Source organism: Ruegeria sp. YTSA108, assembly GCF_059610185.1.
This window is the reverse complement of the sequence record NZ_JBXWND010000003.1, coordinates 1-112,273: the sequence shown is the minus strand read 5'-3', so window position 1 is coordinate 112,273 and position 112,273 is coordinate 1. Positions and strand designations below refer to the sequence as shown.

The 112,273-nt window shown below is 58.2% G+C and carries 113 protein-coding genes and 1 tRNA gene (1 of these 114 cut by a window edge); 63 read left to right on the top strand and 51 right to left on the bottom strand.

Translation table 11 applies throughout. The features are described 5' to 3' along the window. On the top strand, positions 1-484 hold the 3' portion of the coding sequence (locus AC2FHW_RS05820) for a hypothetical protein (protein ID WP_496821588.1). 509 nt of this gene lie to the left of the window's left edge; only the last 484 of its 993 coding nucleotides appear in the window; its start codon lies off the left edge, out of view; its stop codon occupies positions 482-484. On the opposite strand, the gene AC2FHW_RS05815 is transcribed toward AC2FHW_RS05820, so the two are convergent. Genes AC2FHW_RS05815 through AC2FHW_RS05795 form a run of 5 tightly spaced genes read right to left on the bottom strand, consistent with a single transcriptional unit; the run spans position 481 to position 4,292 of the window. Then, positions 481-1,746, bottom strand: coding sequence for a molybdenum cofactor synthesis domain-containing protein (locus AC2FHW_RS05815; RefSeq protein WP_496821586.1), 1,266 nt, complete (start codon positions 1,744-1,746; stop codon positions 481-483). The two genes, AC2FHW_RS05820 and AC2FHW_RS05815, sit on opposite strands and share 4 nt — an antisense overlap. Next, positions 1,743-2,234 carry a molybdopterin-guanine dinucleotide biosynthesis protein B gene (mobB, locus tag AC2FHW_RS05810; RefSeq protein ID WP_142635390.1) on the bottom strand — a complete coding sequence of 164 codons (492 nt, stop codon included), beginning with the start codon at positions 2,232-2,234 and terminating at the stop codon, positions 1,743-1,745. Before mobB ends, AC2FHW_RS05815 begins: the two co-directional genes overlap by 4 nt. Then, positions 2,231-2,875, bottom strand: coding sequence for a molybdenum cofactor guanylyltransferase MobA (gene mobA / locus AC2FHW_RS05805; RefSeq protein ID WP_496676636.1), 645 nt, complete (start codon positions 2,873-2,875; stop codon positions 2,231-2,233). The genes mobB and mobA overlap by 4 nt, the downstream gene beginning before the upstream one ends. Further along, positions 2,872-3,408 (bottom strand): hypothetical protein, encoded by a 537-nt coding sequence (locus AC2FHW_RS05800; RefSeq protein WP_281972574.1) that lies wholly within the window; start codon positions 3,406-3,408, stop codon positions 2,872-2,874. The genes mobA and AC2FHW_RS05800 overlap by 4 nt, the downstream gene beginning before the upstream one ends. Next, positions 3,405-4,292: a formate dehydrogenase accessory sulfurtransferase FdhD gene (locus tag AC2FHW_RS05795; protein ID WP_496792877.1), complete on the bottom strand. Its 888-nt coding sequence runs from the start codon at positions 4,290-4,292 to the stop codon at positions 3,405-3,407. The genes AC2FHW_RS05800 and AC2FHW_RS05795 overlap by 4 nt, the downstream gene beginning before the upstream one ends. A 49-nt stretch (positions 4,293-4,341) precedes the next feature. Between AC2FHW_RS05795 and AC2FHW_RS05790 the strand changes: the two genes are divergently transcribed. After that, complete coding sequence (locus tag AC2FHW_RS05790; protein ID WP_142635384.1) at positions 4,342-5,052, top strand: AzlC family ABC transporter permease; 711 nt, start codon at positions 4,342-4,344, stop codon at positions 5,050-5,052. Beyond that, positions 5,049-5,381 (top strand): AzlD domain-containing protein, encoded by a 333-nt coding sequence (locus tag AC2FHW_RS05785; RefSeq protein WP_142635382.1) that lies wholly within the window; start codon positions 5,049-5,051, stop codon positions 5,379-5,381. Before AC2FHW_RS05790 ends, AC2FHW_RS05785 begins: the two co-directional genes overlap by 4 nt. Here the strand turns inward: AC2FHW_RS05785 and AC2FHW_RS05780 are convergent. The 7 genes from AC2FHW_RS05780 to AC2FHW_RS05750 all read right to left on the bottom strand — a co-directional run bounded on the left by AC2FHW_RS05780 (position 5,370) and on the right by AC2FHW_RS05750 (position 11,883). Next, on the bottom strand, positions 5,370-6,002 hold the full coding sequence (locus AC2FHW_RS05780) for a hypothetical protein (protein WP_271948503.1): 633 nt from the start codon (positions 6,000-6,002) through the stop codon (positions 5,370-5,372). The genes AC2FHW_RS05785 and AC2FHW_RS05780 overlap by 12 nt on opposite strands. A 21-nt stretch (positions 6,003-6,023) precedes the next feature. Continuing rightward, entirely contained in the window at positions 6,024-6,158 is a 135-nt protein-coding gene (locus tag AC2FHW_RS05775) for an aa3-type cytochrome c oxidase subunit IV (protein WP_142635378.1), read from the bottom strand. Positions 6,159-6,226: 68 nt separating this feature from the next. Continuing rightward, positions 6,227-6,787, bottom strand: a complete 561-nt coding sequence (locus tag AC2FHW_RS05770; protein WP_142635376.1) for a hypothetical protein — start codon at positions 6,785-6,787, stop codon at positions 6,227-6,229. Then, positions 6,774-8,639 carry a glycerophosphodiester phosphodiesterase family protein gene (locus tag AC2FHW_RS05765; RefSeq protein WP_496821585.1) on the bottom strand — a complete coding sequence of 622 codons (1,866 nt, stop codon included), beginning with the start codon at positions 8,637-8,639 and terminating at the stop codon, positions 6,774-6,776. Before AC2FHW_RS05765 ends, AC2FHW_RS05770 begins: the two co-directional genes overlap by 14 nt. A 36-nt stretch (positions 8,640-8,675) precedes the next feature. After that, positions 8,676-9,125 carry a DUF6173 family protein gene (locus AC2FHW_RS05760; protein ID WP_496785877.1) on the bottom strand — a complete coding sequence of 150 codons (450 nt, stop codon included), beginning with the start codon at positions 9,123-9,125 and terminating at the stop codon, positions 8,676-8,678. Between the two features lie 5 nt (positions 9,126-9,130). After that, positions 9,131-10,177, bottom strand: a complete 1,047-nt coding sequence (locus tag AC2FHW_RS05755) for an MBL fold metallo-hydrolase (protein WP_142635372.1) — start codon at positions 10,175-10,177, stop codon at positions 9,131-9,133. Beyond that, positions 10,177-11,883, bottom strand: coding sequence for an acyl-CoA dehydrogenase (locus tag AC2FHW_RS05750; RefSeq protein ID WP_496821584.1), 1,707 nt, complete (start codon positions 11,881-11,883; stop codon positions 10,177-10,179). Before AC2FHW_RS05750 ends, AC2FHW_RS05755 begins: the two co-directional genes overlap by 1 nt. A gap of 138 nt (positions 11,884-12,021) precedes the next feature. Between AC2FHW_RS05750 and AC2FHW_RS05745 the strand changes: the two genes are divergently transcribed. Then, the gene (locus tag AC2FHW_RS05745; RefSeq protein WP_142635369.1) at positions 12,022-12,972 is read left to right on the top strand and encodes an L-threonylcarbamoyladenylate synthase; all 951 of its coding nucleotides are present in this window, start codon (positions 12,022-12,024) and stop codon (positions 12,970-12,972) included. Here the strand turns inward: AC2FHW_RS05745 and AC2FHW_RS05740 are convergent, their stop codons facing one another. After that, positions 12,973-13,527 (bottom strand): YqgE/AlgH family protein, encoded by a 555-nt coding sequence (locus AC2FHW_RS05740; RefSeq protein ID WP_142635367.1) that lies wholly within the window; start codon positions 13,525-13,527, stop codon positions 12,973-12,975. Positions 13,528-13,672: 145 nt separating this feature from the next. Here AC2FHW_RS05740 and AC2FHW_RS05735 point away from each other — a divergent pair, with 145 nt between their 5' ends. Both AC2FHW_RS05735 and AC2FHW_RS05730 read left to right on the top strand, forming a co-directional pair. After that, on the top strand, positions 13,673-14,485 hold the full coding sequence (locus AC2FHW_RS05735) for a protein-disulfide reductase DsbD domain-containing protein (RefSeq protein WP_271948512.1): 813 nt from the start codon (positions 13,673-13,675) through the stop codon (positions 14,483-14,485). Between the two features lie 7 nt (positions 14,486-14,492). Further along, entirely contained in the window at positions 14,493-14,909 is a 417-nt protein-coding gene (locus AC2FHW_RS05730; protein ID WP_334223304.1) for an NUDIX hydrolase, read from the top strand. Here AC2FHW_RS05730 and AC2FHW_RS05725 read toward each other — a convergent pair. The 6 genes from AC2FHW_RS05725 to AC2FHW_RS05700 all read right to left on the bottom strand — a co-directional run bounded on the left by AC2FHW_RS05725 (position 14,906) and on the right by AC2FHW_RS05700 (position 22,398). Then, positions 14,906-18,304 carry an efflux RND transporter permease subunit gene (locus AC2FHW_RS05725; protein WP_496821582.1) on the bottom strand — a complete coding sequence of 1,133 codons (3,399 nt, stop codon included), beginning with the start codon at positions 18,302-18,304 and terminating at the stop codon, positions 14,906-14,908. The genes AC2FHW_RS05730 and AC2FHW_RS05725 overlap by 4 nt on opposite strands. Before the next feature lie 5 nt (positions 18,305-18,309). After that, entirely contained in the window at positions 18,310-19,764 is a 1,455-nt protein-coding gene (locus AC2FHW_RS05720; protein WP_281972583.1) for an efflux RND transporter periplasmic adaptor subunit, read from the bottom strand. 104 nt (positions 19,765-19,868) lie between these two features. After that, on the bottom strand, positions 19,869-20,411 hold the full coding sequence (gene moaB, locus AC2FHW_RS05715; protein ID WP_496676662.1) for a molybdenum cofactor biosynthesis protein B: 543 nt from the start codon (positions 20,409-20,411) through the stop codon (positions 19,869-19,871). 6 nt (positions 20,412-20,417) lie between these two features. Next, a complete protein-coding gene (locus AC2FHW_RS05710) occupies positions 20,418-21,038 on the bottom strand; it encodes a LysE family translocator (RefSeq protein WP_496821580.1) in 621 nt (206 codons plus the stop codon). Then, positions 21,038-21,634, bottom strand: coding sequence for a metallophosphoesterase family protein (locus AC2FHW_RS05705; protein WP_496821578.1), 597 nt, complete (start codon positions 21,632-21,634; stop codon positions 21,038-21,040). Before AC2FHW_RS05705 ends, AC2FHW_RS05710 begins: the two co-directional genes overlap by 1 nt. Next, positions 21,634-22,398 carry a uracil-DNA glycosylase gene (locus AC2FHW_RS05700; protein WP_271948670.1) on the bottom strand — a complete coding sequence of 255 codons (765 nt, stop codon included), beginning with the start codon at positions 22,396-22,398 and terminating at the stop codon, positions 21,634-21,636. Before AC2FHW_RS05700 ends, AC2FHW_RS05705 begins: the two co-directional genes overlap by 1 nt. Before the next feature lie 40 nt (positions 22,399-22,438). Between AC2FHW_RS05700 and AC2FHW_RS05695 the strand changes: the two genes are divergently transcribed. From AC2FHW_RS05695 to AC2FHW_RS05650, 10 genes are all read left to right on the top strand, one after another. Beyond that, the gene (locus tag AC2FHW_RS05695) at positions 22,439-23,098 is read left to right on the top strand and encodes a scavenger receptor class F, member 2 (RefSeq protein ID WP_271948520.1); all 660 of its coding nucleotides are present in this window, start codon (positions 22,439-22,441) and stop codon (positions 23,096-23,098) included. Between the two features lie 74 nt (positions 23,099-23,172). Then, complete coding sequence (locus AC2FHW_RS05690) at positions 23,173-24,108, top strand: aspartate carbamoyltransferase catalytic subunit (RefSeq protein ID WP_142635354.1); 936 nt, start codon at positions 23,173-23,175, stop codon at positions 24,106-24,108. Beyond that, on the top strand, positions 24,105-24,623 hold the full coding sequence (locus AC2FHW_RS05685; RefSeq protein WP_496821576.1) for a hypothetical protein: 519 nt from the start codon (positions 24,105-24,107) through the stop codon (positions 24,621-24,623). The genes AC2FHW_RS05690 and AC2FHW_RS05685 overlap by 4 nt, the downstream gene beginning before the upstream one ends. After that, positions 24,608-24,994 carry a hypothetical protein gene (locus AC2FHW_RS05680; protein WP_142635350.1) on the top strand — a complete coding sequence of 129 codons (387 nt, stop codon included), beginning with the start codon at positions 24,608-24,610 and terminating at the stop codon, positions 24,992-24,994. The genes AC2FHW_RS05685 and AC2FHW_RS05680 overlap by 16 nt, the downstream gene beginning before the upstream one ends. Beyond that, complete coding sequence (gene pyrC, locus AC2FHW_RS05675) at positions 24,991-26,271, top strand: dihydroorotase (RefSeq protein ID WP_496821574.1); 1,281 nt, start codon at positions 24,991-24,993, stop codon at positions 26,269-26,271. The genes AC2FHW_RS05680 and pyrC overlap by 4 nt, the downstream gene beginning before the upstream one ends. After that, on the top strand, positions 26,271-26,879 hold the full coding sequence (plsY, locus tag AC2FHW_RS05670; RefSeq protein WP_142635346.1) for a glycerol-3-phosphate 1-O-acyltransferase PlsY: 609 nt from the start codon (positions 26,271-26,273) through the stop codon (positions 26,877-26,879). Before pyrC ends, plsY begins: the two co-directional genes overlap by 1 nt. An 81-nt stretch (positions 26,880-26,960) precedes the next feature. After that, the gene (locus AC2FHW_RS05665; RefSeq protein WP_496676669.1) at positions 26,961-27,503 is read left to right on the top strand and encodes a GbsR/MarR family transcriptional regulator; all 543 of its coding nucleotides are present in this window, start codon (positions 26,961-26,963) and stop codon (positions 27,501-27,503) included. Between the two features lie 65 nt (positions 27,504-27,568). Further along, complete coding sequence (locus AC2FHW_RS05660; RefSeq protein WP_496821572.1) at positions 27,569-28,405, top strand: fatty acid desaturase; 837 nt, start codon at positions 27,569-27,571, stop codon at positions 28,403-28,405. 216 nt (positions 28,406-28,621) lie between these two features. Further along, positions 28,622-29,098, top strand: coding sequence for a YHS domain-containing (seleno)protein (locus AC2FHW_RS05655; protein ID WP_271948672.1), 477 nt, complete (start codon positions 28,622-28,624; stop codon positions 29,096-29,098). A gap of 261 nt (positions 29,099-29,359) precedes the next feature. Beyond that, positions 29,360-29,893 carry an outer membrane protein gene (locus tag AC2FHW_RS05650; RefSeq protein ID WP_271948532.1) on the top strand — a complete coding sequence of 178 codons (534 nt, stop codon included), beginning with the start codon at positions 29,360-29,362 and terminating at the stop codon, positions 29,891-29,893. Between the two features lie 44 nt (positions 29,894-29,937). On the opposite strand, the gene AC2FHW_RS05645 is transcribed toward AC2FHW_RS05650, so the two are convergent. Then, positions 29,938-30,921: a quinone oxidoreductase family protein gene (locus AC2FHW_RS05645; protein WP_271948533.1), complete on the bottom strand. Its 984-nt coding sequence runs from the start codon at positions 30,919-30,921 to the stop codon at positions 29,938-29,940. A gap of 195 nt (positions 30,922-31,116) precedes the next feature. Between AC2FHW_RS05645 and AC2FHW_RS05640 the strand changes: the two genes are divergently transcribed. Continuing rightward, complete coding sequence (locus AC2FHW_RS05640; protein WP_142635334.1) at positions 31,117-31,974, top strand: DUF2189 domain-containing protein; 858 nt, start codon at positions 31,117-31,119, stop codon at positions 31,972-31,974. A 9-nt stretch (positions 31,975-31,983) separates the two neighbouring features. On the opposite strand, the gene AC2FHW_RS05635 is transcribed toward AC2FHW_RS05640, so the two are convergent. After that, a complete protein-coding gene (locus AC2FHW_RS05635; RefSeq protein ID WP_271948536.1) occupies positions 31,984-32,970 on the bottom strand; it encodes an NAD(P)H-quinone oxidoreductase in 987 nt (328 codons plus the stop codon). A gap of 62 nt (positions 32,971-33,032) precedes the next feature. Beyond that, positions 33,033-33,725 carry a COQ9 family protein gene (locus AC2FHW_RS05630; protein ID WP_271948538.1) on the bottom strand — a complete coding sequence of 231 codons (693 nt, stop codon included), beginning with the start codon at positions 33,723-33,725 and terminating at the stop codon, positions 33,033-33,035. A 111-nt stretch (positions 33,726-33,836) separates the two neighbouring features. Between AC2FHW_RS05630 and rpsU the strand changes: the two genes are divergently transcribed. Further along, positions 33,837-34,043 carry a 30S ribosomal protein S21 gene (rpsU, locus tag AC2FHW_RS05625; RefSeq protein WP_005614280.1) on the top strand — a complete coding sequence of 69 codons (207 nt, stop codon included), beginning with the start codon at positions 33,837-33,839 and terminating at the stop codon, positions 34,041-34,043. Between the two features lie 267 nt (positions 34,044-34,310). After that, a complete protein-coding gene (locus AC2FHW_RS05620; protein ID WP_496813613.1) occupies positions 34,311-35,438 on the top strand; it encodes a CAP domain-containing protein in 1,128 nt (375 codons plus the stop codon). Positions 35,439-35,496: 58 nt separating this feature from the next. Here the strand turns inward: AC2FHW_RS05620 and ppk2 are convergent, their stop codons facing one another. Beyond that, a complete protein-coding gene (gene ppk2, locus AC2FHW_RS05615; RefSeq protein ID WP_496689073.1) occupies positions 35,497-36,414 on the bottom strand; it encodes a polyphosphate kinase 2 in 918 nt (305 codons plus the stop codon). Between the two features lie 276 nt (positions 36,415-36,690). On the opposite strand from ppk2, the gene AC2FHW_RS05610 reads away from it, so the two are divergent. After that, the gene (locus AC2FHW_RS05610; RefSeq protein WP_496821569.1) at positions 36,691-37,530 is read left to right on the top strand and encodes a CPBP family intramembrane glutamic endopeptidase; all 840 of its coding nucleotides are present in this window, start codon (positions 36,691-36,693) and stop codon (positions 37,528-37,530) included. 1 nt (position 37,531) lies between these two features. Here AC2FHW_RS05610 and AC2FHW_RS05605 read toward each other — a convergent pair whose 3' ends face one another. After that, positions 37,532-37,990: an Lrp/AsnC family transcriptional regulator gene (locus tag AC2FHW_RS05605; RefSeq protein ID WP_142635322.1), complete on the bottom strand. Its 459-nt coding sequence runs from the start codon at positions 37,988-37,990 to the stop codon at positions 37,532-37,534. 136 nt (positions 37,991-38,126) lie between these two features. Here AC2FHW_RS05605 and ald point away from each other — a divergent pair, with 136 nt between their 5' ends. Beyond that, complete coding sequence (gene ald, locus AC2FHW_RS05600; RefSeq protein WP_271948547.1) at positions 38,127-39,245, top strand: alanine dehydrogenase; 1,119 nt, start codon at positions 38,127-38,129, stop codon at positions 39,243-39,245. A gap of 194 nt (positions 39,246-39,439) precedes the next feature. Here the strand turns inward: ald and AC2FHW_RS05595 are convergent, their stop codons facing one another. Next, on the bottom strand, positions 39,440-40,249 hold the full coding sequence (locus AC2FHW_RS05595; protein ID WP_281995264.1) for a mechanosensitive ion channel family protein: 810 nt from the start codon (positions 40,247-40,249) through the stop codon (positions 39,440-39,442). A 98-nt stretch (positions 40,250-40,347) separates the two neighbouring features. Beyond that, positions 40,348-40,776, bottom strand: a complete 429-nt coding sequence (gene mscL, locus AC2FHW_RS05590) for a large conductance mechanosensitive channel protein MscL (RefSeq protein WP_142635318.1) — start codon at positions 40,774-40,776, stop codon at positions 40,348-40,350. Between the two features lie 134 nt (positions 40,777-40,910). On the opposite strand from mscL, the gene AC2FHW_RS05585 reads away from it, so the two are divergent. Next, the gene (locus AC2FHW_RS05585) at positions 40,911-41,609 is read left to right on the top strand and encodes a glutathione S-transferase family protein (RefSeq protein ID WP_496821567.1); all 699 of its coding nucleotides are present in this window, start codon (positions 40,911-40,913) and stop codon (positions 41,607-41,609) included. Between the two features lie 36 nt (positions 41,610-41,645). On the opposite strand, the gene AC2FHW_RS05580 is transcribed toward AC2FHW_RS05585, so the two are convergent. The 11 genes from AC2FHW_RS05580 to AC2FHW_RS05530 all read right to left on the bottom strand — a co-directional run bounded on the left by AC2FHW_RS05580 (position 41,646) and on the right by AC2FHW_RS05530 (position 52,688). Then, on the bottom strand, positions 41,646-42,095 hold the full coding sequence (locus AC2FHW_RS05580) for a YtoQ family protein (protein ID WP_271948554.1): 450 nt from the start codon (positions 42,093-42,095) through the stop codon (positions 41,646-41,648). A gap of 63 nt (positions 42,096-42,158) precedes the next feature. Continuing rightward, a complete protein-coding gene (locus AC2FHW_RS05575; protein WP_496749974.1) occupies positions 42,159-43,118 on the bottom strand; it encodes a hypothetical protein in 960 nt (319 codons plus the stop codon). A gap of 263 nt (positions 43,119-43,381) precedes the next feature. Continuing rightward, positions 43,382-45,778, bottom strand: coding sequence for a phenylalanine--tRNA ligase subunit beta (gene pheT / locus AC2FHW_RS05570; RefSeq protein ID WP_496821565.1), 2,397 nt, complete (start codon positions 45,776-45,778; stop codon positions 43,382-43,384). 85 nt (positions 45,779-45,863) lie between these two features. After that, positions 45,864-46,271 carry a cupin domain-containing protein gene (locus AC2FHW_RS05565; protein ID WP_496821563.1) on the bottom strand — a complete coding sequence of 136 codons (408 nt, stop codon included), beginning with the start codon at positions 46,269-46,271 and terminating at the stop codon, positions 45,864-45,866. A 66-nt stretch (positions 46,272-46,337) separates the two neighbouring features. Continuing rightward, positions 46,338-47,129: a CE1 family esterase gene (locus AC2FHW_RS05560; RefSeq protein ID WP_496821561.1), complete on the bottom strand. Its 792-nt coding sequence runs from the start codon at positions 47,127-47,129 to the stop codon at positions 46,338-46,340. 264 nt (positions 47,130-47,393) lie between these two features. After that, the gene (locus AC2FHW_RS05555; protein WP_496821559.1) at positions 47,394-48,017 is read right to left on the bottom strand and encodes a hypothetical protein; all 624 of its coding nucleotides are present in this window, start codon (positions 48,015-48,017) and stop codon (positions 47,394-47,396) included. After that, positions 48,014-49,087 (bottom strand): phenylalanine--tRNA ligase subunit alpha, encoded by a 1,074-nt coding sequence (pheS, locus tag AC2FHW_RS05550; protein ID WP_281972601.1) that lies wholly within the window; start codon positions 49,085-49,087, stop codon positions 48,014-48,016. Before pheS ends, AC2FHW_RS05555 begins: the two co-directional genes overlap by 4 nt. Before the next feature lie 70 nt (positions 49,088-49,157). After that, positions 49,158-50,528 carry a glutamate--cysteine ligase gene (locus tag AC2FHW_RS05545; protein ID WP_281995270.1) on the bottom strand — a complete coding sequence of 457 codons (1,371 nt, stop codon included), beginning with the start codon at positions 50,526-50,528 and terminating at the stop codon, positions 49,158-49,160. Positions 50,529-50,593: 65 nt separating this feature from the next. Continuing rightward, positions 50,594-51,121 (bottom strand): hypothetical protein, encoded by a 528-nt coding sequence (locus AC2FHW_RS05540; protein WP_281972603.1) that lies wholly within the window; start codon positions 51,119-51,121, stop codon positions 50,594-50,596. Then, on the bottom strand, positions 51,118-51,966 hold the full coding sequence (locus AC2FHW_RS05535; RefSeq protein WP_496728679.1) for a GNAT family N-acetyltransferase: 849 nt from the start codon (positions 51,964-51,966) through the stop codon (positions 51,118-51,120). Before AC2FHW_RS05535 ends, AC2FHW_RS05540 begins: the two co-directional genes overlap by 4 nt. Then, positions 51,963-52,688, bottom strand: coding sequence for a 16S rRNA (uracil(1498)-N(3))-methyltransferase (locus AC2FHW_RS05530; protein ID WP_496728681.1), 726 nt, complete (start codon positions 52,686-52,688; stop codon positions 51,963-51,965). Before AC2FHW_RS05530 ends, AC2FHW_RS05535 begins: the two co-directional genes overlap by 4 nt. Before the next feature lie 12 nt (positions 52,689-52,700). Here AC2FHW_RS05530 and ubiA point away from each other — a divergent pair, with 12 nt between their 5' ends. From ubiA to AC2FHW_RS05515, 3 genes are all read left to right on the top strand, one after another. Further along, positions 52,701-53,663 (top strand): 4-hydroxybenzoate octaprenyltransferase, encoded by a 963-nt coding sequence (ubiA, locus tag AC2FHW_RS05525; RefSeq protein ID WP_496676706.1) that lies wholly within the window; start codon positions 52,701-52,703, stop codon positions 53,661-53,663. Positions 53,664-53,728: 65 nt separating this feature from the next. Then, on the top strand, positions 53,729-55,627 hold the full coding sequence (locus tag AC2FHW_RS05520; protein ID WP_142635292.1) for an OmpA family protein: 1,899 nt from the start codon (positions 53,729-53,731) through the stop codon (positions 55,625-55,627). Then, the gene (locus AC2FHW_RS05515; RefSeq protein ID WP_142635291.1) at positions 55,628-55,948 is read left to right on the top strand and encodes a hypothetical protein; all 321 of its coding nucleotides are present in this window, start codon (positions 55,628-55,630) and stop codon (positions 55,946-55,948) included. Positions 55,949-56,078: 130 nt separating this feature from the next. On the opposite strand, the gene AC2FHW_RS05510 is transcribed toward AC2FHW_RS05515, so the two are convergent. Both AC2FHW_RS05510 and hemC read right to left on the bottom strand, forming a co-directional pair. Continuing rightward, the gene (locus AC2FHW_RS05510; RefSeq protein ID WP_271948577.1) at positions 56,079-56,480 is read right to left on the bottom strand and encodes a carboxymuconolactone decarboxylase family protein; all 402 of its coding nucleotides are present in this window, start codon (positions 56,478-56,480) and stop codon (positions 56,079-56,081) included. Between the two features lie 469 nt (positions 56,481-56,949). After that, complete coding sequence (gene hemC, locus AC2FHW_RS05505) at positions 56,950-57,909, bottom strand: hydroxymethylbilane synthase (RefSeq protein ID WP_271948580.1); 960 nt, start codon at positions 57,907-57,909, stop codon at positions 56,950-56,952. Between the two features lie 107 nt (positions 57,910-58,016). On the opposite strand from hemC, the gene hemE reads away from it, so the two are divergent. After that, the gene (gene hemE, locus AC2FHW_RS05500) at positions 58,017-59,051 is read left to right on the top strand and encodes a uroporphyrinogen decarboxylase (RefSeq protein WP_271948582.1); all 1,035 of its coding nucleotides are present in this window, start codon (positions 58,017-58,019) and stop codon (positions 59,049-59,051) included. Here hemE and AC2FHW_RS05495 read toward each other — a convergent pair. After that, entirely contained in the window at positions 59,048-60,142 is a 1,095-nt protein-coding gene (locus AC2FHW_RS05495; protein ID WP_271948584.1) for a CaiB/BaiF CoA transferase family protein, read from the bottom strand. The two genes, hemE and AC2FHW_RS05495, sit on opposite strands and share 4 nt — an antisense overlap. A 154-nt stretch (positions 60,143-60,296) precedes the next feature. Between AC2FHW_RS05495 and AC2FHW_RS05490 the strand changes: the two genes are divergently transcribed. From AC2FHW_RS05490 to uvrC, 6 genes are all read left to right on the top strand, one after another. Further along, positions 60,297-61,226: an ABC transporter ATP-binding protein gene (locus tag AC2FHW_RS05490; protein ID WP_271948586.1), complete on the top strand. Its 930-nt coding sequence runs from the start codon at positions 60,297-60,299 to the stop codon at positions 61,224-61,226. Further along, positions 61,223-61,984 (top strand): ABC transporter permease, encoded by a 762-nt coding sequence (locus AC2FHW_RS05485; RefSeq protein ID WP_271948588.1) that lies wholly within the window; start codon positions 61,223-61,225, stop codon positions 61,982-61,984. Before AC2FHW_RS05490 ends, AC2FHW_RS05485 begins: the two co-directional genes overlap by 4 nt. Positions 61,985-62,097: 113 nt before the next feature. After that, complete coding sequence (locus AC2FHW_RS05480; protein ID WP_142635281.1) at positions 62,098-62,895, top strand: S49 family peptidase; 798 nt, start codon at positions 62,098-62,100, stop codon at positions 62,893-62,895. A 168-nt stretch (positions 62,896-63,063) separates the two neighbouring features. Beyond that, on the top strand, positions 63,064-64,026 hold the full coding sequence (locus AC2FHW_RS05475) for a calcium/sodium antiporter (RefSeq protein WP_142635277.1): 963 nt from the start codon (positions 63,064-63,066) through the stop codon (positions 64,024-64,026). 16 nt (positions 64,027-64,042) lie between these two features. After that, positions 64,043-64,822: an SDR family oxidoreductase gene (locus AC2FHW_RS05470; RefSeq protein ID WP_271948592.1), complete on the top strand. Its 780-nt coding sequence runs from the start codon at positions 64,043-64,045 to the stop codon at positions 64,820-64,822. Positions 64,823-65,112: 290 nt separating this feature from the next. Beyond that, positions 65,113-66,996: an excinuclease ABC subunit UvrC gene (gene uvrC / locus AC2FHW_RS05465; protein ID WP_496676729.1), complete on the top strand. Its 1,884-nt coding sequence runs from the start codon at positions 65,113-65,115 to the stop codon at positions 66,994-66,996. Here the strand turns inward: uvrC and AC2FHW_RS05460 are convergent. Beyond that, entirely contained in the window at positions 66,993-67,877 is an 885-nt protein-coding gene (locus AC2FHW_RS05460; RefSeq protein ID WP_142635271.1) for a DMT family transporter, read from the bottom strand. The genes uvrC and AC2FHW_RS05460 overlap by 4 nt on opposite strands. Positions 67,878-68,052: 175 nt before the next feature. Here AC2FHW_RS05460 and pgsA point away from each other — a divergent pair, with 175 nt between their 5' ends. From pgsA to AC2FHW_RS05445, 3 genes are read left to right on the top strand one after another with little or no spacing between them, the layout of a single operon-like run. Continuing rightward, positions 68,053-68,721 (top strand): CDP-diacylglycerol--glycerol-3-phosphate 3-phosphatidyltransferase, encoded by a 669-nt coding sequence (gene pgsA, locus AC2FHW_RS05455; protein WP_142635269.1) that lies wholly within the window; start codon positions 68,053-68,055, stop codon positions 68,719-68,721. Positions 68,722-68,724: 3 nt separating this feature from the next. Further along, entirely contained in the window at positions 68,725-68,970 is a 246-nt protein-coding gene (gene moaD / locus AC2FHW_RS05450) for a molybdopterin converting factor subunit 1 (protein ID WP_142635267.1), read from the top strand. A gap of 4 nt (positions 68,971-68,974) precedes the next feature. Beyond that, positions 68,975-69,418, top strand: a complete 444-nt coding sequence (locus AC2FHW_RS05445; RefSeq protein ID WP_281995277.1) for a molybdenum cofactor biosynthesis protein MoaE — start codon at positions 68,975-68,977, stop codon at positions 69,416-69,418. Positions 69,419-70,004: 586 nt separating this feature from the next. Here the strand turns inward: AC2FHW_RS05445 and AC2FHW_RS05440 are convergent. Further along, positions 70,005-70,697 (bottom strand): Crp/Fnr family transcriptional regulator, encoded by a 693-nt coding sequence (locus AC2FHW_RS05440; RefSeq protein ID WP_271948599.1) that lies wholly within the window; start codon positions 70,695-70,697, stop codon positions 70,005-70,007. A 179-nt stretch (positions 70,698-70,876) separates the two neighbouring features. Here AC2FHW_RS05440 and hemA point away from each other — a divergent pair, with 179 nt between their 5' ends. Further along, entirely contained in the window at positions 70,877-72,100 is a 1,224-nt protein-coding gene (hemA, locus tag AC2FHW_RS05435; RefSeq protein ID WP_496749965.1) for a 5-aminolevulinate synthase, read from the top strand. 55 nt (positions 72,101-72,155) lie between these two features. On the opposite strand, the gene AC2FHW_RS05430 is transcribed toward hemA, so the two are convergent. From AC2FHW_RS05430 to AC2FHW_RS05400, 7 genes are all read right to left on the bottom strand, one after another. Then, a complete protein-coding gene (locus AC2FHW_RS05430) occupies positions 72,156-72,443 on the bottom strand; it encodes a cytochrome C oxidase subunit IV family protein (protein ID WP_246097174.1) in 288 nt (95 codons plus the stop codon). A gap of 5 nt (positions 72,444-72,448) precedes the next feature. Further along, positions 72,449-72,997 carry a cytochrome c oxidase subunit 3 gene (locus AC2FHW_RS05425; RefSeq protein WP_142635259.1) on the bottom strand — a complete coding sequence of 183 codons (549 nt, stop codon included), beginning with the start codon at positions 72,995-72,997 and terminating at the stop codon, positions 72,449-72,451. Further along, positions 72,994-74,916, bottom strand: a complete 1,923-nt coding sequence (locus AC2FHW_RS05420) for a nitric oxide reductase activation protein NorD (RefSeq protein WP_496821556.1) — start codon at positions 74,914-74,916, stop codon at positions 72,994-72,996. The genes AC2FHW_RS05425 and AC2FHW_RS05420 overlap by 4 nt, the downstream gene beginning before the upstream one ends. 9 nt (positions 74,917-74,925) lie before the next feature. Beyond that, the gene (locus AC2FHW_RS05415; RefSeq protein WP_416383916.1) at positions 74,926-75,735 is read right to left on the bottom strand and encodes a CbbQ/NirQ/NorQ/GpvN family protein; all 810 of its coding nucleotides are present in this window, start codon (positions 75,733-75,735) and stop codon (positions 74,926-74,928) included. 5 nt (positions 75,736-75,740) lie between these two features. Next, entirely contained in the window at positions 75,741-77,108 is a 1,368-nt protein-coding gene (locus tag AC2FHW_RS05410) for a cbb3-type cytochrome c oxidase subunit I (RefSeq protein ID WP_142635253.1), read from the bottom strand. Between the two features lie 15 nt (positions 77,109-77,123). Then, the gene (locus AC2FHW_RS05405) at positions 77,124-77,573 is read right to left on the bottom strand and encodes a c-type cytochrome (RefSeq protein ID WP_142635251.1); all 450 of its coding nucleotides are present in this window, start codon (positions 77,571-77,573) and stop codon (positions 77,124-77,126) included. Positions 77,574-77,671: 98 nt separating this feature from the next. Further along, complete coding sequence (locus AC2FHW_RS05400) at positions 77,672-78,853, bottom strand: NnrS family protein (protein WP_271948613.1); 1,182 nt, start codon at positions 78,851-78,853, stop codon at positions 77,672-77,674. Positions 78,854-79,085: 232 nt separating this feature from the next. On the opposite strand from AC2FHW_RS05400, the gene AC2FHW_RS05395 reads away from it, so the two are divergent. From AC2FHW_RS05395 to AC2FHW_RS05305, 19 genes are all read left to right on the top strand, one after another. Continuing rightward, on the top strand, positions 79,086-80,762 hold the full coding sequence (locus AC2FHW_RS05395; protein ID WP_271948614.1) for a cytochrome D1 domain-containing protein: 1,677 nt from the start codon (positions 79,086-79,088) through the stop codon (positions 80,760-80,762). A gap of 123 nt (positions 80,763-80,885) precedes the next feature. Then, entirely contained in the window at positions 80,886-82,670 is a 1,785-nt protein-coding gene (locus AC2FHW_RS05390) for a NapC/NirT family cytochrome c (protein WP_271948616.1), read from the top strand. Between the two features lie 53 nt (positions 82,671-82,723). After that, complete coding sequence (locus tag AC2FHW_RS05385) at positions 82,724-83,131, top strand: cupredoxin domain-containing protein (protein WP_496707998.1); 408 nt, start codon at positions 82,724-82,726, stop codon at positions 83,129-83,131. Between the two features lie 189 nt (positions 83,132-83,320). Continuing rightward, positions 83,321-84,082 (top strand): uroporphyrinogen-III C-methyltransferase, encoded by a 762-nt coding sequence (cobA, locus tag AC2FHW_RS05380; RefSeq protein WP_271948622.1) that lies wholly within the window; start codon positions 83,321-83,323, stop codon positions 84,080-84,082. Beyond that, complete coding sequence (locus tag AC2FHW_RS05375; RefSeq protein ID WP_271948625.1) at positions 84,075-84,425, top strand: c-type cytochrome; 351 nt, start codon at positions 84,075-84,077, stop codon at positions 84,423-84,425. The genes cobA and AC2FHW_RS05375 overlap by 8 nt, the downstream gene beginning before the upstream one ends. Next, positions 84,422-85,567 carry a cytochrome D1 domain-containing protein gene (locus AC2FHW_RS05370; protein ID WP_142635237.1) on the top strand — a complete coding sequence of 382 codons (1,146 nt, stop codon included), beginning with the start codon at positions 84,422-84,424 and terminating at the stop codon, positions 85,565-85,567. The genes AC2FHW_RS05375 and AC2FHW_RS05370 overlap by 4 nt, the downstream gene beginning before the upstream one ends. 3 nt (positions 85,568-85,570) lie before the next feature. Continuing rightward, positions 85,571-86,560, top strand: coding sequence for a siroheme decarboxylase subunit beta (gene ahbB / locus AC2FHW_RS05365; protein WP_271948627.1), 990 nt, complete (start codon positions 85,571-85,573; stop codon positions 86,558-86,560). Continuing rightward, entirely contained in the window at positions 86,557-87,006 is a 450-nt protein-coding gene (locus AC2FHW_RS05360) for an Lrp/AsnC family transcriptional regulator (protein WP_142635234.1), read from the top strand. Before ahbB (AC2FHW_RS05365) ends, AC2FHW_RS05360 begins: the two co-directional genes overlap by 4 nt. Beyond that, on the top strand, positions 87,003-87,503 hold the full coding sequence (ahbB, locus tag AC2FHW_RS05355) for a siroheme decarboxylase subunit beta (protein WP_271948631.1): 501 nt from the start codon (positions 87,003-87,005) through the stop codon (positions 87,501-87,503). Before AC2FHW_RS05360 ends, ahbB (AC2FHW_RS05355) begins: the two co-directional genes overlap by 4 nt. Continuing rightward, the gene (nirJ, locus tag AC2FHW_RS05350; RefSeq protein WP_281972622.1) at positions 87,491-88,705 is read left to right on the top strand and encodes a heme d1 biosynthesis radical SAM protein NirJ; all 1,215 of its coding nucleotides are present in this window, start codon (positions 87,491-87,493) and stop codon (positions 88,703-88,705) included. The genes ahbB (AC2FHW_RS05355) and nirJ overlap by 13 nt, the downstream gene beginning before the upstream one ends. Continuing rightward, on the top strand, positions 88,680-90,233 hold the full coding sequence (locus tag AC2FHW_RS05345; protein ID WP_271948634.1) for a nitrite reductase: 1,554 nt from the start codon (positions 88,680-88,682) through the stop codon (positions 90,231-90,233). The genes nirJ and AC2FHW_RS05345 overlap by 26 nt, the downstream gene beginning before the upstream one ends. Further along, on the top strand, positions 90,190-90,453 hold the full coding sequence (locus tag AC2FHW_RS05340) for a hypothetical protein (protein WP_142635225.1): 264 nt from the start codon (positions 90,190-90,192) through the stop codon (positions 90,451-90,453). Before AC2FHW_RS05345 ends, AC2FHW_RS05340 begins: the two co-directional genes overlap by 44 nt. A 598-nt stretch (positions 90,454-91,051) precedes the next feature. Beyond that, positions 91,052-93,175, top strand: a complete 2,124-nt coding sequence (locus AC2FHW_RS05335; protein ID WP_496821706.1) for a 4Fe-4S binding protein — start codon at positions 91,052-91,054, stop codon at positions 93,173-93,175. Positions 93,176-93,189: 14 nt separating this feature from the next. After that, positions 93,190-95,097 carry a TAT-dependent nitrous-oxide reductase gene (nosZ, locus tag AC2FHW_RS05330; protein WP_496821553.1) on the top strand — a complete coding sequence of 636 codons (1,908 nt, stop codon included), beginning with the start codon at positions 93,190-93,192 and terminating at the stop codon, positions 95,095-95,097. Between the two features lie 3 nt (positions 95,098-95,100). Continuing rightward, positions 95,101-96,357: a nitrous oxide reductase family maturation protein NosD gene (locus AC2FHW_RS05325; RefSeq protein WP_496689133.1), complete on the top strand. Its 1,257-nt coding sequence runs from the start codon at positions 95,101-95,103 to the stop codon at positions 96,355-96,357. Continuing rightward, on the top strand, positions 96,347-97,240 hold the full coding sequence (locus AC2FHW_RS05320; RefSeq protein ID WP_496728701.1) for an ABC transporter ATP-binding protein: 894 nt from the start codon (positions 96,347-96,349) through the stop codon (positions 97,238-97,240). The genes AC2FHW_RS05325 and AC2FHW_RS05320 overlap by 11 nt, the downstream gene beginning before the upstream one ends. Next, complete coding sequence (locus AC2FHW_RS05315; protein WP_271948643.1) at positions 97,237-98,058, top strand: ABC transporter permease; 822 nt, start codon at positions 97,237-97,239, stop codon at positions 98,056-98,058. The genes AC2FHW_RS05320 and AC2FHW_RS05315 overlap by 4 nt, the downstream gene beginning before the upstream one ends. Beyond that, a complete protein-coding gene (locus tag AC2FHW_RS05310) occupies positions 98,055-98,570 on the top strand; it encodes a nitrous oxide reductase accessory protein NosL (RefSeq protein ID WP_271948645.1) in 516 nt (171 codons plus the stop codon). The genes AC2FHW_RS05315 and AC2FHW_RS05310 overlap by 4 nt, the downstream gene beginning before the upstream one ends. Further along, the gene (locus AC2FHW_RS05305) at positions 98,567-99,469 is read left to right on the top strand and encodes an FAD:protein FMN transferase (RefSeq protein WP_271948647.1); all 903 of its coding nucleotides are present in this window, start codon (positions 98,567-98,569) and stop codon (positions 99,467-99,469) included. Before AC2FHW_RS05310 ends, AC2FHW_RS05305 begins: the two co-directional genes overlap by 4 nt. A gap of 387 nt (positions 99,470-99,856) precedes the next feature. Here the strand turns inward: AC2FHW_RS05305 and AC2FHW_RS05300 are convergent. Next, a tRNA-Ser gene (locus AC2FHW_RS05300) sits at positions 99,857-99,946 on the bottom strand. A 495-nt stretch (positions 99,947-100,441) separates the two neighbouring features. Here AC2FHW_RS05300 and AC2FHW_RS05295 point away from each other — a divergent pair. The 3 genes from AC2FHW_RS05295 (at position 100,442) to AC2FHW_RS05285 (ending at position 103,893) form a co-directional block, all read left to right on the top strand. After that, the gene (locus AC2FHW_RS05295; RefSeq protein ID WP_246097172.1) at positions 100,442-101,233 is read left to right on the top strand and encodes a FecR family protein; all 792 of its coding nucleotides are present in this window, start codon (positions 100,442-100,444) and stop codon (positions 101,231-101,233) included. Positions 101,234-101,414: 181 nt separating this feature from the next. Further along, positions 101,415-103,535, top strand: coding sequence for a CHASE2 domain-containing protein (locus tag AC2FHW_RS05290; protein ID WP_496689139.1), 2,121 nt, complete (start codon positions 101,415-101,417; stop codon positions 103,533-103,535). 85 nt (positions 103,536-103,620) lie between these two features. Beyond that, positions 103,621-103,893 (top strand): hypothetical protein, encoded by a 273-nt coding sequence (locus tag AC2FHW_RS05285; RefSeq protein ID WP_496821551.1) that lies wholly within the window; start codon positions 103,621-103,623, stop codon positions 103,891-103,893. Between the two features lie 464 nt (positions 103,894-104,357). Here AC2FHW_RS05285 and AC2FHW_RS05280 read toward each other — a convergent pair whose 3' ends face one another. Continuing rightward, entirely contained in the window at positions 104,358-104,987 is a 630-nt protein-coding gene (locus AC2FHW_RS05280; protein WP_496689141.1) for a response regulator transcription factor, read from the bottom strand. A 219-nt stretch (positions 104,988-105,206) separates the two neighbouring features. On the opposite strand from AC2FHW_RS05280, the gene AC2FHW_RS05275 reads away from it, so the two are divergent. The 5 genes from AC2FHW_RS05275 to AC2FHW_RS05255 are packed head-to-tail and all read left to right on the top strand — an operon-like array spanning position 105,207 to position 112,152. Then, positions 105,207-106,448, top strand: a complete 1,242-nt coding sequence (locus AC2FHW_RS05275; RefSeq protein ID WP_281972632.1) for a pyridoxal-phosphate-dependent aminotransferase family protein — start codon at positions 105,207-105,209, stop codon at positions 106,446-106,448. 16 nt (positions 106,449-106,464) lie between these two features. Then, a complete protein-coding gene (locus tag AC2FHW_RS05270; protein WP_496693072.1) occupies positions 106,465-107,661 on the top strand; it encodes a malate--CoA ligase subunit beta in 1,197 nt (398 codons plus the stop codon). Then, on the top strand, positions 107,661-108,551 hold the full coding sequence (sucD, locus tag AC2FHW_RS05265; protein WP_496712367.1) for a succinate--CoA ligase subunit alpha: 891 nt from the start codon (positions 107,661-107,663) through the stop codon (positions 108,549-108,551). Before AC2FHW_RS05270 ends, sucD begins: the two co-directional genes overlap by 1 nt. After that, a complete protein-coding gene (locus AC2FHW_RS05260; protein ID WP_142635199.1) occupies positions 108,551-109,522 on the top strand; it encodes a 2-hydroxyacid dehydrogenase in 972 nt (323 codons plus the stop codon). The genes sucD and AC2FHW_RS05260 overlap by 1 nt, the downstream gene beginning before the upstream one ends. After that, positions 109,522-112,152 carry a phosphoenolpyruvate carboxylase gene (locus tag AC2FHW_RS05255; protein WP_496821546.1) on the top strand — a complete coding sequence of 877 codons (2,631 nt, stop codon included), beginning with the start codon at positions 109,522-109,524 and terminating at the stop codon, positions 112,150-112,152. The genes AC2FHW_RS05260 and AC2FHW_RS05255 overlap by 1 nt, the downstream gene beginning before the upstream one ends. Positions 112,153-112,273 lie beyond the last annotated feature (121 nt).

Genomic DNA, 112,273 nt, shown 5'->3' with positions numbered 1-112,273 from the left:
GGATATCGTGCCCCCGCTTGGCACCGACATCTTTATCCGTGCGCTGAATTTTCCGGAAACACAGGAAGATACCGAAGGCTTTGATGCCCTACGGCTGGCGCTCAAGGACCGCAAGACAGCCAAGCTTGTACAGGCCTCTCAGGACGTGCTGACCCTGCTCAGCCAAGAGGGCATCTATATGGATGACCTGCGCCCTGACATGGCCCGCCCCGAGATCTGGCGGCAATTTGCGCAGGGTGGGCGCGGACGGGCTGTCGCGGCCTTGGGCGGCATTCGCGACCGCTCCTCGCTGGCGCTGACTTCGGCCCGGATGAAGCAGGATCCCATTTTCCGGGACGCCGCCCATCACTTTCTACGCAGGTTCGATCACATGATCATCGAGTTTGAACCCCGTGCCAGCGATGCAGAGCTGACCGCTTTGGGTGATACAAGAACCGCGCGGGCCTTCATGTTGCTGGGGCGTGTGGCCGGAACCTTCGACTAGATTCCGAAACTTCCATAGGGGATGAATCGGACAAGATCACCCGGTTGGATGTGGCGCGCTCCGTCTTCGATCTCGACCAGCCCTTCGGCCCAGCTTAGCCCGCTGATCCGCCCGGACCCTTCCGAAGTGAAAACTTCGGCTTTTCCGTCTCGGATGCGGGCCCGCAGATATTCCCGCCGCCCGGGTTTCTTGCGCTTATCAAAGGTGGCTGGCAGATCGAACCCCTGCGGGTCCCGCCAGCCCTCGCCAGCCATCAGGCCCAGCGCCGGGCGGGCAAAGATTAGGGTGCAGACCAATGCCGCTACTGGATTGCCGGGCAGTCCGAAAACCGGCACTCCGTCCCAAATCCCCAAAGCCAGAGGTCGCCCCGGTTTCAGGGCAATACGCCATTCCTGCATCGCTCCGGCCTGCCGCAACAGCGCGGAGACATGGTCTTCGTCCCCTGCCGACGCGCCGCCGCTAGTCAGAACAACATCCGCCTCTTTCGCAGCTTCGTTCAGCCGCTCGCGCAGGGTTTCACGATCATCGGCAACGCGGCCCATATCCAGTGGCTGGAATCCCATCCGCTGGATCAGAGCCAGCAACATTGGGCGATTGGCATCGTAGATTTGCCCTGGCTCAGCAACCTCGCCGGCCTCGACTAGCTCATCCCCCGTTGACAGGACGGCTACCCGCAGAGCTTTGCGAACCAGCAGATCACCAGCACCCGTCGCGGAGAGAAGGGCCAGATCGGCAGGTGTCAACCGGCGTCCAGCGGGCAAAGCCAGATCACCTCCAACCACATCTTCGCCCGCATTGCGGGTATTGGCACCCTGTTTCAGGGGGCCGCGAAAGGCGATATGCCCGTCCTGAACTGTCACGTCCTCTTCCAGAATAACGGTGTCCACCCCATCGGGCAGGGCCGCACCAGTCAGAATCCGTATGGCGTGGCCGGGCGCAAGCTGACCATCAAAGGGAACACCAGCCGCAGCACGCCCGTCTTGCAGCGGCATCACATGCGGCCCATCCGGAACCGGACCGGCAAAGCCATAGCCATCTACCGCCGTATTTGCCTGCGGCGGGTTCGAACGTTGGGCATAAACATCGGCGGCCAAAATCCGACCTGCGGCTTGTGCCAACGGAACGGTTTCAGCCCCCATCACGACCGAAAGGCGGTCGCGCAGCAGGGCCAACGCTTTGTCAACCGGCGTCCAGCTCACGCCCGCAGGCAAGGCAAAACAATCGTTGCGCAAGGGCGGTGGGGCAATGTCCGGTTTGCTCATAATCCTACCTCTTGCAGAATGAACCCTGCGATGGCTGCGGTGTCGTCCAGATCAAAAACCGGACGGTCGAAGTTCAGCTCTGTGTCACTGGCAACCGCGCGCACAGTTTCGTTCTCGGCCGCAATCAACGGATTTCCTGCGGCCACCCGATACGCCTCGACCTTGGGGTGGGCTTCGCGTTTGAACCCCTCGATCAGCACAAGATCAACCGGAGCCAAGCGTGCCAGCAGATCAGAGAGAGGCGGCTCGGGTGCGCCGCGCAGTTCCTGCATCATCGCAATGCGCTTGCCGGACGCCAACAGCACCTCGGACGCACCGGCTTCTCGATGGCGGAAACTGTCCGTGCCGGGCTGGTCGACATCGGCGGCGTGATGGGCATGTTTGACGGTCGAAACCGAAAAGCCACGCGCGGTGATCTCGGCCACCAAACGCTCCATCAGGCCGGTCTTGCCCGCGTTTTTCCAGCCGGTGACGCCATAGACCTTCATGCCTGCTCCAGCAGCTTTTGCGCACGCGCCAGATCGTCGGGCGTGTTGACATTGAAGAAGGGGTCAAACGGCTCAGCCGGAAACAACGCCTCACGCCCATCATGTTTATCGGTCCACAGCACAACCTTGCGCAGCCCGTCATTCAAGGCGCCCCGCAAATCATCTCGCAACGCGACAGGCCAGAGGCCAAATGTCGGATGCCGGTTGACCCGTTTGCCGCCGCCGGATTTCAGTGCTTCATCCCCGTTTCGAGGCGTAGTCGCCAGCACCAGCGGATGGGTTTGCCCTTGAGCAGCATCCATTAGGCGCGCCACAAGATCGCGCGGAAAAAACGGCGTGTCGGCAGCGGCGGTGACGATACTGTCGGCCCCCTGTTCTGCTGCCCAATCGAGCCCCGCCAGCACACCCGCCAGAGGCCCGGCGAAACCTTCAATCGTGTCGGGAAGAACCGGCAGGTTGAGGTCGGCGAACCGTTCGGGATCACCATTGGCATTCAGCGCCAGACCGACCACCTGCGGGCCAAACCGGTCAATGACATGAGACAGCAGGCTCTGCCCACCGACTGTCAGCAAGCCTTTGTCGCCACCACCCATCCGAGTGGCAAGGCCTCCTGCGAGGATGATGCCGAGAGGGCGGGTCATTTGATCTCCTCAAGCGCGGGCCATTTCCTGAATTTCTGGGTGGGCAGGAAAAGCAATGGACAGACGGCCAATCCGAATGCTGTAAACCAAATAATTGCAGGCCACCCCGTCAATTCGGCCGCCTTGTAACTCAGGCTATAGTGGGCTGGCAAAAACACTAAGACGGCCCCAACAGCAAAGATAAGACCAAAACAGCACCGATACGTGCGCACCGCCTTTCTGACCTCATCTGGTATCCCGGCAAACTCTGGCAGACCGTGCATCAAAACCCGCTGAAGCACGAGTGCTTGTTTTTGAGACAACTCCCCCCATGCCTGCCAACCAAGCCGAAAGGGGGCAGCGATGTTCCAAATGCTGATGTATTCCTCTGGCGCCCACCCCAGACGGTTACGCAGGTTGACGTCCAATTGCGCCATACCCTCAATGATCGCGCGTTTCGACCGCTCAAGGAGCCAGAACACATAGACCATCATTGGCAGCAAGCCCAATGTCGCGACGAATAAAATAGATAAACCAAAGACTTCCAAAATCATTCCGCACTCTTCCGTCTATGCTTTTTATCTTCGACCGCCACTGTCGACGGGTCGACGTCGCGCACCAACCGGTCCTCGCCCGCAAGACACACGAACCGCTGCCCCCGCATGCGGCCGATCAGGGTCAGGCCAACCTCACGCGCGATTTCGACACCCCAGGCGGTGAAGCCTGACCGTGACGCCAGCACCGGGATGCCCATCATCGCGGTCTTGATCACCATTTCCGAGGTCAAACGACCTGTGGTGTAGAGGATCTTATCTTCGGCCCCTACACTTTCGGACAGCATCCAGCCTGCAATCTTGTCGACCGCGTTGTGGCGGCCCACGTCCTCCATATAGACCAACGGCCGGTTTTCCCGACACAGGACCGTGCCGTGAATTGCACCAGCCTCAAGATACAATGAAGGGGTTCGGTTGATTTTGGCTGCCAGATCATACAGCCATGAGGTGCGGACCTGAACCTGCGGCAGGCGCACGTCCTCCAGCCCTTCCATCATGTCACCAAACACAGTGCCGACCGCGCAGCCGCTGGTTCGGGTCTTTTTCTTCAGCTTGTCCTCATATGAGGTTTCGCGCGCGGTGCGCACCACCACGGTTTCCAGATCGTCATCGTAATCCACGCCGGTAATGTCATCATCGGCTAACAGCATCCCCTGATTGCGCAGGAACCCCAGCGCCAGATATTCAGGGTAATCGCCGATTGTCATTGCAGTCACGATTTCCTGCGCGTTGAGGAAAATCGTCAGGGGGCGTTCCTCGACAACCGAGATCCGGCTGACCGCGCCATTCTGGTCGATGCCTTCAACCGCACGGGTCAGGCGAACCGCGCCGGGATCAGGGGCGATGATGTAGTCGGTGGCATCCGGTTTCGTGGCCAATTGCAACCCTTTCCCAAGATCGCTACTGCTGTTGGCGATACCATAGGAATTTGCCATGGCTTACACCACATCCAAGTCATACTTCTGGAAGGGTTTTCGCGATGGAGCGCCGTTTATCTTTGTGGCAATTCCGTTCGGCACCCTTTTCGGCGTATTTGCGACCGAGGCTGGGCTGGATATTATCCAGACAATCGCCTTTTCGGCGGCTGTCTTTGCCGGGGCGGCCCAGTTCACCGCCCTGCAGCTGTTGCAGGACAACACACCCAGCCTGATCGTTCTGGCATCGGCCCTGGCGGTTAACCTACGCGTGGCAATGTATTCGGCCTCACTGACACCTTATCTTGGGGCGGCCCCCCTGTGGCAACGGGCCTGCGCCGCCTATCTGACGGTCGATCAGTCCTATGCCTGCTCCATTGTACAGTTCGAAAAAGAGCCCGATATGACCGTGCCGCAGCGCATGGCCTATTTCTTTGGCTCGGTCACACCGATCACGCCGCTTTGGATTTTGGCAACTTATCTGGGCGCAGTTTTGGGCGCACAGATTCCAGAAAGCTGGGCGCTGGATTTTGCACTTCCGATCACATTCCTGGCAATGATCGGGCCGATGATGAGGACGCTTGCCCATGTCATCGCCGCCTTAGTCGCCATAACCGTCGCTCTGTTGACCGTAGGCGTGCCGTTCAACCTGGGCCTGCTGATCGCCGGGACCGCCGGGATGATCGCAGGGGCGCAGGCCGAATTGATGTTAGAGCGGAATAGGCCATGACACAGATTGATCCGGTGACCATGTGGAGCATTATCGTTGGCTTGGCGATTGGCAGCTTTGCCCTACGCTTTACCTTTATCGGCATCGTCGGAGACCGCCCGATGCCACCCTGGTTGTTACGCCACCTGCGCTATACCGCCGTTGCCATCGTCCCGGCCCTGATTGCGCCGCTGGTGGTCTGGCCAACCGCAACGGATGGTCAGCCCGACGTGCCGCGCATGGCCGCCGCAGCGGTTGCTTTGGCGGTTGGTGTCATCACAAAAAACGTGGTCATTGCCATCTTTGCCGGGGCGGGCACGCTCTATGGCTTGCTATACCTATTGGGTTGAAGCCGCTTCCAACTGGTTCAGGCGCGCATTGTTCGAGGCCAAACCGGCCTGCAGGTCAGCATCGTCATTCTCGCGGTATTCGGTGGTCACGACGCCGGGGAGTTCACCGAACTGATCGGACAGCTTGACCGGGTAGAAGGTCGTATTGATCTGCTCGAAACCCGGCACCTGCTGCAATAGCTGCGAGGTTGAGTTGGCGCAAAACGCTTCGGATACAGGGCCCATCTGCTTGGCCAGTTGCAGGGCAATTTCGGCCTGCTGTGGTGTCACCTGAATCGTCTGGATACGCGCATAATGCGTTTCGCGCGCGTGGCTGCTGCGATAAGCGCGTTCGACATTCGGCGTGATGCCATACAGAACATCGTTTCGGATCGGCACTACATCGGCGCGAAACGAGCCTGCGGGGTCAAAGATCACCCTCTCGCTGCCGCTTATCATCAGCGAGGTATGCGCCCCCGAACCGGTCCGGGTGCTGATCATGGTATAGAGCGTCAGTGTTGATGGTCCCGGATCACGATAGGAACGGGCCACAACTTCGGTCTGATCGGCCTGCGGACGCTGCGAACCGGCACAGCCAGCCACTGTTGCTGCCAGCAGGCAGGCAATCACAAATCTGATCACGGCGGTCAGCCTCGCCCGGGATTAAGCGGCGAAAACCGCCAGAAACAGGCAAAGGAAAGCAATCGCCACCACGCACCATGTGGTCGCTTTTACGAAACCGTTGAAGGTTTTGGTTTGAACGGTGATGTCCATTTCGCCGTGCTTATGTTCAGCCATGATTTTCAGAATCCTAATTCGCGTGTTTGATACGTTGGATAATCGAAAATCCCGGGCCTGTCACCACGTCATTCGGGCGCAGGTGACACGGAATCAAAGACCGAACACCCGCGATATCCGAACCCCCACCGCCAGGGCAGACCCGAACAGGGCGCCCCGCCCAATCGCACCGCGCCATACATGGCCTCGGCGGTTATGGCATGGGCGGATCGTATCTGATCCGAAGTCATGTCATAGCGTTCGGCGTAAATTTCGGCGTTCTCATCCCCGTGTTGTCGCACGCAGGCTCTCAGGCTGTCATCGGCTGACAGGCGCGCGTCATAACTGTCTTCGGGGCGCAGGCCTCCGCCCGCGTGGTGATAGGCCCGGTCATGGCTGACACAGCAACTCTCCCATGGGGGATGCGCCTCGAACAGGGCCTGAAAGCTGGGAAACGTGTCGGCCACAAAGCGCCAACTGGCTGACAACCCGCCCGAGCAGCCATCCGTTTCAAATGGCGTCAATTCCGCAGCGCCCCGCTGTGCGATCAGCGCGCGATGGGCGGGCATCTCAAGACTGCGCATAAAGTCCTGCGCCCCGACTGGCGCCGCGATCAGCGCCAGAGAAACGGCCAGATTACGGGCTTTCATCGCGCATCGCATCGGTATCAACGGCCATGCCGAGCACCGTTGCCAGCCACAGCATCAGACGTTCTGCCGGCCCCATTTCAGCGCGGATACGCAAGACTTCTTTGGCCATTGCCGGTCGGTCCGTGATCAGCCCATCCACCCCCATCGAGGCCATGGCCGACATTTGCAACGGGTCATTCACCGTCCAGACATAGATATCCTTGCCCGCGGCCTGCACCGAACGTACCAGCCCCGGCGTGGCCATGGCGGCGTTGACAGCCACAAAATCCCCTTCGAGACCCGACAGATCGCCAACAGCGGTTGCCGCCAAAACCCCCGCGCGCCAATCGGGACGCAGAGCCTTCATCTTTTGCACGGCAGGGTATTTCAGCGACATGGTAGCGATGTCATCCTGCATGCCGAATTCCTCGACCAAGGCCGCAACGCGGTTTTCCAGATCGACGTCATGACCGTAATATTTCAACTCGATGATCACCTTGGCCCTGTCTTTGGCCGCAGCCAGCACGTCGCGCAGCGTTGGCGTGCGTTCATCGGCATATTCCGGGTCATACCAACTGCCGATATCGATCTCGGCCACGTCTTCCATCGTGGCATCCCAGACCTTCAGGTTCACCCCGGCCAGCTTCATGAAATCGCTATCATGGGCGACGATTATCTCATCATCCGCCGTTTCCTGCACGTCGATTTCAACCCAGTCCGCCCCGTCCTCAATCGCCTTCAGAACCGAGGCCATGGTGTTTTCCGGCCGTAACGCAGCGGCACCACGGTGGCCGATCACCTCGGCCCTGTCAGGGGCCTGAACGCGTTCCAGCAGGGATTGACCGAACCAGAGCCCGACCAATACCGCCACTGCCGCAATGCCAACAGCACTCAGCAGACCAATGCGCAGATTGCCTGGCGCGGGATGTGGTGGTTCAGAGGTCCGGATCTCGAAAAAACCGTCCAGCAAAACCGCCAGTGCTCCCAGCGCGGTGGCTGCCAAAACCAGCCCGGCCAACGACCAGAGCCCGGCGACCAGGAGGCTGTAGACAAGCGCCAGCCGCAGATGCTCTGCCCCCTGCAGGGGCACCAACGCGAATAATGATCCCGCGCCCCAAGCGATCAGCGCGGCAAGAACTGCCCTCAGCCCCAGCCAAAACACCAGTGCGATCTTGAGCCGCCCGCGCTTGCCCTCCATCCGATCCGCGCTGACCTGGAAAGCATCAGCCGGTGGCAGGTTTTCGAACAGAACCAGATGCAGTCCCAGCGCCCATGCGGACAGCTTGCGGATCAGCACCCATGCCATGACCAGCACCACAGCTCCGATCAGCGCAACGGCGATCCAGAAAGACGGCGGATGGAAGGTCAGGTAATAGTTGATGTCATACTCGGTCAGCGTCCACCAGGCGATCAGAGCAGCGATAGCGGCGAAAGGCAGGATCAACAGGATGATCCGCAGAACCAGGCGTGCAGCAAATCCAAACAGCGCAGGCAGGCGCGACAGGATCAACTTGATCGCCGCGCTCCCCGCGCGCCACGGATCGCTTTCGCCCATCCTCAGCGACCCGGCCATGACCGAGAAGACAAAGACCTCGGCCAGCAGGAACAGGCTGAGCATTGCGATTGCGACCGCAAACCCCAGCGGAGACAGGATGAACGCGGCAATATCCTGATCCGTCAGGGCGGTCTGACTGGAGAGCGAAACCGCTAGGTTCACCGCAATCGCCACGCCCGGCGCAATCAGCGCAATCAGCAACAGGCGCACGGCGACATAGATCGGCACAAAGACCCGGCGGCGTGCCCACGCGCCCTTGTATGCTTTTGTAACGGCAGAGAAAGTGGCCACGTTGCGCCCCCCAAATGATTGATTCATTCAAGGCTGCGCAGACGTGAATTGCAAGTCAGGCTATCAGTTTTCTTCCAGATCAGCCGCCAGTCGGAATCCGATGCGATTGGCGGGCTTATCCTCGACCGACTTGGGCAGCGCTCGCAGCATTACATTCAACTGGCTGACATGCTGCACGAGTTGGGTTCGCGCCCCGGACCCATCTGCGCCGTAAAAAGTGATGATATCAGGGTCGAAATAGCCCATCCCTTCGATCCGCATTACCCCGGCATCACCGCCAGTAAATCCCATGGCGACCTCATGATCCGCATCCAGCGTATTCTCGAAATTCTGGATATACAGGATCAACCGTTCATAGGCCCATTGCGCCGAGCTTTTGGTGGCTACGGGCTTTTGCAACTGGCCGGGCAGGTCCTTGGTGCCGGATTTCGCATCCGGGTTGGCATGCACCTCGTAACATCGGGGCAATGCTGCTGATTCCGCTGCCTCGGCTGAGGTTTCGATCTTGTCCATGCCTTCTACCCTTTGCGCTGAAACTCCCACGCCCCGTCCGCGCGCCGCGTTCGGGTAACAGCACCAATGTGGTAGAGATGGTTCAGATGTGCAACTGCTTCGACCAGAGCAAGCCCATACTCTCCTTCACCGATCTGGCGTTTGAACAAGGGCACAAAGCACTCAGCAGCGGTTTTGGGCTGGTCCAGATAATTCTGCAGACGGTCCAGCGCGCTGTGGTGGTTGTCGATCAACTGCCTCATCCTGACCGGCAGGCCGGTAAAGGGCAGTTTGTGCCCGCCCAGCGCCATATGATCCGGGCGCGCCAGGTCTTGCAGGCGCTCGCAGGCTTCCATCCACTCCGCCACGGGATCCGCCATGGGCTCGGTAACATAGACGCCCAGATTGGGGCTGATCGAGCTGAGAACCTGGTCGCCCGTGATCACCAGATTATCGTCACGGCTCCAAAAAGTTGCATGTTCGGGAGCGTGGCCATTGCCCATATGAACATCCCAGTCGCGCCCACCCATACGAATGACACTGCCCTGTTTGATCCGAGTAAAGCCCAGCGGCATCGGATAGACCGTGTCGCAGAAATTGAAGGGCCGTTCTGTCATCCTTTTGGCAAGGAAATCGGCATCCATCCCGGCGCTTCGGTAGTAATCCAGCGTTTCCTGCGGCCAGTTTTCCTGCACATCCAGCGTCAGCATCCGTGCAAACAGCCATGCAGTACGCGACGTGACCAGCTCGGCCCCGTGTTCAGATTGAAACCAACCGGCATTGCCAACGTGATCGGGATGGTGATGGGTCACCACCACGCGCGTCACGGGTTTGCCCCCCAGCGGTCCCGCCATCAGGTCCGCCCAAATACGGCGCGTCTTGTTCGAGGACATGCCAGTGTCGATCACCGTCCATCCGTCGCCATCATCCAGCGCATAGATATTGACGTGATCCAGCGCCATAGGCAGCGGCAACCGCATCCAAAGCACGCCTTCGGCAATTTCAACGGCCTCGCCCAGGGCCGGAGCCTCGGGCCAAGGATAGCGGATCGTCAAATGTGTATCACCGTCCATCAGGCAGCTACCATTTCCTCGGCGCTGAGAGCAAAGACGTCATCTGCACCGTTCTGCGCCTGAACCAAAAGCCCCGAAAACTCAGGCAACAGCGCATTGATATAAAAGCGTGCCAGCTTGAAACGGGTGCCGTTTGGCTCGGCCAGGGCCGCCTTGAGGTGATAGTGACCGCCCAAAACGCGGGCGAATGCCTTCAGATAGGGCACGGCGCCGGCAAATCGCGTGTTCACGTCGGACTGCGATATCAACCACTCGGTCGTTTCACGCAGGCTTTCCGTGGCCTCCCAGACAGGACCCGCCAGTTCCGGCATCGACCCACGCGCGCGTTCGGCGTGATCCTCGATTTCGTCCAGCAAACGGGACGCCGCTTCGCCGCCATCCATCATCTTGCGTGCGACAAGGTCCATGGCCTGAATGCCGTTGGTGCCCTCGTAAATCGCGGTCACACGGACGTCGCGATAGAACTGTGCCGCGCCGGTCTCCTCGATAAAGCCCATACCGCCATGGACCTGCACGCCTTCTTCCGAAACCCGCATACCGGTTTCGGTACCGAAGGCCTTGTTTATCGGCGTCAACAAGGCCGCGCGCGAAACCCAGTCCGCGTCGCCTGTTGCATTGGCCATATCGATCGCGGCTGCGTTTGCAAGCATGATCGCACGCGCAGCAAAAGTATCCGCACGCATACTCATCAGCATCCGGCGTACATCGGCGTGATCGAGGATTGTGCCCGAAGGTGTCTTGCCTTGCTTCCGCTCAAGCGCATATTCCAGGGCCTGCTGATAGGCGCCTTCGGCGGCACCGATACCCTGTCCTCCGACGCCCAGTCGCGCGTTGTTCATCATGGTGAACATCGCAGCCATTCCGCCATGTTCCTTACCCACAAGCCAACCTTTGGCGCCATCATACTGCATCACGCAAGTTGGCGAACCATGCAGGCCCATCTTGTGCTCGAGCGAAACCACTTTCAGGTCATTTGCCACACCTGGATTGCCATTCTCGTCCGGCAGGAACTTGGGCACCAGAAACAGCGATATTCCCTTGGTTCCGGGAACTGCATCGGGCAGGCGTGCCAACACCAGATGGCATACGTTTTCAGCAAAATCGTTGTCACCCCAGGAAATGAAAATCTTCTGACCAGACACCGAATAGGTGCCATCTCCATTCGATTCTGCCTTCGACGTCAGCGCACCCACATCCGATCCGGCCTGAGGCTCGGTCAGGTTCATCGTGCCCGACCATTCACCAGCGATCATTTTGGGCAGGTATAGGTTCTTCAGCTCATCACTTGCGTGGTGCTCCAGTGCTTCGATCTGGCCCTGCGTCATCAGCGGCGCCAGTTGCAGTGACAGGCAGGCCGCAGACATCATCTCGTTGACGGCAGTGGTCAAGGTCATCGGCAGCCCCATACCGCCATATTCGGGATCAGCGCTCATGCCGATCCAGCCCCCCTCAGCTATAGCGTTCCAACCGTCGCTAAATCCTGGCGAGGTACGCAACACGCCGTTTTCCAGACGCGCGGGCTCTAGGTCTCCGTTCCGCTGAAGCGGCGCCATGACCTCTTCGCAGAGTTTTCCAGCCTCGGTCAGGATGGCGCTGACGACGTCTTCGCTTGCTTCCGCGAACTTGTCGGTCGCTGCAATACGATCAAAATCAACCGCATGGCGGAACAGAAATTCGTAATCTGCAACTGGTGCGCGATAGGGCATAATATTACCTCGGGGCTGTCTTGAACGGTCCGCGACGCCGGGGTTGGAAATCCGCTGACTCGCCGTTATTCATCTGGGTTTGAACGATTACGTACCCATCCTTATGCTACAAGCAATCAAAACGCGGCGTCACTCACAATGATCTCTAACGGTACACTCGAACTGTCAGCCGACCCGGCGGGAATTGCTCAGGCTGCGGATCTTTTGAGGCAGGGACAGCTGGTCGCTTTCCCGACTGAAACAGTCTATGGGCTGGGTGGGGATGCCCGCAACGGAGAGGCTGTCGCCAGCATCTATGCCGCCAAGGGCCGACCCAGTTTCAACCCTCTGATTGCGCATGTCGCATCGGTAGAGTCCGCGCGCAGGTTTGTTGAATGGTCAGATCAGGCCGAGGCGTTGGCACAGGCGTTCTGGCCCGGCCCGCTGACTCTGGTTCTGCCGCTGCGGGAAGGGCACGGTGTATCGTCGCTTGTCACTGCCGGGCTGGATACATTGGCAGTTCGGGTGCCTGCGCATCCTTCTGCCCGGGCTATTCTCGAGATGTTCGACGGGCCGGTCGCTGCGCCCTCGGCCAACCCTTCGGGACAGATCAGCCCGACAACAGCCGCGCATGTCCGCGCCGGTCTGGACGGGCGCATCGCTGCCATTCTGGATGACGGTCCCTGCGGTGTCGGGCTGGAATCCACCATTGTCGGCCTCGCTGGAGAATCCGCTTTGCTACGCCCCGGAGGGGTGGCTTTGGACCAGATCGAGGCAGCTCTCGGCACGGCATTGCATCTACACCAATCGGGCGACACGCTAACAGCACCCGGACAGATGCTGTCGCATTACGCCCCGGACGTGGCGGTCCGGTTGAACGCGCAGACTACACATGGTGACGAGATTCTCTTGGGATTTGGACCGGTCGAATGCGACCTGAACCTGTCCGCTGATGGTAACCTGACCGAGGCAGCGGCCAATCTTTTTGCCGCTTTGCACAAGCTCAACAGCACCGGACGCCCGATTGCCGTGTCCCCTATTCCGGACCACGGATTGGGCGCCGCTATCAACGACCGGTTGCGCCGGGCTGCAGCACCGCGTGACAGTTGATCAGGCGCGCCCTGCACTGGCCGACAGAGTCAGAGGATCGACGCCCAGCGTTGCCAGCGCCGCCTCCCATTTCTGATCATCGGGGACATCGAACACCAGCTTCGAATCCGCCTCGGTTGTGAGCCATCCGTTCATCGCGATCTCATCCTCAAGCTGCCCGGGTCCCCAGCCTGAATACCCTAGCGTCAGCATAGAATTCAGCGGCCCTTGCCCCGAGGCCAGGTCTTCAAGCACGTCCAACGTTGCAGTCATGCTGAAATCGTCCGAAATCTGCAGGGAATGGAGGTTCGCGTCATAATCGGCGCTGTGCAGGACGAATCCGCGCGACATCTCGACCGGGCCGCCGAAATGCACCAGACGCTCACCCACGATCGGGATACGGCAAGCGATGTTCAACTGACCCAGCAGCGTCTTTATACGTAAATCCGAAGGTTTGTTGATGATCAGACCCATCGCGCCATCGTCGCCATGGCTGCAAATATAGACAACCGAATGATCGAAACGCGGATCGCCCATCCCAGGCATCGCAATCAACAGTTTACCGGTCAGATCCATAAGACGACATCTCTTGCTGAGCTCCCATCAACAATGCCCCCGCAGTCCCGGTATTGGCAAGGGACGAGCGGCGATTTCGCTAGATTTCATTCGAGTGACCCGAACGTGACTTGGAATTCGCCTCGAGACCACGCATTTATAGGGTATGAACATTCACAAGACATTTCTGGCAGCCGCCCTTGCCGTGACCGTTGGCGCGATTGGACCGGCATCTGCACAAGTGGTCGGCTCGGTGGCCGAATTGGATATCCTGGACGGCGGGCGCACAGCAAATGGAGCCTATCTTGGGGCGCTGCGGGTGACCCTGCAGGACGGCTGGAAGACCTATTGGCGGGCGCCGGGCGATGCGGGTATTCCGCCACAGTTCGACTGGAAAAGATCAACCAATGTCGGCAGCGTGTCGATCACATGGCCCGCGCCGGATGTCTTTGACCAGAATGGCCTGCAGTCGATTGGATATGAAAATCAAATGGTCCTGCCGGTCGAGATTTCGCCGAAGAACCCGGCCAAACCCGTGCGGCTGAAAGGCACGGTGGATCTAGGGGTCTGCAAAGACGTCTGCATCCCGGAACGTTTGGGCTTCGATCATACCCTGAACGCCGAAGCAGAGCGCAACCCGGCGATCGCGGCGGCACTGGCCAAGCGCCCATATTCCGCCAAAGAGGCCCAAGTAGCGAACTCACGTTGTCACCTGACCCCGACATTTGACGGAATGCAGATCGAGGCGCGCGTCACCATGCCTTCCGCCGGTGGCCGCGAGGTTGCCGTGATCGAGCCCGGCAACCCCGAGCTGTGGGCCTCGCAGACCGACACCAAGCGGCAGGGCGGTACTCTGGTCGCCACATCCGAGGTGATCAACGCCTCGGGCGGTCCGTTTGCGCTGGATCGCTCAAAGATCCGGATCACTGTTCTGGGTGCCAATCACGCGGTGGACATTCTGGGGTGCAGCGCTGGCTGACCCCATGATGCAAACTCCGAAAATCGGTGCGCTTGCGGTCGTCATTCATGACGGGCACGTCCTTCTGGTTCAGCGCAGCAAGCAACCGGATAAGGGGCTATGGGGCTTTCCCGGCGGCCATGTGGAATGGGGCGAAACCGTCCTGCAGGCAGCACAGCGGGAACTGCGCGAAGAAACCTCGGTGATTGCCGAGCCGTTGCGGTATCTGGACAGTCTGGACCTGTTGCGCCGCGACGCCCAGGGCGCTGTTCTGTCTCATTACCTGTTGGTTGGCGTGGCCTGCCAGTATCAGACCGGGCAACCGGTTGCGGGGGATGACGCAATGGATGCACGCTGGTTCCCACTGGACTTGATCCGACAAGGCGCACTGCCCATGAGTGACCGGGTCACAAACCTGTTGGAAACCGCACTACGTCAGGGCTAGGCGGTGCGTCCTTTGAGACGGGCGTACAACAGGCCCGACAAAACAATGCTCACCACCAGAATCACCGTGGCGCCGGCAGTAAAAGCTCCAAACCCCATCCGCAGGATTGAGGGGCCCTCTGGCCCGGCATAAAGCCCCGAAACAAGGCCCGGTGGAGACCCGGTCACCGCAGGCCAGATCATCGTCAACGCAAACCAGAGCATCAAGGCAAACCCGGTAACAACAAGCGCCCCCTGCACCACACGATCCGGCGCCCGAATTGCGCGACGCATGGCCGTCATTGGCCGCGACAGATCGTTCAGGATCCCCAGCAGGGCAGGAACGAGCAGCAATACCAGCACCATCCCAAACGCCAACCCATAGACCAGCGTGATCACGGTCGGTTTGAGGAACTGTGCCTGCTGCGATCCTTCGTACAACAGTGGGGTCAGGCCCAGAACCGTGGTCAGCGTCGTCAGCATCACTGGCCGCAATCTGTCCGATGTCCCCTCGATGATGGACGGCACCAGCCCACGAGTCTGCTGATACTCGTCAATCGTCGTCACCAGAACAATCGAGTCGTTGATGATGATTCCGGTCATCCCCAGCAGACCAACAACCGTGAACATGCTGAGCGGAACCTCCCAGATATAATGACCCCAAATGGCTCCGACCAAACCAAACGGAATGATCGCCATCACCACCAATGGTCGGGTCCAACTGGCAAAGACCCAGGCCAGCACCAGATAGATGCCCGTCAGGCACAGGATCAGACCGGTACGGGCTTCGGACAGAAACTCTTCTTCCTGCTCGCTCAGACCTGCCATGGTCCACTCGACCTGACGTGTGGCTGCGATATTGGGCAGAATTTCCTCGCTCATCGCACGGGCGATCTCGGCCGCGCGTGTTGGATCATCCTCGGAGATATCGCCATAGACCGAAATCACCCGCAGCCCGTTTTCCCGCCGCACGGTCGAGAATCCGGATTTACGCTGAACCGAAACGATATCGGCCAACGGGACATAGACTCCATCGGGCGTGCGCATCAGTGTGCGTTCCAGGAAATCGGCGGTCAGTTCTCCTTCAGGCAATTCAACCCGGATCTCGGCACTGCGCGGGCCATCCGGGAAGGTCGCGGCCTCGATCCCGTTCAGACGGTCCCGCAGCACCCGGCCCAATGTTTCGATCCGAAAGCCCAGCGCCTGTCCCTGCGCGGTCAGATCCAAAATGTACTCTTCCTTGTCATAGGCCAGATTGTCTTCCAGCGCTGAAACCTCAGGGTATTTCGAAAGCGCGACCTGCAAGTCCTCGGAAGCCGTTTTAAGCGTGTTCACATCGGCGCCGTAGAGCTGCACGTCAATCGCATCTCCTCCCGGACCAGACCGCCAGCCCCTGAAGCTAAGCAGCTCAAGTTTGGGATGGCTTGGCGCCATTTCCTGCAACTCTCCGACAAACTCGAAGCTCGAATAGGGGCGCAGGTCGGCATCTATCAACTCGATCGAAATCCCGCCCAGCAAATCCGTGTCCTTGCCATCCGCTGCCGAAAGTGCACGGCCCGCGGATCCCCCGATCTCGGCCAGCACGTAATCAATGGGGTTGCGCCCGTGCCGCTCTTCATAGCGTTGGCCAAGCGCCTCTACCGAGGCCTGTAGTTGGTGCATCATGGCCAACGTATCCGCGCGGCCTGCGCCCTCGGCCATGATAAAATTGCCTGTAACCGATCCACGCTCGGGCGCATTGAAAAACCGCCAGTTCACGTCCCCGCGGATGAACAGGGAAATCTGGCTGGCCAGAATGACGATCATCGCCGACACCACCACATAGCGTGCCCAGATTACCCAGGCGATCAGCGGTCGGAACAGCGTATCGCGCACCCAGCGAAACCCCTTGTTCACCACACGGTTCGGCAGATCATACCAATGTTCCTTGGCAGAGTGCGCAATCGCGTGGGCCATATGGTTGGGCAGGATCAGAAAGCATTCGATCAGCGAGGCGATCAATACCGCTATCACCGTGAAGGGGATATCGCGGATTAACTCTCCGAAACGTCCACCAATCGCAGTCAGACCAAAAAAGGCAATAACCGTGGTCAGCGTCGCAGCAAAGACCGGCATCGCCATGCGACGTGCGGCGCGTTCGGCGGCCACCATTGGCGGCTCACCCAGCCGTCGCGCGCGAAAATCGGCATGTTCACCCACAACGATGGCGTCATCCACGACGATACCCAGAGTGATAATCAGGCCGAACAACGACACCATGTTGATCGACAGGCCGCCAATATACATGAACGCAATCGCCGCCGACATTGCCACCGGGATACCCGCGGCAACCCAAAAGGCAATCCGCGCATTCAGAAACAGAAACAGCAGGCAGACCACAAGACCCAGCCCAACCAACCCGTTATCGACCAGAATATCCAGCCGGTCGGTGATCGCTTGCGCCCGTGTCCGGATCAGCTCGGCCTTTACGCCCTCGGGCAGGCTGGCTTGCATCTGCGAGACGACATCTTCGACCGTGTGTTGAATTTCAATCGCGTCCCCCAGATTTGACCGATCCACACGAACGGACATTGCCGGATTCTTGCCAACAAAATAGCTACGATTTCTGGTGACACCTTCAATCTGGATCTGCGCCACGTCACCGATCAACAGCTTTGAGCCATCGGTGAAATTGCGCAGCGTAATCCCTTCGATCTCTTCCGGGCTGCGCTTTTCGGTGCCGGTGCGAATGCGCGCATTGGCCCCTGTCACATCGCCCGCCGGATTGGCGTTGACCTCGGCTGCGATGGCCAATGCGATCTCGGACAGGGTGATGTCATTGGCGATCAACTGCGCGGTGGGCACCTCGACCACGATGCGCGGCGCGGCAAGGCCCCGGATCGTGGTGCGGGTCACGCCAACAGCGAACAAACGGTTGATCAGCTCATCGGTGAACTTGGCCAGCTGTTCAGGATCGACAGGGCCGGTGACGACAACATCCGTGACGCGATCGCGCCAGGCACCGCGTCGGATGGTCGGCTCATCAGCGTCGTCTGGCAGGTTGGTGACACTGTCGACCGCTGTTCTGACCTCTTCGACCGCGCGAGACATATCCCAGTTCGGCTCGAACTCCATCCGGATCTGGGCTGTGCCCTCGCGCGAAGTCGAAGAGGTGCTGGACACGCCTTCAACGGCCAGAAGGGCCGGCTCCAACAACTGAACGATGCCATTATCGACATCTTCAGGACCAGCTCCATCCCAGCTAACGCTGACATCCACCCGTTCAAGGATCACATCGGGAAAGAACTGCGCCCGCATATTCGGGATGGCCGCCGCGCCCAGCACCAGCATAACTAGCAGCAGCAGGTTGGCGACCGTCCTGTGGCGCGTGAAATAGCTGAGTATCCCCCCAGCCGCGCCGGGAATTTCGCGCATCATCGCGCCTAACCTCCGGCTCGGTTTTCGATGCTGCGCACCAACGACGCGGGAACCTTGGCTTCGCCCAGTTGGCCCAGCACGCGGGCTTTGACATCTTGAGGCAATGCATCACTGGCTTCGACCTGCGCCACCAGCTGGGCACGCTGTTCCTCGGACAGCTCGACCATATCCGTCTGGCCCCCTGCGTTGGCCTCATCCCGCAGCGGCCTGACCCGGACACCGGCCCCAAGCAGAGGCGTTCGACCAATGACAACCTCGCGACTTTCCAACCCCCGCCCGCGCAGCAGCACCTCATCACCCTGACGGCGGATCAACTGCACTGGTAGAACCTCAAGCCGGTCATCCTTGCCCAGAATCAGAACCGTCCCTGCTGAATCCAGAACCGAGGACGGCAGGCGCACCACGTTCTCAAGCGGCTGTTCCTGAACCGAGACTGTCACGAAATCACCGGGCTTGAATCCCGAAGTATCCTCGAGCAAGGCATAAAGCAGGCGACCAGTTTGCCCTTCTCCGGCCGAGCCGCTATCGCGGCTTATGCGGCCCTGTGCCGCAAGATCTGCTCCTGTGACCTCGAGCGATACAGTGACCGGAGAATTGATCAGATCCCCTTCAGCATCCAGCAGGCGCACGAATTGCGCGGTCGAGACGCGAAATGCCACCTCAAGTGCTTTAGGATCAACCAATTCGGCCAGTTTTTCGTTGGCTGACACGAGGCGACCCTCAACCAAAGTCACGTCGGTCAATGTTCCCCCAAACCGAGCGTGGATGGTCATGTCTTCCAAATCACGTTCGGCAGCGGCAAGCGCGATACGGGCGCGGGCCAGCAAAGTCGTTGCCTGATCGACGCGCGATTCCGCCTGTGCCAGCGCGATCCTCCGGGCCAAAACAGATTGCTGTGCCGATGCCTCGGCCAGTTCCGCCTCTTCCACGGATGCCGCCGCGCCCACTCCCCGGCTTTTCAAGTCTTTTTGGCGCTGCAGGGCACGGCCCCGCAATTCGGCCTGCGCCTCGGCCGAGTTCAGCTCATCCTGCGCCAGCAGCAGCGACCGTTCGGCATCGCGTTCCTCAAACTGGGCATCCAGCAGGTCCGACTTGGCGCGATCCAGCGCCGATTGTGCATCCGCCGGATCAAGCTCGACCAGAACCTCTCCTGCAGTGACAGCACCGCCATCTTCGAAATCTTCGGACAAGGTTATCACACGGCCACCAAGCGCTGCACGCAGTTCCAGGCGGCGGCGGCTTTGCACTTCACCAAATGCTTCAAGATAAGGCGTTACGGTTTCCACTTCGGCATGCCGGACAGTAACCGCAAAAATGCGCTCCCGCGCCTGCGGAGCGGCATCCTCGCGCGTCAGAACATCCTGCACTGCACCCGCGATCATCTGAACCGCCACAAACAAGAGTGCCAACGTCAAGGACGTCAGGAAAACTCCGGCAAGGCTCTGCCTCAGAAAGCGCATTTACTATCACCCCGTTCGCATCAGGCTGGCATTTCAGAAGGTAGCTTTGCCCCGAAAAATGCCAAGCCACAAAGCGGTAATACACATTTGAACGTGTAACCAGCTTACTTCCGTCGCAGATGTTCGTCCAATCTGGGCATAATTTCCACGAAATTGCAGGGCCGGTGACGATAATCGAACTGTTTTAGCAATATTCCATCCCAGGCATCCTTGCAGGCACCGGGGCTGCCGGGCAATGCAAACAGATAGGTGCCCCCGGCGACGCCACCTGTGGCGCGCGACTGGACGGCAGAGGTGCCGATCTTTTGCATCGACAGGATTGTAAAAACCGTACCGAATGCGTCGATTTCCTTCTCGTAGACATCCCGATGCGCCTCGACTGTAACGTCGCGCCCTGTCAGGCCGGTACCCCCGGTCGAGATGACGGCATCTATTTCAGGATCTGCGATCCACACGCGCAGCTGTTCTACAATCTGGGCGCGCTCATCCGGAAGGATCTTGCGGTCCGCGACCAAATGGCCCGCCGCCTGAATCCGATCCACCAAAGTCTGTCCCGATCGGTCCTCGGGCAGCGTCCGCGTATCCGAGACAGTGAGGACGGCGATCCGAACTGGAATGATTTTTTTGCTTTCGTCGATGCGTGACATATGACGTCAGGCCCTTTCCATAATCGCAAGCCGAATGGCGAGCGCCGTAAAAATCCCTCCGGTCACCCAGCCCATGAAACGCGAGGCACGCGGGTTCGAGACCAAGACTCGGCCCGCGCCACCGGCAAACATGCCGACCATCCCGTTCACCACAAAGCCGCCCACCGCGATGATAAGGCCAAGGGTCAGGAACTGCGGCAAGATTGGCCCCAAGGTCGGGTCCACAAATTGCGGGATGAAGGCCAGCACGAACAGGATGACCTTTGGATTGGTGAGATTGACCAGCAGCCCATCACGAAACGCAAGTTTCCCGCTATGTGCCGGTGCCTCGGCCGGCACAGCACCGTTTTGGATCGAACGCCAGGCCAGATAAAGCAGATAGGCCACCCCCAACCAACGGATCACATCAAACAGCCAGGGCAGCGTCGATACCGCCGCGCCAAACCCAAGCCCAGCCAGCAGGACATGCACCATCGACCCTGCAGAAATACCGGCGCTGGCCACAAGCGCGGGCCGTGCGCCTTTGCGCAGGCCCTGCCCAAAGCAGAACATCATATCAGCTCCGGGTGTGAGGTTCAGAGCGAGCGCAGCCGGGATAAACGCCAGAAGGGTTACAGTTTCGATCATCAATGCAGCTCAAACCAATTTGGTCTGGGCCCCAGATTGGCCACCTGGGTGCGCCCGATTGCCCCGCGATACCCCCAGCTGTCATGGATATGGCCATGCAGAGAAAGCTGCGGCTGCACCCGCTCGATCGCGTCGCGCACCGCGACCGAACCGACGGCGCCGCCCATTGACGTGACATCGCCATGCCCTTTGGGCGGAGAATGCGTAATCAGAATATCGGCAGCGTCGCACCGATCCAGCAACTCGGCGGCCTCGGCCTCGGTCAGATCGCAGGACCAACCGCCAAAAGGCGTCACGGGCACACCATATCCCAGACCAAACAGGCGCACCCCGTCCACAGTCATCCCGGTGCCGTGCAGCACGTGGACACCTTCGGGCACAGCCGCTGTCAGCTCTTGGACGCTTTCGGCATTGCCGGGGGTTAGGACCAGAGGGGCCGAAATGCCTGCAAGCATCTCCATCGCCTGATCCAGCCCTTGCCGCATATTGCAGAAATCACCAGCACCGATCACCAGATCTGCCTCGGCGCTGGCGGCAACCAATTCGACCGCCCGGCTGCGCGCCATATGCAGGTCGGAAAAGGCCAGGACGCGCATCACTTGCCCTCCAGCCAGGCCTTCAACTCCAACAGATCTGCCCAGGCCTGCCGTTTCATTGGCTGTTGCCGCAGCAAGTAAGCAGGGTGAAACATCGGGATGACCGGCAGCCCCCAAGCCTGATCCCACTGGCCGCGCAACCGAGTTATACCGCGTTTGCCCAGCACCGCCTGACAGCTGATATTGCCCATCACGACCAGAACCTCGGGCTTGGCCAATGCGACGTGGCGCTCCAGAAACGGCTTCATCATGCCGATCTCTTCGGGCTTGGGATCCCGGTTCTGCGGGGGCCGCCAGGGCAGGACATTGGTGATATAGACGTTTTCGGCACGGTTCAGCTCAATCGCGGACAACATCCTGTCCAGCAACTGCCCGGCCCGGCCAACAAAGGGCTTGCCCTCGCGATCTTCATCCCGGCCCGGAGCTTCGCCTATAATCATCACCCGCGCACCCGGCGTCCCGTCGGCAAACACCAACTGGCGCGCGCCACGTTTCAACTCGCAATGATCAAACGCATCCATCGCAGCGCGCAACTGGTCCAGCGAACCAGCTGTCTTGGCGACTGAATCGGCAATCGCCAACGCATCGACCGGCTTGGGCTTTTCCGGCGCCGTTTGTACCGCTGTGGGCTTTTTGGATTTGGGCGCTGTGTCGGGCAACGTATAGCGGTTCACCGGGATATCCCCGATCGCATCCGTCGCGCCCAGTTCAATCTGCCAGTCCAGCAGAGCCCGCGCTGTGTGAAAGTCCAAAGCCGATTCCATAACACTCAATCTAACCTCCTTTTGACCGAGGGAAAGCGAATTGGCCTTGATTGCGCGCTCGGTCGCACCGACCATTGGGGCAATCATGCTGATCCTGTTTCGATTCCTCTCAATTTGGGCGCTTCTGGCCTTGGTCAGCGGGCCTATTTCGGCGCAGCTGTTTGATCGAAACGATCAGTGCCGCGCGGGGCAGTTCGCCTGTGGCAGTCGGTGCTGTTCCGGTGGGCAAAGATGCAGTTTCGACAATCATTGCATCCCGCTGGGCGGCACCTATTGCGGCGGCGGCCGCAGCTGCGGCCCGTTCGAGCGCTGCGTGGCAGGCGGTCTACGCTGCGCACCCAAAGGAGCCAACGCATGCACCACGCGTCTGGACTGCCCCGGCGACAGCTTTTGCAACGCGCGCGGGGAATGCCAGCGAAACACCCCCGAATTCGACCCGGATTCAGCCACCAGCGGCAGCCCCATCACCTGTGACGACGGCTTGACCTGTGCGGCCGGATCATCCTGCCTGCCAGGCGGAGGATGCGCACAGCCCGGTTGGTTCTTGTGCGAGAAAACCGGATCACAATGCCGCCCTGGATTCAAATGTTCGAACCACCAAGGATGTGTGCCGGTTAAGGCGATCGACTGCGGCTATGGCAAATGGTGCAAACCCGGCGAACAGTGCTTGCCCGAGGGTGGGTGTGAGAAACTGCCCTAACGCCTTGATCCCAAGGTTGCCTTGCGCGGCGCGGCTTTCTATAAGCGGGCCGATTGTCAGACAGGAGTCCGCCCATGCGTTTCGCCCATCGTCACCTTCTTGGCATCGAGCACCTGTCCCAATCCGATATTACTGCCATTCTTGATCTGGCCGAGACCTATGTCGAGATGAACCGGCAACCGAACAAGCACTCGGATGTGCTGGCGGGGCTGACGCAAATCAACATGTTCTTTGAGAACTCGACCCGTACTCAGGCCAGTTTCGAACTGGCAGGCAAGCGGCTGGGTGCGGATGTGATGAATATGGCAATGCAGGCCAGCTCGATCAAAAAGGGTGAGACGCTGATCGACACGGCGATGACGCTGAACGCAATGCATCCCGACCTTCTGGTGGTGCGGCACCCGCATTCCGGCGCGGTTGATCTGTTGGCGCAGAAGGTGAATTGCGCCGTACTGAACGCAGGCGACGGGCGGCATGAGCACCCGACACAGGCGCTGCTGGATGCGTTGACCATTCGCCGCGCCAAGGGTCGCCTGCACCGGTTGAACATCGCGATCTGCGGCGACGTTGCCCATTCCCGCGTGGCGCGGTCGAACTTGATCCTTCTCGGCAAGATGGAAAACCGCATTCGCCTGATCGGCCCGCCAACGCTGGTCCCCAGCCAATTTGCCGAGTTTGGAGCCGAGATCTATGACGATATGAACGAAGGCCTTCAAGACGTCGATGTCGTGATGATGCTGCGCCTTCAGAGAGAGCGGATGGATGGCGGGTTCATCCCCTCGGAACGTGAATACTATCATCGCTACGGGCTGGATGCCGCCAAACTGGCGCAGGCCAAACCCGATGCCATTGTAATGCATCCCGGCCCAATGAACCGCGGGGTCGAGATTGACGGAACGCTAGCCGATGATATCAACCGCTCGGTCATTCAGGAGCAGGTTGAGATGGGTGTCGCCGTCCGCATGGCTGCGATGGAACTGCTGGCCCGCAATCTGCGCGAGGCCGCATGAGCGATCTGGCCGTCGCATCCCATGAACACGGCGTTATCCGCCTGTTCGCACTCGACATGCGCCCGGAGGAGGCCAAGTTTCTGCGCGAACCCGGAGCCGTCGATCAGATTCTAGGGGTAGCGGGGCTGGATCCCGAACAGGTTGACGTCTTTCCGGTCTCGGACCTCGAAGACCTAGGCCTCTATGGCTATCTGACCGAGGGCTGCGACGTGTCCGCAGATCAGCTGGACCACACAGCGCTGGATGCGATTGACGGCTGGGTTCTGGTGGTCCGCAGCGCCGCATTTCGCGGTCGTACAGCCGCTTTGCGCCCCGACCGCAGGCTGCGCCTGATCGGCCTCTACACCGAAGAAGCAACAAGCTGGGCAGGTGGCCGGATTGAGACGGAAAGCGCGAAACCGTATTCGGCGCCGCAATCCGCACCGCAAAATGACAAACCGCGCCGCATGGGCTCTGCGGTTCTGGCGCTGCTGATCCTTCTGGTTATCGGAGGTGCCCTATGGCTGATCCTGTGACTTTCCCGCCCGACAAAGGGGCCTATATCCGCACCAACACGTGGATGGCAGCCGCGGCTATGGCAGGGGCCATGATCATCCTTTGGCTGATCGGTAATCCCTATGTGTGGACCGGCGCGCCAGCGGGCCTTGCTGCAATCGGCATTCGTGCGTGGTATCTGGCCTCAGAAGAGCTGACGGCCGCATGGGAAATGACAGACACTACTCTGACCGGCCCTGGCCCGCGCAAAGTGGCGCTGAACCAGATCGAGGCTGTCAAAACCATGGGTAGCTTTGTTCAAATCGTCACAAAAGGCGGGGACAAGCACCTGATCAAGTATCAGGCAGATCCCGCCGCTACCAAAACCGCTATTGAAAGGGCCATGGCATGAGCAATCTGATCTTCACCAACGCCCGCCTGATCGACCCCGAAACTGGCGCGGACGCACAGGGATGGGTGCATGTGGCTGATGGCCGTATCGTGGCCAAGGGCGAAGGTGCGGCCCCGTCGATTGACGCGCAGGTCATCGAATGCGGCGGGCATTGCCTGGCACCGGGCATCGTCGATCTCGGCGTCAAGGTTTGCGAGCCGGGCGAGCGGCACAAGGAAAGCTATAAATCCGCAGGCCTGGCGGCGGCGGCAGGCGGTGTGACCACGATCGTGACGCGCCCCGATACCTTACCCGCCGTGGACACGCCGGAAACGCTGGAATTTGCGACCCGGCGCGCACAGGCGGATGCCCCAGTCAACGTGCTGCCCATGGCGGCCCTGACCAAAGGGCGCGAAGGGCGCGAGATGACCGAGATCGGATTTCTGCTGGATGCCGGTGCCGTCGCCTTTACCGACTGTGATCATGTCATTGCAGATACCAAAGTGTTCACCCGCGCGCTGACCTATGCGAAATCCTGCGGTGCGCTGGTGATCGCCCACCCTCAGGAACCGGGGCTGAGCGCTGGCGCCGCCGCCACCAGCGGCAAATTCGCCGCCTTGCGCGGATTGCCCGCCGTTTCCCCAATGGCCGAGCGTATGGGGCTGGACCGCGACATTGCGTTGCTGGAAATGACCGGTGCGGCCTATCACGCCGATCAGATTACCACCGCCCGCGCCCTGCCCGCGCTGGAACGGGCCAAGCGGAACGGGCTTGACATCACTGCTGGCACCTCGATCCACCATCTGACGCTGAATGAGCTGGACGTGGCCGACTATCGCACCTTCTTCAAGGTCAAACCTCCGCTGCGGTCGGAAGATGACCGGCAGGCTGTCATCGAAGCGGTGCGGGCAGGTCTGATCGACACGATCAGTTCCATGCACACGCCACAGGACGAAGAAAGCAAACGCCTCCCGTTTGAAGAGGCGGCCTCGGGCGCGGTGGCGCTGGAGACTTTGCTGCCTGCGGCTTTGCGCCTGTACCATTCTGATCAACTGGACTTGCCGACTCTGTTCCGCGCGATGGCTCTGAACCCGGCTAAACGACTGGGTCTGGACAGCGGTCGCCTGTCTGAGGGCGCGCCGGCCGATCTGGTTCTGTTCGATCCGGATGTGCCCTTTGTGCTGGACCGGTTCACGCTTAGATCCAAATCGCAGAATACGCCATTTGACGGCCAGAGGATGCAAGGTAAGGTCACCGCAACCTATGTGGCAGGCCAAGAAGTTTACCGGAGACCCTGATGCCCCTGATCGACAGTACGATGACCCAGCTGATCCTCTGGGCCGCGATTGGATACCTGATGGGGTCGATCCCCTTTGGCATGATCATCGCCAAGGTGATGGGACTGGGAAATCTGCGCGATATCGGGTCGGGCAATATTGGGGCGACCAATGTACTTCGCACCGGCAATAAGGCCGCCGCCGCGCTGACTCTGATCTTTGACGCCGGTAAAGGAGCCGCTGCCGTCTTGCTCGCCCGTGCCATGGCCGGGGAAGACGCCGTACAGGTCGCCGCATTGGCCGCGTTTCTGGGCCACTGTTTTCCAGTCTGGTTGGGCTTCAAAGGTGGCAAGGGTGTCGCGACCTTTCTGGGCCTCTGGCTAGCGCTTGACTGGGGCGTGGGCATTGCCTGCTGCATAACTTGGCTGGTGGCCGCTGCCATCTGGCGGATTTCGTCGCTTGGGGCCCTTGCAGCAGCGTCCCTGTCTACAACCTGGGTCATGGTTTTGAGTGACGGGTCGACGTTTATTCTGGGAATCGTCCTGACATTGCTTGTGTACTGGCGCCATGCCGCCAATATCTCGCGCATCAAAGCTGGCACCGAACCCAGGATCGGGTCCAAGACCTGATATCCGCCTGAGTTAATTGGTTCTTGATCGAATCATTTCTATCTGTAATTTCTGTTATTACAGAAATTACTGGATACAATCATGCACCTTACTGAATCCATGCGCGACTTTATCCTCCATTGGGGGGAAATGGGTACCAAGTGGGGTGTGAACCGCTCGGTCGCGCAAATCCACGCGCTATTGCACATCTCGCCCGAACCGATGACTGCAGATGAGATCTGTGAAACGCTCGGGCTGGCCCGCTCGAACGTCTCGACCGGGCTGAAGGAACTGCAAGGCTGGAAGCTGATCAAAGCCAGCCGAAACCTGGGTGACCGGCGCGATCACTTTCATTCGATCCGGGACATGTTTGACCTGACCAAAGCTGTGGTCGAAGGCCGCCGCGAACGTGAATATGCGCCCACATTGGCCGCGCTGCGTATCGTTGCCCAAGAGGCTCAGAATGACGGCACCTCGCCCAAAGTGCGCCAGCGGATTGATGAGACGCTAGAAACCATGCAAATGTTCGACGACTGGTATGTCGATGTGAACCGTCTACCTCGCCGCGTTCAACTGGCAATCGTCAAACTTGGCGGACGCATCGCCCGGCTGCTGCCAAAGGGACAAGGAGACAAGTCGCCCTAAAAATTTTGCCTCCAAATTTCTCTCAATACAGAAATCACAGAATATGATGTAAGAAGGAGCATGACATGATCCAGCCCAAACGCCCGCCCGAACGCGCCCCGAAAGGCATCCAATGGGCCGACCTGGTTCCCCTGAACCGCTGGGACAAGATCAAGGAACTGATGCTACCGCTGCCTTGGTTGTTGCTGTCTCTGACGCTCTACAGTACTGCCCTCTGGCCACTTGGTGCTATGGCCAGCTTTCTGTTCTTTCTGTGCGCCCTGCGCCTGAACCACGAAGCGATCCATGGCAATCTCGGGCTGTCGCGGCGGCAGGATTCCTTGGTGATGCATGTGCTCAGCGCGCTTATGTTGGGTTCTAATCACGCTTTCTGCCAATGCCACCTGCTGCATCACAAACACGCCATGGGTCCGGGCGATTGCGAGGGGAATTGCGGGCACATGACCCTGGCGCAGGTCTTGGTATACGGACCCCGGTTTCCCTTCGACATCAACCGTGCGGCCTGGCGGGTCGCCAACACCAAGGCCCGTCGTCGCATCCTGATCGACTGGGGGCTGGTGCTTGCCGTGATCGCCGCTGCTGTGCTGAGCGGATCGCAAACCCTGCTGCTGCACGTGGCTGCGATGAGCACAGCCCAATGCTTTGCCGCCCTGTTTGCGGTCTGGATAACCCATCAGGGCACGCATGACAGTGGCGTTGCCGCGCGCAGTCAGCGCGGGGTGCTGGCGCGGCTGGCCTATCTGATGTTCTACCACCGCGAACACCATCTGTTCCCGAAGGTTCCTGTCAGCCGGTTGCCCGTTCTCGCGGATCGGCTGGAACGTTCGGTTGCAGGATATGCCGCAAGTCGCAAGCCGGTCATCGGCTGGCTGGAACCCCGCCGGTTCCGGGTAGAACCCTAATCCTTACTGATACGCGCACCCAAGGATCCTGAGCGGAAATGCACAGGATCCGTTTGCCAGCACACAATCACCATTAGTTGTTTTGAACGTGATCAATACGCTGCCCACTTCGGGGTCGTGGCGGCCAATTACCGACCGCACGGAACAAAACAATCAGAGTTGCCCAGACTCAATTACGGAATCCCCCGGCAGCTCGATTCACGAAAGGTGAAAACAATGAACAAGATCAAATCCCTTATCGGCGGCGTCGCGCTGTCTGTTGCCATCGCTAGCTCAACCCTGGCTGCAGGCGTCGAACTGAACGCAAGTTCGACCGGTCTGGCGCTACAGGGCTATGACCCGGTCGCTTACTTCACCGCTGGCGAAGCCACCAAGGGCGATTACCGCATCACTGCGCTGCACAACGAAGCCTTGTACCGCTTTGCCTCGGAAGAAAACAAAGTCGCGTTTGAAGAAAACCCCGAAGCCTACCTGCCCGCCTATGGTGGCTATTGCGCATTCGGCACCGCGATGGGCTTCAAGTTTGACGGCGACCCGAACTACTGGAGAATCGTCGACAACAAGCTGTACCTGAATCTGTCCGCAGATATTCAGGAACGCTGGGAAGGCGACATCCCCGGCTTTAACGAGCGCGCCGACACCAACTGGAAAGATATCGCCGACAAGAGCCCTTCGGAATTGCAGGCGCAATAATCCGCCCAAGAAAAACACCGGATCGGCGGCAGTTCACCCTGCCGCCGATTGTCATTTGAAACCGCCATTTTTCGCCCTAATTGTTCAAACAGGAACGAGCCCCATTAACGCGGGCCAGTGCTCCAAGGCAGTGGCACAGAAATCAGGTACGGAAACAGCCAAAAAACAGCGATCCGGTCGTCAGACCGGGCCCTGGCAATACCACGTACAAATGAGCAGCACAGGTTTGCTGAAGACCAATTCGAAAGAAAGGTTAACAGAATGACAGGAAGATTTTTTATTGCGGCCTTTATCGCCTCTATTGCGGCCGGAGGCGCCTCGGCGCAATCCTCGGGCAACTGGACGGGCTTTTACGGCGGCCTTCAGGTCGGCTATGCCGATATCGACACCAATGTTTCGGGCGTCGACGGTGATGGCGCGATTGGTGGTATCGTGTTGGGATATGATTATGATCTGGGGGATTGGGTTGTCGGTGGCGGCTTTGACTATGACTGGACCAGCATTGAACTGACCCCCGGCGTCGAGGTCGAAGACGTTTGGCGCCTGAAAGCACGCGCCGGATACAAAGTGACTCCGGTGGGGCTGCTATATGGTATCGGGGGCTATGCCGAGGCGAGTACTGACAATCTTGGCAGTGACGATGGTTGGTTCATCGGCGCTGGGTATGAACAAATTGTCGCCCCCAATGTCAGCGTTGGAGGCGAAATCCTGTATCACGAATTCAACGATTTCGATTCGACCGGAATTGATGTGGACGCGACCACAATCCAGGCCCGCGCCACCTACCGGTTCTAAGAAAACAGTGACGGAACCCGGCACAAACGCCGGGTTCCTTTCATTTACAGCTCAAGAACAGTGCTGCCTGTGGTTTGGCGCGCCTCAAGTGCGCGATGGGCCTCGGCCACCTGATCCAGCGGGAACCTCTGATCAATGTGGATTTTGACCTCGCCGCCTTCGACCTTGTTGAACAGGCGCCGCGCCATGGCCTGACAGACCGCGTGGTCCGAAATATGTGTGAAGAGCGTTGGCCGCGTTATCTTGAGCGATCCTTTCTTGGCCAGAATACCGATATCAATCAGAGGCACCGGGCCCGAGGCATTGCCGAACGAGATCATCATGCCAAGCGGTTTCAGGCTGTCGAGCGATCCGTCAAACGTGTCCGACCCGATGGAATCCATCACCGCGTCTACGCCTTTGCCTTTGGTGATCTGCGCGACGCGCTCGGCAAAGTTCTCGGTCCGGTAATTGATGCAATGCGCGGCACCGTTGAACTGCGCCAGACTGCATTTTTCATCGGTTCCGGCAGTACCGATCAACGTGATCCCCTCGGATTTGGCCCATTGGCAGGCAATCAAGCCAACACCCCCGGCAGCTGCATGAAACAGCACGGTATCCCCGCGTTTCAGCGGTGTGGTTCGATGAAACAGATATTCGACTGTCATCCCCTTGAGCATCATCGCCGCCGCCGCATCAAAAGAAATTCCATCCGGAAGCGGGCACACCTGTGCGGCGGGCATGACCCGTGCCTCGCAATAGGCACCGGGCGGAGAGGCAGCATAGGCCGCGCGCTGCCCGGGTTCCAGATGCGTTACACCTTCCCCGACGGCATCGATCACGCCAGCGGCCTCCATGCCCAAAGCCTGAGGCAGATCCAGCGGATACAGCCCAGTGCGCTGATATACATCAATGAAATTCAGCCCGCAGGCATGATGACGAATACGAACCTCACCGGGGCCGGGTTCACCAAGTGGGCGATCTTCGATCTTCAGAACCTCGGGGCCGCCGTGTTCATGGATGACGACGGTTCGTGCCGTTTTCTGCATGTTGTCCTCCTCTAGCCTCAGGCCAAGCTAACATGCCTGTGACGCAGGGCAATCGACACGATTACGCGAGGCGCAACCCAAACGCGAAAATTTGTGCTATACTATACCCAAGGCGTTGCTGGCTGGTCCGGCCAAAAGCAACAAGTCGCCGGATTGACCCCGCTGCGCAACATCGCAAAGCAGGAGGGGACGGCAATGGACAAAACGATTGGCAATCCGATCACCTGGGCGGCACGGAACATAGGTGCAACCGGGGATCACCTAGCTGAAAACATCAGCCATATCGGCAGCGCGGATACACGGCACCTGCCAGTGGTTCGTACGCTGACGATGGATGATCTTTGGGCCTGCCTGAGGGCAGGATACAGCGATTTTCTGGATACAAGGGCCGATGCGATATTCGTGGTGCTCATCTATCCGATCGCAGGTTTTCTGATGTTCGGAATTGGGCTGAACACAAACATGGTTCCACTGCTGGCACCGCTGGTTGGTGGTTTTGCGCTTGTGGGTCCGGTAGCCGCCCTTGGCCTGTACGAAATCAGCCGCAAACGAGAACAAGGTGGCGAGGCTGGATGGCTGGATGCGTTTGGCGTGTTCCGGTCCCCTTCCCTGGGTGCAATTCTGGCTTTGGCGTTTTACATGGTCATGCTGTTTCTGGTCTGGCTGATGGTCGCGCAGAGCATCTATGTTCAGACACTCGGCCCTGACCTGCCCGCGTCGCTGGGTGCCTTTCTAACCCAAGTGTTCACCACCGCCGCTGGATGGACCATGATCTTGTTCGGGCATGCTGTTGGGTTTCTGTTTGCCCTCGTCGCCCTGGCAATCAGCGTCGTCAGCTTTCCGCTGCTGCTGGACCGCAAAGTGGGCGTTCCGGTCGCCGTGGTGACATCCGTACGGGTGTTGCGTCGCAATCCGGGCGTCATCCTGAGCTGGGGATTCATCGTTGCCGCGCTGCTGGTCATCGGAGCGATCCCGATGTTGCTGGGCCTGATCGTCGTGATGCCGGTACTGGGCCACGCCACCTGGCATCTCTATCGGCGTGCTGTGGCCTGAAACATAGCTTTATCCCGCAACTTTCAGAACAATCTTGCCAATATGGCCAGAGCTTTCCATCCGGGCATGGGCCGCCGCCGCATCAGCCAGATCAAACTCACTATCCATGACAGGGGCAACTTTTCCCGCCTCGAGCAAAGGCCAGACCGCTTCGTGCAGATCCGAAGCGATTTTTGCCTTGGCCAGATCGCTTTGCGGGCGCAGAGTACTGCCAGTCAAGGTCAGGCGTTTGACCATCATAAGCGCAAAATTCAGCTCGACCACGGGCCCCTGAAGGAAGGCTATCTGCACCAGCCGTCCATCCTCGGCCAGCGCCTTGACGTTGCGTGGGATATAGTCGCCGCCCACCATGTCCAGTATCAGGTTCGCCCCGCCCTCGGCCCGCATCGCGGCTACGAAATCCGCGTCACGGTAGTTGATCGCCTGTTCGGCACCCAGCTTTTCACAGGCCTCACATTTTTCAGCCGAGCCTGCAGTGGCAAAGACCCGAGCGCCAAAGGCATTCGCCAGCTGAATCGCCGTTGTGCCGATACCACTGGAACCACCATGCACCAGAAACCGCTCACCGGCCTTTAGGCTGCCGCGCATAAAGACGTTGGACCAGACGGTAAAGAAGGTCTCGGGCAGGCAGGCGGCTTCTTTTAGGCCCATCCCCGCTGGCACCGGCAAACAATGCGCCGCAGGTGTGGCCACATATTCGGCATAGCCGCCGCCCGGCAGCAAGGCACAGACCTGATCGCCAACGGATAGGTCTTCGACCCCCGCCCCGATGGCCACGACCTCACCCGCGGCCTCAAGACCCGGCAGATCACTGGCACCCGGAGGTGGATTATAGGCACCGGCGCGCTGCAGAGCGTCCGGGCGGTTCACCCCCGCATAGGCGACTTTGAGGATCACTTGACCGGCCAAAGCTTGGGGCATCGGGCGTTCTGTCAGTTGCAGAACATCCGGACCGCCGGGTTCGGTGATTTCAACGGCGCGCATCATCTGAGTCATGGGTAGATCTCCTTTGGCCAATGCCTAGCAGGCTGAAACGTCAAGGCCCAGTAGCAAGAGGACTACTTGCGCGGTGTCAGGAATCCGGGAAGCGTGCCGTGGGTTTTAGCCGGAGCCTTAACCTGCCCGGCCAACCAATTCGGAACAGCAAGAAACGGTCTGAACAGAGGATTGTCCCTCACCTGCCCCTTAAGCTTTTCGAACTGCATGACATTGTCGATACGACGGTCCAGAAACTCCCACGTTTTCTGATTCCCGGGCGAATCGTCCCCCAACCAGAACAACAGGGTCGAGGAATAGACCCCCGACAATGTCGCCCGCTTGGTGTACCAGTTCACGTCGTCCGACGTGTCTCCCAACGTGTCCCAGATCAGATCACAGGTTTGCCATACTGCCCTTGCGCCATCAGCCGCGTGGCTTGGCAGCGAAAACATGGTCATACCCCGGCGCACGAGCTCCTTATCCGGCACGGCCTGCAGCCGGAAGCGGACGGCAGCAGCGATCCGGTCACGGAATTTGATATCGCCCAAATCCTCAGTTTTAAGGCGATCTGCCATCACTGCGTCCCCGCGCGCATGAAATGTCAACGCCAGGTCAACGGCACCACGCGGACAAATCGCACGCACCAGAACGTCATCCATTCCACATTCTTCAATCGCCGCGCGAAAGCTGGTTTCCGACCAGCCATCGAAGGGAACATGTGTCAGCATCGCATCCAAAAGCTGCTGCTTGGCGTCTTCATAGGTGGTGGTCATGGCGGTTCTCCGGTTATCAGGACCAGTACTAGACAAGATAGAGGTGCTTTGCTATACGGCCAATTCCTGCAATTTCCTTGCAACTCTATCTAGAAAGGTGGTGACAACCACATGCAGGTTAGTGTTCGCGACAATAACGTCGATCAGGCGCTTCGTGCCCTGAAGAAAAAGCTGCAGCGCGAAGGCGTGTTCCGCGAAATGAAGCTTAAGCAACATTTCGAGAAACCGTCCGAGAAAAAAGCGCGCGAGAAAGCTGAAGCGATCCGCCGTGCCCGTAAACTGGCACGTAAGAAAGCACAGCGCGAAGGTTTGCTCTAAGCACCTTCCTCGTCCAGTTTTGGATGACACTATTTGACGACCCCCGAGGCATCGCCCGGGGGTTTGTCGTTTTCAGGGTGACGTTGCGCGCTTTTTCGCGACTGGCTGACGCAACCCCGCGTCAATGCGCGATAAATCGCGAACTCAGATTCAACTTCCGGTGGCGATCTGCCCACCAACCCCGAGCGGCACGATTGTGTCTTCTCGTCGCCAAGTTCTCGCCACTAATGTCCCGCCAAAATAACGCAATCTATTGGAGGCAGAATCATGTCAACGGCCAGCGATCTAGAGCGGCAGATGCTCGCATTGATCAATGCAGAGCGGGCAAAGGCGGGCTTACAACCGGTCAAGCTTGAGCTTCGGCTGAACGCAGCGGCGGAAGATCACAGCGAGTGGATGCTGAACGTCGATAAGTTCAGCCATACCGGCGCCGGAGGTTCGCGACCATCGGACAGAATGGAAGATGCGGGCTTCGAATTCTCCGGAAGCTGGCGTGCGACTGAAAACATCGCATGGCAGAGTGTCCGCGGTGCGCCGGGGCTGTCGGATGACGTTCAGGATCTGCACAACAGCCTGATGAACAGTTCCGGCCATCGCGCGAATATTCTGGACGCCAACGTGACCGTTATCGGAATTGGGATTGAGGTCGGAAACTATGACGGCTGGAACGCCATCATGGTGACCCAGAACTTTGCACGGACCTCTGCGCCTTTGCAGCTTGATACCAGCAGTTCGGGTGGTTCCGGTGGTTCCACACCTCCACCGCCCTCGGGGCAGTTGGACGTCAGGGCTGGCAAGATCGGCACTGCTGCGGATGACTGGTTCGTTTTGAAATCCGGACAGTCTGGCCTTTTGGATGGGCGCGGCGGTGATGATAGCCTGGTTGGTGGCGGCGGCCGAGATAAGCTGCTTGGCCGCTCCGGCGACGACACCCTGAACGGCGAAGGCGGAAATGACACTCTGGTTGGCGGAGCTGATAATGACGACCTGAATGGGGGTGATGGCAAAGACCTTCTGAAAGGTGGCTATGGCATTGACCAGCTGGACGGCGGCGCCGGAAACGATGTGCTTAAAGGCGGGCAGGACAACGACATTCTTATCGGTGGCGCTGGCAACGATAAATTGCTTGGTGGTAATGGCGCAGATGTCATGACCGGTGGCACCGGAGTGGATCAATTCTACTTCACCAAGGGCGCGGATACTGTGACGGATTTCACCGACGAGGATATCGTCAACCTCCGGCAGGCCAAGTCTATCGTTGGGTATAACGATCTGATGAAGAACCACATTTCGCAATCCGGAAATGACGTCATCATCGATGCCGGTAACGGCCACACCCTGACACTAGAAGATACCTTGTTATCGGACCTGGCCAGAGACGACTTTGTGTTCTGAAGGCCGGACAAGCGAAAACTAAAGCCACGCCCCCGGAATCCGGGGGCGTTTTTCGTGATCAGTAAATCTTGGGCACGTACAGCTCGTCCGGCAGAACACGCCGTTCGTATTCCGGATTATATTTGCGATCCGGGAGATCGACTTTTTCCTGCGGTACATCCGTATAGGGGATCTTGGTCAGAAGATGCTCAATACAGTTCAGGCGCTCACGCTTTTTGTCGTTGCCTTCGACGATGTACCAGGGCGCCTCGCGGATGTTGGTACGGAACAGCATGTCCTCTTTGGCTTTGGTATAGGCCTCCCAGCGGATACGGGATTCCAGATCCATGGGGGACAGTTTCCACTGTTTCATAGGATCGTGAATCCGCATAAGGAATCGCAGCTGCTGTTCCTCATCCGTGATCGAGAACCAGTATTTCAGCAAGATGATCCCGGATCGAACCAACATCCGTTCGAATTCGGGAACGTCCTGAAAGAACTGATCAACCTGATCTTTGCTGGCAAACCCCATCACCCTTTCGACCCCGGCACGGTTATACCAGGACCGATCGAACAGAACGATTTCACCGGCGGCGGGCAGATGCGGAACATAACGCTGGAAATACCACTGGCTCTGCTCACGACGACTGGGCGCCGGCAGAGCAACCACCCGGGCAACACGCGGATTCAGACGCTGCGTAATCCGCTTAATCACCCCACCCTTGCCAGCACTGTCCCGGCCTTCAAACAGGATACAGACCTTGGCACCGGTATGTTGCACCCAGTCCTGCACCTTGATCAGTTCAGCCTGAAGTCGCAGCAAGTTACGGAAATAGACCTTGCGATCCAGCATGTCGGGATGCTGATCCTTGTAGATCTTCCGCACTTCCACCGACAGCATGGGCTCGCTGAATTCGATCTCAAAATCTTCGTCCAGCGCGTCTTCCAACTCGGCTTCGAGCCAGTCTTTTGGTGCATGGTTAAATTCGTCGGTCAAGGTCTGCTCCTTATCAATTAACGGGTCAGGACCCTATCAGGCGCGTGTAACCGCCTGATGTCATCACAGAGGTAGATGAAAGCCTTTTTCTAAGCTTATCTGCCGGGGTCAGCAAGATCACTGCCCCAGGAATTCGGAAACTTGGCATTTCCGCTCGGCTGGATCATTCAATCGCCAGAGCCACCCCTACTTCAGCTTGTATGAAGCCTGTTAACATGACTTGCCAGCCCGAGTGTTCTGAGGGCATCAAAGCACAGGTCATTTCAGAGAGGGGCCGTGGCGCATTTCATATCTGTTCTGCCGGTTGTTTGGCCCTGGTTTATCCTGATCGCCGCGCAGATATGCGCTGTTTCAGGGAAATGGTCTTTGGGGTTCGTTCTGCTGACCTGTTTTGGCTTGATTGCTCTGACCTTGGGTCTGGTCACGCCCTTTGCCGCAGCTATTGCGTCAGCAGGTCTTACCGGAGCGTTGATGCTACGCGGTTTGAACGGTGCGTTTTCCTTTGTTGGACATATCGCCTTGATCCTGTGGTGCCTGGCCATGGGCGCACATCTGGTTCCGGGCTTTCATAACCTACTGGTACTGGACCGGGTTCATGCCGGTCCGGGCAGCACCGATTTCACGATGTACCTGAACCTGGACAAGCCTCTGATCCTGTTCGCCGTCCTTCTGGCCTGGCCACGCATGAATGATGGAGTAGCGTATATACGCAAATCGCCGCTGGCGGTCGGGCTGGTCGCATTGCCGGCCCTGTTTCTACTGGGCCTCTCAGTCGGTGCCATCCGGCCAGAGTTCACCCTTCCCCATTGGTGGATGATCTTTGCACTTTCCAACCTGTTTCTGACCTGCCTCACGGAAGAGGCCTTTTTCCGTGGCTATCTGCAATCAGCACTTTCCGAACGCCTGGGGGCTGCTGCGGGGATTGCTGCGACCAGCCTGCTTTTCGGGCTTGCACATTTTGCAGGTGGACCTGCATTGGTTGTCTTTGCAGCCCTTCTTGGCGCGGCATGTGGCCTGGGATATTACGCGACAGGACGGCTTTGGGTTCCGGTTCTGATGCATTTCGCCTTTAACGCGGCGCATCTGGTGATTTTCACCTATCCCAGCCCAGCCTAGGTTAAACCGGCAACGCCGTCGTCTTGAACACAGTCCGAAGCGCGAATGAACTTTGCATCTGCGCCACGCCTGGAAGTCGAGACAGATATTGGCGATGGATGCGGGCGAAATCCTCGGTGTTTTCGGCAACGACCTTCAGGATGTAATCCGCAGTTCCTGCCATCAGGTGGCATTCCAAAACATCCGGGATCCGCGCAACAGCTTTTTCGAAGGCCTCCAGTACTTCCTCGGCCTGGCCCTGCAAGGTGATCTCGACAAACACCGTTGTTGGCACATTCATCTTGCGCGCGTCCAACAAGGCAACGTAGTTGCGGATATAGCCATCGGCCTCAAGCCTCTGTACCCGCCTATGGCAGGCCGAAGGCGACAAATTCACCTGCTCGGACAATTCAGCATTCGACATACGACCATTCCGCTGCAAGGCAGCCAAAATCTTTCTATCTGTCGTATCAAGGCTCATCCACGCAATTCCTTTGCGGGTTTTACCCATTGTAGCGAAGATTTTCCCGAAGAAAAGCCGGAATGCGGGCAGAGTTTCACAGAAATTGCACCCGAAACCGCCCATTATTTAGGCAGTTTAGGAACGGAGAGACCTAATGAAAATCGGTTGCCCCAAAGAAATCAAGCCGCAGGAATTCCGTGTCGGCATGACGCCCAACGCCGCACAAGAGGCGGTGTCTCGTGGCCATGACGTGATAATCGAAAACGGAGCTGGCATTGGCGCCGGGTTTGACAACGATGATTACGTCGCCGCAGGTGCCCGCATCGTGGACAGTGCAGAAGAAGTTTTTGCCACCGCAGAGATGATTGTCAAAGTCAAAGAACCCCAGGCGGGCGAACGCAAGATGCTGCGTGAAGGGCAGCTTTTGTTCACCTACCTGCATCTGGCCCCGGATCCGGATCAGACCCATGACCTGCTGGAATCGGGCTGTACGGCTATCGCCTATGAGACAGTGACCGATGCAAATGGAGGTCTGCCCCTGCTTGCACCCATGTCCGAGGTTGCGGGCCGTCTGGCACCACAGGTCGGATCCTGGACGCTGCAAAAGGCCAATGGCGGCCGCGGAGTGCTGATGGGTGGCGTCCCCGGTGTTGGTCCAGCAAAAGTTGTGGTTATCGGTGGGGGCGTCGTCGGCACCCATGCCGCCAAGATCGCCGCAGGTATGGGCGCGGATGTGACGGTACTGGACCGGTCCCTGCCCCGGCTGCGTTATCTGGACGACGTGTTCGGCGGTCAGTTCAAGAACCAGTATTCAACTGCAGGTGCGACCGCGGAGCTGATCCAGACAGCCGACATGGTGATTGGCGCTGTGCTGATTCCGGGTGCTGCAGCGCCGAAACTGGTGACGCGCGCGCAGCTGTCCACCATGAAACCCGGCGCGGTTCTTGTGGATGTTGCCATCGACCAGGGCGGCTGTTTTGAAACCTCAAAGGCCACAACCCATGCGGACCCGATCTATGAAGTTGACGGCGTCATGCATTACTGCGTGGCCAACATGCCCGGCGCGGTTGCAAGAACATCAACAATAGCACTGGGCAACGCCACAATGCCGTTCATGCTAGCACTGGCAGATAAAGGATGGAAACAGGCCTGTCAGGATGATCCGCACCTGCTGGCTGGCTTGAACGTTCACGCCGGCCAACTCACCTATTATGCGGTTGGCAAAGCGCTTGGGATTGACGTGGTATCCCCCAACGTCGTCATCAAATCCTGACGGAAGCCTCCAACCCCTGAAGCGCCCTCACCCGAGGGCGTTTGCAGCGTTGGGCATAGCGCCGCCTCTTCGTAGCGGCGTGACCTGTTCACAGCGTTGAACGGGGCACCAAAAACAACGACGCCGCGCGATTAGCGCGGCGCCGGGCCCAACCGGAGGAGGGTATTTCAATGCCCGAGCGACGGGCGGGAGCATCATCCCTGTTTCTGGATCTCGACCGAATGCGGGTATGGAATCGAAACGCCTTTTGCATCAAACGCTTCTTTGACTGCTTTGGTCATTTCAAATTTGACATCCCAATAATCGACAGCGGCACACCACAAGCGCGCCGTCAGATCGACCGAGCTGTCCCCCAGATTTGTGACCCGCACCCAGGGCTCGGGATCGCCGTGGATGCGCCCGTCAGCCATTGCGAGGTCCAAAATGATTTTCATCGCCTCATCCGCGCTATCGCCATAGTCGATACCAAACACCAAATCTACACGACGCGTCTCGTGTGCCGAGTAGTTGGTGATAACTGACCCCCAAGCCTGGCCATTGGGTACAATGATCTGCACATTGTCGGGGGTCACGAGTTCGGTCGTGAACAGATTCAGATCTTTGACAGTTCCGGCTGTTCCGCCGATGTCGACATATTGGCCAAGCTTATACGGCCGGAAGACAACCAACATCACGCCTGCCGCCAGATCACTAAGTGTACCCTGCAGCGCCAGGCCTATGGCCAGCGAAGCAGCACCCAAAATGGCAACGATACTGGTTGCTTCGATCCCGAAGATGCCCAGAACAGCCACAATTACCATGGCCAGAATGGCCCATTTGATCATGCTGGCGGCAAAATTGCCCAGCGTCGGATCAATATGGGGCGTTTTGTTGATACGGCGGCGAACAACCCCAGCGATCATACCTGCCGCAATCCAGCCCAATATCAGAACAATCAGAGCCTTGCCCGCACTCATCAAGATTGGCACATAGCCATTTGCCATATCCATGGCTTGATTTGCCATTTCCATCGTCTGCTCCAATTCGGGTTTCCTTCTGCTTTCAGATCGTTAATTGAATCCCACCTATCTGGTGGGGTCCTCTTCTGCCGTAACTGCAGGAGTCACTTTTTCAGTGCGTCGCGGATTTCCATCAGGATGTCCAGCTCGCTTGGCCCGGCTGGCGCTTCTTCTTCCGCCGGAGCTTCCTCTTCTGCCGCCTCTTTGACCCGGTTCACCATTTTGACCAGCATGAAAACCACCCAGGCGATGATCAGAAAGTTGATGATCGCCATGATGAACGCACCATATGCAAAAACAGAAGCACCGGTTTCCCGCGCCGCTTCCAGGCTCGCCCCTTCGGCGACATCACCGGCCAGAACGGAGTAGTTGTTGGTGAAATCAACCCCACCCGTGAACAGACCAATCAATGGATTGATCAGATCGCCAACAAGCGACGTAACAATTGCGGTAAATGCGGCTCCAATGATGATACCCACCGCCATATCCATAACATTGCCTTTGGCAATGAATGTCTTGAACTCCTGGAACATAACTTCCCTCTTTCCCTGTTGTCATTTTTATGCGCCTAAACGCACGGCAACTGTGCGCTAATTGCACTATAAAATGTATGTTTTTATGGGAAATCGTGACTATTTTTCCCCAATCGGCTTATTCAGGAGACCCCATGACACATTTTGCGTCTTATTCCATTACAAACAAATGGCCCGCCAAAGACCCTTCGGTCATTCAGCTCTATTCTTATCCGACGCCTAATGGCGTCAAAGCCTCGATCATGCTTGAGGAAACCGGCCTGCCCTACGAGGCGCATCTGGTCACGCTTGCGGATGCGGATGTCAAAAGCTCCGAGTTCCTGTCGCTGAACCCAAACAACAAAATCCCTGCAATCATTGACCCGAACGGTCCTGATGGACATCCCCTGGGCCTGTTTGAAAGCGGTGCGATCCTGTTGTATCTGGCCGAGAAGTCAGGGAGATTCATGGGCCAGACACAAAGCGACAGACATCGCATTACCCAATGGCTCATGTTCCAGATGGGTGGAATTGGTCCCATGCTTGGGCAACTTGGCTTTTTCCACAAATTCGCCGGGAAAGAGATCGAAGATCCGCGCCCACGTGAGCGTTATCTCAACGAGGCAAAGCGGCTGTTGAATGTCGTGAACAATCAACTTGATGGTCAGGAATGGATCTCCGGGGACTACTCGATCGCCGACATTGCAATCGTCCCCTGGCTGCGCGGGTTGGATTTTTATGGTGCCCGAGACATTGTTGGCTGGGATGAGTACGCAAATCTCCAACCTTATCTTGATCGGTTTCTTGCGCGTCCCGCCGTTCAGCGCGGGCTGCAGATTCCTTCCCCAGGTTAACACGTGTGGGGTGAGGCAATACCTCACCCCATCCATTTAGCTTGGAAGCTTACCCGTCAGAACATACCGCAGCACATCCACCACCTGCGAGGGATGTTCAGCAACAGCCAGGGCGGCTGCATCCACCTCTTTCAACGCGTGCTGATGATCTGGCCCGTGCACTACTATGATCGACTTGCCCAAAGCCGCCGCATATCCCGCGTCAAAGGCTGCGTTCCATTGCTTGTATTGATCGCCAAAGCGGACGACCACGACATCAGCGTCTGAAATGCCCTTGCGGGTTCGGATCGCATTGACCATCGCACCCTTGTGGTCATGCCAATACTTGTTTGGCTCGGACCCCAAAATTGCAACGCCGCAATCGTCGCTGGCTTCGTGAACCGTGACAGGGCTGTTGAACGAAATGTCCAACCCTTTCGCCCCGTCAATGATCTGCTCGCGCCAGTCGGTGTGTATCTCTCCGGACAGGTAGACGTTCAGGCCCATTGATTTCTCCTTTGATTTTATTGGCGACCCTAAAGACAAAATGGACCTGACCCAAGGGGGGGCTCAGAAAGCCAGCCGCCAAAACACCGGCTGCCCGTTGGGAACTGCCTTACGGGCCGCGCTGCGCTGCTTGCTTCCCAGAAACCCCGGCATCTCGGATGTTGGCTCGAACCCGAAACTGCGGGGCAAACGGGTATAGATCGACCGAGGCGGCAACCGTCCCCAGGTGATCCCTTTCAGCTGCGCGCCCGGTTCTGGCTGGTGCATCCAGACTTCGCGAATGGCGAATTCGTCGCGCAGCAGCACCAACACTGCCAACATCATGACCTCGGCCCATATTTTCGCATATTTCTGCTGCAGCGCCTGCTCGTATTCACGCGTCAGACGCAACTCACGCGACCGGGGCGCCCGGCATTGCAGTCGACGCCGGGCATGGCCGACAAAGCGCAACCAGTCGGACTGAATTTCTTCAATCAGACAAAAGCCACTTGTTAAATCTATATCCAAGCGGCACCAGGCCAGAGTCGGACGGCCATGCGTGCGTACCGGGTGCCAACAGCTTTGGAACGCACCCACCGCCGCGCGCTGTTCGAATTTCCACAACAGCTCGGCATGCTCGGTCGGGAAGCCCAACTGCACCACAAGGTTATGCGCCTTGCGCGTGGTTTGTTCACCAGACCAGCGCTCAAAGCTCAGGCAGAAATCCAGCCATTCGGACTGATAGACCGCTTCTAAACCATGGAACGCCGCAGGGCTTAGCCCCTTCAGACGCACGGCGCGATCCGCATGGGCCACGGCCAGCACATCGTGCCTCCGCAAAACCCCACCGCACCGCGCGATCATGGGTTTCAGCAAAGGACGCGCCAGCAAACGGGACAGCCCCGATTGCTTTAGATCCGAAACCGACATTTCGGCCTCCATTGACTGGCACAGCAACCAGGGGCTTTGCCGGTCGGTATAATAGTAGAATGGCATCTCTTCCGGCAGAATCTGCCGGATCATCGAGATGTCTTGGCGTTTCATGACAACTCTCCAACGGGAAACAGGCCCGCCGGTCAGTTGGCGGGCAATCAGGGTTTGGGCATTGCTTTTGCGAGGCTGGGATCTGGCATCTGGCAGACTCCGGATTGTGATTGCATCAGGGGGCTGGACTTACGGCCAGGGGGTGATTCCACTCAACCCCTGGATTTTCAGGACGCAGGGACGTTGCAGCACGGCAACACTGGCGTCTGAGAAACGAGAAAAGCGCGCCAATTGGCGCGCTTTGCATTTGGATTACGGTCGCGTTAGCCGCGCAGAACGCCGCCTGTTGCCTTGGAAACCTTGGCGATGATCTTCTCGGCCACCGCTTCGATGTCTTTTTCTTTCAGGGTCACATCTGTTGGCTGCAGCCGAACAGTGATGGCCAGAGATTTCTTGCCCTCACCCAGGCTGCCGCCAATGAATTCATCAAAGACGCGCACATCCTCGATCAGCGCCTTGTCGGCCCCGGCAGCGGCATTCACCAGCGCCAGTGCCTCGACGCCTTCATCGACGACAAAAGCAAAGTCACGCTCGACCGCCTGCAGATCGCGCAGCTCCAGCGCCGCGCGGGTCGCCCCGGATTTACGCGGCAGAGGCACCTCATCCGGCCAGATAGTGAAAGCCACCGCCGGGCCCTTGATGTCCATCGCCTGCAACACACGCGGATGCAACTCGCCGAAAACGCCCAGTACCTTTTTCGGACCCAGACAAATTTTGCCGTGTCGGCCCGGATGCCACCAGGCGTCGCCCTCGCGTAGGATCTGAACCTTGGCGGGTGCGCCGATGGCGGCCAAAACGGCCTCGGCATCTGCCTTGGCGTCGAACACATCCGCCGGGCGTGTGGCGCTATGCACATCCTTGGGGCCGTCGCGACCGACTAGCAGGCCGGTAATCTGGATTTTCTGATCGCCTGGCTCGCCGTCGTGAAAAACTGGGCCAACTTCAAACAGCGCCACATCCGCATAGCCGCGCGCCTGATTGCGGGCCGCCGCTTGCAACAGCCCCGGCAGCAGATCGGGGCGCATATGGCTCATCTCGGACGAAATCGGGTTTTCCAACTGCGTCGCTTCATCGCCACCGCCAAACAGTGCTGCAGATGCCTGATCAATGAATGTATAGCTGACGCATTCGTTATAACCCAATGCGGCACAGGTGCGGCGCGCCATCGACTGGCGGCGCTGAGTGGCTGTCATAACCGGTTTCGGAATGCCATCAGTGACCCTCGGCAGCGGCTTGCCCTGAAGCTTGGTCAGGGAGGCAATTCGTGCGACCTCTTCCACCAGATCAGCCTCGCCCATGACATCGGGGCGCCAGCTGGGGACATGGGCCATCTCGCCTTCAAGGCGGAAACCCAGACGGGTCAGGGTCTGGCGCTGCTCGCTTTCGGGAATGACCATCCCGACCAGCGATTGCACCCGGGCCGAGTCCAACTTGTAGGATCGCGCATGGTTTGGTGCTTTGCCTGCCTCAACTACTTTAGAGACCTCGCCACCGCAGATATCCAGGATCATCTGCGTTGCATGTTCCAATCCTTCCAGCGTGTATTCCGGGTCGACGCCGCGCTCGAATCGGTACCGCGCATCCGAGTTGATTTTCAACGCCCGGCCTGTCAGTGCAATTTGCACATGATCCCAGAACGCGCTTTCGAGGAAGACGTTCACGGTATCCTCGATACAGCCGGTTTCTTCGCCGCCCATGATCCCTGCAATGGATTCCGGGCCGTTGTCGTCCGAAATCACCATCATGCCGGGTTGCAGCGTGTATTCCTTTTCGTCCAGCGCCACCAGCTTTTCGCCGCCCTTGGCCCTATGTACGCGCAGGTTGCCCTGAACCTTGTCCGCATCAAAGACATGCAGCGGACGGTTTTGGTCGAAGGTCATATAGTTGGTGATATCCACCAAGGCCGAGATCGGACGCAGGCCGATCGCCTTCAACTGATCCTGCAGCCACTGCGGGCTGGGGCCGTTCTTGACACCCTTGATCAGACGCCCGGTAAAATGCGGTGCTCCGTCCAGCGTGTCATCATCAATCGTCACTTTGATCGGGCTGACGAAATCGCCCGGCACCGGCACATAGTCGCGCTCTTTCAGCGTGCCGACCCCGCGTGCCGCCAGATCGCGCGCGATCCCGGCGACGCCCAACGCATCGGGGCGGTTCGGGGTGATCGCAATCTCGATCATCGGATCGACCTTTGCGGGATCATTCTCGGCCAGCCAGTCAACGAACTGATCGCCGACCTCACCCGAGGGCAGCTCGATGATGCCATCATGCTCTTCCGACAGCTCCAGCTCGCGCTCCGAGGCCATCATGCCAAAGCTTTCGACACCGCGGATCTTGCCGACGCTGATGGTGATGTCCAGGCCCGGAATATACATGCCCGGTTTGCAGACCACGACGGTGATGCCTTCGCGCGCATTGGGCGCGCCGCAGATGATCTGCAGATCACCCTCATCCGTCGCAACCGTACAGACCCGCAGCTTGTCGGCATCAGGGTGCTGTTCGGCATGGGTCACTTTTCCCAGCGTAAAGCCCGCCAGTCGGTCCGCCGGATTGACGATCTCTTCGACTTCGAGCCCCAGATCGGTCAGCGTTTCGGCGATCTCATCGACCGACGCGTCAGTGTCCAGGTGATCCTTGAGCCAGGAAAGGGTGAATTTCATCGGTCGTATTCCGCATAATCTTGGGTCAGCCCGCGTGTAACGGATATTCAGACAAGGGGAAAGAGGCCGTGTGCCACATGATCACCTACTGTTCGGCAACTGTGTTGGCGACGCTATCCGATCCGGCAAACACCGCCAAAATCCGCGCGATGCTTTCGCCAGTATTCGCCCCCACATGCGGGGATCGGAACGCTTCGACAAAGGCATCACCGGTTTTGTAGGTCTTTGTCCCCGCCGCGCCGTAATCGACAGTGATTTCCCCTTCCAGCACATAGGCCATCAGCGGAGCATTATGCCGGTGACTACCGGTCAGCTGACCCGGCTGCATGGTAATGATGGCCATGGTGATCTGCGGCGTGCCGTCCGGGTATTCCAGCGCCTCTCCGATCACGGATTTGTCCGTTTGCAGCAACACATCAACAGGCGGATAGGCATCACGCGCTAGGGCAGAGGTTGCGGTCAGGATCGCGGCGGTCACCAGCAGGGGTTTCATCGGGCAAGGCTCCTTGGTCAGATGGCCTGCGCAGATGACCCCGGATGTAGGGGGCTGTCAAACGGGTCAGGGATAGGCTGGTGTGCGCCCGGCCAGCTCATCCAACTGCCAGCCGATCCAGCCATGCGGGATGAAATGCCCGCCCGGATGCGTGTCCAACGTAACTTGCCCCAGCGCGCAATCGGTCCACTCCACGCGGCTGAGGGTCAGGAAAGGCTTCACGCTCCAATCGCCACGCGGGGTTGCACCGTTGCAGTCGAACTTCGCCTTCCACAACGCCACCGGATAGGTCGTGTCCCCGCCCGGACCCAAGGGAAAATCCATCACCGTGTCGTCCAACCCATGCACATGGCGCACCTGGCGCGGGGCCTGCGGGCAATCTTCGGTCTGGCGAATGCTGCCAGCTACAGCCAGCAGGGCCGCAACGTCATCGCCGGACTGACAGACATAGCGCCACGCCATCGCGCCGCCATAGGAATAGCCCGAGACATAGATGCGATCCGGGTCGATGGGATAGCGCGCCGCCACATCCTCTAGCACCCGATCCGCGAAGGGAACGTCATCGGTCTCGGAGGTCCAGAAATCCCAGCTTTTGCCCAGCCCGTTCGGGGCCACCAGAAATACGCCGCGCAGTTTGGTGGCCCCTGCGATCCTTTCGTGGTTGACCACCACATCCCCCTGCCGCGCCCAGCCGTGGAAATGCAGCAATACCGGCAGAGGGCTTTCGCCATCCCAGCCATCGGGTTCAAGCACATGATAGGAACGGTCGCCCAGCGGGCAGGCTGTGTCGCCGTGGCAGCCATTTGCTACAGCTTGGAGCGGGAGAAGGAAAAACAGGCAGGTCAGAATCCGAAACATAACTCGGAGCCTACCCGGCCCGCGCACGAAGTCACGTCACAACCCCGTGGGAGGCTGAAACAAGCCGCGCTATCGCTAGACCGCGGGGTGGCGATCCTTGGGCTGTGGAGGGCAGTTTATGCTGGCCAAATCCGTGCGCTGTTCGAGCGCTGCACTGACGGAGACAAATCGCCAGCCCGTGCGGGCGGTGTCGTCCATTGGGCTCGAACCAATGGCGCCTCAATGAACGACCGATAGCGCGGCGGCCTATCGGCCTTTGCTCCGCTACTTTCTCTCCATTCTGATTTCTGGCAAAAGACTCTGACGAAGTGTATCAATTGCTGCATCCACACGAGGAGCAAGTTTGTCGTATCTTCCTCCCATAGAGTACATTGCTCTAGTGAGCTCCTGATGAAGCTTTACATGCTCTTCAAGAGGGTTTGCCGCCAAATTCCAACCGCTCAGTGTAGCCAATGCAGCGTAGACTTCTTGTCGTACATCAAACAACTCGTCGACAGCCGATTTGACAACATTGGAACCAACGTACGCTTCATGAAGAACTTGCAGTTCTCGCAAGCGCTCAAAATCTTCTTTATAGCTTGCTAACCGGTTGAGTTTCATATCAATTATTTCTTGCGGGGTATCATCCGCGTCAGCGCGTATTTGCTCCATAACACTTCGGACACTGGCAATTGCAAGTTTGACGTTCAACGCGACACTCAACAGTTGTTCAGCAGTCTCCGCAGTTCGTTTTGAAACGTGTTCCCGCTTCCATGCATTGAGCTGAACGTAAGCAACTCCAACACCGATCACGATTGCCAGATTTCTAAGCCATTCAGTTACTGGGCCGACCCAATAGAAGTCACGGCACACATTCTCGCAAGCCGTGATCACTTCTACTTCGCTCACCGCGACAAACCGCCATGCAGGTTCGGCATATCCAGCGCTGCAAACCCGTAATGCCGCAGCCACCGCAGATCGCTGTCAAAAAACGCGCGCAAATCCGGGATGCCGTATTTCAGCATCGCCAGACGGTCGATGCCGATGCCGAAGGCAAAGCCCTGATAGACCTCGGGGTCGATGCCACCGGCGGCGATCACCTTGGGGTGGACCATGCCCGAGCCCAGAATCTCCATCCAGTCGTCGCCCTCGCCGATCTTCAGCTGGCCGTTATCCCAGGAACAGCGGATATCGACCTCTGCCGACGGTTCGGTAAAGGGGAAGTGCGAGGCGCGGAAGCGCAGTTCGACGTCATCAACCTCGAAGAAGGCCTTCACGAACTCTTCCAGAACCCATTTCAGGTTCGCCATCGAGATGTCCTTGTCGATGGCAAGACCTTCGACCTGATGGAACATCGGCGTGTGGGTCTGATCATAATCAGCGCGATAAACGCCGCCCGGACAAATGATGCGGATCGGCGCGCCCTGCAGCTCCATTGAGCGGATCTGGACCGGCGAAGTATGCGTGCGCAGCACATGCGGCGGGCGCTCGTCGCCCTCGGCACGGTGCATATAGAACGTGTCCATCTCGGCCCGCGCGGGGTGGTGGCCGGGGATGTTTAGCGCGTCGAAATTGTGCCAATCGGTCTCAATCCGCGGCCCTTCGGCCACCGAGAATCCCAGTTCGGCAAAGATCGCGGTCAGCTCCTCGGTCGCCTGGCTGACCGGGTGGATCGAGCCTTGGCGGCGCGCGCGCGTCGGCAGGGTAACGTCCAGCCATTCGGTGCGCAGACGTTCATCCAGCGCGGCATCGGCAAGACCGGCTTTCTTGGCGGCCAGCGCCGAGTTGATCTCATCCTTCAGGGCGTTCAGCGCGGGGCCTGCGACCTGACGTTCCTCGGGGGTCATCTTGCCCAGCTCGCGCATCTTCAGCGCGACCTCGCCCTTTTTGCCCACGGCGGCGACGCGGATCGCCTCAAGCGCGTTCTCATCGCCCGCCTCGGCGATCTGCCCCAGATATTTTGCCTTAAGATCGTCCATGACGCCCTCTGAATTTGGTCGCCAACCTGCTATCGGCCCCGCCCCGCGAATGCAAGCGGGACGCGGTGGGTCAATAGCTGTATTCGGGATAAATTCGAGTCAGATCGCCGTTCCAGTCGCCATTGTAGTGTTCCAGCAACTCATCCGCTGGAACCTTGCCGGTATCGAGACTTTCCTTCAGCGCATTCAGGAAATGCGTCTCATCGGGAACCAGACCACCTGCGCCGGGATAGGCCCGGGCCTTGAGACCACTTTCCGAGATCGCAACCACTTCGCGGGCAAGATCATGCATGTTGATGTCGCCAACCTGCGCCTGCAGGCCATTGACGGCCGCCTGAACGCGCAGTTCCTCGCGCGTTTCGGCATCCCAGCCCTTGACCAGATCCCAGGCCGCATCCAGCGCGCCCTGATCATAGGTCAGGCCAACCCAGAAGGCAGGCAGCGCACACAGACGCCGCCAAGGGCCACCATCCGCGCCGCGCATCTCCATGAATTTCTTGATCCGCGCCTCGGGGAAGGCGGTGGTCAGGTGATCGGCCCAATCAGACAGGGTAGGTGTTTCACCAGGCAGCGCGGGCAGTTTGCCCTGCAGGAAATCGCGGAAGGACATGCCCAGCGCGTTGATATACTGGCCATCGCGATAGACAAAGTACATCGGCACATCCAACGCGTATTGCACGTAGCGCTCGAACCCAAAGCCTTCTTCGAACACAAAGGGCAACATACCGGTGCGTGCATCGTCCAGATGCCGCCAGATATGGCTGCGCCAGCTTTTCTGGCCGTTGGGCTTACCCTCAAAAAATGGCGAGTTGGCAAACAGCGCAGTCGCCACAGGCTGCAAAGCCAGCGCCACGCGCAGTTTCTGCACCATGTCTGCCTCGGACCCAAAGTCGATATTGACCTGAACCGTGCAAGTGCGCCGCATCATGGCGCGGCCCATGGAGCCTACTTTTTCCATGTAATCGTTCATCAGCCGATAACGGCCTTTGGGCATCAGAGGCATCTGCTCATGGGTCCAGATCGGGGCCGCGCCCAGACCGATAAAGCCCACGCCGATTTCATCAGCGATATCCTTAACCTCGCGCAGGTGGGTGTTCACCTCGTCGCAGGTCTCGTGGATCGTCTCCAACGGCGCACCAGACAGCTCTAGTGCACCGCCCGGTTCAAGGCTGACATTGGCGCCGTCTTTTTCCAGACCGATCAGGTGGCCCGCTTCGCGCACCTCGGCCCAGCCGTGCCGGTCGCGCAGCCCTTCAAGCACCGCCACAATCGACCGCGTGCCTTCGAATGGCAGCGGTTTCAGTGAGTCTTTACAATAGCCGAACTTTTCATGTTCGGTTCCGATACGCCAATCGGCTTTGGGCTTGCAGCCCGCTTCCAGATATTCGGCAAGTTGCTCGTGGCGTTCGATCGGTCCGCCGCCGGACTGGGGGATGGACATGAACCGTGCTCCGATCCTGATGTGTCTGTCTTGTTGGTCAGTCGTGGTCGCAAACGAGGGCGGTGTCAATGCAACCGCATATGCGCAGGGCGCATCGACTGACGCTCCCAAATTACTACGGGATGTACGGCCCCACCGTTCAATTCCGACAACATATGTTCTGTTTTCAACCCCGGCAGCGCCGAGAACACGTCAAACAGCGCTTCGGCCCCTTCGGCATTCACAGGAATGTGAAGCGTCGGCTGGCCAGGCTGTTCCAACACCCAATGCGCCGGATTCGAGGATGGATCCAACGCCAACCGTTCGATTTCCCGCGTCGCTACCATGCCACCGTCCAGCGGGCCAAAATAGGATATCTGGCCTTCGTCGATGGTCACAACTCCGGGGCCACCGACGCCGGTGCGAAACCTGGCGCGCTGAACCCCGATCACGGCCAGTGCAAGCGACACCGCCACCAAAACCCAGCCCAACCAGCCCAGCAACCCACCCGGGCCGCTGATCCAGCTGAGGCCAACCAACAGAATGACACCGGCAACCAGCACTTCGCGCCAGCGCCACAGGGCCAGTTTCGCTTCGGGTCGGATGAAACTCATGCGGTATCCTCTGGGTTTATGAACAGGATGAGCGAGTACTGCCCCGCGGATTGAAAACCGATACCGATATAAGCACGCGCAGCGGAATCGGAAGCCGCAAACAAAACCGCGCGTTTCGCACCTGTACGGCGCGCCTCCTCCAGATGCAGCGCGACGGCCAGACGCGCATATCCACGGCCGCGCATTTCACGAGGTGTAAAGACCCCACCAATCTGCACGACTTCTTGCAAGCGCGCGTTAAAACCAGTCATGGCGACAGGCTGATCGTCGACCAGCAACACACGATGAGAATCACGTGCGGTATAGGCGTCGCAATCCAAGCCAGCCTGTTTTTGCGCTCGTGACGAATTGAATTCCATTGCTTCGATCAGGTAGTCAGACCGCCACCTTTCGACGATTTCACGATCAAACGCACCCAAAGGCACCAATTCTGCGCTTGTAGCATCCGGAATAGTAAGCTGTTCCAAATCCAGCGTGAAACCCGGCTCATCGCTGTTCAGCGTTGCCGGCCGATCCTCCCACCCCGCAAGACGCATGATCCGGCGGGCCTGTGTTGCCTCAGCCGCCATTCCAAACAAGGCACGCCCCCGGATCAGATCAATCGCAGCGGCCAGTTCTTCATCTGTGCAATCGGGACATTGCGGTAAAACCATGCCCTCATTCGTGATGGAGAACGCCGCACGGGGATCGTCGCCCAACACCCATATATTAACGGCACGTCGGTCCGTGCCCCGCAATCCAAAATCACGCAGATTGGCCACGGGGAACATCGACGTCTGAATGTGGCGCATTAGAAACTGGTCGATCTTCGGTACATCCGCCTCCTGCGCGAGACGCCAAATCATGACCAGTCCCCCAACGCCTGCTGCCACATGGTCAGAGCCGCAACGGCTGCAGTATCCGCGCGCAGGATACGCGGGCCAAGACTGACGACATGGGCATAGGGTAAGGCGGTCAGCCGGGCACGTTCACGTTGGGAAAAGCCGCCCTCGGGTCCGATAAGGATCGCCCATGGAAACCCCTTTTCATGCGCCGCCAGGCGCAGGGCCGAGCCGACCTCGGCCTCGTTACAAAACATCAGTTGACGCCCCTCGGGCCAGCCATCCAGAACTCGGTCCAGCCGCTGCAGATCGGCGACCTCGGGCACGAAGGTACCGCCGCATTGCTCGGCGGCCTCGACCGCGTGGGCTTGCAAGCGGTCCTGGCGGATACGTTCGGAATTGGTGAATTCTGTCTGCACCGGCATGATCCGCGCCGCACCCATTTCCGCCGCCTTTTCAACGATGAAATCGGTGCGTGCCTTTTTGATCGGGGCGAACAGGAACCACAGGTCGGGTGGCCGTTGCAGCGGTTTGGTCTGTTCGACACAAGTCAGTACACCGCCACGCTTTCCTGCTTCGGCTACTTCGGCCTGCCATTCTCCGTCCTGTCCGTTAAACAAGGCAACCTGCCCCCCTACAGCCAGGCGCATGACACCGAACAGGTAATGTGCCTGCTCGCGCGTCAATTCTACCGATTGCCCCGGACCCAAAGGGTGCTCTACATACAGTCTGATCTTTGCACTCATGAGACCTTACATATGCAAGGCAATGCGCCAACACCAGACGGTCAGGTCGCTGATGCGGTCAGCGGCAACTGGGTCGACACCTATGCGCCGGAATTCTCGCGCCCTTACCTGCGGTTGAGCCGGGCTGATCGGCCTATCGGCACATGGCTGCTGCTGATCCCCTGCTGGTGGGGACTGACGCTGGCCATCCTCAGCGACGGCACCCCGCGGTGGGAGGACCTCTGGATCGCCATCGGTTGTGCCATCGGTGCCTTTTTGATGCGCGGCGCGGGCTGCACATGGAATGACATTTCGGACCGCGACTTTGATGCAAAAGTGGAACGGACCCGGTCGCGCCCGATCCCTTCTGGGCAGGTCAGTGTTCGGCAGGCCGCGATCTGGATGGTGCTGCAATGCCTGCTGGCACTGTTGGTTCTGCTGAGCTTCAACCAGGCCGCCATCGCCATGGGCGTGCTGTCCCTGTTGCCCGTCGCTGTCTACCCCTTCGCCAAAAGGTTCACCTGGTGGCCACAGGTATTTCTGGGACTGGCCTTCAACTGGGGCATCCTGCTGACCTGGGCCGCGCATACCGGAACGGTCGGCGGGCCGGCGATCACTCTGTACCTGGGTGGCATCGCCTGGACGCTGTTCTATGATACGATCTATGCGCATCAGGACGCCGAAGATGACGAGCTGATCGGTATCAAATCCACCGCCCGCCTGTTCGGCGCAGATACCGCGCGGTGGTTGAAGTATTTTCTGGCCGCAACCGTATCCCTGATGGCGCTGGCCATTATCGACGCCATGACAGGGCAGGAGCCGATTACAGCCATGTTCGTTGCACTGGCGGGACCTTGGGCAATGGGGTGGCATATGACGTGGCAACTGCGCGGGCTGGACACCGAAGACAACGCCAAATTGCTGCAGCTTTTCCGGGCCAACCGGGATACCGGCCTTATTCCGCTGATCTTCCTTTGCATTGCTGGGTTGCTCTGATTGCACCTCGGCGCGGGCCTCTGTAAGAGTCCTGCTCAATAACTTCAGGAGTCGTCTGCCCGCACATGCGCCTGCCCTATTTCCTAGCTGCCTCCCTGATATTCCTCGTTTCGGCCAGCCTATCGCTTGTGGCCGCAGGATATGCGGTAACCAAAGTTGAAGAAGCGTCGGAACTCGCCGTGCGGCGTGCGCTTGACCTAAAAGGGCATGACTGGGCCGAAGTCGAATCCGATGGCCTGCGCGTTGTCCTGACCGGCATAGCCATTGACGAAGCAACGCGGTTCAATGCGCTGACCGCAGCCGGGACCGAGGTTGATACCTCACGCGTTATTGACGACATGCAGGTCGCCCCCACCCGGCAACTGGCAGCACCGCGCTTTTCCGCTGAAATTTTGCGAAACGACAGCGGTATTTCGATTATTGGTCTGATACCCGCAAGCCAAGACCGCAGCGAGCTGATCGAAAGGTTGCGCCGGATGGACGGCGACACCGTTTCGGACCTGATGGAAACGGCGGATTACCCTATACCCGAAGGCTGGGACGACGCGTTGAACTATGCGCTCGAAGCGTTGACCCGCCTGCCGCGTGCCAAAATATCGGCCAGCCCCGGTTTGGTGAAAATCACCGCCATTGCAGACAGCCTGCGGGAAAAAGAACGACTGGAACAGAGCCTGACCCGCGCAGCACCTCCCAGTTTGCGAATCGGGTTGTCGATCTCGGCTCCGCGCCCCGTAATCACCCCCTTTACACTGCGCTACCTGATTGATGCCAACGGCGGCCAGTTCGATGCCTGCTCGGCCCAGAATGAAAAAGCGCGGGATGCCATCGTCGCTGCTGCCAAAGAAGCAGGCCTTGCTGGTCCGTTTAACTGTACAATCGGTTTGGGCGTGCCCTCACCCCGTTGGCCCGAAGCGGCAACGCTCAGCATTCGCGCCCTGTCCAAGATTGGTCAGGGTTCGGTCACGATTTCGGATGCGGATATCACGCTGGTGGCGGCGCAAGGAACAGAGGCTGGGGTCTTTGACCGTGTGGTGGGCGAGCTGGAAAATGCGCTGCCCGAGGTTTTCGCCCTGCACGCCGTCCTGCCCGAACCCGAAACCGCCGAATCCACCGGCCCCCCCGAGTTCTCGACCACGCGCAGCCCCGAAGGGCTGGTCCAAATGCGCGGTCGTCTGAGCAATGAGACATCGCGCGACATGGCCGACAGTTTTGCCCGCGCGGCATTTGGATCGGAACAGGTTTATACCGCCACCCGCATCGCCTCCGACTTACCCGCAGACTGGCCGGTTCGTGTTCTGGCGGGGCTGGAAGCGTTGTCTCTGCTGCATAACGGCGCTCTGACTGTTACCCCTGACGACGTTTCTCTCAGCGGGGTCAGCTACGACCCGGACGCCAAAGCCCGTATCGCCGGATTGCTGTCGGAAAAGCTTGGGGATGCAAAAGGTTTCACCCTTTCGATCACCTATCAAGAGCCGCCGAAACCCGCAGACAGCCTGCCCGACCCAGAGCTGTGCGAAGACCAGCTTGCCGAAGTTCAGGCCAGCAGCAAAATCGCATTCGAACCGGGATCGGCCACGGTTGCCGCGGATTCACGCGATACCGTCAATCAGATCGCCGAGATTCTGCGCGAATGCGGCCCCATCCGGATTGAAATTCAGGGCCATACAGATAGTCAGGGCCGCGAAGAGATGAACCAGCAACTCAGCCAGGCGCGGGCTCAGTCGATCCTGAATGAGTTGCGCGGACGCCGCATCCCAACGTCAAGCTACTCGGCCGTGGGATATGGTGAAACGCAACCGATCGCAGACAACGATACCGAGGCAGGCCGAGAAGAAAACCGTCGCATTGAATTTCGCCTGATCCGGCCTGAACCCATTGCCAATTCCGAGACTGGGCTTGAGGCGCTGGAGGCCGAGACAGAGACGTCAGAAGACGCCGCAGATACCGGCGCAGGGGATCAGTAAGTGAACAGAATCGAATTCATCATTGCCACCGCCATCATCCTGTTCGCAGCCTTCTGCATGGGGTGGTTCGCCAACTGGCTGGCCCATCGTCTGTCTCGTGTTCGCCAAAGCGACGTCGCCGATCTGGATCGCATGAGCCAGGAATTGCATGAGGCCGAAGAAACCCGCGATCAGGCCATCACCTATCTGCAACAGCGCGAGGCCGAGCTAACCAATCAGCTCACCCAGACCGAGGCGGAACTGGGCGCTGCCATGGACGGGTTGCGCGCCGCGCGGCAGGAGGCCGAAGAATTACGCGGCCGGATAAACAACGCGGACTAAGAGAACCAGAGGAATCGGCAACTTGCGACACCCGCAAATATAGGGCGCCGTTGTGTGTTTCAGCCACCTGCCAAACCGAGCCCGAAAATCCACTCAGCTTGATGAAGCTTGGGCACAGCTCAATTCATGATCATGTCTCAGAGGTTGTCTCTGCCTCGTCCAGAACCTTGCGCGCGACACGAAAGCATTCCAGCGCCTGCGGCACGCCACAATAGATGCCGATCACGTGAATAATGGCCCGGATTTCTTCTTTGCTGACGCCGTTGCTGATGGCGCCGCGACAGTGGAGTTCCCATTCGTGCATCTTGCCCAGGGCGCCGATCATGGACAGGTTCATCATTGACCGGGTCTTGGCGTCGATCACATCGTCGCCCCAGCCGAAACCCCAGCACCAAGCGGTCATTGCCTCTTGAAACGGCCGGGTAAAATCGTCGGTGGCGGCCAGGTTTTTCTCAACATATTCCGCGCCCAGGGTGCTTTTGCGTTGCTCCAGCCCTCTGAGGAACAGATCTTCGTCGAAAGTCTCGGCCATCTTGGTCTCCGGTAATCGTCACAATGAAGCGGTGTGCTGAAGCACTCTACGCCTCTTACAGGTACTATCAACGCTTGCACTTTACACCGGATAAGAAAATGCGACGGATTTTCTAGCCCCTTGGCACGAGGATCATTCCACTGCCCCGCGCATCCAGTCTTGAAGACAGGCAATTATATGTACTGACATCGCTTCACCAGCGGGCTGCGATTGTGCAAGCGGTTCAAGACGTCGCGGCTATTTGAGACACCCAAAAGTAAACGGGCCGCCGTCTTAATGAGACAGCGGCCCTTACTGACTGAATGTCGGGGTTTGGTCTCGCCCCCTCGAATACCACTTAAAAATGGACAGACTAACAAAAACTTTCGACTTCTTCGAGACCAACCCGATTTCTCAATCGGTGTGCATCCTTAATGCCTGATCTTTGAGAGCGCGACAGTGAACTAGTTCACATTAAATAAATTTATCTTCAATTCTTCCAATCAAAGAACCCGGGGCCGGCCTTTGTCAGTAGTTTTTCGGCCATTGCGCGCGCCATTTCTGCACCATCACCAATCACGCCAGTGGCGTCTTCGGCGATAGAATCAGACCCGTCTGGGCGCAGGACTTCTCCGCGCAGGCGCAGAATGCCACCGCTGATATCAGCCAGCCCGGCAATCGGAGTCTCGCAAGACCCGTCAAGCGCGGCCAGCAAGGCGCGCTCGGCCAAAAGTCGATACCCGGTTTCGCTATGATGAATTGCCTCCAACATCCCTGCAGCACGGGGATCGTCACTGCGGCGTTCGATACCGATTGTACCTTGTGCAATAGCGGGCAGCATATCCTCGGGCGAGATAGCAGTTGCGGGAACGTCGTCCATATTCAGGCGCCGGATACCTGCCATCGCCAGAAACGTGCAATCCGCTACGCCATCGGTCAGTTTCTTCAGGCGCGTTTGCACGTTGCCACGGAACTCGACCACATTCAGGTCAGGGCGCCGGTTCAACAGCTGAGCCCGGCGGCGCAAAGACGAGGTGCCAACCACCGCGCCATTGGGCAGGTCATGAATAGAGTTCAGGCTGGGCGAAATAAAAGCGTCGCGCACATCTTCACGCGGCAGGAACGTGTCCAACACAAGACCCGCGGGCTGTTCGACCGGCATGTCCTTGGTCGAATGCACAGCGATGTCGATATCACCTCGCAGCATCGCTTCTTCGATTTCCTTGGTGAACAGGCCTTTGTTGCCGATCTCTTTCAGCGGGCGGTCCGCGTCGATCATCGCGCGATTGTCGCCGGTGGTCTTGATCACCACGATTTCGAATGCATCTTCGGGTAGATCAAAGGCTGTGCCTAACCGCTGCCGGGTTTCATAGGCTTGCGCCAGCGCCAGGGGCGAACCACGGGTGCCGATTTTCAGCGGTGAGGCGGGTGAAGGCAGGGTCAATGTCATGGACACAGCTTTAGTCGCGTCACATTGCCCTGACAATGGGGGCAGAGCTTGACAAATTGCCGCCGAAGGAAGACCCGTTGCCACAAACCAGACGATTGGGGGCACAGATGGCCGAAACAAAGAAACTGCTGCGGGCATTGGCAGGACAGGTGCAGGATGTGCCTCCGATCTGGATGATGCGCCAGGCCGGGCGGTATCTGCCAGAATATCGTGCAACGCGCGCGCAGGCCGGGGATTTCCTGTCGCTGTGCTACAATCCCGAGCTTGCGGCCGAAGTCACATTGCAGCCGATCCGTCGCTATGGGTTCGATGCAGCTATCCTGTTTGCGGATATCCTGCTGGTACCACAGGCGCTGGGTGCGGACCTTTGGTTTGTCACCGGTGAAGGCCCGCGTTTGTCGACTATCACGCAGCAATCCGAGTTTGATGCGCTGAAATCGGTCGAGGATATCCACGAAACACTCTCGCCAGTCTATGAGACAGTGCGCATCCTGTCACAGGAGTTGCCGTCCGAGACAACCTTGATCGGTTTTGCTGGCGCGCCGTGGACAGTGGCGACCTACATGATCGCCGGACGCGGCACCCCGGATCAAGGCCCCGCCCATGCGCTGCGCGAGGGGAATACTGCGCTGTTCGAAGCGCTGCTGGACCGGATCACGCTGGCCACGATCGAATATCTTTCAGCCCAGATCGAGGCAGGCGCCGAGGTAGTCAAGATATTCGACAGCTGGGCCGGATCGCTGAAGGGTGAGGCGTTCCGCAAATATGCGGTCGAGCCGTGCCGCGTAATCACCCAGGCCATCAAGGAACGTCACCCCGGCATCCCGGTGATCGGATTCCCGCGAGAGGCCGGAGATGGCTATATCGGGTTCGCCAAAACCACGGGGGTTGATTGCGTCGCGCTGGACAATTCGGTCTCGCCGGAATGGGGCGCCGAGCATGTCCAGGTGGATGGTTGCGTACAGGGCAATCTGGCGTCGTCGCATATGGTGACCGGCGGTCAAGCGCTGGTGGACGAGACCCGGCGGATTGTCGATGCATTCTCCAAAGGGCCGCATATCTTCAATCTGGGTCATGGCATCACGCCCGATGCCGATCCCGACAACGTTCAGCGTATGATCGACGCAGTGCGCAACCGCTAGGCTTTGGGTCGGGCGTCCAGCTCGGCCAGTATGTCTTGTGTATGATCTCCGCGGCGCGGGCTGGGTCTGGGCTTCCACTCCCGCTCGGAAAACCGCGGCGCGGCGGCGGCCTGTAGCATACCGTCGGGGGCAAGCCAGGTCTGGCGTGCTGTGTTCATGGCATGGTTCTGCGCCTCGGACGGATTGAGCACTGGTGCAACACAGGCGTCACTTGCTGCAAACAGCGCCGCCCAATGATCACGTGGTTTGCCAGCAAAGATTTCAGCCAGCCGCCGGGTCAGCGCGGGCCAGGTGGAAGCATCATATTGCTGCCGAAATTCGGGATCGCCAGACAGGTCCAATATCTGCAGGAACTCGGCATAGAATTTCGGCTCCAGGCACTGCACCGCCACAAATCCACCATCAGAGCAGGCATAGGTTCGGCTCCAATGGGGACCGTCCAGAAGGCTGTGTCCGCGAGTATCTGACAGGTTTCCGGTTTGGCGCAGGCTCATCAGCAGGTTCATCATATGGGCCGAGCCGTCATAAATGGCGGCGTCCACGACCGTGCCCTTTCCTGTGCGTCCCGCATTCAGCAATCCGGCCAGAATGCCTGCGACCAGATACATGGCACCGCCACCGATATCACCCACCAAAGTGGCCGGGGTTTGCGGCGGTTGGTCCGGTTGCGACGCATACCAAAGCGCCCCGGACAGTGCGATATAGTTCAGATCGTGCCCGGCATTCTTGGACAAGGGGCTGTTCTGTCCCCAACCCGTCATACGGCCATAAATCAACTTTGGGTTCAGATCGCGACAGATATCAGGGCCAAGGCCCAGCTTTTCCATCACACCGGGTCGAAACCCTTCGATCAGTGCATCAGCTGTGGCGATCAGGCGCCGGGCCACATCCAGATCGGCCGGGTCTTTGAGGTTCAGGCTGATCGACCGCTTGCCCCGATCCAGAACTGACTGTTCGGGCATGCCCGGAGTCGCGGCCTGACCCTTGCGGTGGATGGTGATCACATCTGCACCGAGATCGGCCAACAGCATGGCGGCAAAGGGACCGGGGCCCAAGCCCTCGATTTCGATGATCCGAATTCCACTTAACATACCAGTCCTCCTGCCCGCGCAGGGTTTCGGGGCCAGCCAGGAAATGCAAGCCCGGACTGGAAAGGCCAATTGGAAAGCTGAGTAAAATGTGTGAATTGGGCCTGTTCTGTGGCTAACTCGCAGGGTAGTGTCGCCGCCAGAACGGGGGAGGCGCATGACAACAATTCTGTCCATCAGGGATTTGCGAAAGTCCTATGCCGGAGGTTTTGAGGCGCTAAAGGGCGTGTCTCTGGACATCGAGCAGGGAGAAATCCTGGCTCTTCTGGGTCCCAACGGTGCAGGCAAGACCACGCTGATTTCGACGGTGTGTGGAATAACGACGCCAACCTCAGGAAGCGTGACCGTCGGCGGCCACGATATCCAGACTGATTTTCGCGCAGCACGCCGGATGATCGGTTTGGTTCCGCAGGAGATCGCGCTCGAACCCTTTGAAAAGGTCTGGAACACTGTGCGATTGTCGCGCGGGCTGTTCGGGCTTGGGCAGAACAACGCACGTATCGAAGAAATTCTGCGCAAATTGTCTTTGTGGGAAAAACGCAAAAACGCGATCAAAGAACTATCGGGCGGTATGAAACGTCGGGTTCTGATCGCAAAAGCGCTGGCACACGAGCCGCGTGTTCTGTTTCTGGACGAGCCGACCGCAGGTGTTGATGTCGAACTGCGCAAAGACATGTGGGAAATCGTGGCCGAGTTGAAGCAGGCCGGTGTCACCATCATTCTAACCACCCACTATATCGAAGAGGCCGAGGCCATTGCCGACCGTGTCGGCGTCATCGACAAGGGTGAACTGCTACTGGTTCAGGACAAGGACACTTTGATGGCGCAGATGGGAAAGAAGCAGATCGAAGTCATGCTGACCCAGCCCATTCAAACCGTCCCCGACAGTCTGGCCACACACAATCTCAAACTGAATGGCAAGGGTGACGCGCTGGTTTATACCTACGACACAAATGCCGACCGCACTGGCATCACCACCCTGTTGAACGATGTGGCCGAGGCCGGATTGATTTTACGCGATGTACAAACGCGTCAGTCCAGCCTTGAAGAGATCTTTGTCAATATGGTGTCGGGAGAAGCCACATGAACTGGTCCGCCATTACTGCCATCTACCGGTTCGAAATGGCCCGGTTCTTCCGCACCCTTGCGCAAAGCTTCATATCTCCGGTCCTGTCGACATCGCTGTATTTCGTTGTCTTTGGCACGGCGATTGGCAGCCGGATACAAGAGGTCGAAGGCGTATCCTATGGCGCGTTCATCGTTCCGGGGCTGGTCATGTTATCTGTTGTGACGCTGTCGATCTCGAACGCCTCTTTCGGGATCTATTTCCCAAAGTTTCTGGGAACGATATATGAGCTTCTTTCGGCGCCGGTGAATTTCATCGAGATCGTCATCGGCTATGTCGGAGCGGCGGCGACAAAATCGCTGTTTGTGGGTGTCGTGATCCTTGTGACCTCTGCATTCTTTGTGGATTTGCGTATTGAACACCCGCTTGCCATGGTGACATTTCTAGTCCTGACCTGCCTCAGCTTTTCCTTGCTGGGCTTCATCATCGGCATCTGGGCCAGCAATTTCGAGCAGATGTCTTTGGTTCCGCAACTCGTGGTGACACCGCTGATCTTTCTGGGCGGTACCTTTTATTCGATTTCGATGTTGCCCCCGCTGTGGCAGACCATCACCCTGTTCAACCCGGTCGTCTATCTGATCTCGGGCTTTCGCTGGTCGTTTTACGGCCTGGCCGATGTGCCGATCATGTTCAGCCTTTTAGCCATACTGGCGTTTACCGGCGTGTGTCTGGGCATCATCGGATGGATCTTCAAAACTGGCTGGCGCATCCGGAGTTAGGCCATGGACGGCGTTGCATTTTTGCCCATCACCTTCAGTAAATACGTTCACGCGACCGATAACGGTCAGCCGCTCCCTTGTTTACCGCGTGGGCGCACTCTACATCGGCACCCATGAAGGTCAGCCTGCCGTTTCTCAAAAAACAGCCAACCGTTTCGGTCGTGCGCTTATCGGGTGCAATCGGCATGTCCGGGCGCGGGTCGATGTCTGACACAACTCTGGCACCGGTTCTCGAAAAAGCATTTCGCAAAGGCAAACCTGCCGCCGTCGCGCTTGAAGTCAACTCGCCCGGCGGATCCCCGGTCCAAAGTTCATTGATCGGTGCGCGCATTCAGCGTCTGTCGAAAGAACTGGATGTTCCCGTCTTCGCATTTGTCGAGGATGTGGCAGCTTCGGGTGGCTATTGGTTGGCAGCGGCTGCTGATGAGATTTACGCCGATGACAGTTCGGTACTGGGTTCGATTGGCGTGATCTCTTCGGGGTTCGGCGCACATCTTTTCCTTGAGAGGCAGGGTTTCGAACGGCGAGTGCACACGGCGGGCCATTCGAAATCCATGTTGGATCCCTTTGCCCCGGAAAAACCTGAAGATGTCGCAAGGCTTGAAGGCCTGTTACGCGATATCCACGAGAACTTCACTGCTCATGTCAAAGCACGACGCGGGGCAAAGCTTGAAACGGGTGCTGATCTGTTCACTGGCGAAGTCTGGCTGGCACGCCGCGCGCATGAACTTGGCCTGATCGACGGCATCGCTCATCTCAAACCCAAAATGCAGGACCGGTTTGGCGATAAAGTAAAATTCCGCCGTTACGGGCTGCGCAAGCCATTCTGGTCACGGTTCGGCGCCTCCTTGGCACAGGACGCGGTTGCCGGACTTGAGGAGCGTGCCGCATACGCACGTTTCGGTTTGTAACGTGATTATCAAGATCGTGACCCTCTTTTTGATTGCCATGGGCGTCCTGGCAATGTTCGGCAAACTGCGGTTCCCGGGGCAGAAAAAACTACAATCCGCAAGATGCCCGCGCTGTCATCGGTTCAGGATCGGTAAAGGTCCCTGTGCCTGCGAAAAAGGAGGCCGCGCATGACGGCATGGCTGTTATCCGGTCTCGGTTTGTTGATCCTGTTGCTGGCGGGTGATGCGCTGGTACGCGGTGCCGTGAACCTCAGCCTGCGGATTGGAGTACCGGCGTTGATCGTTAGTTTGACGATCGTGGCATTCGGCACCTCGGCGCCAGAACTTCTGATTGCAATCAGTGCAATTAAGGAAAACGCACCGGGCATCGCCCTGGGTAACGTTGTGGGGTCGAACACGGCCAATATCCTGCTGGTGCTGGGCCTGCCTGCGCTGCTTGCCACGCTGCACACCAGCGAATGTGACAGCCGCAAGAACTATGTGTTCATGTTGCTGGCAACAGTTCTGTTCATCGGCCTTGCCTTCTGCGGCGTGTTCAACCTGTTCAGCGGCGCGATTTTGCTGGCTGCTCTCAGCTTTGTTCTATGGACCGCCTTCAGAGAAGCCCATGCCCATCGCAAGGCCTGTGGCAAAGCCTGCGCCGAGGATGACGATTTTGATGGCCTGGAAGAAGCCGATCCAGACATGCCCTATTGGAAGATTTCAGTCTACCTGGTGCTCGGACTGATAGGCCTGCCGATGGGCGCACATCTTCTGGTCGACAACGCTACAATCATTGCCCGCACTTACGGCGTCAGCGAGACTGTAATCGGACTGACACTTATAGCGGTGGGAACTTCCCTGCCGGAACTGGCGACCACTGTTATGGCTGCACTGCGCCGACAAGCCGATGTCGCATTGGGCAATGTTATCGGGTCCAACATGTTCAATCTGTTGGCCATTGTCGGCATTGCAACCCTGTTTGGGCGCATTCCTGTTGATCCAGAATTCCTGCGATTTGATCTTTGGGTCATGCTGGGCGCATCACTCCTTTTGGTCCCCTTTGTATTTTTCAAACGGGATATCACCCGCGGATGGGGAATTCTGTTGACAAGCCTTTACGCGGTTTACGTTATTTCCTTGTTGGTGTGACACAAAGAGAGGCCGCATGACCCGAGCCCTAGTTACCGGTGCCGGAATTCGCCTTGGTAGGGCAATGGCCCTTTATCTGGCCGGGCGTGGCTACGACGTGGCAGTCCATTACGCCTCCTCTGAACAAGAGGCATCTAAGGTTGTCGCTGAAATCAGGGCCCTGGGCCGCAATGCAGTAGCTCTGCAGGCCGACCTGTTAGAAGAAGCAAGCGTGGCTGCCCTGCTGCCACGCGCATCCGAGGCGCTGGGCGGACCCATTACCTGCCTGGTCAACAACGCTTCGATATTTGAATACGACAACATCCACACGGCCACACGGCAAAGCTGGGACCGCCACATGAACAGCAACCTGCGGGCGCCATTTGTTTTGACTCAGGCGATGGCTGAACAGGGTCTGGAACCTGAAACCGATGATGCAGGAGAGCCGCTGGCAACGGGCCTGATTGTTAATATGGTCGACATGCGGGTCCGCAAACTGACGCCCGAATTCATGTCCTACACCGTCGCCAAAATGGGGCTATGGGCGTTGACCCGTACTGCGGCTCAGGCGCTAACCCCGGCGATCCGCGTCAATGCCATCGGACCGGGACCGACGATGCAGGGTCACAGGCAATCCGAAGATCACTTCAAAGCACAGCGCGCCAACACCATTCTGGAACGTGGGTCAAACCCCTCTGACATCACCGCTGCACTTGGGTATTTCCTGGATGCTCATGCGGTCACCGGCCAGATTCTCTGCGTGGATGGCGGACAGCATTTGGGGTGGCAGACACCGGATGTTCTGGGCGTGGAATAACGTTTGGTGCTGGAAGTTTTGCACCGCTCTCATTTCTGTTATCAATCCGTTACAAAAATGTCTTTTTTTTCATACACTTGCCATGTGTAGAAATTTTTACTGTTTAAATTCAATAGATTACATATGTGCCTATTTTTTAAGCAAATCAAGGAATCCTTAATGAAACAAGGGAAAATTCAAGCCCCACAAAAGTTATCTGCACAGTTATCCACAGAATACGTGGATTTGTTTTCCCTTGATCTGAAGCGCTCAAGATTGCAGCCATGGTCAAAGAATCACATATTTTGGCCATGACCTCTCAAGACGACACCAACAGCTCTCAGAATGACGCCCAGTCGACAGGATACGCCTGCATCCAGCGATATGCGAAAACGCTCGACAGTTCACCTGGCGTGTACAGGATGCTGGATGCGGACAGCCGGGTTCTTTACGTCGGCAAGGCGCGCAATCTGAAGGCACGGGTGTCGAACTATACAAGACCGGGACACTCTGGCCGGATCGAGCGGATGATTGCGGCCACGGCCTCGATGATGTTCCTGACGACCCGGACCGAGACCGAGGCGCTGCTGCTTGAACAGAACCTGATCAAGCAGCTCAAACCGAAATATAACGTGCTGCTGCGCGACGACAAAAGCTTTCCCAATATTCTGGTGGCAAAGGACCATGTCTTTCCACAGATCAAAAAGCATCGGGGAGCAAAAAAGGAAAAGGGCGCGTATTTCGGCCCCTTCGCCAGCGCGGGTGCCGTGAACCGAACCCTGAACCAGCTGCAAAAGGCCTTCCTGCTGCGCAACTGTTCTGACTCGATGTTCGAAAGCCGCACCCGTCCCTGCCTGCTCTATCAGATCAAGCGGTGTTCTGGGCCTTGTGTCGGGTTGATCTCGGATCAGGATTACCGTGAAAGCGTCAAGGATGCGGAACGATTCCTGTCAGGCCGGTCGACCAAAGTGCAAGAGGAACTGGCCGAACAGATGATGGCCGCGTCTGAGGCGATGGAGTTTGAACGCGCCGCTGGCCTGCGCGATCGCATCCGGGCGCTGACGCAGGTGCAGACCTCGCAAGGCATTAACCCGCGCGGTGTGGCCGAGGCGGACGTGATCGGCCTGTATATGGACAGTGGGCAGGCTTGCGTTCAGGTGTTCTTCATCCGCGCCAACCAGAACTGGGGCAACAAGGACTTCTATCCCCGCGTCGGGGCAGATGTGTCAGCCGCCGAGGTGATGGAGGCGTTTCTGGGTCAGTTCTACGACAACAAGGAACCACCCCGTCAGTTGATCCTGTCAGATGCCATTGAAAACGCCGACCTGATGCAAGAGGCGCTGACAGAAAAAGCCGGTCGCAAGGTAGAAATCCTTGTGCCCCAGCGTGGTGAGAAACAAGAACTTGTCGCAGGGGCCATACGCAACGCGCGTGAATCCCTGGCCCGGCGGATGTCGGAAAGTGCCACCCAGGCCAAACTGTTGCGCGGGATCGCCGAGGCATTTGATCTGGATGCCCCGCCAAGCCGGATCGAAGTCTACGACAACTCGCATATTCAAGGAACAAATGCCGTGGGCGGCATGATCGTGGCCGGCCCCGAAGGTTTCATGAAAAATGCCTATCGCAAGTTCAACATTCGTGGAGATGACCTGACCCCCGGTGACGATTTTGGCATGATGAAAGAGGTGCTGACCCGCCGCTTTACCCGCCTGCAAAAAGAAGATCCCGACCGTGACAAGGGAATGTGGCCCGATCTGTTGCTGATTGACGGTGGCGCCGGGCAAGTGAGCGCCGTCCATGAGATTATGGCGCAGCACGGGGTCGAGGAGATCCCCATGATCGGTGTCGCCAAAGGCGTTGACCGCGACCATGGTAAGGAAGAATTTCACCGCACCGGCCAAAGGCCCTTTGCGCTGAAACGCAACGACCCGGTGCTCTATTTCATTCAGCGCCTAAGAGACGAGGCCCACCGGTTTGCCATCGGCACCCATCGAGCCAAGCGTGCCAAGGCCGTGGGGGCCACACCGCTGGATGAAATCCCAGGCGTGGGGGCCGCGCGCAAACGTGCCCTGTTGGCTCATTTCGGCAGCGCCAAAGCAGTTGGCCGGGCCAACCTGGCCGATCTGAAAGCGGTCGAAGGGATTTCGGCCGGCTTGGCGCAAAAGGTCTATGATTTCTTCCACGACAAGGGCTAGGCCCGCCGCCCGCGCCACAGGATGTACAGCCCCGAGGCCACAATCAGCGCGCTGCCGATCCACATGGTCTGGTCTAGTTGCTCGCCGAACAGGAACACGCCCAGACCGATACCGAACAGCAGACGCGTATAGCGGAACGGCGTCACGGCCGAGACCTCTCCGATCCGCATCGCCTTCATAAGCGAGGCATAGGCCATCACACCCATAAGCACCGCACCGGTCAGAAACAGACCGTTGTACAGATCGAGCGGGACGATTGGCACGTCCTCCCACAGGCGATAGGCCAAACCGGCAACGATGATGCTGAGGAAGCCGTAAAAGCCCAAAACCTCGGTCCCCAGTGTCGCCGGGGCTGCGCGGCTGGCCAGATCGCGACCGGCAAAGCCCAACATGCCCAGCACCGCCAGAATGGACAGCGCCGAAAAGCTGTCTCCGGTCGGTTGCAGGATGACTACAACGCCAATCAGACCGATCAGAATCGCGCTCCACCGTCGCCAGCCAACTGTCTCGCCAAAGATCAGCGCAGCGCCTGCGACAACGACCAACGGAGTGGCCTGCAAAATCACAGTAGCTGAGGACAAAGGCGTCAACACAATGGCTAAGACATAGAATAACCGTCCGAATACCTCGAAGACCACGCGCACTTTCATCGGGCGCGACAGGACATCCGGCTGAAACAGTTGCGTGCCGCGCGCCAGTGCAACCGCCGCAAAGACCAGCGCCCCACCCACCCCGAACAGAACCATCACCTGCCAGATCGGTACGGCACCCGAAGCCGCTTTCAACAGCGCGTCTTCCAGCGCAAACCCCGCCATTGCGGCGATCATCCACAGGCTGCCGGTCAGATTTGACCGGGCATCGGTTTGTATATGAGCTGTCATGAGGTGCCTTCTGTCCCGGATACGTGCGGTGAACCTGACCGCAAAAAGAACAAACTCCAAGGGGCATGGACACACCACGCGCTGCCTGCGGCGCTTTGACCAAGTTCATGGGACAAGTACGGTTTTTTGACTGTCTATCTTTTCTGTTGGATTTTAGCGATGTAGGGTCCGCTGCATGAAGTGGAACCTGCCCAATATTCTGACCGTCCTGCGTCTGCTGGCAGCCCCGGGGCTGGCCGTGATGTTTTTGTATTTCACCCGGCCCTATGCCGACTGGTTCGCGTTGATCCTGTTTCTGACAGCCGCCTTAACCGACTGGTTCGATGGCTATCTGGCACGAGCGTGGAAGCAGGAAACAAAAATTGGCGCCATGCTGGACCCGATTGCCGATAAGGCGATGGTGGTGATCGCGCTGATGATCTTGGTCGGGTATTCGGCCGAACACTGGACGCCGTGGCTGGTCCTGCCTGCCACTGTGATCCTGTTTCGAGAGGTCTTTGTGTCAGGCCTGCGCGAATATCTGGGTGATACGGCTGGAACGCTGAAAGTTACCAAACTTGCCAAGTGGAAAACCACGGCCCAGATGGTGGCGATAGCCGTCTTGTTTTCACAGGGCATCTTCGAGCATTACTTTGTGATGGCCAGCTTCGGCATGGACCCAACGCTGATCGACCAGATTCTGACCGGGCAGGAAGACGACCTGAACGGCCTGCGCTGGCATCTTGAAGGGATGTTCTGGTCCAGTCGGATCGGCCTGTGGCTGCTGTGGATCGCAGCAGCGCTGACATTGATCACCGGCTATGACTACCTACGTAAAGCCATGCCACACCTGAAGGAGAACTAAGGGATGGATGTGCTGTATTTCGCATGGGTCCGCGAACGGATCGGCCTGCCGAAAGAACGGGTTGAAACCGAGGCGGCCACCGTATCCGATCTGGTCGCAGAACTTAGCGCGCGCGAGGATCGCTATGCAGCGGCCTTTGCGGATCTGTCGGCCTTACGTGTTGCGCTGGATCAGGAATTGTCGGATTTTGACGCCCCGTTGGCGGGCGTTCGTGAGGTTGCCTTTTTCCCACCAATGACAGGTGGCTGAGGTCATGCGCATCGTGGTGCAGGAAGACCCGTTTGACCTAGGTACCGAGGCAAATGACTTTGCGGCGGGCGATGCTGCAAATGGCGCAATCGTGACCTTTACCGGTGTTGTGCGTGATCTGGCCACGGGCGATTTGGACGTGATGGAGATTGAGCATTATCCGGGCATGACTGAACGGGCCTTGACCCAGATTGCGCAAGAAGCAATGGACCGCTGGTCGCTGGGCAATGTGCTGGTGATCCATCGGCATGGCAGGCTCGCTCCGGGGGATCGGATCATGATGGTGGCCACTGCCGCACCGCATCGCAAGGATGCGTTCGAGGCGGCCGAATATCTGATGGACTACCTAAAATCCCGCGCCCCCTTCTGGAAGAAAGAAATCACCACCGCTGGTGCGGAGTGGGTTTCGGCCAAGGACGAAGACGAAGATGCACTGACCCGGTGGTAAACACGGGTCCCTGCATATAAGCCTTTGCAACATGCTGTCCGTATCCGGTGCTCACATGCTTATCATCGTGTGCTACAGGATCCGCCAAAACTATGCTGGATAAATGTGTAGGTTTCAGGCAGCCGCTCAGCTTCGGTCAACTCTAGAACCGTAAGCAAAACATCCCGCATGTGGGCAAAGATGTTGAGACAATCTTCCTCCGCCGAAGCCGCAAAAAAAATGACTATCGACAGGAAAGCGGTAATCAACTCTGTCAGAATGCCGGTTCCAATTAGATAGTCGTTGAACGGATTTTTGACATCGTAGAAGCCCCTAAAGGTTAGAGTTTCCCATTCGATTTCGACCCTAAGAACAGACGGAAGATGCCGACTGGAACTTGACGGCATATCACCTCAGCTGCATGGACCCAGCAAGCACCAAAACCAGCTTGTTTTGGAGTTCTGGATTACCTGACGTTGCACAAGGCCCTTATCCGGAAACAGGGAATCGTGTTCACGGGATCGATGCGCATGTCCTAGCCTGAATAAAGAAGCACGTTCTCGGGGCTCTTTGGCGCACCCGGCAAAGCACCGGCCAATAAATTCGGTCACTTTTCGGAGGGGTCACTTTCTGCATAGTCTCGCAGTACTTGAATGTCCGAGAGCAGGGCATGTGTCCGGTCAATTTTAACGCCAAACGGCTTTAGCCGGGAAAAGGCGCGGCTCAGGCTTTCGGGCTTCATGCCCAGGCGCCCGGCAATCAACATCTTGTCATAGGGCAGCTCGACAATGCAGTCCCCCATCTCGGCTTCGCAGAGAGTCAGAAGAAATTCTGCCACCCGCTGTGCGCCGGTCTGGGCCTTAAGCTGCTCAAGCTGGGCGACCAGAGAATGCAGATGGGTAAAGGTAGCTGCCAGAATTGACACCCCAATTTCCGGGTCTTCTCGCATAAGGGACAAAAGGACCGGACTTGGAATGTGCATGATCTCACAGGCCGAAACTGCCTCGGCCGAAACCGGATAGGGAACGTTACGCAAGGCGACCGCTTCGCCAAAGCTTTCGCCGCGGGTGAAAACGCTGACAACTGCTTCGGCACCGGTAGGGGACATGCGAAACAGCTTTACCCAGCCCGACAGAACCACATGAATGGCCTGGGCTTTTTCTTCCTGTAGAAAAATCGTCTCTCCGCGATCATATTTCCGCCAGATCGCGTGGCTTAACAGCGTGTCTATATGATGCTCGGGAAAGCTTTTGAGCAATAGTGACTGCTTGGCGATCGCTTTTAGTGCCTCATGCGCCACGAAGCTTTCCCCTCTTTTCTAGTTGCGTACCCGATCAGTACGTCCGTCTTCTTAAGGCTATGCCAAACCTTCGGCTTCCAAGCCAGCCTTTCCTTTCTGCGGCTTGACATTTGTCATGTTGCGTAGCGGGCCCGGCACATAGTCTTGCAGGAAAGCCAGTATTCCCGGGAGTGTTCGAGATGGACTACGAGCGTTTTTTCAGCCAAAGCCTTGAGCATCTGCGCGACGAAGGCAACTACCGCATCTTCATTGATCTACAGCGCCGCTGTGGCGCTTTCCCGAATGCACGCCAGACGGACGGCGCTTTACAGCGCGACGTACGAATTTGGTGTTCCAACGACTATCTGGGAATGGGCCAGCATCCTGATGTAGTCGGGGCAATGCACAATGCACTCGACCGTTGCGGCGCGGGCGCAGGGGGCACACGCAATATCTCGGGCACGACACATGACCACGTTTTGCTGGAACAGGAACTGGCCGACCTCCACGGGAAAGAAGCCGCCCTTCTGTTCACCTCGGGCTATGTGTCGAACTGGGCGGCACTTGGGACGCTGGCTGCGAAGATCCCAGGTCTGATCGTATTCTCGGACGCTTTGAACCATGCCTCCATGATTGAAGGCATCCGCCATTCGCGGGCACAAAAAGTGATCTGGAAGCACAATGATCTGGCGGACCTCGAGGCAAAGCTGGCCGCAGCCGATCCAGATGCGCCCAAGATGATCGCCTTCGAATCTGTCTATTCGATGGATGGGGATATCGCTCCGATCAAAGAGATTTGCGACCTGGCAGATAGATATGGTGCGATGACCTATCTGGACGAGGTCCACGCCGTTGGCCTTTATGGCTCGCGCGGTGGTGGCATCGCCGAACGCGAAGGGTTGATGGATCGCCTGACCGTCATCGAAGGGACGCTGGGCAAGGCCTTCGGCGTGGTTGGCGGTTATATCGCGGCATCCGCTGCCTTGTGTGACTTTGTCCGCAGCTTTGCCAGCGGGTTCATATTTACCACCGCCCTGCCACCCGCAATAGCAGCAGGCGCTGCCGCCTCGATCCGACACCTCAAGCAATCCAATACCGAGCGCGATCTGCAGAAAACCCGCGTTGCGCAGGTGCGCGCCAAACTGGACGCCGAAGGCATCCCGCATTTGCCCAATCCCAGCCACATCATCCCGGTGATGGTAGGTGACCCGGTGAAATGCAAATTCATCTCGGATACGCTGCTGGAAGAATTCGGGATCTATATTCAGCCGATCAACTATCCGACCGTTCCCAAAGGCACCGAACGCCTGAGAATTACCCCCTCTCCGGTTCATACGAACGAAGATATCGACCATCTGGTCGGTGCCTTATCCGCCCTGTGGCAACGGTGTCAGATCGCGCGAATGCCGATGGCCGCACAATAACCGAGGCGTCCCTGCGCTTGGAGAACTGCCGCCCCACGGGGGCGGCTTTTTCATGTCAAAACAGTGAGAGGCCGAAGATCACCATCGCAAATCCGGTCAATACATTGGTGAAACCGCTCAGCCAGGCCGGGCTGTGCGTCAGGTCCAGATATCGTTCAAGGATAATGCGGGCTTTGGACAGGGCCAGGATCAAAATGCCTGCGCTCAACACCGGTGAGGACAGGGGGAGTATCGTCAGCAGGGCCGAAGCGGTGCTCAGAACCAACAGGCTGAGCCATGCGCGGGTGAGCGGGTTTGGGAGCATCCAGCGGGAGCTTTTTGGATCCGATGAGGTTTGGGTCATGCCCGTCATCCCAACAGGTAGATCACGGGGAACAGCATGATCCAGACGAGATCGACCATGTGCCAAAACTGGGCGCCGGCCTCGATGTTGCGGGGATTGTCCCGCCAGGCGACCAGCAGCAGGATAACAACCCCAGCCAACACATGTGCCGCGTGGAAGCCGGTGAGCAGATAGTAGAACAGGAAGAACGGATGGGTCTCGTAAGTAATTCCTTGTGCAGCCTTGTCCGCGTATTCCATGCCTTTGATGATCAGGAATACAACGCCCAGCGCGGCAGCTGCGATTAACGCCAGGCGGGCAGCAGTCCGACGCGCAATCTGCCGCCAATGCAAGGCTTGCGCGGCCAGATAGCCGGAGGTGACCAGAACCGCAGTGTTCAGCGCGGCTCCGGTGCGGTGCAGATGCGATTGCGCCTCGGCAAAGCCCGCCGGATCGGTCAGGCGCACGCCCATGAAAGCGATCAGGCCCGCACCAAAGACCAGCAGTTCCGAAATGATCAGAACCCACATCAGTAATTCGCCGGGCAACTCGTCGATAAGGGACGCGTCGCTCATGCGCCGACCAGTTGGCGGTAGATTTGCGGCAGCGCCATGGTCAGGCGATGCGGGTCCGGGATGACGGCAAAGCCGCCCTGCCCGAACATCCGCGGGAACCAGCTTTTACCTGTCTTGTCGATGGTGACGCCAAAGACCGATTGCCCGGCTCGGCGCGCCTCGCGCACGGCCATGTGGGTGTCTTCGATTCCGTGGCGGCCTTCGTAGTGGTCAAGATCATTGGGTTTGCCATCGGTGATCACCAGTAACAATCGGCGCTTACGCGTTTGGGTGGCCAGATCGGCCGAGCAATGGCGGATCGCGGCACCCAGCCTTGTATAGTGCCCCGGGCGTAACGATGCGATGCGCTGTTCAACCTGGCTGCCCATCACCTCATCAAACCGTTTGCAGCGTTGCACATAGACCCGCTGTCGTTTCAGTGAACTGAAGGCGTGAATGGCGAAATCGTCACCACAGGCGTTCAGTCCCCAGGCCAGCGCTGCCAGCGCCTCGCGTTCGATGTCGATCACGGCGCGGCCAGTCACGGCACTTTCGGTCGAGCGGCTGACATCCAGCAGGATAGATACCGCCAGATCGCGTGCCTCGGGGCGGGATTGTTGCCAGATGCGTTCGGTACCTTCACCGTTTGCACAGCGGTCAACCTGCGCCCGAACGGCGGCTTCTATGTCCAGTTGATCGCCGTCCAGATGGCCTCGGGTCATCACGCGGCCCGGGCGCAGCGCTTCGAACTGGCGTTTGACGGCGCGGATACGGCGGGCGGTGGCGGGGTCTTTTCCAAACTCGGCGGCATCCTCACGAATATCGGCGTCCGAAGTTAGAACGTTGACGTGATCGAGCAGGTATTGCCCGGTGCGCACGTCCCATTCCGGATAGAGAATACGGCCCGACAGACGTTCGCGATTCACATCCTCGGGTGCCAGGTCCAGATGCAATTTCAGCTTGGTCGGCGGCGCCTTGGAAATCTGGCCCAAACCGATCTCATCCTGATCATCGGCGGCCTTTTTGGCATTGTCGGGATCATCGTCATCAATGCGACGGTTGATGTTCAGAAACTCGGCCCAGCTGAGGATCGCTTCGAATTTATGAAGGATGAAACTGTCACTGCGTTCAGCCTGGTCGGATTTGCGCCGCCGGGCACGGTGGGTTTTCTCACCCGATTCCTCGGGCGGGCCTTCGGTATCGGGGTTTTCGACATCGTTATGCTCTGAAAAACCAACAGCGCGTAATTCCGGCCACAGAGGGACAGGGCGGAAAGATTGATATCCGCGTGGGGCAGTCAGGTCATCGTCAAATGACATGAATTGCCTGGCCTTCGGGGATAAAGGCGCGGGGTCGCCCAGCCGATGGCGGATCAGTTCTTCAACCGCTGTTTCCACAGGCGGGAGGCCGGATTTGTTGCGTTCATGCAGAACACCTTTGCAAAGCTCGGTGTAAAGCGGTCGCAAGCCGGGGGCGTTGTCCAAGGTTGCATTAACCATGGTTTGTGCAGCGCTCAGCGCGTGCAGATCGGCGCGCAACGGATCACCTTCGACGATCCGGGTTCCCGCATGGGCCGCTGCGGCGGCCAGCCAAACATACAGCGCTCCGTTCGCCTCGCGCGCGGGAAACACCGCCAGACGGTCCGGGAGGCGCAGCACTTCGCCATCGAACGAAGCGCGCGGCATCAGTTCAACTTCGGTACCCAACCGACGGCGCCAGCTTAGGCGATGGTGTGAAACCTCGGGCGAGACCGGGCGCAATTCAACGCCCGGGCTGCCCCCAAGCCCGCGAAAAAGGACTGCCAGCCGCCCCGCGACCTCAGAAAGGTCGACCGCGGCTCCAACATGCACCTGGGGTGCATCGAGACGGCTGGCAAGGGAGTGCCACAGTTTCCCGATCGTTTCTTCGGGTTCCCATGGCTCAAAATCGATCCTGACCATCGGCCGGCCTCACCCAAAGACAGCCGTGACAAGATCGAGGAGCCCGCGTTTGATGTCCTCGTCATCTGTCAGAGGTTCTATCATGGCGGCAAGGATCGCGCGGTCGGTGGACATGCCCTGCGCGATCAGCGTGGCGGCATAGACGACCAGACGGGTGGAAACGCCCTCTTCAAGATCCTGCCCCCTGAGCCCGCGCAGTTTACCTGCCAAGCGGATCAGTGGCTTGCAGCGTTCCAGCGCCAGCCCGCTTTCTTTAGCGACGACCTTTGCCTCCATCTCGGGCGACGGAAAGTCGAACTCCAGTGAGATGAACCGCTGCCGGGTCGAGGGTTTCAAGGTTTTCAGGATATTCTGATATCCGGGGTTATATGAGGCGACCAGCATGAAACCAGGCGCGGCCACAAGCTCCTCACCGGTGCGGTCGATCGGCAGGATGCGCCTGTCGTCAGTCAGCGGGTGCAGCACGACGGTCACGTCCTTGCGCGCCTCGACCACCTCATCCAGATAGCAGATCGCGCCTTCGCGCACCGCGCGGGTCAGGGGGCCATCGACCCAGATCGTTTCCCCGCCTTTCAGCAGGTAGCGCCCGATCAGGTCCGCAGCGGCAAGGTCATCGTGACAGGCCACTGTGTAAAGCGGGCGGCCAAGGCTGGCGGCCATATGCGCCACAAACCGGGTCTTGCCGCAACCTGTCGGGCCTTTCAGCAGGACCGGCAGGTTGTTGGTATAGGCAGCAGCGAACACGTCACATTCATCACCCTGTGGCAGGTAGAAGGGGGCGTCAGCCGCCCCCGTTCTCAGTTTCATGGAGCCATCCATATCCATCACTCCGCTGGGGTTTCGGCCGCGCCGGATTCAATGATCTCTTTCCGGGGAACCCAGATCGAGTAGATGAACAGCAGCGCACCCAAGACCACGACGATGCCAGAGCCAAGGCGCATCCAATAGAAGATCGCGACCTGATCCTGCACATCCATGAAGTAGTCTCCGACCACCCGCTGCATGTGCGTCTGCACTGTTCCAGCAAAGGTCAGCACAAAGGTCATGAAAACCATACCGCTGGACATCAGCCAGAAGCTGCCCATGTTCAGAACCTGATTATAAGGATCGCGGTTCTTCAGGATCGGCATTGCATAGCTGAAGATTGCCAGGTTGAGGCAGACATACGCACCATAGAACGCCAAGTGACCGTGAGCCGCAGTGATCTGCGTACCGTGGGTATAGTAGTTCACCCCGTGCAGCGTGTGCAGGAAGCCCCAGACACCGGCACCGAAGAAGGCCAATGTGGCACAGCCCAGCGACCACAGCAGCGCCGCTTTGTTCGGGTGGTCCCGACGGCCCTTCCAGACCATCACAAAGGCAAAGGCCATCATCGCAAAGAAGGGGATCACTTCGAGGCTTGAGAAGATCGAGCCGATCCACTGCCAGTACCCTGGTGTGCCTATCCAATAGTAATGGTGACCTGTACCAAGGATACCCGAAAACAACGCGGCGGCGACAATGACATAGAGCCATTTCTCGACAACCTCACGGTCTACCCCAGTCAGCTTCAGCATCAGATAGGCCAAGATCGAGGCCATGATCAGTTCCCAGACACCTTCGACCCACAGGTGGACAACATACCACCAGTATTGCTTGTCCAAGGACAGGTTGCCCGGGTTGTAGAAGGCAAACAGGAACAGCAGCGCCAGACCCCAAAGACCCAGCAACAAGATGTTGGTGATCGCGGTCTTCTTGCCCTTCAAAACGGTCATCGACACGTTGTACAGGAAGATCAGTGCGGCCACGACGATGCCGGCCTTGACCCATTTGGGTTGCTCAAGGAACTCGCGCCCTTCTTTACCCAGCAGCCAGTTGCCTTCAAACAGGTTGAACGTATAGGTCAAGACCACGCCCAGTGTACCGACCACCAGAATGATCAGCTGCAGATAGGCCAGCATGGGCGAATGGATCTCACGCTCGGCCTCTTCCGGGATCAGAAAATAGGCCGCACCAAAGAACCCGAGGATCAGCCACACGATCAGCGAGTTGGTGTGCAGCATCCGCACGATGTTGAACGGCAAAAGCTCGCTCAGGAAATTGGGTGATACATAGATAAAGCCGGCCAGAAGGCCGCCCAGAACCTGTATCGCGAATAGGGCCATTGCCACCGCAAAGTAGGCATAGGCGATTTTTTGGGATTCGTATTTCATTGCTCCGTTCCCTTCTCAGCCCGCCTCGTTGGGCGGCCAGTCCTGAGCGTCGATATTGTCCGTCCAGATCAAAAAGTTGGTCAGATCACGGATGTCTTCGTCGCTGAGGTTGAAATTGGGCATCTGACGACGACCGGGAATGTCTGTCGGCTGCGCCTCCATCCAGCCTTTGAGGGCTTCAAAGGCCGATTCCGGGTCGTCCAGCACGCCCCAACGTGTCATCACATTGCCAACCTCGGGTGCAAAGTATGCACCTTCGCCAAGGATGGTATGACAGTTGATGCAGGCGTGTTTTTCCCAGACGTGCTTGCCCCTGATCACACTTTCATCGAGCTTTGCTGCGTTCTCAGAGTTCACGATATACCAGTGAGAATGGGCCGACAGAGCCAGAAAGATGAGGATAAAGAACAGTGACCCGCCATAGAATATATTGCGTGCCATGCTCTTGGTCATGACTTCTCGCATTGCGCTCTCCTTTGCGCAGATTAGCTAGTCTGGCTAAAATGACGGGATGGGCACGGTATATCCTTAACGAAAGTCAAGACTTGCAAAAGGAAATGAAATCACGCTGACCGTTGCACCTTGGGACCCGTCAGCGCCGGCCACATCGCGATCAGGAAAAGCGCAAAGGCGCTGACCCACAACCCGTCCGACAGCAGCATCGCAACCATGTAACCTGCATTCAGATCTGCACCAATCCACCGCGACAGGGCCGCCACCGCCATCAGACCATAGGCCACCGCCATTGGGCCGGGTGCCACCAGCGCGCGACCACTGTGGCCAAGCGCGGCGCGGCTCATGACCGCCAGGGTCATGCCGCCGACGCATCCGATGCCCAGGATGTGTAGGGCTGCGATCTCGTTTCCGAAACCCAGCACTGACAGCCCCCAGAGGATCAGTCCCAGCGCCAGCATTGCAAGCCCAAGATACAGTGCCAATAAGATCGGCTCCCGCGTAGCCCAGCCCGCGCGCCAGCGGGCCATGCGCGAAACCTGTGCCACCCCTAGAACCAGCGCCATCGATCCAGCCACAGCACCTGACCCCAGCACCAGAACGATTGGTGGCAGGGTCAGGGCAACCGCCATCGCTGATTTGTCCAGAATTGGCACAGATATTGGCCAGTTCGCCTCGGGAACGCCCGCGCGTCTCATGGCGTTTCGGGTAAAGGCCGGGGTGATCCGTCCGCCAAGAATGGCAATCATCGCGCAGAGCGCCAGCAACCCCGCGCGCAGCCCGGTATGCAATGTGTCATCCGTCATCCCGGTCCATTCAAGATGCGTGAACAGATCAGCAATCCAGATAAAGCTGAGCAACAGCAGAAAGAGCATGTTCTGAGGTTTCGGCTTCCGGATGAGCTGGGTTGCAATCTTGACCGCCAGAATCGGTACAAAGGCCAGGTCGACCACCGCCACAAGCGCCGCAGGCAGCATCCCCGAAAACCACATCGCCATCCGACCAGCCAACCACAATCCGGCGGCCAACGTTATGAACTGCGCACGCGCATCTGGTGCGCCGGTCCAATTTGGCACTGCGGTCAGAAAGAACCCGCCCAGCGCGGCTGTTGCATAGCCGAAGATCATCTCATGCGCGTGCCACATGGGCGGGGCCATGCCATAATCCGGCACTGCATATGGCACCGTCAGCCACAGCCCCCAAACCACTCCGACAAAGAGGCCATAGAGGCCGGCGGACAGAAAGAATACACGAAACCCTTCACCAAACACGCGGGTGATGATTGCGGGCATGGCTGCTCTCCTTGGTGTTTTCCAAGCCCTAGCAAGCCGCCCGGCTGCGCGACTTAACAAAAATCAAACCGGCCGAAAAAGTGTGCCAAAGATACAGATTTTCCCAGCCGGAAAATTGACGTTTTTCCCTGCCCGCCACCTGAATTGCGCGGCTGGTGTTGACTTTCGTCAAGGAGCACCCTTGCGCGATGCCCCACGCTTGGACCGCCTCACCAGCAAATGGAGAGTGATCATGTCACTTGGAATCAGCTATACCAAAACGGGCCGCGTCTTCGGGGTCGGTTTGGCGATGTTGCTGGGCAGTGTCGCTGCACCAGCTTTCGCCGAAGAGCCAACTTTGAACGAAGAAGCGTTTGAAGCGTCCAAACAACTTTACTTTGAACAATGCGCGGGGTGCCACGGTGTCTTGCGTAAAGGCGCCACTGGCAAGAATCTTGAACCGCATTGGAAGAAAACCGCAGCTGACGGCGCCGTGACCGAAGGCGGCACACTTGCGCTTGGGCAAGAGCGGCTTGAGAAGATCATCGCCTGGGGCACCGAAGGCGGGATGAACAACTTCTCGGACATCATGTCCGAGCAGGAAATCAAAGACATGGCGACTTACATCATGATGGAGCCGCCCAAACCACCTGAAATGTCGCTGGACCAGATGATGGCGACCCGCAAGGTATATGTTGAAGAAGAGGACTACCCAACCGAGCCGATGCATGGTCGCAACTGGGAAAACTTCTTTGTTGTTATCGAGCGCGACGTCGGCAAAGTCGCTGTTATCGATGGCGACACCAAAGAGGTGCTGACACATATTCCGACCGGCTATGCGGTGCACGTTCTGAAAGCATCCGAACACCATTCGCTGGAAGAGCCGGAACAGCCCGGTCGCTTCTGGTACACCATGGGCCGCGACGGCAAGATGACCAAGATCGACCTCTGGCAGACGCCGGACAAGATGTTGGTTTCCGAAGTCAAGATCGCGTATGACGCGCGCGACGTAGCCGTTTCCGGTGACGGTAAATATGTCATCGGCGGGGGCTACTGGCCGCCGCACTTTGCAATCGTTGACGCCCAAACGATGGAGCCGGTCAAGGTTGTATCGACCCGCGGCGTGAACGTGGACGGGGACTATGTGGAAGAGGCTCGCGTGGCCGCTATCTACACAACTCCGAATGAGCCAACCTGGATCGTTGCCGTCAAAGAGCTGGGGCAACTGTGGCAAGTAGATTATACTGATCTAGACAATCTGCGGATCGACAAAATCGACAGCGCCAAGTTCCTGCATGACGGGTTCTTCGATCCGACGGGCCGGTATTTCCAGATCGCTGCAAACGCATCGAACAAGATGGTGGTTGTAGATACCGAGACCCACAAGCTTGAGGCGATGATCGACACGGCCGCGTTGCCGCATCCCGGTCCGGGCGCTAACTGGATTGACCCGAATTGCGGGCCGGTAGCTGGCACAACCCACCTTGGTGTCGGCACAGTGACGGTCTGGGGCAACGACCCCGAGAACCGCCCCGATGATGCCTGGAAGATCTGCTACGAAGTGGAAACAGACGGCCCGGGCCTGTTCGTCCGTACACATCCGGAATCGGACTATATTTGGGCTGACCAGACCAAACACCCGGAACCGGAAGTGCAGCAATCTGTGCAGGTCATCTCGAAAGAGACCGGCGAGATCGTGAAAACCATCCAGATCACCGAAGACGAAGGCAGCGCCGCTGTTCACTTTGAATTCAACGCGGATGGAACCGAGGTCTGGGTGTCCAAGTGGAACCTGTCGGATTCAAAAGAACCCAACGGTCAGATCGTGATCTTTGACGCCAAGACATTGGAAGAGATCGGTCGCATCGAAGGGCTGTACGCCCCGACCGGCAAGTTCAACGTCTACAACCGGTCGAACCACGTCACCTGACGGGTTTCGATCAACTCGGAGCAGGGCGGGCCCCTCGCCCGCCCTGTCCTTGTTTCATCCATCAGCCGAATGCGCAGGCCTGACACGCCGCGCCAGTCAACACAGCCAAAACGGAGCCCGGACATGACCTCCGATCCAGATAAGAAACCACCGATCTGGCGTCGGTATTTCCTGTGGGGAATGCCTGTGGCCGGTATTGCCGCTGCCTTTGCCGCCGGGATCGTCTTTTGGGGTGGGTTCAACACCGCCATGGAAGCAACCAACACCAAAGAGTTCTGTATCTCGTGCCATGAGATGCGCGATTTCGTCTATGAAGAATACACCGGGACCATCCACGATGTGAACCGATCGGGGGTCGGGGCGGTCTGTTCCGACTGTCACGTACCCAAGGACTGGACCCACAAGATGATCCGCAAGATCAAGGCGTCCAAAGAACTGTATGGCAAGGTGGTTGGCTCGATCAGTACACCCGAGAAGTTCGAAGCCAAGCGTATCCATCTGGCGATGAATGAATGGGAAAGGATGAAGGCCACAGATTCGCGCGAGTGCCGCAACTGCCATGACTTTGAATCGATGATGCCCGAGTTCCAGCGCCCCCGCGCGCGCCAGCAACATTTGAACGCAATGGAGACAGGCCAGACCTGCATCGACTGCCACAAAGGGATTGCGCATTCGAACATCCGCGACAGGGCCACAGATGAATATCTGGAACAGATTGAAGCCCCGAATCCTGATTTCATCCGTGCAATTCCGCCAGAATATCTGGCCAGTCTCGACCGTGTAGAAGCCAAGGAGGCGGCTGAGGCCGAAGCCGAAAAATCGGCCAAGACAGCACAACAAGAGGCGGTGCAAGCCCAGATCGCAGCCGCTGTGGACGCTGCAGTCGCCGAAGAACGCGCCAAATCAAGCGGTGAAGAATCCACAGCCCCGGCAGGCGGTGGCAGCGATATCGGAGGCGATATCGACTGGACCAGCATCGCAAGCGCGGATCTGAAGCTGTTTTATCCCGGTCAGGCTTCGTTTGAATGGGTTCAGAATGGCAAGTTCCACGGCGGCGCCCGGCCACTGACAAAAGGTGGCGACCAATGTTCGACTTGTCATGCCAAGGAATTGGACATGATTGGAAACAAGATCGTCGCAGGCGGCGAGCTGGAACCAACCCCGATCCCTGGAAAACGTGGTGTGATCGACGCAACTGTTCAGGCCGCCCATGATGCCGAAAACCTCTATATCCGCCTGCAATGGCCGGATGCAGGTCACAATCCTGCACCATTTGTGGATGGCGGGAAGATGGACCCGGACAACCAGATCAAGGTCGCCATGATGATCACCGGAACCGGGATCGAAATGGGGGAACAGGTGGGCTGCTGGGCCTCGTGCCACGCGGACAACACCTATATGCCGTTTGATCCGGGTGCAGATGCGATTGTCGCCAATGGCGATGTTGCAGGCCGCCTGGCCGCTCAGGACACTGTGACCAAATATATCAGCGAAAGCCGCACCGAGGTCGAAGTCAAAGGCCGGCGTGGGAAAGCTCTGGGTGGCTGGGACAAATTGCAGGCCGAAGCGCAGATCGCGCAATATCTGGATGACGGCACCTATCTGGATCTGATGCGCGTCTATGCCGATGGCAGCGCCAGCAACGGCTATCTTCTGGAACAGCGCATAGTCAATGATGGCGAAATCGCCGCCTCGGCCAACTTGTCGGGTGGTATTTGGACCGTCACGTTCTCGCGGCCCTTAAACTCGGGCGCACCGGGTGATGTGCCATTGGAACCGGGCAAGACCTATACGGTCGGCTTTGCGATCCACGATGACTTTTCTGCGGCACGATTCCACCACGTAACGCTGAACACAAGCTTCGCGCTGGACGACGACAGTGCCAATATCAACGTGGTCGGGCAATGACTGATGGGGCCGGGTAAACCGGCCCCAAAGTATTAGGTATGGAGACTTGGACGATGAAGATCCGCCTACTTCTTCTTGCATTTCTGGCTTTGGCGTCACCTGCAGTGGCCGCTGACGAAGACACAGCTGAGATCTGCGCCGAGGCAGAAACCCGCTACGTGGACCTGTTCGGTCAGCCGTCTTCAGATGTGGAAGATGCAGAGGTTGTGCTGATGTACAAATACAATTTCTGCCCAGCCCAACTGACGGTCAAAGCGGGGACCACAGTGCGTTGGGTGAACGTAGACAAACGCACCAGCCATAGCGTCCTGCTGAAAGATGGCAGCAAAGCCGAGAGTGACCGCCTGTTCCCCGAGGAATTTGTTGATCTGACATTTCTTGTTCCCGGCGCCCAGGATTACCTGTGCGGACCACATTGGGAGACACAGAACATGTTCGGAATGGTCACCGTAGAGCCCTGATAAGCGGCAGGCTGAAAGATGCGCGGGCGCAATTCCCGTGCTCCTTAACTTAAGTCAAGGAGGTCGGTTTACCTGTGCGCCAACTTGTTTCCATGACACGCCCGGTTCCCCCAGCAACGTCCCATATTCGCGCATGGAAACGACCAAAACACCGGGTTCCGAAGACATTCAGAACAAGCGAGTTTGCACATGAGCGGTAAGGTTTTTCTGATTGGTGCCGGCCCTGGTGATCCCGAACTGATCACCATGCGCGCCCTGCGTATGCTGCAGGAGGCGGACGTGGTGGTCTATGACCGCCTTGTTTCGGATGAAATTCTGGCCATGCACACCGAAGGCGCGCGGCTGATCGCCGTCGGCAAGGCCCCCAAGTGCCACACTGTTCCTCAGGATCGCATCAACGAAATCCTGCTGGAACACGCACGCGCAGGTCACGTTGTGGCCCGGCTGAAAGGCGGGGATCCGATGATCTTTGGTCGCGGCTCGGAAGAGGCCGCTTTTCTGATGGCACACGGTGTTACGGTCGAATACGCACCGGGCATCACGGCGGCACAAGGCGCATCCTGTTCGACCGGCGTGCCCCTGACCCATCGCGGACTGGCGACCTCGGTTCAATATGTCACCGGGCACAGGCAGTCCGACAAAGTTCTTGATCTGGATTGGAAACGACTGGCGGACCCGGATACGACGCTGGTCGTCTATATGGGCGTGGCCAATATCGGCCAGATCGCCATCGGCTTGATGACCGAGAACCTACCCGGATCCACCCCGGTCCTGGCTGTTGGGCAGGCCACCAGTGCCTCTGAACGCCGCCTTGTATCCCGACTGGACCAGATTGCCGCGGATGCGCGCAAGGCGGATCTGAAGGCCCCTACCTTATTCATTATCGGAAAGGTCGTTTCGCTTTATGCCAATCAGGCCCTGACCGAGATTTTGGAGCGGGCGCATGGGTAGCCTGGCGCATATGGACCGCAAGCAGCCGGGCTGGGCCGCGCATACTGTTCTGACTGCCGTCGTTCTGGTTGCCACTTCCGCTCTGGCCGCTGACGCCATCGACCCAACCGCCCTGAAACGGTTGGTCCACCAGGATTGCGGCTCGTGCCACGGATTGTCCCTGAAAGGCGGGCTTGGTCCTGATCTGCGACCGGAAACTCTGGAACATTACGAGGCGGACGTCCTGACGGGGGTCATTCTGGACGGCATCCCCGACACGGCTATGCCCCCCTGGCGCCCCCTGATCAGCGAAGAAGAGGCCGAATGGATCGCCCGATACCTGCTGGAACAGGAGGCAAAATGAAACAACTTGCCCTTGGCATCGTTGCCCTAATGATGATGACACCTGCCAATGCAGACCCCACCGCCACCGGAGATCTGGGCCTTGTGATCGAACGGGCAAAAGGGTCGGTCTTATTGGTGGACCAGTCGGACCGGGCCGCATTGGCACGGATCGAAGGGTTGGGCGATCTGTCCCACGCCTCCCTAGTCTATTCACCCGACGAACGCTTTGCCTATGTTTTTGGCCGCGATGGCGGGCTGACCAAGGTTGATATAGTGACCCGTCAGATTGCAAATCGGGTCGTGCAGGCTGGCAATGCCATTGGCGGCGCGATTTCGGATGACGGCCAACTGGTTGCGGTGTCAAACTATGAGCCGGGTGGCGTACGCGTGTTCGACGCGGATACGCTGGAACTGGTTGCCGACATCCCCACCGACAGCAAAACCATAGGTCTTGTCGATGCGCCGGGCCGTCGGTTCGTGTTTTCCATGTGGGACACGGGCGAGACCTGGATTGCTGATTTCGCAAATGGCGCGCCCGAGATCACAAAGATCACCGATATGGGTAAGAACCCCTATGACGCGCTGATCACCGCCAATGGTCGCACTTATATCACCGGTCTGTTTGGTGAGGACGGGCTGACCGCGCTGGACCTATGGGCAGACAATCCAAAACCGATCCGCGTGCTTCCGGGCTATGGGCGCGGACAGGAAGAGATGCCGGTATACAAGATGCCTCATCTTGAGGGCTGGGCACTGACGGATCGCGAATTTGTCCTGCCCGCGGTCGGCCACCATGAGGTTCTGTGGATTGACGCCGAAACCTTGACAGAAACAGGCCGCACCCAAACCCATGGTCAGCCGGTCTTTGCCATGGCGCGCCCGGATGGGCGACAGGTCTGGGTGAATTTTGCCCATCCATTGAACGATACGATTCAGGTCATCGACAGCGTCAGCAAACAGGTCATCCACGAATTCTCTCCGGGCCCTGCCGTCCTGCATATGGAGTTCACGGCACGCGGGCATGAGGTCTGGATCAGTGTCCGCGACGCCAACAAGGTCGTGGTCTACGACACGCATAGCTTTGAAAAGCTGCGCGAGATCGCGGCGGACAGCCCCTCGGGTATCTTTTTCACCGCCCGCGCGCACAGAACAGGGTTGTAACCCATGCAACATATCACTGACCCGATCGACCGTCGCCTGCTGGACGATTTTCAGCGCGAATTTCCGATTGTCGACCGCCCGTTTCAGCCAGTGGCCAAGGCGCTGGGGCTGGACGAAGCTGAAGTGCTGAACCGCCTGGCGCGAATGCGTTCGACCGGCCGGATCACCCGGGTCGGGGCCACGATCACTCCGGGCGCGGTGACGGCCAGCACTCTGGCCGCGGTGGCCGCACCCGAGGAGCATCTGGAGGACATTGCCGCCCTGATCGACGCAGAGCCCGGTGTGAACCACAATTATCAACGTGAGGACAAATGGAACCTCTGGTTTGTAGCGACCGGCCCTGATCGCGCGCATGTGGACGCCACTCTGGCCCGGATTGGCCTGCAAACCGGTTTGCAGGTTTTGGACTTGCGTCTGGTTCGGCCGTTCAATGTTGATTTGGGCTTTCGAATGACAGGCAAGCAACGCAACGTACCGGCACCGCGCAAGGTGGACTGTTCCGTTCTGCAAAAGGGTGATCGCTCATTGATGCAGGCGCTTAGTTCCGGCTTACCGCTGGTTTGCGAACCTTACGCAGCACTGGCCGCCTCTTTGGACCGTAAACCAGTGGACGCCATGACGCGGATCCGGATCTTACACGAGGCTGGAATTGTCTCGCGTCTTGGCGTGATCGTAAGACACCGGGCACTGGGCTGGTCGGCCAATGCGATGGTGGTCTGGGATATGCCAACTGATCAGGTCGATCGTGCCGGGCCTGCGCTGGCAAAATACCCTGGCGTGACACTGTGTTATGAGCGTCGACCCGTTGAAAACATCTGGCCCTACCGCCTGTATTCCATGATCCACGCCCGCTCGCGCAGCGAAGCGCGAAACGTCCTGGCCGGGGCTGCGGCATTGCCTGAGCTGTTTGGCGCGCAGCACAAGGTGTTGTTTTCAACTCGCTGTTTCAAACAGACCGGCGCGCTGATCCAACCCAAGGAGACGGCGGCATGACCCTGGACGAAACTGATCGGGCAATCCTGAACCGAATGCAGGACGACTTACCTCTGACCTCACAACCCTATGCGATGGTGGCCCAAGAACTGGGGATTTCGGAACAGGATCTGTTGGTTCGCCTATCACGGATGAAGGATGACCGGGTCATCACGCGCTTTGGCCCGTTCTTTGACGCGGCCGCGATGGGCGGGGCTTTTTGCCTATGTGCCATGGCCATACCGACAGAGGCATTTGAATCCGTCCTGACCAAAGTCAATGCGCATCCCGAAGTTGCCCATAATTATGAACGTACGCACCGGCTGAACATGTGGTTCGTGTTGGCCACCGAAACGCCCCAAGGGATTGAGGCCTGCGCCGATGCGATCGAACAAGAGACGGGGATCGAAGTTCTCAGATTTCCCAAGTTGCAGGAATTCTTCATTGGCTTCCGGGTGGCGGCATGATCGACGCAAAAGACAGACTGATTATCGAGGTTCTGCAGGGCGGATTGCCCCTGGTGCCTTCGCCCTACGCTCGGGTTGCTAAAAGCCTTGGGATGGACGAACAAGCGCTGCTGTGTCGCCTCGCAGAACTTAAGGCGCGCGGCGTTATACGTCGTATCGCCGCAGCCCCGAACCACTACAAACTGGGCATGACTTCGAACGGCATGACAGTCTGGGACGTCGATGACAGTCAAATCGCTGATTTGGGGGCACATATTGGCGGTCTGCCTTTTGTCACCCATTGCTATGAACGTCCACGTGCCCTGCCCGACTGGCCTTACAACCTGTTCGCCATGGTCCATGGCAAAGACAGGGGTGAAGTCGAAGAAAAACGGGCCGAGATTGCCGGTATTCTGGGCAGTGCCTGCCGGGGCAAGGACATCCTGTATTCAACGCGCATCCTGAAAAAGACCGGGCTGCGCCTGAAACCGAAAGGCCAAACGCCATGTTCCGCCTGACTGAATACATGCAGCAACTGGTCACCGCGACCCCCGTGCGCAAGCGCCGCCCCGGCCCGGTTAAGCCGGTGGTCATCTGGAATCTGACCCGGCGCTGCAACCTGAAATGCCGCCATTGCTATACTGTTTCGGCGGATGTCGCGTTCCCGGGTGAGCTCAGCCACGAGCAAGCCATGGTAACCCTTGAGGATCTCGGCCAATTTCGCGTCCCGGCCCTGATCCTCTCGGGGGGGGAACCGCTGGATCGGTTCGATTTCTTTGATATCGCCAACCGGGCGCGCAAGTTGGTGCCGATGCTGGCGCTGTCGACGAATGGCACGCGGATTTACGATGAAACCGCTGATATGATCGCTGATGTCGGCTTTAACTATGTCGGCATATCACTTGACGGAATCGGGGCCACAAACGACTGGTTCCGAGGTGTCGAGGGCGCCTTTTCAGATGCCCTGCGCGGCGTGCGCGAGTGCAAGAAACGCGGCATCAAGGTCGGTTTGCGATTCTGTTTGACCGAGGGCACGCAGCACCATCTGCCCGATCTCCTGCAGTTGTGTGATGATGAGGGGGTCGACAAATTCTACCTGTCTCATCTGGTTTACGCCGGTCGCGGCGACAAGAACAGGGGCGAGGATGCCGAGCATCTGCGCACGCGCAAAGGTCTGGATCTGTTATTGGACCGCGCGTGGGAGGCTGCCTCGGGCGGGCGCCCGCTGGATATCGTCACCGGCAATAACGATGCCGACGCCGGATATTTTCTGAACTGGGTCAGGACGCATTTTGATGCCGAAAAGACCTCGCATATACGTGCGCATTTGGCGGCCTGGGGCGGGAACTCCAGCGGGTTGGGGGTGGCCAATATCGACAATCTTGGTCGGGTCCATCCCGACACCTACTGGTCAGATTACACGGTCGGGAATGTGAAAACGACGCCGTTTTCCGAGTTGTGGACCGGGGACGACAAGATGCTGGCCATGCTGCGCACTCGTCCGCGTCCGCTGAAAGGGCGCTGTGGAGTTTGTCAGCTCAGGGATGTTTGCGGTGGCAACACGCGCATCCGGGCCCTGCAACTGACGGGCGATCCCTGGGCCGAGGACCCGGCCTGTTACCTGTCAAACGATGAAATTGGCGTGGATAAAGCGGGCAAACGCCTGCAGGTCACACCTTTCCGGGGGAAAAGCCATGATCCGGCGCATCAGTTCTTTTAGGGCTCGCACGCTTGGAACACTGTGCGCGCTTCTGCTGACCAGCGCCGCATGGGCCGACGCCCAGTCCGACTATGCCGAACATTGTGCGTCCTGCCATGGTGACACCCGGCTGGGCGGAGTTGGTCCGGCCTTGATACCCGAAACCCTAAAACGCATGCGCGGGCCGCGGGTTGCCGCCGTGATCGCCGAAGGGCGCACCGCCACTCAGATGCCAGCCTTTGCGCATAATCTGAACGCCCTGCAGATTGAGGAGTTGGCAGGTTGGCTGAAATCCCCGCTCGAGACCGCCCCGGACTGGGCCGAGGCAGACATCATGGCCAGCCGTACGCTGGACGCAGACTATGTCGAGATTGATGCGCCCGTCTGGTCCAGTGATCCGATGAACATCACGTTGGTGGTGGAAACCGGAGACCACAATGTCAGCGTTCTGGACGGTGACACATTTGAGGTTTTGGACAGATTTGAAACTCCTTTTGCCGTTCATGGCGGCCCAAAGTTCAGCCCCGATGGGCGTTACGTGTTCATCATGTCCCGCGATGGCTGGGTCCAGAAATATGACATCTGGGCGTTGCAACAGGTGGGTCGCGTGCGGGCGGGACTAAACAGCCGCAACATTGCCATGTCAGGCGATGGCAAATGGCTGGCGGTGGCGAATTACCTACCCAACAGCCTGACTCTTTTGTCCACCCGGGATCTTTCGGTGGCAAAAGTCATCGAGATTAAAAGCAGGAAAGGTAATCCCAGCCGCGTTTCAGCCGTTTATCAAGCTCCGCCACGGGAAAGCTTTGTGCTGGCCTTGAAGGATGTGCCAGAGATTTGGGAGGTCTTCTATGGCGCCAATCCACCCCAATCCGGGCTGGGACACGATTTTCGTATCGAAGGGCAGTTCAAGAACCCTAACCCTTTCCCAGTACGCAAGATCACTACGCCCGACTATCTGGACGATTTCTTTTTCGACCAGACTTATGAATACGTCATGGGCGCATCTCGCGACGGGAACGGCGGTCAGGTGATTGATCTGGTCATTGGCCAAAAAGTGGCTGACCTGGATCTGCCCGGCATGCCGCATCTGGGTTCCGGGATTACCTGGCGGCGCGGCGATACAACTGTGATGGCAACGCCGCACCTGACTGATGGCACCGTCTCGGTGATCGACATGGAGACATGGGAAACGGTCAAGCGGATCAAGACCGAAGGGCCGGGGTTTTTCATGCGCAGCCATGAAAACTCGCCATATGTCTGGGCCGATGTTTTCTTTGGGCCCAACAAGGATGTGATGCATGTGATCGACAAGCAAACCCTTGAGATCGTACGGACCCTGCGCCCAGCGCCGGGCAAAACCGTGGCCCATGTGGAATTCACCAAGGACGGAAGCCATGCGTTGGTTTCGATCTGGGAAGATGACGGCGCGGTGATCATCTATGATGCAAAAACACTGGAAGAGTTCCGCCGTCTGCCGATGCGCAAACCTTCGGGAAAGTACAATGTCTGGAACAAAATCACCTTCTCGGAAGGAACCAGCCACTGAGGGCAAATGGCCGGTGTGGAAACTGGCCATATTGCTGTATCCAGCGTCTGCGCTGACCGTGGCCATAAACCTTTTTCTGGCTGGCCTGATCGCCAACAGCGCCGGATTCGGAGTGATTGAGCCTGTCACCGCCATCCTGTGGTCAATCCCATTGGGTGTACCTGCCTGCTGGTTTGCAGGGCGCTGGGTACGCAGTTTGATGGACGAAGCAGACGGCTAGGTCGGATTCTCCAAAGGCCTAACCGAAGTCAAGTATCTGCTTTCGGGAATCTCTTAGGACTTGGGAAAGATCACCGAGTTGGATTCTCCATGCCCGCCCAAAATCCTTTGCACATTTCAGCTGTTTGCGCGTCCCGCGCAGCTTGTGCGGTGGCAGGTATAATCCTTCTGCTTTTGCAGCTGCTTAGCCCGGCGCTGGCGAGTCCCGGGCAAAGCATGTGGGTTGAGATCTGCTCGGAGGGCGGCGCGGTCTGGGTCGAGGTTGATCTTGAAAAAGGCGATGCAGACCCGACCGCACCTTGCCCCAAATGCGCCGATTGCGCGCTGTGCGCCGTGACCGGTGCCGCACCTCTGCCCATGCCGCTGGAAGTGACGCTACGGGGAAGGGTTCAATTCTTATCTTGCCAAAACAACAGGTCCTTCGAGCTAAATGGCTCTGACCGGCTGTGGCCAGAAACCCGGGGTCCTCCCCCTGCACCAGAATTTAAAACCCAACGCGCCCCGCGCGCGTCCATGGCATCCATCCCAATCATCGGAGGTGCGCCGTGGTCGTAAGTCGCGCAATCCATTTCCTGTTGGCCTTTTTTCTGTCCTGCCTGATGGCGATCAGCGCACATGCCGACAGCCTTGCCAGCTTTTTGCCAGAACTTGAGCCCGCGGACCTGATCCCCGGCGCCGAGGCATTTGGCCCGATCAGAAAAGACATTCCGGTTGCGCCTATCCTGAAAGGGGGCAAAACGATTGCCTGGGCCTTTCTGACCTCGGATTTCGTGGGCACCACAGGCTATTCCGGCAAACCCATTCACGTCGTTGCAGCGATCGACAATGATGCGGTGCTTACTGGCGTTAAGCTGGTCAAGCATTCGGAACCCATCGTACTGATCGGGATCCCGAACGCGCGCATGGTCGAACTGACCGAAGGCTACGCCGGCCTGGACCTTAGGATTGAGGCTGAAACAGGCGGTGAGGGCCATGACCTCGACATTATCTCGGGCGCGACTGTCACAATCATGGTGATCGACGACAGTCTCGTGCGTGGCGGCATCAAGGTAGCGCGGGCTCTGGGGCTGGGTGGCTTGTCACCGCTGCAGGCCGACGGGCCAAAGCGCGATGTCGATATGGCACAAGACGCCACTTATGACTGGACAACGCTTTCGGGTGACGGCTCGGTCCGACGCCTGACACTGGATGTCGGTCAGGTCAACGCTGCGTTCGAGGCCACCGGCGACCAGCGCGCCATCAGGCGCCGTGAACGGGGCGCGCCCGACGACACCTTCATCGACATGCATCTGGGGTTGGTTTCAGTCCCGTCGATCGGCAAGTCGCTGCTGGGCGAGGCCGAGTATCAAAACCTGACCGAGTGGCTGGGCGAGGGCGAGCAAGCCATCCTGGTGCTGGGTCGTGGCGCCTATAGCTTCAAGGGGTCAGGCTATGTGCGTGGCGGGATTTTCGACCGTATTCAGCTGATTCAAGGTGATAATTCGGTACGCTTCTTTGATAAACAGCAAGAGCGTCTGGGCAGAGTTGCGGCCGCCGATGCGCCCAGTTTCACGGAGCTGGATATCTTCAAAATCCCCGCTGAGGCAGAGTTTGATCCGGCCGAACCCTTCCGCCTGCAACTGTTGGTGCAACGCGCCGTCGGTGCGGTTGAAAAGACATTCCTGACCTTCGATTTGGGCTACAAACTGCCTGAGCAGTACCTGTTGCCAGTCGTAGCCCCCACCGTTGTGGATGACGCCACAGGTGAAGCTGCTGCCAAAGCCGCTCTTTGGAAACGTATCTGGAAGGATCGCACAGTCGAGATTGCCGGTCTGGGCGTCATGCTGCTGATACTGACGGCGACCTTCTTTTTCCAGTTCCATGCCACGATGAACGCGCGGGTCTTTTACTGGTTCCGCATCGGCTATCTGACAATGACCCTGTTCTTCATCGGCTGGTACGCGAATGCCCAGTTGAGCGTGGTGAACCTGATGGCGCTGGCGGGCAGTTTGCGCACAGGTTTCTCATGGGATGCCTTCCTACTGGACCCGCTGGTGTTCATCCAATGGTTCGCCGTGGCAGCCGCCCTGTTGTTCTGGGGACGCGGTGCCTATTGCGGCTGGCTGTGCCCGTTTGGCGCGCTGCAAGAACTGACCAACAAGATCGCGCGGGCTTTTCGCGTGCCGCAATGGACCCTGCCCTGGGGCCTGAATGAACGGCTGTGGCCCGCGAAATACATGATCTTCTTGGGTCTCTTCGGCCTCAGCTTTGTCTCCATCCCGCTTGCCGAGAAGTATGCCGAGGTCGAGCCGTTCAAGACCGCGATCATTCTGAAATTCATGCGCGACTGGCCGTTTGTGGTCTTTGCGCTAGCCCTGCTGGGGATCGGGCTGTTCATTGAACGCTTCTATTGCCGCTACCTCTGCCCGCTGGGCGGAGCGCTGGCGATCCCGGCCCGAATGCGCATGTTCGACTGGCTGCGCCGCTACAAGGACTGCGGCACGCCCTGTCAGACCTGCGCCAATGAATGCCCCGTTCAGGCGATCCACCCCACCGGTGAGATCAATCCGAACGAGTGCGTCACCTGCCTGCATTGTCAGGTGCTCTACCAGTCCGAGGACAAATGTCCCGTCGTTATCCGCCAGCTTAAGCGGCGGGCCAAGACAGGGTCGGTCGATCTCAAGACCCCACTCGGACAACCACCGGCGAACCATCCGAACGCCAAACCGAAAACCGTTTCCTAAAAGGAGGAACGATCATGTCGGAACATGACAACAAACTGAACATCACACGTCGCGGGATGCTGGGCGCAACCGCAACCGGCGCCGTGCTGGCCGGGACCGGTCTGGGTTCGACCCTGATGACCGCAAAACAGGCCAGCGCCGCCGCCAATGCCAATCTGCAGCCCGGCGAACTGGACGAATACTACGGCTTCTGGTCCTCGGGTCAGACCGGTGAACTGCGTATCCTTGGCTTCCCTTCCATGCGCGAGCTGATGCGGGTGCCGGTGTTCAACCGTTGCTCGGCCACCGGCTGGGGCCAGACCAATGAATCGCTGAAGATCATGACCGATGGCCTGCTGCCGGAGACCAAAGAGTTTCTCGCCAAGCGCGGCCTGAAAACTTATGATAACGGCGACCTTCACCACCCACACATGTCGTTCACCGATGGCACCTATGATGGCCGCTATCTGTTCATGAACGACAAGGCCAACACCCGCGTCGCTCGTGTGCGCTGCGATGTGATGAAATGCGACAAGATCACCGAAATCCCGAACGCCAAGGCGATCCACGGTCTGCGTCCTCAGAAGTTCCCGCGCACCGGCTATGTCTTTGCCAATGGTGAGGATGAAACGCCGCTGGTCAACGACGGCACAGTGCTGGACGATCCGTCGCAATACGTGAACATCTTCACCGCGCTGGACGGCGACACCATGGAAGTCGCTTGGCAAGTGATCGTGTCGGGTAACCTCGACAACACCGACTGCGACTATCAGGGCAAATACGCCTATTCGACCTCGTACAACTCGGAAATGGGTATGAACCTGGCCGAGATGACCGAGAACGAGCTGGACCATGTTGTTGTCTTCAACCTCGCCGAAATCGAAGCAGGGATTGAAGCCGGTGACTATCAGGAGCTGAAAGGCGTCAAGGTTCTGGACGGCCGTAAGGGTCAGAACAAGAAATACACCCGTTACATCCCGATCCCGAACTCACCGCACGGCATCAACACCGCGCCCGACGGCAAGCACGTCTGCATCAACGGTAAGCTGTCGCCGACCGTATCGATCATGGACGTAACCAAACTGGACGCCCTGTTCGAAAGCGACGCCGATCCGCGGTCGTGCATCGTGGGTGAACCGCAGCTGGGTCTTGGCCCGCTTCACACCGCCTATGACGGTCAGGGTAATGCGTTCACCACGCTGTTCCTCGACAGCCAGATCGTGAAGTGGAACATCGAAGACGCCATCAAGGCCTATGCCGGTGAGGACGTGGACCCGATCATCTCGAATGTCGACGTGCACTATCAGCCGGGCCACAACTCGACCACCATGGGTGAAACCAAGGAGGCCGACGGCAAATGGCTGATTTCGATGAACAAGTTCTCGAAAGACCGGTTCCTGAACACAGGTCCGCTGAAGCCTGAAAACGAACAGCTGATCGACATCTCAACCAACGAGATGAAGGTGGTTCACGACGGGCCGACCTTTGCTGAACCCCATGACTCGATCATGGTTCGCGCCGACATCGTCAACCCGGTCAACGTCTGGGACCGCGCCGATGTCACATGGGAAGACGCCCGTAAACAGGCCGAGGCTGATGGCATCGATCTGGAAGACGGCGCCGAGGAACCAATCCGGGACGGCAACAAGGTGCGGGTCTACATGACCTCGCAAGCCCCGACCTTCAGCCTTGAGAAGTTCACCGTCAAACAGGGTGACGAGGTGACTGTATACATCACCAACCTGGATGACGTGGACGATGTGACCCACGGCTTCTGCCTGGGCAACTACGGCATCGCGATGGAAGTGGCACCGATGGCGACCGCTTCGGTCACCTTCACTGCCGACCGTCCGGGCGTGCACTGGTTCTATTGTCAGTGGTTCTGTCACGCGCTGCACATGGAAATGCGCGGCCGGATGCTGGTCGAACCGGCGGGGGCATAACCCATGCGATGGTCCCTGCTCATACCGCTCCTGCTCGGCTCGCCCCTTTGGGCGGCGGATTGGGATGTGCCCAACCAGGCGGGGGCCATCAATGAAACACTGGCGCAGGCGGCGGATGGAGACACCCTTCGCCTGAGCCCCGGTGTCTACTCTGAGACATTGGTTCTGGACCGGCCCATCATTATTGACGGGCAGGGGCAGGCCACCATTGACGGACAAGGCGTCGGCAGCGTCATCACCGTGACCGGACCGGGCGTGACCGTACGCGGTCTGACAGTGATTGGTTCGGGCTCGAGCCATGATGGGATCGACAGTGGCATTCAGCTGGTCAAAACGGCCCATGCGCCGGTGATCGAAGGCAATGTGTTGCTGGGCAATCTCTATGGCATCGACATCCACGGCGCCAAGGACAGCGTCGTGCGCGGCAACCGGATCGAAGGGCGTCAGGACAAGCGGATGAATGACCGCGGCAACGGCGTCTATGTCTGGAACGCACCGGGTGCGCGGGTCGAAGACAATGATATCCGGTTCGGGCGCGATGGGATCTTTGTGAACTCGTCCAAGAAGAACACCTTTACTGGAAACCTGTTCCGCGACCTGCGGTTCGCGGTGCACTACATGTATGCCGACGACTCGGTGGTCAGCGATAACGTCTCGATCGGCAATGATCTGGGCTATGCGGTGATGTTCACGACCAATGTCAAAGTCACCGGCAATGTGTCGATTGATGATCGCGAACATGGTGTGATGCTGAACTACGCCAACAAGAGCGTGATTTCCGGGAACGTCGTTAAGGGTGCAAAGGAGAAATGCACCTTCCTGTATAACTCGAACAAGAACGAATTCACCGACAACTGGTTCGAGGGTTGCGGCATCGGCATTCACTTCACTGCTGGGTCAGAACGTAACCGTATCGTCGGCAACGCCTTTGTCGGAAACCGGACTCAGGTGAAATACGTTTCGACCAAGTGGGTCGAGTGGTCTGAAGACGGGCGCGGCAATTACTGGTCCGATTTCGCCGCCTATGATGTGGATGGCAACGGCGTCGCTGATGCCCCTTATCGCCCCAATGACTCGATGGACCATGTGCTGTGGACCCAACCCGCAGCCAAGCTGCTGCTCGGCTCCCCTGCCGTGCAGCTGGTGCGCTGGTCGCAATCAGCCTTCCCGGCACTATTGCCGGGGGGTGTGATGGACAGCAATCCATTGATGCGAGCCCCTGAACCCTCAGCTATGAAAAAGGTGCCTCATGACGGATAAGGCCCTGACGATAAACAACGTCTGTAAGGACCGAGGCAAAACCCGCGTTCTTGACGACATCACCCTGTCTCTTGCCCCTGGTCAGCGCGTGGCGCTACTGGGCCATAACGGCGCCGGCAAATCGACCCTGATCAAATCCATCCTTGGCCTGATCCCGATTGAGGGCGGAGCCATTCGAATCGGAGACGCCACACCCGGCAGCGCACAGGCGCGGCGGGATACGGCGTACTTGCCCGAGGCGGTGTCCTTCCACCCGGCGCTTACGGGCCGGGAACAGCTGACTCTGTTCGCGCAGCTCTCGGGGTCCAAGGCCGATGTACCCGGCCTGCTGGAACGTGTTGGCCTCAGCGACGCGCTGGACCGACGGATCGGGACCTACTCCAAGGGGATGCGGCAACGTCTGGGATTGGCGCAAGTGCTGCTGGGCCAGCCGAAAGTGGCATTGCTGGACGAGCCGACGAGCGGACTGGACCCGATTTCTCGGCAGGATCTGTACGCCATCATCGACGAACTGGCCGCAAAAGGCACCGCCGTCCTGATCGCATCGCATGCCCTGACTGAGGTCGAGGCCCGCACAGACCGGATCGCAATCATGCGCGGGGGCCGGATGGTGGCCGATGACACGTTAAACAACCTTTCGGCGCTGGCGGGTCTGCCAATCCGCATGAAGGTGCGCGCCAGCTCTAACCCTGACGCCTTGGCCGCCAAACTGGGCGGCAGCCGGATCAATGGCGCGTCCGTTGAGTTGCTCTGCACCGTCGACGACAAGATGGAGGCCCTGCGCCGGATCGCCGGATTGGGCGATGCGGTGGCAGATGTGGAAATGACACCTCCCAAGCTGGAAGATCTCTATCGCTACTATGCACAGGAGAAGAGGCCATGACCCGCTTCCTCGCCATCACCCGCACTGAAATGTTGATCTTGCGCCGCAACCGTTGGCTGCTGATGGCGACACTGATCATGGTGTTATTCGCGCTGGCACTTACCTTTGCAGGCAGTGCACCCACAGGCACGCTTGGCGTAGATATGCTGACTGTCTCGGTTGCCTCGATGACGACGTTGTCGGTCTATCTTGCCCCCCTACTGGCACTGATGATTGCCTTTGACGCCATCGCAGGCGATGTGGATCGGGGCAGCTTATCGCTGCTCTTGTCCTATCCCGCCGGGCGCGGAGAAATCCTGTTGGGAAAATTCACCGCCCATTTGTCGGCGCTTGCCTTTGCGATGACCATCGGCTTTGGCACGGCTGGCGCGGTGGCAGCATGGTTCGGTGGCGCCGGTCCAGAAAGCCTGTTGGCTCTGGTCCGTCTTATCCTCACTTCGATCGTGCTGGGCGCCGTGTTTCTGGCATTGGGATACTTGCTGTCCGCCCTGGCAAAGGGGGCCACGGCGGCAGCAGGTCTGTCGGCCGGGCTCTGGCTGGTTTTTGTCGTCCTCTATGATCTGGGCCTGTTGGGGGCCGTCGTCATGGACAAGGGCGGCACCTTCACTCAATCCGTCTTTCCATGGGTGATGGTGGCCAACCCGGCCGACGCTTTCCGTCTGTGGAATATCGCCGCGACCGAGGGCGTCGCGATGGCATCCGGCATGACCGGCGCTGCGCAGGCTCTGCCCGTCTGGGCCGCCCCGTTGTCTTTGCTGATCTGGCCCCTGCTAGGCCTTGCACTTGCCCGGCTCGCGTTCCGAAGGGTCGAGCCATGAAGCGTCTTTTCCTGATTGCTCTACTCGCCCTGACTGCCTGTAGGGAAGAACAGATTGCCGCGCCTGACCCGGTCGATCTGACGCCAGACGCACTCAGCTATTTTTGCCAGATGAATATTGCTGAACATGGCGGTCCAAAAGGACAGATTCACCTCGACGGCTATCCCACACCACTGTTTTTTGCGCAGGTTCGCGACATGGTTGCCTATCTCAAAAGCCCCGAACGCGAGGCAGCCATTGTTGCAATCTATGTCAGCGATATGGGAACCGCCCCAAGCTGGCATCAACCAGGTCAATCCAACTGGATCAATGCCGAAGGTGCGACTTTCGTCGTCGGGGCCAATGTCGCCGGCGGCATGGGCGCGCGCGAGGTCGTGCCCTTTGCAGACCCGACCGACGCGGACAGCTTCATCATCCTGTACGGAGGGTCCGCTTTGCCCCTGACTGACATACCCGACGCCGAAGTGCTTGGCCCCGTCGATCTGGACCTGAAACTGGAGACACCAGCATGAGCCGTTTGTCCCGACGTCGTTTTCTGATCATGTCTGCGGCATGCGCCGCGCTACCGGCGGTCGCATCTGGCGCACCAGTCGCGCATTGGCGTGGCATCGCGCTGGGGGCTAGGGCCAGCCTTGACCTTGTTGGCCTTTCTGAGGCAGAGGCGGCGCCCCTGCTGTCATCAATCGAGGCTGAACTGAACCGGCTGGAAGATATCTTTAGTCTGTACCGATCGCGATCACAGATTTCAGAGCTGAACCGAAGCGGATTGCTGCAGCAACCAGCCCCCGAACTGTTGAATGTACTGAGCCTGTGTTCGACCCTTCACAGTGCATCAGACGGGGCTTTTGACCCCACAATACAACCCGTCTGGAGGGCGATGGCCGCGCGCGCCAGCGCATCTGAATTGACTGCCGCCCAAGAAACTGTCGGCTGGCACCGAGTCCGATATGACGCTGATGCGATCCAGCTGCCGGAGCCCGGTGTCTCAGCCTTGACATTGAACGGTATCGCACAAGGCGCAATCACCGATCGCATTGCGGCGCTGTTACGGTCCTTTGGCTTACGCGATGTTCTGGTTAACATGGGAGAAATCGCGGCAATGGGTCAGCGAGGTGACGGGCAAGACTGGCGGGTCGGCCTTGCTGGTCACAATAATCAAGTCCTCAAGAAGATCACTTTGCGAGAACGCTCAGTAGCCACATCATCGGTTGCAGGCACACTCTTGCCGGGCGACCACGGCCATATCCTGAACCCATTCGGCCCAAGCCCAAGCAACCACACTGTTTCCGTTTCCGCACCCAATGCAGCCTTAGCTGACGGTCTGTCCACAGCTCTTTGCGCCGTCCCAAAGGAATGGACCGGTAGAATTCTGCAGAGTTTTCCATTGGCCAGTTTGGAGTTGAGCGGATAATCCGCAGTCTGTTCCAAGGCAGTCAAATCGGCAAATTGGACCTGTCCGCTGAATCAACTTTACCGGTGGTCAACCTTTCGAGCGCCAGCAGCCTCATACCGAACAGTCATCCGAATTCAGAAACACCCCGGTAGTGCCGGCTCTTGCAACACCAACGGTACCGATTTCGGTGGTTTTAGCGGATTTGCCGACAATCCAGGCACCAATGGTCGATCACGAGAGCAAGCTTCGAACCTATCGCGTCCCGCGAGGATTTCGAAGGGCCGGGTCATTGAGTGCTGGAAACGGAACACCCGACCTTCCGATCACGTTATTTCTTGGCGGATGTGGCGGGTAAAGCCTTCAAAACGTGTAAGCCATCACAAAAAACATCATACGAAGATTTGGTGGCGGAGACGAAGGGATTCGAACCCTCGAGACCCTTCCGGGCCTACTCCCTTAGCAGGGGAGCGCCTTCGACCACTCGGCCACGTCTCCGCTGGCCGGTGTATTCGATAAGCGCCAAGAAATACAAGGGACCTCGTGAAAAAATCTTCAAAAAGTCAAATCCATGATGTCTATGGCTTTCGGGCTTGATCAAAGGCAGCCGCGAAACGTCACCCGCAATGCGTGTCTGCCGGGCCTTCCATAAGGCGATCAGACCCAAGAGACGTCGGCTGGGAAAGCGAGCGACGGCCCAACGAAACACTGATTTGAAAAGGGCCCTGTCCGAAACACCGGCAATGTACAAACAGAGAGTTTCCGAAGCTCTGGGTCAGCCCAATTAGGTGGGAATTTTCTCCAGCTTCATAGAAAACTTGCCAAACACATAGGCATTAAGGCATATTTGCTTAGATTTTTTACAAATAATACAAAGAAATAAATTCCACGAGGCACAGACCGGGCAGCGGGCGCATTGCGCTCTGGAATAACCTTGGGGAAGGGATAATTAGTTTGGTCTGGTTAAGAGTGTTGTGTGTTTCCTGTTGTGTTTTGATACTGCCGTCGCAGATCCTGGCCAACATTGGTACTGTCGTAAGCGTCAAACAAGGCGCAGAAATTACCCGAGCCGGGAATTCCCGGCCACTGCTTGAAGGCATGGAAGTTGCCTCGGGTGATTCCATATCCACAGACAGCAGAGGGGTAGTTCAGCTGATCTTTGTTGACGAAACGAAGATCGCGATAGGGCCTAATGCAAAGATGGCGCTGGATGTGACCATGTTGCGAAACAAGAAGAAGGCCAAGAATTTTGCCGTTCAGGCCTTGGGTGGAAGCTTTCGTTTCATCTCGGGCAACAGCAGAAAACGTGCCTATTCCATCCAGACCCCCACAGCGACAATGGCTGTGCGTGGGACCATATTCGACATGTGGGTTGTGCCTGGCACCCAAAGCTCGATGCTGGTGCTGGAAGGCACCGTGCAGATGTGCGGCCTGAAAGGCGGCTGCAGATCAACTGGACGTCAATGCAGCCTGTTTGCCACCAGTCAAAAAGGCAAGGTGGGCCGCCCGGCCGATCAGGCACAGTACGACGAAGCAGTGAAAAATGGATTTCCGTTCATTCAGTCTCAGGAACGGCTTCTCAGTCCGCTGCGCGTGAATATCGAAGGCTGCGCCGGAGAATCAGCACCAGTGCAGCCCATCGAAAAATCCGACGCTCCCGAGCCCCGCCCAGCGCCCCCGCAGCGGCAAGCGGTGAAGGCTTCGGTAGCATCTGCACCCGTTGAGGCGCCCAGTATAGAAGGCGGTGCAGCGCCGGATACGAAACCGAATAGACCTGTTAACTGAGCATCGGCTGATATGGGTAATCGGTAATGTCGGGCAGTGAAAGCGACCACTGTCTTCGGAGGCAACCGTGACGGGTAAGTCGAAAGAACGGAGCACTCGCCGCAGGGGTTTTCGCCTTGTGGGTTTGTGCCTGATCCTGTTTGGATGCTTTGTCAGGGTCATAGATCCGTTTCCCGTGCGCATGACTCGGCTGATATATTTCGACATCCTTCAGCGCATGGCCCCACGCGATTACACCCCCGACCTGCCAATCCGTGTTGTCGACATAGACGAACAGTCACTGGCCAACTGGGGGCAATGGCCATGGCCGCGTAATCTCATGGCTCAGATGGTTGAAAACCTCGGCCAAAATGGCGCTGCGGTCATCGCTTTTGACATGCTGTTTGTCGAACCCGACCGCTATTCGCCTGCTCGATTATTGGAAGACCCTGCGTTGGCCGAGGTGCTCTCGGTCGATGAAGACGCCCAAAACCTGGACAACGATGTTTTTTTCGGAGCCGAAATCGCCAAATGGCCGGTTGTTCTGGGTGTAGCGGCCCGTGTGGCCGATGATGGTCAGCCCGTCATATCCAAGGCGGGGATCATCGAGATCGGTGAGTCTCCGACCTCAGGGCTCGTCCAGGTTCCGCATTGGACTCCTCCTGCTCCGCCACTTTATTCAGATGCAACAGGCATTGGGGGCGTGAATGTCTCACCACTTGGTGGGACCGGTGTGGTCCGCCGGGTCCCGGTACTTTGGGGGGGACCGGATGGCGCCCTGCCAAGCCTGGGAATTGAGGCCCTTAGGGTGGCCTTGGGGGAAACAGTCCTTTTCGCCGAGGGCGCGTCCGATGAATCCGGTGTCATGCTGGCGCTTGAACTGGGCGATTTTCGATTGCCAACAACTCAGAACGGCGAAGTCTGGATCCGGTACAGGCGAGACCGGCCTGAACTGTATGTTTCTGCCAATGACGTTATGACGAATCCGGATGATCCTGCGCTGCGGTCCCGGATCGAAAACCAGATTATTCTTGTTGGCACCTCTGCGGCGGGTCTGTTTGATATGCACCAGACCTCGCTCGGAGAATCCGTGCCCGGCGTCTCGATCCACGCGCAGTTACTTGAACAGGTCCTAACGGGCGAAATGCTCAGCCGATCCGATGTGACCGCTGCGCTTGAATTGGTCTCATTCGTCTTACTGGGGTTAGTGGTCGTCGCCGTCATGTCCAGCTTTGGTGCGGTCGCATCCTTCATTGCGGGTGGCGTATCTGCAGCCGTAGTTGTGCTGATCAGCTGGATGGCCTTTCAAAATCAACTCGTATTATTTGATGCAACCTTCCCACTTGCTGGTGGGATGGCGAATTTCGGGCTGTTGGCCGGATATCTATTCATTTCGACCGAGCGCGAGAAAAGAGCGATCCGAAAGATTTTTTCTCACTATGTCGCTCCTGAAATTTTGGATGAAATGGAAGGCTCGGACCATCAGTTGGTCCTTGGTGGAGAAACACAAGAGATCACCGTCATGTTCGCCGACATCCGTGGATTTACCCCGTTATCCGAGTCGGTTTCGGCCACGGAGCTCGTCGCCATTCTGAATGAGCTGTTTTCACAGGTCGGAGATCAGATTTTGCACGAGCGAGGCACAATCGACAAATTCATCGGCGACGCAGTCATGGCGTTCTGGAACGCTCCGCTTCCGGTCGAAAATCATCCCTGTCGCGCTGCACGGGCAGCCTTGATGATGCGCGGTGCATTGGCACAGTTCAATAGGTCCGAAATCATGCGCGAACGGCCACCCATTGCGCTGGCCACTGGCTGCGCGACAGGACAGGCCTGTGTGGGCAATATCGGGTCGCGGCGGCGGTTCAATTATACTGTGATCGGAGATGTGGTGAACGTCGCCGCCAGGATCGAACAAAGCTGCCGACATGTCGACTATGACATCCTGGTTTCGAATTCAGTTTACATTCTAGGCAAACAAGAGTTGGCGATGTTGGAAGCTGGGTTTGTGGACCTGAAAGGAAAAAAGAACCTGGAGCCCGTTTACATATTGATTGGCGATCAGGACATGCTCGACAGCGAGGCATTCCAGAACTTACGCGATGCGCATGCTCAACTTTTGTCGGCCATACGTGCGCGTGAACCGCTGGAGCGCACCGATGAGCTACGCCAAAACTGCATCGACATTGCCAAAGAAATCGAACCCGGTCTTCTATCCTTTTATCGAGCGCTGTCTGGGCGCACTGCGGATTTTCTGTCCGATGTCCAATCAAACAAGCTGTTGTTCAGTCATCACGCCCGTGAAGGACAAAATCTGGCCTAGCGGGCCCAGAGCCATTGCAACTTTCAAGCGAGCATGTGAACCCCATAGAACCGCCCAGAAGCAGGCACGGAAGTTTGGGAACCATATGGCTAAGGCCAAATCATCCATCCTGAACTTGGCTCCTTACTTCTGGCCTGAAGAAACTGGATCAGCACCTTACTGCACCGAGCTGACCCAATTGGATGCTCATCGTGAAACAGACGCCATTATGGCCTATGTTCCGACTATCCTGACCTTGTTTGGCGCCCACACGCTTACCGAAGCAATCAAAAATGGCACGTCACCGAAAACGCGTTTTTCGCCCCCAAACACAGACCAGCCTGCGGTCTCCTGGGCATTTGCGGGGTCGGGCTTCTAAGCAACCTGTCCCGCGAGAAAGGGCTGTACGATTTTCTTGAAACAGCCGGATCTCTGCACTCTCTCGGGGTTGAAGTCGAAATGATCCTGGCCGGACCGGCCCACTGGAGCAAGACCTGACCTCGATCAAAGCCGCCGTCGCCAAAGACGAGATCAGATGGGACAGCCCGCTATATGGCGAAAAAAAGCAGCAATTATATGATGAGATTGACGTGTTTCTGTTTCCAACTCGATATAGTTTCGAAGCTCAACCAACTGTAATCTACGATGCCTTCGCGTCGGACACAGCCGTGACCTCTTTCGCGCGCAGAGCTATCGAAGAACAGGTTCAGGTTTGCATTGCGACCGTCGCCGTCGATCAGAGCTTTCACGAAACCGCCACCCAATTCCCCACGGGTTCCTAAGAAAGGCCGATCACGCGACCAACAGAATGACCACACCATTGGAGCATTTGGGCAAATCTATCTAATGTGAGGCCGCATTAGACGAATAGTAATACGCGATGGCCTGCGTCCTATTCTTAACCGATAGTTTTTCGTAAATGTTTGACAGGTGAAATTTCACGGTATTGGTCGATATCTGAAGCTCTTTGGACAACTCGCGGTTGGACATGCCCTTGGCTAGAGCTTCCAGAATCGCGCGCTCTTTCCGCGACAGGCTGTGGATCGGATTCTGTTGCATCTGGCGGACATCGATGAACGGAAACACCATCTTGCCAGCAGCCACGTCCGCGCAGGTTTCCAGCAACGCTTCAACTTCACCAGACCGGGATGAGAACCCCGCAGCTCCTGCCTGCATTGCAAGGCGCGGAACATCTCCGACATCATCGCCGTAAATGACAAAACGGGGCGCGCCTTCCTGTTCTCGCAAAACCTCGATCAATTTGGCCGCGCCAAGAACAGGCAAGCTCCAGGAAATCACACACACCTGGACCGGAACTCTCATGACCGCGCCCAGGAACCCTTCAGCTGTCGCCGATGTGGCAACCAAAGAGAATCGCGGATCACGTTCAAAAATCTCCGACATGGCCGATAAGACCAGCGGATTGTTGTCGGCAAGCATGACGTCAATCGGTAGTTGTGAAGGCTCTGTCATTGATTTTACATCCAAATCCTCAAGAAACTACCCATTCGTATAGGGCAAAACTTGGTATACTTCGGTATTCTTGCCAATACGGGTAGGTTTTTCCCCATCCCATTAGAAGTCCTAAAGCAGTAGTAAGTTACGTTGCGCGATGACGCAAGCAAGGCTTTCCTGATCCACAACGAGATGTCTGGGCGTGGTTGACCACCCCAACGATCAAGGAGGATCGCAATGACTTTCCAGATTTATCCAACGCTCGAAATCCCCGAGACGCTGGCCGCAGGCCCCGGGCCGGGCAATACAGACGCGCGCGTTCTACAAGCCTTTTCCAGCGCCGGAGTTGCGGATCACATGCAGGGCGACGTTTTGCGCGGCATGATCGAATGCAAGCACATGCTGCGCGAAATCTGGGGCACCACGAACATATACACCTTTGCGGTCGCAGGCACTGGTTGGAGCGCTTTGGACACCATGTTCTCGGCTGTCATGCCCGGTGACAAGGTTGTTGCGTTCAACAACGGGACCTTTTCGGGCATCGATACACTGACCCTTCGGATCAAGGCAGCGACACCGGACGAACATGCTGCCAACCCCTTGGATCCGCAGGCCGCCAGTGTCACGATCATCGACGTGCCGCATGGTCAGTCGGTGACCGGTGACATGGTCGAAGCCGCACTGGCTGAACACAAGCCCAAATGGGCGTTTATGGCACATTGGGAAACGGGATCAGGACGCATCAATGATTTGCGCGGTTTCTCGGATGCCTGCGAGCACCATGGTGCAATGGGACTGATCGACGCCGTTTCGTCTTTGGGTGTCGAAGATTTCCGGGTTGATGATTATCCGGGCATCGCGGGCTGGGCCTCTTGTCCGCAAAAGGGCCTGTGCTGCTTGCCGCTTACCTATGCTCCCGTCAGCTTTACCGATGCATATATCGACAGCCTGAAAGCAACGGGTGCCTACAGCTATGTTCACAATCCCATTTTCGAGGCCCGCCACTGGGGCATCGTCGATGGCCAGGATGTTGAAAAAGGCACATATCACCGAACACATTCGGGCTATGCCGTCGCGGCCTTTCATGAATCGTTACGCCTGACCCTGCAGGAGGGGCTAGCGAAGCGCGCGCATGCCTACAAAACGCACGAGGCCGTGCTGCGCGATGCCGTCATTGCGATGGGCTGCGAGGTCACCTCGGACATGTCCAGCCTTGTGGTGCTGAACCTGCCCGCTGAACTTGCAGGCCGCGAAATGGAGCTGGTGCAGAATTGCCGGGCCCGCGGCTTTGGCATCTGGCCAACCCTCAGCGCCCCTGTTCAGGTCCGCATCGGCATCCTGAACCAACTGAATCATCAGTCGATCGGCCGCATCGTGCATTTGTTTGCCGAAGCAATCCGCGAGATGGGTGGTTCGGTGAATCTCGAAGCGATCGAAGCGCTTCTGGAAAGCCGCTACGGCACATCTATCGCTGCATAAACGGGAGGAAATGCAGATGGATATCCACGAATATCAGGCGAAAGAACTTCTTTCGAATTTCGGCGTCGAAGTCCCTTCGGGGGCCTTGGCCTACAGCCCCGAGCAAGCTGCCTACCGTGCACGTGAGCTGGGCGGCGACAAGTGGATTGTAAAGGCACAGGTTCACGCAGGTGGCCGCGGCAAAGCTGGGGGCGTAAAGCTGTGCAATTCGGAAAGCGAAATATACGCAGCCTGTGACGAGATGTTTGGCCGCAAGCTGGTGACGCATCAGACCGGCCCCGATGGCAAAGGCATCTATCGCGTCTACGTCGAATCTGCCGTTCCAATCGATCGGGAAATCTATCTGGGTTTTGTGCTCGACCGCTCAAGCCAACGCGTGATGATCGTCGCCTCGTCCGAGGGCGGAATGGAGATTGAGGATATTTCCGCAGAACGCCCTGAAAGCATTGTCCGCTCCATCGTCGAACCTGCGGTAGGTCTGCAGGAGTTTCAGGCGCGCGAGATTGCCTTCAATCTGGGACTCGAGCCCCGTCTGATCCAAAACATGGTCCGCACCCTCCAAGGGTGTTACGCCGCTTTCAACAAGCTGGACGCGACCATGGTTGAAATCAATCCGCTCGTCATCACCGGCGACGATCGCGTGTTGGCGCTGGACGCCAAGATGAGCTTTGACGACAACGCCTTGTTCCGCCACCCGCAGGTCGCGGAGCTTCGCGACAAAAGCCAGGAAGACCCCCGTGAAAGCCGCGCGGCGGATCGTGGCCTGTCTTATGTCGGGCTGGACGGCAATATCGGCTGCATCGTGAATGGTGCCGGTCTGGCCATGGCGACGATGGACACGATCAAGCTGGCCGGGGGAGAGCCTGCAAACTTCCTCGATATCGGAGGCGGCGCGTCACCAGAACGTGTTGCCAAAGCTTTCCGATTGGTACTGTCCGACAAGAACGTCCAAGCGGTTCTGGTCAACATATTCGCCGGCATCAACCGCTGCGACTGGGTTGCCGAAGGCGTCGTGCAGGCTCTGAAGGAACTGGATATCGACATCCCAGTCATCGTGCGCCTTGCCGGGACGAATGTTGAAGAAGGTCAGAAAATACTCGCTAAGTCCGGCCTGCCGATTATTCGTGCAACAACATTGATGGAAGCTGCCGAACGCGCCGTTGGTGCGTGGCAAAACGATTTGACCCAAAACACCAAGATGAGGGCTGTGTAATGAGCATTCTTCTGGACCGCGACACCCGCGTTATTGTTCAGGGCATCACTGGACGTATGGCGCGCTTTCACACCAAGGATATGTTGGAATACGGCACCAATGTTGTTGGCGGTGTCGTCCCTGGCAAGGGCGGCGAAATCGTAGAAGGCGTGCCTGTCTTCGACACTGTCAAACAGGCGGTCACGGCCACCGGCGCAGAGGCCAGCCTTGTCTTCGTGCCGCCCCCGTTTGCGGCGGATTCGATCATGGAGGCCGCAGATGCCGGTATCCGTTATTGCGTTTGCATAACCGACGGCATCCCGGCGCAGGACATGATCCGCGTCAAACGCTATATGTATCGCTATCCCAAGGACAATCGCATGGTGCTGACCGGCCCGAACTGTGCTGGAACCATCAGTCCTGGCAAGGCCCTGCTGGGGATTATGCCGGGCCATATCTACCTGCCGGGCAATGTCGGAATCATCGGTCGTTCGGGCACGCTGGGCTATGAAGCCGCGGCGCAGCTGAAGGAGCGTGGCATTGGCGTCTCAACCAGCGTCGGTATCGGTGGCGACCCGATCAACGGCTCGTCCTTCCGCGATATCCTTGAGCGGTTCGAACAGGATGAGGACACCGAGGTCATCGCCATGATCGGCGAAATCGGCGGCCCTCAGGAAGCCGAGGCGGCCGAGTATATCCGAGACCACGTCACCAAACCCGTCGTGGCCTATGTCGCCGGTCTGACCGCACCTAAAGGCAGGACCATGGGTCATGCCGGGGCGATCATCTCGGCATTTGGCGAAAGCGCCTCGGAAAAGGTCGAAATCCTATCGGCGGCGGGTGTGACTGTTGCTGAAAACCCTGCGGTAATTGGCGAGACCATCGCCCGCGTCATGGGAGTGGCTGCGTGATGGTCAAACCTTCGGTCCTTGTCACCCGTCGCTGGCCCGCCGCCGTCGAGGCGCAACTGGCCGAAAACTATAACACCGTACTCAACATCGGGGACAAACCATTGTCCCCGGCCGAGATCCGCGACGCGTTGAAACGCTATGACGCGGTTCTGCCCACGGTCACCGACACGCTCAGCGCCGAGGCGCTGGACGTATCTGCGGCGCAAACCAAAATCCTCGCCAATTATGGAGTTGGTTACAGCCATATCTGTGAACCCGCTGCGCGCAGCCTTGGTATGACCGTAACCAATACGCCGGATGTCTTGTCCGAATGCACGGCTGATCTGGCCATGACATTGCTGCTGATGGTAGCCCGCCGCGCCGGCCAAGGCGAACGTGAGCTGCGCGCGGGCGGCTGGACCGGCTGGCGTCCGACCCATCTGGTCGGCACCAAGGTCAGCGGCAAGACTCTGGGCATCATCGGTTTTGGCCGCATTGGTCAGGAAATGGCCCGTCGCGCGCACCATGGGTTCGGCATGAAAATTCTTGTCCAGAACCGCAGCACTGTCTCGCCCGAGGTATTGAAACAGTTCAACGCAACTCAGGTCGATACCGTGGACGATCTGCTGCCGCACTGCGATTTCGTCTCACTGCACTGCCCGGGTGGGGCCGCAAACCGGCACCTGATCAACGGGCGCAGAATGGATCTGATGAAGCCCAACGCCTTCCTCATCAACACTGCGCGCGGTGAGGTCGTGGATGAGCACGCGCTTGTGCAGTCGCTGATGTTCGACACGATCGGTGGGGCTGCTTTGGACGTGTTCGATGGCGAACCTCGCATTAGCCCGGATCTGTTGCAATGCGACAACCTGGTGATGCTACCCCATCTGGGTAGCGCCACAAAAGAATCGCGCGAGGCCATGGGCTTTCGCGTACTCGACAATCTGGCCGACTTCTTCGCAGGTCGCACCCCGCGGGACCAGGTGATCTGATGCAAGCGCTGGCCCGCAATATTCCGTCCACCCCGGACCCTTCGGGCTATGCCGAGGAATTGCGCTCGGAACTGCGGGCGTTGTGGCGGAATATTCTGTCGAAGCGGGCGCCGCATGTGGCGACATGGGCCGAGGCCATGCCGTTGCAACCCATCCCTACAGGGCTCGAGGCAACGCCGTATCTGCAAGCCCTATCGATCTGGTTCCAACTGTTACGCATCGTTGATGAAAACGCCCATGTCCGGGACCGGCGCCTGACCGAGACCCTAAGCGGCGCGGAATCGGTCGAAGGCGGGTTTGCCGAGGTGTTGTCTGAACTGCAATTAACGGACAGCCAGACAAAAAAACTGACGGCTGACCTATGCGCCGGTCCCACCCTAACCGCGCACCCGACCGAGGCCAAACGGGTCACCGTTTTGGAAATTCACCGGCGGATCTACCGCAATCTTGTCAGTCTTGAAGTGCAACGATGGACCCCGACCGAACGCACCGAATTGCTGAATGGTCTGGAAGGCGAGATTGATCTTTTGTGGCTGACAGGCGAACTTCGCCTGTCGCGCCCAAGCCTGCGCGACGAGATCGAATGGGGGTTGCAATTCTTCCGGGATGCAATCTTTGACGCCGTCCCGCAGGTCATGGATCGGTTCGATCAGGCCTGCCTGCATGTGTTGGGTCAGACTCTAGCCAAAACACCCAACATTCGCTTTCACAGCTGGATTGGCGGCGACCGGGATGGCAATCCGAATGTCACAACCGAGATGACCGCACTGGCCCTGCAACGCGGCCGTGAAACGGTTCACGATCTTTATCGTCAGGCCATCGATCAAGCTGCAAGCCGGTTGAGCATCAGCGCGCTCATATTGCCGCTTCCTGAGCCAAACCGTGCACGTGTACAAGAAATTATCGACCGAACTCCGGACGGCGATCGCAATCGAAACGAACCGTTCCGGCAAGCTCTCAATGCCATTCGCTATCGGCTGACCGATGGCGGCTATGATCACATCTCACAATTCGTAAGCGATCTTGGGGCACTTGATGCGGCTTTGTGCGCGGTCAACGCCGACGTCCTGGCACAGAGGCATATCCGTCCGCTGTGCCGCGCCGCTACGGTTTTCGGGTTCCGAACCACAACCCTGGATATTCGTCAGAATTCAACCGTCACGAATGACGTTCTGACGGAAATTTGGTCGCAATCCGGACATGCTCCGGAATATGGCACGCCCGACTGGTCTACCCGTCTGCGATCAGAGCTGGCAGATCAAAACCTGCCCTATCAAAACCGCGAGGTGCTGAGCGATCAGGCGCAGGAAATGCTGGCGCTTTTAGCGCTTGTTCATAGTGTTCGCTCGGGGCCGGACCCCAAGGCAATTGGGCCATTTATCCTGTCCATGACCCGGTCTGCCGATGATATTCTCGGTGTGTACCTGCTGGCCCGCTATTCCGGTTTCGGGTCCGAGACATTGGATATCTCGGTGGTGCCATTATTCGAAACGATTGCAGATCTTCGCAATGCCCCTGCGATCCTGCTGGACGTTTTGGCAGTACCGCTTGCCCGCCGCAGCCTCAAAACCGATGGAAATGAAATCGAAGTGATGCTGGGGTATTCGGACAGCGGCAAGGATGGCGGGTATTTCTGCTCAACATGGGAGCTGGAGCGCGCCCAACGTCGCATCGTGACGGCACTGGCTTCGCAAGGTTTCAAGGTCACGTTTTTCCATGGACGCGGAGGCTCAGTCAGTCGGGGCGGCGCTCCCACTGGGCGGGCGATTGCTGCTCAGCCCAGCGGAACAATTGCCGGGCGCTTGCGCGTAACTGAACAGGGCGAAGTTGTTTCGACCAGATACGCCAACCGCGGAACAGCCGCGGCCCATCTGGAACTGCTCCTCTCAAGCACGTTGCGTCATACCGCCAATCCCGGCGAAACCCTGGCACGGCCCGAGTTCGACGACGCGCTGGATGCTCTGTCGGAACTGTCACAGACAACCTATGTCTCGCTTTTGAAGATGCCAGGCTTTCTGGACTATTTCCAGCAGGCCAGCCCGGTCGAGGAATTAGCCCGCCTGAAAATAGGATCTCGTCCGGCACGTCGCTTTGGCGCGGCCAGTCTGGATGATCTGCGCGCCATTCCATGGGTTTTTGCCTGGTCGCAGAACCGCCACCTGATCACGGGCTGGTATGGTTTCGGGGCCGCAATGGCCAGCTTCCGCAAATTTCGTGGCGCGCGCGGTGATGAAGTGCTGCAGGATATGTTTCAGCACTCCCGGCTGTTCCGCCTTGCCGTCGATGAGATGGAGAAATCGCTCTATCAAGCGGATATGGGCATCGCCGCACAATACGGCGAACTAGTGCACGATGAGAACACCCGACAAATCGTCTTTCAGTCAATCAAAGCGGAATACGATAGCGCCTGCAGTGCAGTGCAATTTCTGACGGGAGGACAAACTATCGGACACCGTTTCCCTCGCCTGTGCGAGCGGTTTGATCGCAAACGGGCAGAACTGGCCCGCATTCACGCGCTGCAGGTCGAATTGCTGCGACAAGCTCGAACCGAGCCTCAGGCAGGATCGGTTCCTGTTCCCCTCCTGCAATCGATGAACGCTATTTCCGCTGGCCTTGGCTGGACCGGCTAACCCTTTTAGGAGGTTTCAAAGTGAACGCCCCGCAACGCACTCAAGGTTTTTTCACCCAGTCTCTCTCAGCGCGCGACCCAGAGCTGTTCGGCTCGATCACGTCCGAGCTGGGCCGTCAGCG

Excerpts from the sequence above, each read along its gene's own strand:
- AC2FHW_RS05815 (WP_496821586.1), bottom strand. The coding sequence starts at position 1,746 with ATGAGCAAACCGGACATTGCCCCACCGCCCTTGCGCAACGATTGTTTT.
- mobB (WP_142635390.1), bottom strand. The coding sequence starts at position 2,234 with ATGAAGGTCTATGGCGTCACCGGCTGGAAAAACGCGGGCAAGACCGGC.
- mobA (WP_496676636.1), bottom strand. The coding sequence starts at position 2,875 with ATGACCCGCCCTCTCGGCATCATCCTCGCAGGAGGCCTTGCCACTCGG.
- AC2FHW_RS05800 (WP_281972574.1), bottom strand. The coding sequence starts at position 3,408 with ATGATTTTGGAAGTCTTTGGTTTATCTATTTTATTCGTCGCGACATTG.
- AC2FHW_RS05790 (WP_142635384.1), top strand. The coding sequence starts at position 4,342 with ATGGCTTACACCACATCCAAGTCATACTTCTGGAAGGGTTTTCGCGAT.
- AC2FHW_RS05785 (WP_142635382.1), top strand. The coding sequence starts at position 5,049 with ATGACACAGATTGATCCGGTGACCATGTGGAGCATTATCGTTGGCTTG.
- AC2FHW_RS05775 (WP_142635378.1), bottom strand. The coding sequence starts at position 6,158 with ATGGCTGAACATAAGCACGGCGAAATGGACATCACCGTTCAAACCAAA.
- AC2FHW_RS05770 (WP_142635376.1), bottom strand. The coding sequence starts at position 6,787 with ATGAAAGCCCGTAATCTGGCCGTTTCTCTGGCGCTGATCGCGGCGCCA.
- AC2FHW_RS05765 (WP_496821585.1), bottom strand. The coding sequence starts at position 8,639 with ATGAATCAATCATTTGGGGGGCGCAACGTGGCCACTTTCTCTGCCGTT.
- AC2FHW_RS05760 (WP_496785877.1), bottom strand. The coding sequence starts at position 9,125 with ATGGACAAGATCGAAACCTCAGCCGAGGCAGCGGAATCAGCAGCATTG.
- AC2FHW_RS05755 (WP_142635372.1), bottom strand. The coding sequence starts at position 10,177 with ATGGACGGTGATACACATTTGACGATCCGCTATCCTTGGCCCGAGGCT.
- AC2FHW_RS05750 (WP_496821584.1), bottom strand. The coding sequence starts at position 11,883 with ATGCCCTATCGCGCACCAGTTGCAGATTACGAATTTCTGTTCCGCCAT.
- AC2FHW_RS05745 (WP_142635369.1), top strand. The coding sequence starts at position 12,022 with ATGATCTCTAACGGTACACTCGAACTGTCAGCCGACCCGGCGGGAATT.
- AC2FHW_RS05740 (WP_142635367.1), bottom strand. The coding sequence starts at position 13,527 with ATGGATCTGACCGGTAAACTGTTGATTGCGATGCCTGGGATGGGCGAT.
- AC2FHW_RS05735 (WP_271948512.1), top strand. The coding sequence starts at position 13,673 with ATGAACATTCACAAGACATTTCTGGCAGCCGCCCTTGCCGTGACCGTT.
- AC2FHW_RS05730 (WP_334223304.1), top strand. The coding sequence starts at position 14,493 with ATGCAAACTCCGAAAATCGGTGCGCTTGCGGTCGTCATTCATGACGGG.
- AC2FHW_RS05725 (WP_496821582.1), bottom strand. The coding sequence starts at position 18,304 with ATGATGCGCGAAATTCCCGGCGCGGCTGGGGGGATACTCAGCTATTTC.
- AC2FHW_RS05720 (WP_281972583.1), bottom strand. The coding sequence starts at position 19,764 with ATGCGCTTTCTGAGGCAGAGCCTTGCCGGAGTTTTCCTGACGTCCTTG.
- moaB (WP_496676662.1), bottom strand. The coding sequence starts at position 20,411 with ATGTCACGCATCGACGAAAGCAAAAAAATCATTCCAGTTCGGATCGCC.
- AC2FHW_RS05710 (WP_496821580.1), bottom strand. The coding sequence starts at position 21,038 with ATGATCGAAACTGTAACCCTTCTGGCGTTTATCCCGGCTGCGCTCGCT.
- AC2FHW_RS05705 (WP_496821578.1), bottom strand. The coding sequence starts at position 21,634 with ATGCGCGTCCTGGCCTTTTCCGACCTGCATATGGCGCGCAGCCGGGCG.
- AC2FHW_RS05700 (WP_271948670.1), bottom strand. The coding sequence starts at position 22,398 with ATGGAATCGGCTTTGGACTTTCACACAGCGCGGGCTCTGCTGGACTGG.
- AC2FHW_RS05690 (WP_142635354.1), top strand. The coding sequence starts at position 23,173 with ATGCGTTTCGCCCATCGTCACCTTCTTGGCATCGAGCACCTGTCCCAA.
- AC2FHW_RS05685 (WP_496821576.1), top strand. The coding sequence starts at position 24,105 with ATGAGCGATCTGGCCGTCGCATCCCATGAACACGGCGTTATCCGCCTG.
- AC2FHW_RS05680 (WP_142635350.1), top strand. The coding sequence starts at position 24,608 with ATGGCTGATCCTGTGACTTTCCCGCCCGACAAAGGGGCCTATATCCGC.
- pyrC (WP_496821574.1), top strand. The coding sequence starts at position 24,991 with ATGAGCAATCTGATCTTCACCAACGCCCGCCTGATCGACCCCGAAACT.
- plsY (WP_142635346.1), top strand. The coding sequence starts at position 26,271 with ATGCCCCTGATCGACAGTACGATGACCCAGCTGATCCTCTGGGCCGCG.
- AC2FHW_RS05665 (WP_496676669.1), top strand. The coding sequence starts at position 26,961 with ATGCACCTTACTGAATCCATGCGCGACTTTATCCTCCATTGGGGGGAA.
- AC2FHW_RS05660 (WP_496821572.1), top strand. The coding sequence starts at position 27,569 with ATGATCCAGCCCAAACGCCCGCCCGAACGCGCCCCGAAAGGCATCCAA.
- AC2FHW_RS05655 (WP_271948672.1), top strand. The coding sequence starts at position 28,622 with ATGAACAAGATCAAATCCCTTATCGGCGGCGTCGCGCTGTCTGTTGCC.
- AC2FHW_RS05650 (WP_271948532.1), top strand. The coding sequence starts at position 29,360 with ATGACAGGAAGATTTTTTATTGCGGCCTTTATCGCCTCTATTGCGGCC.
- AC2FHW_RS05645 (WP_271948533.1), bottom strand. The coding sequence starts at position 30,921 with ATGCAGAAAACGGCACGAACCGTCGTCATCCATGAACACGGCGGCCCC.
- AC2FHW_RS05640 (WP_142635334.1), top strand. The coding sequence starts at position 31,117 with ATGGACAAAACGATTGGCAATCCGATCACCTGGGCGGCACGGAACATA.
- AC2FHW_RS05635 (WP_271948536.1), bottom strand. The coding sequence starts at position 32,970 with ATGACTCAGATGATGCGCGCCGTTGAAATCACCGAACCCGGCGGTCCG.
- AC2FHW_RS05630 (WP_271948538.1), bottom strand. The coding sequence starts at position 33,725 with ATGACCACCACCTATGAAGACGCCAAGCAGCAGCTTTTGGATGCGATG.
- rpsU (WP_005614280.1), top strand. The coding sequence starts at position 33,837 with ATGCAGGTTAGTGTTCGCGACAATAACGTCGATCAGGCGCTTCGTGCC.
- AC2FHW_RS05620 (WP_496813613.1), top strand. The coding sequence starts at position 34,311 with ATGTCAACGGCCAGCGATCTAGAGCGGCAGATGCTCGCATTGATCAAT.
- AC2FHW_RS05605 (WP_142635322.1), bottom strand. The coding sequence starts at position 37,990 with ATGAGCCTTGATACGACAGATAGAAAGATTTTGGCTGCCTTGCAGCGG.
- ald (WP_271948547.1), top strand. The coding sequence starts at position 38,127 with ATGAAAATCGGTTGCCCCAAAGAAATCAAGCCGCAGGAATTCCGTGTC.
- AC2FHW_RS05595 (WP_281995264.1), bottom strand. The coding sequence starts at position 40,249 with ATGGCAAATCAAGCCATGGATATGGCAAATGGCTATGTGCCAATCTTG.
- mscL (WP_142635318.1), bottom strand. The coding sequence starts at position 40,776 with ATGTTCCAGGAGTTCAAGACATTCATTGCCAAAGGCAATGTTATGGAT.
- AC2FHW_RS05585 (WP_496821567.1), top strand. The coding sequence starts at position 40,911 with ATGACACATTTTGCGTCTTATTCCATTACAAACAAATGGCCCGCCAAA.
- AC2FHW_RS05580 (WP_271948554.1), bottom strand. The coding sequence starts at position 42,095 with ATGGGCCTGAACGTCTACCTGTCCGGAGAGATACACACCGACTGGCGC.
- AC2FHW_RS05575 (WP_496749974.1), bottom strand. The coding sequence starts at position 43,118 with ATGAAACGCCAAGACATCTCGATGATCCGGCAGATTCTGCCGGAAGAG.
- pheT (WP_496821565.1), bottom strand. The coding sequence starts at position 45,778 with ATGAAATTCACCCTTTCCTGGCTCAAGGATCACCTGGACACTGACGCG.
- AC2FHW_RS05565 (WP_496821563.1), bottom strand. The coding sequence starts at position 46,271 with ATGAAACCCCTGCTGGTGACCGCCGCGATCCTGACCGCAACCTCTGCC.
- AC2FHW_RS05560 (WP_496821561.1), bottom strand. The coding sequence starts at position 47,129 with ATGTTTCGGATTCTGACCTGCCTGTTTTTCCTTCTCCCGCTCCAAGCT.
- pheS (WP_281972601.1), bottom strand. The coding sequence starts at position 49,087 with ATGGACGATCTTAAGGCAAAATATCTGGGGCAGATCGCCGAGGCGGGC.
- AC2FHW_RS05545 (WP_281995270.1), bottom strand. The coding sequence starts at position 50,528 with ATGTCCATCCCCCAGTCCGGCGGCGGACCGATCGAACGCCACGAGCAA.
- AC2FHW_RS05540 (WP_281972603.1), bottom strand. The coding sequence starts at position 51,121 with ATGAGTTTCATCCGACCCGAAGCGAAACTGGCCCTGTGGCGCTGGCGC.
- AC2FHW_RS05535 (WP_496728679.1), bottom strand. The coding sequence starts at position 51,966 with ATGATTTGGCGTCTCGCGCAGGAGGCGGATGTACCGAAGATCGACCAG.
- AC2FHW_RS05530 (WP_496728681.1), bottom strand. The coding sequence starts at position 52,688 with ATGAGTGCAAAGATCAGACTGTATGTAGAGCACCCTTTGGGTCCGGGG.
- ubiA (WP_496676706.1), top strand. The coding sequence starts at position 52,701 with ATGCAAGGCAATGCGCCAACACCAGACGGTCAGGTCGCTGATGCGGTC.
- AC2FHW_RS05520 (WP_142635292.1), top strand. The coding sequence starts at position 53,729 with ATGCGCCTGCCCTATTTCCTAGCTGCCTCCCTGATATTCCTCGTTTCG.
- AC2FHW_RS05510 (WP_271948577.1), bottom strand. The coding sequence starts at position 56,480 with ATGGCCGAGACTTTCGACGAAGATCTGTTCCTCAGAGGGCTGGAGCAA.
- hemC (WP_271948580.1), bottom strand. The coding sequence starts at position 57,909 with ATGACATTGACCCTGCCTTCACCCGCCTCACCGCTGAAAATCGGCACC.
- hemE (WP_271948582.1), top strand. The coding sequence starts at position 58,017 with ATGGCCGAAACAAAGAAACTGCTGCGGGCATTGGCAGGACAGGTGCAG.
- AC2FHW_RS05495 (WP_271948584.1), bottom strand. The coding sequence starts at position 60,142 with ATGTTAAGTGGAATTCGGATCATCGAAATCGAGGGCTTGGGCCCCGGT.
- AC2FHW_RS05490 (WP_271948586.1), top strand. The coding sequence starts at position 60,297 with ATGACAACAATTCTGTCCATCAGGGATTTGCGAAAGTCCTATGCCGGA.
- AC2FHW_RS05485 (WP_271948588.1), top strand. The coding sequence starts at position 61,223 with ATGAACTGGTCCGCCATTACTGCCATCTACCGGTTCGAAATGGCCCGG.
- AC2FHW_RS05480 (WP_142635281.1), top strand. The coding sequence starts at position 62,098 with ATGAAGGTCAGCCTGCCGTTTCTCAAAAAACAGCCAACCGTTTCGGTC.
- AC2FHW_RS05475 (WP_142635277.1), top strand. The coding sequence starts at position 63,064 with ATGACGGCATGGCTGTTATCCGGTCTCGGTTTGTTGATCCTGTTGCTG.
- AC2FHW_RS05470 (WP_271948592.1), top strand. The coding sequence starts at position 64,043 with ATGACCCGAGCCCTAGTTACCGGTGCCGGAATTCGCCTTGGTAGGGCA.
- uvrC (WP_496676729.1), top strand. The coding sequence starts at position 65,113 with ATGACCTCTCAAGACGACACCAACAGCTCTCAGAATGACGCCCAGTCG.
- AC2FHW_RS05460 (WP_142635271.1), bottom strand. The coding sequence starts at position 67,877 with ATGACAGCTCATATACAAACCGATGCCCGGTCAAATCTGACCGGCAGC.
- pgsA (WP_142635269.1), top strand. The coding sequence starts at position 68,053 with ATGAAGTGGAACCTGCCCAATATTCTGACCGTCCTGCGTCTGCTGGCA.
- moaD (WP_142635267.1), top strand. The coding sequence starts at position 68,725 with ATGGATGTGCTGTATTTCGCATGGGTCCGCGAACGGATCGGCCTGCCG.
- AC2FHW_RS05445 (WP_281995277.1), top strand. The coding sequence starts at position 68,975 with ATGCGCATCGTGGTGCAGGAAGACCCGTTTGACCTAGGTACCGAGGCA.
- hemA (WP_496749965.1), top strand. The coding sequence starts at position 70,877 with ATGGACTACGAGCGTTTTTTCAGCCAAAGCCTTGAGCATCTGCGCGAC.
- AC2FHW_RS05430 (WP_246097174.1), bottom strand. The coding sequence starts at position 72,443 with ATGACCCAAACCTCATCGGATCCAAAAAGCTCCCGCTGGATGCTCCCA.
- AC2FHW_RS05425 (WP_142635259.1), bottom strand. The coding sequence starts at position 72,997 with ATGAGCGACGCGTCCCTTATCGACGAGTTGCCCGGCGAATTACTGATG.
- AC2FHW_RS05420 (WP_496821556.1), bottom strand. The coding sequence starts at position 74,916 with ATGGTCAGGATCGATTTTGAGCCATGGGAACCCGAAGAAACGATCGGG.
- AC2FHW_RS05415 (WP_416383916.1), bottom strand. The coding sequence starts at position 75,735 with ATGGATGGCTCCATGAAACTGAGAACGGGGGCGGCTGACGCCCCCTTC.
- AC2FHW_RS05410 (WP_142635253.1), bottom strand. The coding sequence starts at position 77,108 with ATGAAATACGAATCCCAAAAAATCGCCTATGCCTACTTTGCGGTGGCA.
- AC2FHW_RS05405 (WP_142635251.1), bottom strand. The coding sequence starts at position 77,573 with ATGCGAGAAGTCATGACCAAGAGCATGGCACGCAATATATTCTATGGC.
- AC2FHW_RS05400 (WP_271948613.1), bottom strand. The coding sequence starts at position 78,853 with ATGCCCGCAATCATCACCCGCGTGTTTGGTGAAGGGTTTCGTGTATTC.
- AC2FHW_RS05395 (WP_271948614.1), top strand. The coding sequence starts at position 79,086 with ATGTCACTTGGAATCAGCTATACCAAAACGGGCCGCGTCTTCGGGGTC.
- AC2FHW_RS05390 (WP_271948616.1), top strand. The coding sequence starts at position 80,886 with ATGACCTCCGATCCAGATAAGAAACCACCGATCTGGCGTCGGTATTTC.
- AC2FHW_RS05385 (WP_496707998.1), top strand. The coding sequence starts at position 82,724 with ATGAAGATCCGCCTACTTCTTCTTGCATTTCTGGCTTTGGCGTCACCT.
- cobA (WP_271948622.1), top strand. The coding sequence starts at position 83,321 with ATGAGCGGTAAGGTTTTTCTGATTGGTGCCGGCCCTGGTGATCCCGAA.
- AC2FHW_RS05375 (WP_271948625.1), top strand. The coding sequence starts at position 84,075 with ATGGGTAGCCTGGCGCATATGGACCGCAAGCAGCCGGGCTGGGCCGCG.
- AC2FHW_RS05370 (WP_142635237.1), top strand. The coding sequence starts at position 84,422 with ATGAAACAACTTGCCCTTGGCATCGTTGCCCTAATGATGATGACACCT.
- ahbB (WP_271948627.1), top strand. The coding sequence starts at position 85,571 with ATGCAACATATCACTGACCCGATCGACCGTCGCCTGCTGGACGATTTT.
- AC2FHW_RS05360 (WP_142635234.1), top strand. The coding sequence starts at position 86,557 with ATGACCCTGGACGAAACTGATCGGGCAATCCTGAACCGAATGCAGGAC.
- ahbB (WP_271948631.1), top strand. The coding sequence starts at position 87,003 with ATGATCGACGCAAAAGACAGACTGATTATCGAGGTTCTGCAGGGCGGA.
- nirJ (WP_281972622.1), top strand. The coding sequence starts at position 87,491 with ATGTTCCGCCTGACTGAATACATGCAGCAACTGGTCACCGCGACCCCC.
- AC2FHW_RS05345 (WP_271948634.1), top strand. The coding sequence starts at position 88,680 with ATGATCCGGCGCATCAGTTCTTTTAGGGCTCGCACGCTTGGAACACTG.
- AC2FHW_RS05340 (WP_142635225.1), top strand. The coding sequence starts at position 90,190 with ATGTCTGGAACAAAATCACCTTCTCGGAAGGAACCAGCCACTGAGGGC.
- AC2FHW_RS05335 (WP_496821706.1), top strand. The coding sequence starts at position 91,052 with ATGGCGATCAGCGCACATGCCGACAGCCTTGCCAGCTTTTTGCCAGAA.
- nosZ (WP_496821553.1), top strand. The coding sequence starts at position 93,190 with ATGTCGGAACATGACAACAAACTGAACATCACACGTCGCGGGATGCTG.
- AC2FHW_RS05325 (WP_496689133.1), top strand. The coding sequence starts at position 95,101 with ATGCGATGGTCCCTGCTCATACCGCTCCTGCTCGGCTCGCCCCTTTGG.
- AC2FHW_RS05320 (WP_496728701.1), top strand. The coding sequence starts at position 96,347 with ATGACGGATAAGGCCCTGACGATAAACAACGTCTGTAAGGACCGAGGC.
- AC2FHW_RS05315 (WP_271948643.1), top strand. The coding sequence starts at position 97,237 with ATGACCCGCTTCCTCGCCATCACCCGCACTGAAATGTTGATCTTGCGC.
- AC2FHW_RS05310 (WP_271948645.1), top strand. The coding sequence starts at position 98,055 with ATGAAGCGTCTTTTCCTGATTGCTCTACTCGCCCTGACTGCCTGTAGG.
- AC2FHW_RS05305 (WP_271948647.1), top strand. The coding sequence starts at position 98,567 with ATGAGCCGTTTGTCCCGACGTCGTTTTCTGATCATGTCTGCGGCATGC.
- AC2FHW_RS05290 (WP_496689139.1), top strand. The coding sequence starts at position 101,415 with ATGACTCGGCTGATATATTTCGACATCCTTCAGCGCATGGCCCCACGC.
- AC2FHW_RS05285 (WP_496821551.1), top strand. The coding sequence starts at position 103,621 with ATGGCTAAGGCCAAATCATCCATCCTGAACTTGGCTCCTTACTTCTGG.
- AC2FHW_RS05280 (WP_496689141.1), bottom strand. The coding sequence starts at position 104,987 with ATGACAGAGCCTTCACAACTACCGATTGACGTCATGCTTGCCGACAAC.
- AC2FHW_RS05275 (WP_281972632.1), top strand. The coding sequence starts at position 105,207 with ATGACTTTCCAGATTTATCCAACGCTCGAAATCCCCGAGACGCTGGCC.
- AC2FHW_RS05270 (WP_496693072.1), top strand. The coding sequence starts at position 106,465 with ATGGATATCCACGAATATCAGGCGAAAGAACTTCTTTCGAATTTCGGC.
- sucD (WP_496712367.1), top strand. The coding sequence starts at position 107,661 with ATGAGCATTCTTCTGGACCGCGACACCCGCGTTATTGTTCAGGGCATC.
- AC2FHW_RS05260 (WP_142635199.1), top strand. The coding sequence starts at position 108,551 with ATGGTCAAACCTTCGGTCCTTGTCACCCGTCGCTGGCCCGCCGCCGTC.
- AC2FHW_RS05255 (WP_496821546.1), top strand. The coding sequence starts at position 109,522 with ATGCAAGCGCTGGCCCGCAATATTCCGTCCACCCCGGACCCTTCGGGC.